The 115,343-nt window shown below is 58.7% G+C and carries 106 protein-coding genes and 1 other RNA gene (1 of these 107 only partly in view); 50 read left to right on the top strand and 57 right to left on the bottom strand.

What is annotated here, in order from left to right; all coding sequences use genetic code 11:
- The 4 genes in view from LPW13_RS13815 to LPW13_RS13800 are tightly spaced (at most 36 nt apart) and all read left to right on the top strand, a layout consistent with a single transcriptional unit that may run on beyond the window.
- Positions 1–1,265, top strand: partial view of a TolC family protein gene (locus tag LPW13_RS13815; protein WP_230436226.1) — the 3' portion only. 109 nt of this gene lie to the left of the window's left edge; only the last 1,265 of its 1,374 coding nucleotides appear in the window; the start codon falls outside the window, past its left edge; the stop codon is at positions 1,263–1,265.
- Positions 1,255–2,262 carry an HlyD family secretion protein gene (locus LPW13_RS13810; RefSeq protein WP_230436225.1) on the top strand — a complete coding sequence of 336 codons (1,008 nt, stop codon included), beginning with the start codon at positions 1,255–1,257 and terminating at the stop codon, positions 2,260–2,262. The genes LPW13_RS13815 and LPW13_RS13810 overlap by 11 nt, the downstream gene beginning before the upstream one ends.
- Positions 2,259–3,386 carry an ABC transporter permease gene (locus tag LPW13_RS13805; RefSeq protein WP_230436223.1) on the top strand — a complete coding sequence of 376 codons (1,128 nt, stop codon included), beginning with the start codon at positions 2,259–2,261 and terminating at the stop codon, positions 3,384–3,386. Before LPW13_RS13810 ends, LPW13_RS13805 begins: the two co-directional genes overlap by 4 nt.
- Before the next feature lie 36 nt (positions 3,387–3,422).
- Positions 3,423–4,580: an ABC transporter permease gene (locus LPW13_RS13800; RefSeq protein WP_230436221.1), complete on the top strand. Its 1,158-nt coding sequence runs from the start codon at positions 3,423–3,425 to the stop codon at positions 4,578–4,580.
- Here LPW13_RS13800 and LPW13_RS13795 read toward each other — a convergent pair.
- Both LPW13_RS13795 and LPW13_RS13790 read right to left on the bottom strand, forming a co-directional pair.
- On the bottom strand, positions 4,569–5,978 hold the full coding sequence (locus LPW13_RS13795) for a glutamate decarboxylase (RefSeq protein ID WP_268932650.1): 1,410 nt from the start codon (positions 5,976–5,978) through the stop codon (positions 4,569–4,571). The two genes, LPW13_RS13800 and LPW13_RS13795, sit on opposite strands and share 12 nt — an antisense overlap.
- 30 nt (positions 5,979–6,008) lie before the next feature.
- A complete protein-coding gene (locus LPW13_RS13790; RefSeq protein WP_268932649.1) occupies positions 6,009–6,974 on the bottom strand; it encodes a linear amide C-N hydrolase in 966 nt (321 codons plus the stop codon).
- Positions 6,975–7,598: 624 nt separating this feature from the next.
- On the opposite strand from LPW13_RS13790, the gene LPW13_RS13785 reads away from it, so the two are divergent.
- From LPW13_RS13785 to LPW13_RS13765, 5 genes are all read left to right on the top strand, one after another.
- Complete coding sequence (locus tag LPW13_RS13785) at positions 7,599–8,846, top strand: RNA polymerase sigma factor (protein WP_230436218.1); 1,248 nt, start codon at positions 7,599–7,601, stop codon at positions 8,844–8,846.
- 135 nt (positions 8,847–8,981) lie between these two features.
- The gene (locus tag LPW13_RS13780) at positions 8,982–9,365 is read left to right on the top strand and encodes a YciI family protein (protein WP_230436217.1); all 384 of its coding nucleotides are present in this window, start codon (positions 8,982–8,984) and stop codon (positions 9,363–9,365) included.
- A 59-nt stretch (positions 9,366–9,424) separates the two neighbouring features.
- Positions 9,425–9,868 (top strand): SRPBCC family protein, encoded by a 444-nt coding sequence (locus LPW13_RS13775; protein WP_230436216.1) that lies wholly within the window; start codon positions 9,425–9,427, stop codon positions 9,866–9,868.
- A 45-nt stretch (positions 9,869–9,913) separates the two neighbouring features.
- The gene (locus LPW13_RS13770) at positions 9,914–10,264 is read left to right on the top strand and encodes a YciI family protein (RefSeq protein ID WP_230436215.1); all 351 of its coding nucleotides are present in this window, start codon (positions 9,914–9,916) and stop codon (positions 10,262–10,264) included.
- Positions 10,265–10,340: 76 nt separating this feature from the next.
- On the top strand, positions 10,341–10,967 hold the full coding sequence (locus tag LPW13_RS13765; protein WP_230436214.1) for a glutathione S-transferase family protein: 627 nt from the start codon (positions 10,341–10,343) through the stop codon (positions 10,965–10,967).
- A gap of 64 nt (positions 10,968–11,031) precedes the next feature.
- Here LPW13_RS13765 and LPW13_RS13760 read toward each other — a convergent pair whose 3' ends face one another.
- From LPW13_RS13760 to LPW13_RS13740, 5 genes are all read right to left on the bottom strand, one after another.
- Positions 11,032–12,423, bottom strand: a complete 1,392-nt coding sequence (locus LPW13_RS13760) for a MutS-related protein (protein ID WP_230436213.1) — start codon at positions 12,421–12,423, stop codon at positions 11,032–11,034.
- A 158-nt stretch (positions 12,424–12,581) separates the two neighbouring features.
- The gene (locus LPW13_RS13755) at positions 12,582–13,274 is read right to left on the bottom strand and encodes an aspartate/glutamate racemase family protein (RefSeq protein ID WP_230436212.1); all 693 of its coding nucleotides are present in this window, start codon (positions 13,272–13,274) and stop codon (positions 12,582–12,584) included.
- A 37-nt stretch (positions 13,275–13,311) separates the two neighbouring features.
- Positions 13,312–14,130: a hypothetical protein gene (locus LPW13_RS13750; protein ID WP_230436211.1), complete on the bottom strand. Its 819-nt coding sequence runs from the start codon at positions 14,128–14,130 to the stop codon at positions 13,312–13,314.
- A gap of 337 nt (positions 14,131–14,467) precedes the next feature.
- A complete protein-coding gene (locus LPW13_RS13745) occupies positions 14,468–14,881 on the bottom strand; it encodes a VOC family protein (RefSeq protein ID WP_230436210.1) in 414 nt (137 codons plus the stop codon).
- Between the two features lie 157 nt (positions 14,882–15,038).
- The gene (locus LPW13_RS13740) at positions 15,039–15,992 is read right to left on the bottom strand and encodes a helix-turn-helix transcriptional regulator (RefSeq protein WP_230436209.1); all 954 of its coding nucleotides are present in this window, start codon (positions 15,990–15,992) and stop codon (positions 15,039–15,041) included.
- 119 nt (positions 15,993–16,111) lie between these two features.
- Between LPW13_RS13740 and LPW13_RS13735 the strand changes: the two genes are divergently transcribed.
- From LPW13_RS13735 to LPW13_RS13720, 4 genes are all read left to right on the top strand, one after another.
- Positions 16,112–16,732, top strand: coding sequence for a glutathione S-transferase family protein (locus LPW13_RS13735; RefSeq protein ID WP_230436208.1), 621 nt, complete (start codon positions 16,112–16,114; stop codon positions 16,730–16,732).
- Positions 16,732–17,136, top strand: coding sequence for a GFA family protein (locus LPW13_RS13730; protein ID WP_230436207.1), 405 nt, complete (start codon positions 16,732–16,734; stop codon positions 17,134–17,136). Before LPW13_RS13735 ends, LPW13_RS13730 begins: the two co-directional genes overlap by 1 nt.
- A gap of 181 nt (positions 17,137–17,317) precedes the next feature.
- Positions 17,318–17,539, top strand: a complete 222-nt coding sequence (locus LPW13_RS13725; RefSeq protein WP_230436206.1) for a hypothetical protein — start codon at positions 17,318–17,320, stop codon at positions 17,537–17,539.
- On the top strand, positions 17,536–18,132 hold the full coding sequence (locus tag LPW13_RS13720; protein ID WP_230436205.1) for a zeta toxin family protein: 597 nt from the start codon (positions 17,536–17,538) through the stop codon (positions 18,130–18,132). Before LPW13_RS13725 ends, LPW13_RS13720 begins: the two co-directional genes overlap by 4 nt.
- An 89-nt stretch (positions 18,133–18,221) precedes the next feature.
- On the opposite strand, the gene LPW13_RS13715 is transcribed toward LPW13_RS13720, so the two are convergent.
- The 12 genes from LPW13_RS13715 to LPW13_RS13660 form a co-directional block, all read right to left on the bottom strand.
- Positions 18,222–19,535, bottom strand: coding sequence for a DEAD/DEAH box helicase (locus tag LPW13_RS13715; RefSeq protein ID WP_230436204.1), 1,314 nt, complete (start codon positions 19,533–19,535; stop codon positions 18,222–18,224).
- A gap of 198 nt (positions 19,536–19,733) precedes the next feature.
- Positions 19,734–20,033 carry a hypothetical protein gene (locus LPW13_RS13710; RefSeq protein ID WP_230436203.1) on the bottom strand — a complete coding sequence of 100 codons (300 nt, stop codon included), beginning with the start codon at positions 20,031–20,033 and terminating at the stop codon, positions 19,734–19,736.
- Positions 20,034–20,362: 329 nt separating this feature from the next.
- Entirely contained in the window at positions 20,363–20,872 is a 510-nt protein-coding gene (locus tag LPW13_RS13705) for a hypothetical protein (protein WP_230436202.1), read from the bottom strand.
- A gap of 432 nt (positions 20,873–21,304) precedes the next feature.
- Entirely contained in the window at positions 21,305–22,447 is a 1,143-nt protein-coding gene (locus tag LPW13_RS13700; RefSeq protein WP_230436201.1) for a serine hydrolase domain-containing protein, read from the bottom strand.
- Between the two features lie 350 nt (positions 22,448–22,797).
- Entirely contained in the window at positions 22,798–23,298 is a 501-nt protein-coding gene (locus LPW13_RS13695; RefSeq protein WP_230436200.1) for a hypothetical protein, read from the bottom strand.
- Between the two features lie 282 nt (positions 23,299–23,580).
- Positions 23,581–26,592, bottom strand: coding sequence for an ImpA family metalloprotease (locus LPW13_RS13690; protein ID WP_230436199.1), 3,012 nt, complete (start codon positions 26,590–26,592; stop codon positions 23,581–23,583).
- Between the two features lie 254 nt (positions 26,593–26,846).
- Complete coding sequence (locus tag LPW13_RS13685) at positions 26,847–27,803, bottom strand: hypothetical protein (RefSeq protein WP_230436198.1); 957 nt, start codon at positions 27,801–27,803, stop codon at positions 26,847–26,849.
- The gene (locus LPW13_RS13680; RefSeq protein WP_230436197.1) at positions 27,800–28,207 is read right to left on the bottom strand and encodes a hypothetical protein; all 408 of its coding nucleotides are present in this window, start codon (positions 28,205–28,207) and stop codon (positions 27,800–27,802) included. The genes LPW13_RS13685 and LPW13_RS13680 overlap by 4 nt, the downstream gene beginning before the upstream one ends.
- A 424-nt stretch (positions 28,208–28,631) precedes the next feature.
- The gene (locus tag LPW13_RS13675) at positions 28,632–29,366 is read right to left on the bottom strand and encodes a glycine zipper 2TM domain-containing protein (RefSeq protein WP_230436195.1); all 735 of its coding nucleotides are present in this window, start codon (positions 29,364–29,366) and stop codon (positions 28,632–28,634) included.
- Positions 29,367–29,519: 153 nt separating this feature from the next.
- A complete protein-coding gene (locus tag LPW13_RS13670; RefSeq protein WP_230436194.1) occupies positions 29,520–29,762 on the bottom strand; it encodes a VF530 family protein in 243 nt (80 codons plus the stop codon).
- 100 nt (positions 29,763–29,862) lie between these two features.
- Positions 29,863–31,419 carry an ATP-binding cassette domain-containing protein gene (locus LPW13_RS13665; protein ID WP_230436192.1) on the bottom strand — a complete coding sequence of 519 codons (1,557 nt, stop codon included), beginning with the start codon at positions 31,417–31,419 and terminating at the stop codon, positions 29,863–29,865.
- A 295-nt stretch (positions 31,420–31,714) separates the two neighbouring features.
- A complete protein-coding gene (locus LPW13_RS13660) occupies positions 31,715–32,860 on the bottom strand; it encodes an acyl-CoA dehydrogenase family protein (RefSeq protein ID WP_230436190.1) in 1,146 nt (381 codons plus the stop codon).
- Positions 32,861–33,124: 264 nt separating this feature from the next.
- On the opposite strand from LPW13_RS13660, the gene LPW13_RS13655 reads away from it, so the two are divergent.
- Positions 33,125–34,366 (top strand): OmpA family protein, encoded by a 1,242-nt coding sequence (locus tag LPW13_RS13655; protein ID WP_230436189.1) that lies wholly within the window; start codon positions 33,125–33,127, stop codon positions 34,364–34,366.
- A 72-nt stretch (positions 34,367–34,438) separates the two neighbouring features.
- On the opposite strand, the gene LPW13_RS13650 is transcribed toward LPW13_RS13655, so the two are convergent.
- Complete coding sequence (locus tag LPW13_RS13650; RefSeq protein ID WP_230436187.1) at positions 34,439–35,503, bottom strand: AraC family transcriptional regulator; 1,065 nt, start codon at positions 35,501–35,503, stop codon at positions 34,439–34,441.
- Positions 35,504–35,844: 341 nt separating this feature from the next.
- Here LPW13_RS13650 and LPW13_RS13645 point away from each other — a divergent pair, with 341 nt between their 5' ends.
- The gene (locus tag LPW13_RS13645; protein ID WP_230436185.1) at positions 35,845–37,821 is read left to right on the top strand and encodes a S8 family peptidase; all 1,977 of its coding nucleotides are present in this window, start codon (positions 35,845–35,847) and stop codon (positions 37,819–37,821) included.
- 93 nt (positions 37,822–37,914) lie between these two features.
- Positions 37,915–38,247 (top strand): helix-turn-helix domain-containing protein, encoded by a 333-nt coding sequence (locus LPW13_RS13640; RefSeq protein ID WP_230436183.1) that lies wholly within the window; start codon positions 37,915–37,917, stop codon positions 38,245–38,247.
- A gap of 10 nt (positions 38,248–38,257) precedes the next feature.
- Here the strand turns inward: LPW13_RS13640 and LPW13_RS13635 are convergent, their stop codons facing one another.
- The 3 genes from LPW13_RS13635 to rpiA all read right to left on the bottom strand — a co-directional run bounded on the left by LPW13_RS13635 (position 38,258) and on the right by rpiA (position 40,172).
- Positions 38,258–38,602, bottom strand: coding sequence for a DUF4168 domain-containing protein (locus LPW13_RS13635; RefSeq protein ID WP_230436181.1), 345 nt, complete (start codon positions 38,600–38,602; stop codon positions 38,258–38,260).
- A gap of 198 nt (positions 38,603–38,800) precedes the next feature.
- The gene (locus tag LPW13_RS13630; RefSeq protein ID WP_230436179.1) at positions 38,801–39,424 is read right to left on the bottom strand and encodes a transglycosylase SLT domain-containing protein; all 624 of its coding nucleotides are present in this window, start codon (positions 39,422–39,424) and stop codon (positions 38,801–38,803) included.
- A gap of 58 nt (positions 39,425–39,482) precedes the next feature.
- Positions 39,483–40,172, bottom strand: a complete 690-nt coding sequence (gene rpiA / locus LPW13_RS13625; protein WP_230436177.1) for a ribose-5-phosphate isomerase RpiA — start codon at positions 40,170–40,172, stop codon at positions 39,483–39,485.
- A 150-nt stretch (positions 40,173–40,322) separates the two neighbouring features.
- Here rpiA and ilvA point away from each other — a divergent pair, with 150 nt between their 5' ends.
- Together ilvA and LPW13_RS13615 are read left to right on the top strand one after the other, a co-directional pair.
- Complete coding sequence (ilvA, locus tag LPW13_RS13620; protein WP_230436175.1) at positions 40,323–41,837, top strand: threonine ammonia-lyase, biosynthetic; 1,515 nt, start codon at positions 40,323–40,325, stop codon at positions 41,835–41,837.
- A gap of 416 nt (positions 41,838–42,253) precedes the next feature.
- A complete protein-coding gene (locus LPW13_RS13615; protein WP_230436174.1) occupies positions 42,254–42,394 on the top strand; it encodes a hypothetical protein in 141 nt (46 codons plus the stop codon).
- 102 nt (positions 42,395–42,496) lie between these two features.
- Here the strand turns inward: LPW13_RS13615 and LPW13_RS13610 are convergent, their stop codons facing one another.
- From LPW13_RS13610 to LPW13_RS13595, 4 genes are all read right to left on the bottom strand, one after another.
- The gene (locus LPW13_RS13610) at positions 42,497–43,108 is read right to left on the bottom strand and encodes a 5-formyltetrahydrofolate cyclo-ligase (protein WP_230436172.1); all 612 of its coding nucleotides are present in this window, start codon (positions 43,106–43,108) and stop codon (positions 42,497–42,499) included.
- A gap of 31 nt (positions 43,109–43,139) precedes the next feature.
- Positions 43,140–43,318: non-coding RNA, 6S RNA (ssrS, locus tag LPW13_RS13605), on the bottom strand.
- A gap of 168 nt (positions 43,319–43,486) precedes the next feature.
- The gene (locus LPW13_RS13600) at positions 43,487–43,795 is read right to left on the bottom strand and encodes a cell division protein ZapA (RefSeq protein ID WP_230436170.1); all 309 of its coding nucleotides are present in this window, start codon (positions 43,793–43,795) and stop codon (positions 43,487–43,489) included.
- Positions 43,792–43,998, bottom strand: coding sequence for a TIGR02449 family protein (locus LPW13_RS13595; protein WP_230436168.1), 207 nt, complete (start codon positions 43,996–43,998; stop codon positions 43,792–43,794). The genes LPW13_RS13600 and LPW13_RS13595 overlap by 4 nt, the downstream gene beginning before the upstream one ends.
- Before the next feature lie 341 nt (positions 43,999–44,339).
- Here LPW13_RS13595 and LPW13_RS13590 point away from each other — a divergent pair, with 341 nt between their 5' ends.
- The 8 genes from LPW13_RS13590 (at position 44,340) to LPW13_RS13555 (ending at position 52,229) form a co-directional block, all read left to right on the top strand.
- Positions 44,340–44,909: a UPF0149 family protein gene (locus LPW13_RS13590; protein ID WP_230436167.1), complete on the top strand. Its 570-nt coding sequence runs from the start codon at positions 44,340–44,342 to the stop codon at positions 44,907–44,909.
- An 11-nt stretch (positions 44,910–44,920) separates the two neighbouring features.
- A complete protein-coding gene (pepP, locus tag LPW13_RS13585; protein WP_230436165.1) occupies positions 44,921–46,261 on the top strand; it encodes a Xaa-Pro aminopeptidase in 1,341 nt (446 codons plus the stop codon).
- Positions 46,258–47,526: an FAD-dependent monooxygenase gene (locus LPW13_RS13580; RefSeq protein WP_230436164.1), complete on the top strand. Its 1,269-nt coding sequence runs from the start codon at positions 46,258–46,260 to the stop codon at positions 47,524–47,526. The genes pepP and LPW13_RS13580 overlap by 4 nt, the downstream gene beginning before the upstream one ends.
- A gap of 40 nt (positions 47,527–47,566) precedes the next feature.
- The gene (locus LPW13_RS13575; RefSeq protein ID WP_230436162.1) at positions 47,567–48,802 is read left to right on the top strand and encodes a UbiH/UbiF/VisC/COQ6 family ubiquinone biosynthesis hydroxylase; all 1,236 of its coding nucleotides are present in this window, start codon (positions 47,567–47,569) and stop codon (positions 48,800–48,802) included.
- A gap of 93 nt (positions 48,803–48,895) precedes the next feature.
- Positions 48,896–49,930, top strand: a complete 1,035-nt coding sequence (locus LPW13_RS13570) for a rhomboid family intramembrane serine protease (RefSeq protein ID WP_230436160.1) — start codon at positions 48,896–48,898, stop codon at positions 49,928–49,930.
- A gap of 5 nt (positions 49,931–49,935) precedes the next feature.
- The gene (locus LPW13_RS13565) at positions 49,936–51,129 is read left to right on the top strand and encodes a hemolysin family protein (protein WP_230436158.1); all 1,194 of its coding nucleotides are present in this window, start codon (positions 49,936–49,938) and stop codon (positions 51,127–51,129) included.
- 130 nt (positions 51,130–51,259) lie between these two features.
- Positions 51,260–51,556 (top strand): hypothetical protein, encoded by a 297-nt coding sequence (locus LPW13_RS13560; protein WP_230436157.1) that lies wholly within the window; start codon positions 51,260–51,262, stop codon positions 51,554–51,556.
- A 106-nt stretch (positions 51,557–51,662) separates the two neighbouring features.
- Positions 51,663–52,229, top strand: a complete 567-nt coding sequence (locus LPW13_RS13555) for a CBS domain-containing protein (RefSeq protein WP_230436155.1) — start codon at positions 51,663–51,665, stop codon at positions 52,227–52,229.
- Between the two features lie 28 nt (positions 52,230–52,257).
- Here LPW13_RS13555 and LPW13_RS13550 read toward each other — a convergent pair whose 3' ends face one another.
- Positions 52,258–52,959 carry a 2OG-Fe(II) oxygenase gene (locus LPW13_RS13550; RefSeq protein ID WP_230436153.1) on the bottom strand — a complete coding sequence of 234 codons (702 nt, stop codon included), beginning with the start codon at positions 52,957–52,959 and terminating at the stop codon, positions 52,258–52,260.
- Between the two features lie 169 nt (positions 52,960–53,128).
- Positions 53,129–54,907 carry an SLC13 family permease gene (locus tag LPW13_RS13545; protein ID WP_230436151.1) on the bottom strand — a complete coding sequence of 593 codons (1,779 nt, stop codon included), beginning with the start codon at positions 54,905–54,907 and terminating at the stop codon, positions 53,129–53,131.
- A gap of 272 nt (positions 54,908–55,179) precedes the next feature.
- Here LPW13_RS13545 and gcvT point away from each other — a divergent pair, with 272 nt between their 5' ends.
- The 7 genes from gcvT to trpC all read left to right on the top strand — a co-directional run bounded on the left by gcvT (position 55,180) and on the right by trpC (position 62,153).
- Positions 55,180–56,268 (top strand): glycine cleavage system aminomethyltransferase GcvT, encoded by a 1,089-nt coding sequence (gene gcvT / locus LPW13_RS13540; protein WP_230436149.1) that lies wholly within the window; start codon positions 55,180–55,182, stop codon positions 56,266–56,268.
- A 98-nt stretch (positions 56,269–56,366) separates the two neighbouring features.
- On the top strand, positions 56,367–56,756 hold the full coding sequence (gene gcvH, locus LPW13_RS13535; protein ID WP_230436147.1) for a glycine cleavage system protein GcvH: 390 nt from the start codon (positions 56,367–56,369) through the stop codon (positions 56,754–56,756).
- 400 nt (positions 56,757–57,156) lie between these two features.
- Complete coding sequence (trpE, locus tag LPW13_RS13530; RefSeq protein ID WP_230436145.1) at positions 57,157–58,638, top strand: anthranilate synthase component I; 1,482 nt, start codon at positions 57,157–57,159, stop codon at positions 58,636–58,638.
- A 34-nt stretch (positions 58,639–58,672) separates the two neighbouring features.
- A complete protein-coding gene (locus LPW13_RS13525; protein WP_230436143.1) occupies positions 58,673–59,530 on the top strand; it encodes an ion transporter in 858 nt (285 codons plus the stop codon).
- Positions 59,527–60,105: an anthranilate synthase component II gene (locus LPW13_RS13520; protein ID WP_230436141.1), complete on the top strand. Its 579-nt coding sequence runs from the start codon at positions 59,527–59,529 to the stop codon at positions 60,103–60,105. Before LPW13_RS13525 ends, LPW13_RS13520 begins: the two co-directional genes overlap by 4 nt.
- A 214-nt stretch (positions 60,106–60,319) precedes the next feature.
- Positions 60,320–61,354 (top strand): anthranilate phosphoribosyltransferase, encoded by a 1,035-nt coding sequence (gene trpD, locus LPW13_RS13515; RefSeq protein ID WP_230436139.1) that lies wholly within the window; start codon positions 60,320–60,322, stop codon positions 61,352–61,354.
- Between the two features lie 4 nt (positions 61,355–61,358).
- Complete coding sequence (gene trpC, locus LPW13_RS13510) at positions 61,359–62,153, top strand: indole-3-glycerol phosphate synthase TrpC (protein WP_230436137.1); 795 nt, start codon at positions 61,359–61,361, stop codon at positions 62,151–62,153.
- A gap of 67 nt (positions 62,154–62,220) precedes the next feature.
- On the opposite strand, the gene fghA is transcribed toward trpC, so the two are convergent.
- Together fghA and LPW13_RS13500 are read right to left on the bottom strand one after the other, a co-directional pair.
- A complete protein-coding gene (fghA, locus tag LPW13_RS13505; protein ID WP_277611056.1) occupies positions 62,221–63,060 on the bottom strand; it encodes an S-formylglutathione hydrolase in 840 nt (279 codons plus the stop codon).
- 12 nt (positions 63,061–63,072) lie between these two features.
- A complete protein-coding gene (locus tag LPW13_RS13500) occupies positions 63,073–64,200 on the bottom strand; it encodes an S-(hydroxymethyl)glutathione dehydrogenase/class III alcohol dehydrogenase (RefSeq protein ID WP_230436135.1) in 1,128 nt (375 codons plus the stop codon).
- Positions 64,201–64,345: 145 nt separating this feature from the next.
- Between LPW13_RS13500 and LPW13_RS13495 the strand changes: the two genes are divergently transcribed.
- Positions 64,346–65,224: a LysR substrate-binding domain-containing protein gene (locus LPW13_RS13495; protein ID WP_230436133.1), complete on the top strand. Its 879-nt coding sequence runs from the start codon at positions 64,346–64,348 to the stop codon at positions 65,222–65,224.
- Between the two features lie 124 nt (positions 65,225–65,348).
- Here the strand turns inward: LPW13_RS13495 and zigA are convergent, their stop codons facing one another.
- Positions 65,349–66,542: a zinc metallochaperone GTPase ZigA gene (zigA, locus tag LPW13_RS13490; RefSeq protein ID WP_230436132.1), complete on the bottom strand. Its 1,194-nt coding sequence runs from the start codon at positions 66,540–66,542 to the stop codon at positions 65,349–65,351.
- Positions 66,543–66,708: 166 nt separating this feature from the next.
- Here zigA and LPW13_RS13485 point away from each other — a divergent pair, with 166 nt between their 5' ends.
- The 4 genes from LPW13_RS13485 to LPW13_RS13470 all read left to right on the top strand — a co-directional run bounded on the left by LPW13_RS13485 (position 66,709) and on the right by LPW13_RS13470 (position 71,169).
- Complete coding sequence (locus LPW13_RS13485; protein ID WP_230436130.1) at positions 66,709–67,143, top strand: MerC domain-containing protein; 435 nt, start codon at positions 66,709–66,711, stop codon at positions 67,141–67,143.
- A 157-nt stretch (positions 67,144–67,300) separates the two neighbouring features.
- On the top strand, positions 67,301–67,768 hold the full coding sequence (locus LPW13_RS13480) for a Fur family transcriptional regulator (RefSeq protein ID WP_230436128.1): 468 nt from the start codon (positions 67,301–67,303) through the stop codon (positions 67,766–67,768).
- Complete coding sequence (locus LPW13_RS13475; protein WP_230436127.1) at positions 67,768–68,793, top strand: CobW family GTP-binding protein; 1,026 nt, start codon at positions 67,768–67,770, stop codon at positions 68,791–68,793. Before LPW13_RS13480 ends, LPW13_RS13475 begins: the two co-directional genes overlap by 1 nt.
- A gap of 189 nt (positions 68,794–68,982) precedes the next feature.
- Complete coding sequence (locus LPW13_RS13470) at positions 68,983–71,169, top strand: M3 family metallopeptidase (RefSeq protein ID WP_230436125.1); 2,187 nt, start codon at positions 68,983–68,985, stop codon at positions 71,167–71,169.
- A gap of 75 nt (positions 71,170–71,244) precedes the next feature.
- On the opposite strand, the gene LPW13_RS13465 is transcribed toward LPW13_RS13470, so the two are convergent.
- The 4 genes from LPW13_RS13465 to crp form a co-directional block, all read right to left on the bottom strand.
- On the bottom strand, positions 71,245–72,438 hold the full coding sequence (locus LPW13_RS13465; RefSeq protein WP_230436123.1) for a DUF1624 domain-containing protein: 1,194 nt from the start codon (positions 72,436–72,438) through the stop codon (positions 71,245–71,247).
- A gap of 33 nt (positions 72,439–72,471) precedes the next feature.
- On the bottom strand, positions 72,472–74,592 hold the full coding sequence (locus tag LPW13_RS13460; RefSeq protein WP_230436122.1) for a TonB-dependent siderophore receptor: 2,121 nt from the start codon (positions 74,590–74,592) through the stop codon (positions 72,472–72,474).
- 94 nt (positions 74,593–74,686) lie between these two features.
- Positions 74,687–76,834 carry an MltF family protein gene (locus LPW13_RS13455; RefSeq protein ID WP_230436121.1) on the bottom strand — a complete coding sequence of 716 codons (2,148 nt, stop codon included), beginning with the start codon at positions 76,832–76,834 and terminating at the stop codon, positions 74,687–74,689.
- A gap of 243 nt (positions 76,835–77,077) precedes the next feature.
- Positions 77,078–77,713 carry a cAMP-activated global transcriptional regulator CRP gene (gene crp, locus LPW13_RS13450; protein ID WP_230436120.1) on the bottom strand — a complete coding sequence of 212 codons (636 nt, stop codon included), beginning with the start codon at positions 77,711–77,713 and terminating at the stop codon, positions 77,078–77,080.
- A gap of 321 nt (positions 77,714–78,034) precedes the next feature.
- Between crp and LPW13_RS13445 the strand changes: the two genes are divergently transcribed.
- Entirely contained in the window at positions 78,035–78,442 is a 408-nt protein-coding gene (locus LPW13_RS13445) for an OsmC family protein (protein ID WP_230439200.1), read from the top strand.
- A gap of 479 nt (positions 78,443–78,921) precedes the next feature.
- Here the strand turns inward: LPW13_RS13445 and coq7 are convergent, their stop codons facing one another.
- The 11 genes from coq7 to LPW13_RS13390 form a co-directional block, all read right to left on the bottom strand.
- Positions 78,922–79,569, bottom strand: coding sequence for a 2-polyprenyl-3-methyl-6-methoxy-1,4-benzoquinone monooxygenase (gene coq7, locus LPW13_RS13440; protein WP_230436119.1), 648 nt, complete (start codon positions 79,567–79,569; stop codon positions 78,922–78,924).
- Positions 79,570–79,607: 38 nt separating this feature from the next.
- Positions 79,608–80,903 carry a phosphoribosylamine--glycine ligase gene (gene purD / locus LPW13_RS13435; protein WP_230436118.1) on the bottom strand — a complete coding sequence of 432 codons (1,296 nt, stop codon included), beginning with the start codon at positions 80,901–80,903 and terminating at the stop codon, positions 79,608–79,610.
- A gap of 297 nt (positions 80,904–81,200) precedes the next feature.
- Positions 81,201–82,775, bottom strand: coding sequence for a bifunctional phosphoribosylaminoimidazolecarboxamide formyltransferase/IMP cyclohydrolase (gene purH, locus LPW13_RS13430; RefSeq protein WP_268932648.1), 1,575 nt, complete (start codon positions 82,773–82,775; stop codon positions 81,201–81,203).
- A 150-nt stretch (positions 82,776–82,925) separates the two neighbouring features.
- The gene (gene fis / locus LPW13_RS13425) at positions 82,926–83,231 is read right to left on the bottom strand and encodes a DNA-binding transcriptional regulator Fis (RefSeq protein ID WP_143735464.1); all 306 of its coding nucleotides are present in this window, start codon (positions 83,229–83,231) and stop codon (positions 82,926–82,928) included.
- Positions 83,228–84,262: a tRNA dihydrouridine synthase DusB gene (gene dusB, locus LPW13_RS13420; protein WP_230436117.1), complete on the bottom strand. Its 1,035-nt coding sequence runs from the start codon at positions 84,260–84,262 to the stop codon at positions 83,228–83,230. The genes fis and dusB overlap by 4 nt, the downstream gene beginning before the upstream one ends.
- 192 nt (positions 84,263–84,454) lie before the next feature.
- On the bottom strand, positions 84,455–85,714 hold the full coding sequence (locus tag LPW13_RS13415; protein WP_230436116.1) for a DUF3426 domain-containing protein: 1,260 nt from the start codon (positions 85,712–85,714) through the stop codon (positions 84,455–84,457).
- A 288-nt stretch (positions 85,715–86,002) separates the two neighbouring features.
- Entirely contained in the window at positions 86,003–86,893 is an 891-nt protein-coding gene (gene prmA, locus LPW13_RS13410) for a 50S ribosomal protein L11 methyltransferase (RefSeq protein WP_230436115.1), read from the bottom strand.
- Positions 86,894–87,293: 400 nt separating this feature from the next.
- On the bottom strand, positions 87,294–88,637 hold the full coding sequence (gene accC, locus LPW13_RS13405) for an acetyl-CoA carboxylase biotin carboxylase subunit (RefSeq protein WP_230436113.1): 1,344 nt from the start codon (positions 88,635–88,637) through the stop codon (positions 87,294–87,296).
- Between the two features lie 15 nt (positions 88,638–88,652).
- Positions 88,653–89,138, bottom strand: coding sequence for an acetyl-CoA carboxylase biotin carboxyl carrier protein (gene accB, locus LPW13_RS13400; RefSeq protein WP_230436111.1), 486 nt, complete (start codon positions 89,136–89,138; stop codon positions 88,653–88,655).
- A 69-nt stretch (positions 89,139–89,207) separates the two neighbouring features.
- On the bottom strand, positions 89,208–89,642 hold the full coding sequence (gene aroQ, locus LPW13_RS13395) for a type II 3-dehydroquinate dehydratase (RefSeq protein ID WP_230436110.1): 435 nt from the start codon (positions 89,640–89,642) through the stop codon (positions 89,208–89,210).
- A 344-nt stretch (positions 89,643–89,986) separates the two neighbouring features.
- On the bottom strand, positions 89,987–91,936 hold the full coding sequence (locus LPW13_RS13390; RefSeq protein WP_230436108.1) for a protein-disulfide reductase DsbD family protein: 1,950 nt from the start codon (positions 91,934–91,936) through the stop codon (positions 89,987–89,989).
- Positions 91,937–92,289: 353 nt separating this feature from the next.
- Between LPW13_RS13390 and LPW13_RS13385 the strand changes: the two genes are divergently transcribed.
- From LPW13_RS13385 to LPW13_RS13370, 4 genes are all read left to right on the top strand, one after another.
- Complete coding sequence (locus LPW13_RS13385; RefSeq protein ID WP_230436107.1) at positions 92,290–92,970, top strand: N-acetylglucosaminyltransferase; 681 nt, start codon at positions 92,290–92,292, stop codon at positions 92,968–92,970.
- Positions 92,971–93,025: 55 nt separating this feature from the next.
- The gene (locus LPW13_RS13380) at positions 93,026–93,535 is read left to right on the top strand and encodes a copper chaperone PCu(A)C (RefSeq protein ID WP_230436105.1); all 510 of its coding nucleotides are present in this window, start codon (positions 93,026–93,028) and stop codon (positions 93,533–93,535) included.
- Positions 93,536–93,720: 185 nt separating this feature from the next.
- Positions 93,721–94,320: a YajG family lipoprotein gene (locus LPW13_RS13375; RefSeq protein ID WP_230436103.1), complete on the top strand. Its 600-nt coding sequence runs from the start codon at positions 93,721–93,723 to the stop codon at positions 94,318–94,320.
- A 305-nt stretch (positions 94,321–94,625) separates the two neighbouring features.
- Positions 94,626–96,401, top strand: coding sequence for a putative bifunctional diguanylate cyclase/phosphodiesterase (locus LPW13_RS13370; RefSeq protein WP_230436102.1), 1,776 nt, complete (start codon positions 94,626–94,628; stop codon positions 96,399–96,401).
- A gap of 172 nt (positions 96,402–96,573) precedes the next feature.
- Here the strand turns inward: LPW13_RS13370 and LPW13_RS13365 are convergent, their stop codons facing one another.
- Positions 96,574–97,581, bottom strand: coding sequence for an adenosine kinase (locus tag LPW13_RS13365; RefSeq protein ID WP_230436100.1), 1,008 nt, complete (start codon positions 97,579–97,581; stop codon positions 96,574–96,576).
- 252 nt (positions 97,582–97,833) lie between these two features.
- Between LPW13_RS13365 and mrcB the strand changes: the two genes are divergently transcribed.
- Together mrcB and LPW13_RS13355 are read left to right on the top strand one after the other, a co-directional pair.
- Complete coding sequence (mrcB, locus tag LPW13_RS13360; protein WP_230436098.1) at positions 97,834–100,557, top strand: penicillin-binding protein 1B; 2,724 nt, start codon at positions 97,834–97,836, stop codon at positions 100,555–100,557.
- Positions 100,558–101,004: 447 nt separating this feature from the next.
- The gene (locus LPW13_RS13355) at positions 101,005–101,301 is read left to right on the top strand and encodes a response regulator transcription factor (RefSeq protein WP_230436097.1); all 297 of its coding nucleotides are present in this window, start codon (positions 101,005–101,007) and stop codon (positions 101,299–101,301) included.
- 20 nt (positions 101,302–101,321) lie between these two features.
- Here the strand turns inward: LPW13_RS13355 and hemB are convergent, their stop codons facing one another.
- A complete protein-coding gene (gene hemB / locus LPW13_RS13350) occupies positions 101,322–102,332 on the bottom strand; it encodes a porphobilinogen synthase (RefSeq protein ID WP_230436095.1) in 1,011 nt (336 codons plus the stop codon).
- 91 nt (positions 102,333–102,423) lie between these two features.
- Here hemB and LPW13_RS13345 point away from each other — a divergent pair, with 91 nt between their 5' ends.
- Positions 102,424–102,813, top strand: coding sequence for an MAPEG family protein (locus tag LPW13_RS13345; RefSeq protein ID WP_230436093.1), 390 nt, complete (start codon positions 102,424–102,426; stop codon positions 102,811–102,813).
- Between the two features lie 12 nt (positions 102,814–102,825).
- On the opposite strand, the gene LPW13_RS13340 is transcribed toward LPW13_RS13345, so the two are convergent.
- The 6 genes from LPW13_RS13340 to LPW13_RS13315 form a co-directional block, all read right to left on the bottom strand.
- Positions 102,826–103,461 carry a GntR family transcriptional regulator gene (locus tag LPW13_RS13340; RefSeq protein ID WP_230436091.1) on the bottom strand — a complete coding sequence of 212 codons (636 nt, stop codon included), beginning with the start codon at positions 103,459–103,461 and terminating at the stop codon, positions 102,826–102,828.
- The gene (locus LPW13_RS13335) at positions 103,462–104,634 is read right to left on the bottom strand and encodes a benzoate/H(+) symporter BenE family transporter (RefSeq protein ID WP_230436089.1); all 1,173 of its coding nucleotides are present in this window, start codon (positions 104,632–104,634) and stop codon (positions 103,462–103,464) included.
- Between the two features lie 201 nt (positions 104,635–104,835).
- Positions 104,836–106,119 carry a glutamate-1-semialdehyde 2,1-aminomutase gene (hemL, locus tag LPW13_RS13330; RefSeq protein WP_230436087.1) on the bottom strand — a complete coding sequence of 428 codons (1,284 nt, stop codon included), beginning with the start codon at positions 106,117–106,119 and terminating at the stop codon, positions 104,836–104,838.
- A gap of 205 nt (positions 106,120–106,324) precedes the next feature.
- Complete coding sequence (thiD, locus tag LPW13_RS13325; protein WP_230436086.1) at positions 106,325–107,125, bottom strand: bifunctional hydroxymethylpyrimidine kinase/phosphomethylpyrimidine kinase; 801 nt, start codon at positions 107,123–107,125, stop codon at positions 106,325–106,327.
- Positions 107,126–107,220: 95 nt separating this feature from the next.
- A complete protein-coding gene (hemJ, locus tag LPW13_RS13320) occupies positions 107,221–107,643 on the bottom strand; it encodes a protoporphyrinogen oxidase HemJ (protein WP_230436084.1) in 423 nt (140 codons plus the stop codon).
- A 50-nt stretch (positions 107,644–107,693) separates the two neighbouring features.
- On the bottom strand, positions 107,694–109,505 hold the full coding sequence (locus LPW13_RS13315) for a chloride channel protein (protein ID WP_230436082.1): 1,812 nt from the start codon (positions 109,503–109,505) through the stop codon (positions 107,694–107,696).
- A gap of 143 nt (positions 109,506–109,648) precedes the next feature.
- On the opposite strand from LPW13_RS13315, the gene argC reads away from it, so the two are divergent.
- From argC to erpA, 4 genes are all read left to right on the top strand, one after another.
- Entirely contained in the window at positions 109,649–110,698 is a 1,050-nt protein-coding gene (gene argC / locus LPW13_RS13310; protein WP_230436080.1) for an N-acetyl-gamma-glutamyl-phosphate reductase, read from the top strand.
- Between the two features lie 97 nt (positions 110,699–110,795).
- Positions 110,796–111,503 carry a DUF6776 family protein gene (locus LPW13_RS13305; RefSeq protein ID WP_230436078.1) on the top strand — a complete coding sequence of 236 codons (708 nt, stop codon included), beginning with the start codon at positions 110,796–110,798 and terminating at the stop codon, positions 111,501–111,503.
- A gap of 121 nt (positions 111,504–111,624) precedes the next feature.
- On the top strand, positions 111,625–112,032 hold the full coding sequence (locus tag LPW13_RS13300; RefSeq protein WP_230436077.1) for a bactofilin family protein: 408 nt from the start codon (positions 111,625–111,627) through the stop codon (positions 112,030–112,032).
- A 144-nt stretch (positions 112,033–112,176) separates the two neighbouring features.
- Positions 112,177–112,530, top strand: a complete 354-nt coding sequence (erpA, locus tag LPW13_RS13295; RefSeq protein ID WP_230436075.1) for an iron-sulfur cluster insertion protein ErpA — start codon at positions 112,177–112,179, stop codon at positions 112,528–112,530.
- 163 nt (positions 112,531–112,693) lie between these two features.
- Here erpA and LPW13_RS13290 read toward each other — a convergent pair whose 3' ends face one another.
- Together LPW13_RS13290 and LPW13_RS13285 are read right to left on the bottom strand one after the other, a co-directional pair.
- Entirely contained in the window at positions 112,694–113,812 is a 1,119-nt protein-coding gene (locus tag LPW13_RS13290; protein WP_230436073.1) for an anhydro-N-acetylmuramic acid kinase, read from the bottom strand.
- Positions 113,813–115,198 carry a peptidoglycan DD-metalloendopeptidase family protein gene (locus tag LPW13_RS13285; protein ID WP_230436072.1) on the bottom strand — a complete coding sequence of 462 codons (1,386 nt, stop codon included), beginning with the start codon at positions 115,196–115,198 and terminating at the stop codon, positions 113,813–113,815.
- Between the last annotated feature and the right edge of the window lie 145 nt (positions 115,199–115,343).

Here is a 115,343-nt window from a genome sequence, read left to right as displayed (position 1 = left end):
AAACCCCTCTGCTGGAGGCAGAACGCGCGCAGTTGGCGGGCGCTGAGGCAAAAAACAGTGCAACACGTGCATTGGCGTTGCCGCAGCTCGGTGTGATTTCCACTTACGGTCAATTCTCAGATCCGGTGGAGGTGGATTTGAGACCAATAAACCAAGTGCTGGAGGCGCTGGATCCCGCCATACCGGAAATCCCGAACCCAATTCTGCAGCCGCGCGACTTCAGTTTCACCATGGCTACGCTCACTTGGCCGGTATTTACTGGTGGCCGTACACGCTCTTTACAGGAGGCCAGTGCTATTGGCATCGAAGTTGCCAGTGCGGGGAAAGAAGTCACTGAGAATAAACTTCTGTTGGATTTGACGGCCAGGTATTTCGGTGTGTCAGTGAGTGAGCGTGCGCTACAGGTTCAGACCTCCGTGGTAGGAAGCCTGCGCACACACTTGAGGAATGCGCGGATTCTTGAAAATGAGGGGCAGATCGCAGCAGCTGATCGTATGCGCGCAGAAGTGGCCTTGGCGCAGGCGGAACTGGAAGAACAGGAGCGGCAACACGCGCTGGAGAATATTCGCGCGGGGTTAAGCAGTCTATTGAGTCTGGGAAACCCGGATGTCCAGACCGCGTCGGGGCCGCCATCCCAATTGCCGGCGCCCGCGGACTTGCAGCACTTGCTCGATGATGCGCAGCAATTCAATCCACTGGTTCGCCAGTTGAACGCCACGGCCAGACAGGCCGAAAAGGTCATCGGAGTGGCTCGCTCGGAGTATTGGCCCGACGTGACCATTGTAGGGGGATTTGAGTTGCACAGCTATCAATTGCCAGAGCTGATCCCAGACTGGACCGTAACGGCGAATCTTACCTTCAAAATCTTTGATGGTGGCGCGCGCAAGGCCGGTGTATCGCTTGCGCAGGAAGAGTGGCGTACGACACAGGCGCTTGCAAGAGAGGCCGAGAATCGGGTGCAGTTGGACGTGGAGTCGCGCTACTCCTCTTTTCTGGACGCACAGCGCCGTGCAGATGTGTCACGCAGAACCGAGCGGCTTGCCGCTGAGAGTCTGCGGATGCAGCGTGCCGCATTTGCTGCGGGCGAGGGGCGATCCATTGATGTGGTCGATGCGGAAAACGCGCTTGCGGGGGCGAAGCTGCAAAGGCTGGCTGCAGATTATGACTGTTTGCTGGCATGGACGAGCCTGATGCTGGCGACTGGACGCGGCGCAACTGTATTGGATGTTCTCGCCAAGCCCGGAGTGGTTCCCAATGTCAAGTAAGCCTTCTCGATCAGGTCCCATTTTATTCGCGATCAAAGGCATCCTGGTCACCGCTGTCGTACTTTGGCTGTATGGCTGTAAAGAGGAGAGCTACATCGAGGGGCGGGTGGAAATGCGCGAACTCAATATTGCCACCAAGTATCCAGGCAGGCTTGCACGTCTGAATATCGAAGAGGGGCAGAGAGTACGCAAGGGCGCCTTGTTGGCAGAAATCAGCGATCCGGAAGCACAGGCTCGTCTGATGCAGGCGAATGCGATGGTTGAGGGAGCTGCCGCGCAGCAATCCAAGGCCGATAAGGGGGCGCGCCCGGAGGAAGTCGAGTCTGCCAGAGCCGCAATGGACGCCACCCAAGCCCAGGCTGAGTTGGCGCGTGTCACCGCCGGTAGGATGCGGCGCCTGTTTGATCAGGGAGTGATTCCCAGGCAGCGTCTTGATGAGGCCATTGCTGCCCAGCGTTCCACCTGGTCTGTCTATCAGGCATCAAAGGCAGACTATGAAATGGTGGTAGCGGGGTTGCGCCCACAAGACAAGGTAACAGCGGCGGCTGTAACAAAAGAAGCGAAGGGTGAGCGCCAGTTGGTGGAGTCGGCTGTGTCGGAGCAGCAGGTATACGCATTGGCCGACGGTGAGATCACATCCATCAATTTTCGCGAAGGGGAAATCGTCGCCGCGGGCATCCCCATAGCGATACTGGCGAAAACAGATGCGCCCTGGGTCCGCTTTAACGTACGCGAAGATCTACTGGATGGCCTTCAGGTGGGAGACCGACTGTCGGCAAAAATCCCGGCTCTGGGCGAATCTGGTACGGATGTAAAACTGGTTGTTTACCAGATCTCGGTACTTGGCGATTTCGCGACCTGGACTTCTACCCGTGCGCTCGGCAGTTATGATCTGCGTACCTTCGAGGTGCGGGCTCGTCCAATTTCTTCCATAGCGGGATTGCGCGCCGGCATGACGGTGCTGGTGCCCCAGAGTGAAGTGCGGTCAGAAAAATGACAGGCTTTGGTGCAACGATCCGGCGGGAATTGCGTGCCTGGCACACTGAGAAAACCACCCATTGGCTGATGCTGTGGCTGCCAGTACTCGCGTGCTTCCTGCTGATTGTCATTTTCAGTGCGCGGACCATTACCGGCTTGCCAATTTCCATTGTCGATCAGGATAGCAGTGCCATCACACGACAGCTCAGTGCGCAGCTGAATGCCGCACCTGCGATCAGTGTAAAGCAAACGGTAGCCTCCATGGATGCAGCGAAAACGCGGATGGAAAAGGGGGAGACCTATGCAATTGTCTCTTTTCCCAGTGGCTTCAGCCGCGACATTGTCCGCGGCAGACAGCCCACGGTCGCTTTGCTGTTAAATGAACAGTCACTCGCCACAGCGGATGCGATCAGCAGCGACGTGCAGGAGGTCATTCTTACCCAGATCGGGGTTGAGTCCGTGACGATGCGCATGGCCCAGGGGACTCCCATGCTACAAGCTGAGGCGATGGCGCAGCCGATCCGGACACAGACACACCCCCTGTATAACCCGGGGCTTGATTACGCAGCCTACCTGGGGATTGCTCTGATTGCCGCGAGTCTGCATTGTTTTGTGGTCTTGCACGGGGCCCGCTGTATTGCCGGGGAAGATAAACAGTGGTTGTACGCCACTGGTTGGGGCGCGCTGTGGGGAAAGCTCACCGCGGCATTTGTGTGGTGGGTGGCGATCGGTATTGGCTGTCTGCTTATCTGTTTTTCCTGGCTGGATCTGCCGCCCATGTCTGAACCCTTCTGGTTTGTGGTCGGTTGGGCTGCGCTGGTCGCCGCGTATCTGGGGCTGGGCTCCAGTCTGGCGATGGCATTTCCGTCGCACGTTGCCTATTCCTGTGTCAGCGTGCTTGCAGGACCTGCAGTCGCGTTTTCCGGAGTCACGTTCCCTCAGGGCGCCATGCCGGTGGCGGCACGTCTGTTTGGAGAGGCCCTGCCGGTCACGTGGTTCCTCCACTTGCAAACACAGTTTGTAACCGAGCGCGTGCGGGTTGAATTCGCGATTCCACAGTTGCAGCACCTGCTTGGGTTTGCCTGTGTTTTCCTGTTTTTTTCGGCCGCACTGTTTTATTGGCGCACACGGAAATTGCGCTAGCGGATTGGGGTTAGAGGGAAGTGAGGTTAAACTGCAATGAGATCACTGTTTGCCGGTGCCCGCTACGAGATCCGGGCATTGATCATCGCGCCTGCAACCCTGCTGATTCTTGGCGGTGCGGCCCTTTTCTACAGCGCAATTTACCCCGGGCCGTATTCACCTCAGGCTTACCGGGATATGCCTATTTATGCATTGGACCTGGATAACACCGCACTCTCGCGTCAATTGCTCGCGCATATTGACGCTGCCGAGCTGTTGCAGATTGTAGACGGCTCTGCAGATCCCATGGCGGCAAGGCGGGCCTTGGAAGGCTCCGAAGTACTGGGCATTGTGGAAATTCCTGCGGGCCTGCAGCATGACGTGACACGGGGAGAATCCCCTGTGATTGGCTTGCTTGCCAATGCAGGCTACCTGCTCGCCTACAGTCAGCTGGCCGACGCGGCCACGAAAGCAGTGCTGGACGCGGGGGGAGAGCTTGGCGCAGTTGCCTTTGCCGAGAGTTCCGGTAAGTCCGGATTGGCAGCGGCCACCCAGGAGCCTTTTCAGTTGGAGGTGATTGAACTCTTTAACCCTGCGGGTGGTTACGCGAGCTTTGTGGTGCCGGCTGTTGCGATGGTGATTTTACAGCAAACCATGCTGATCGGACTGGGATTACTGTGCGATGCGCGTCGTGCCCTGAAGGAGGGAGCTCCCAAAGGTGTAGCTCGGAGAATTGTCTGGACTGCGGGGCGCAATATTCCATGGGTAGGAATCTACCTTTTACAGTTTATGATTATCCGTTGGATAATCTTTCCCGTGTACCATCTCCCGGCGGTGGGGCAGGCTGCCTACCTGATTCCATTTCTCAGCTTGTTTCTGCTCTCCGTTTCACTGCTGGGGTTGCTGATTGCCGAGTTTTTTAAAAGTGCTGAGGACGTTATTCCGTTTTTGCTATTCACCTCCTTGCCTATTGTATTTCTATCGGGTTTTTCCTGGCCGCTGGAAAGCGTTCCCGAGCCACTTCGCTCTTTGTCATACCTGATACCAAGCTCGGCCGGTGTGCAGGGGTTTGTGCGCTTGAACCAGTTGGGTACCGGTTTCTCCTCGGTTATAACCCCGATAGTCACACTTTTAGCGCAATGCCTCCTGTACGGAGGCATGCTGGTGGCTGTCTCACGCGGCAGGTACCGTACCGGGAAGCTATCAGCTGGATGAACTGCGTCCAGAATGGCTGCTGGTGGGGCGCGGTTCGGACGCGGCAATCGGATGCGTTGAAAAATATTCGATGGCGCGACGCATATCCTCTGCCAGAAGTGCAGCCATATCCCGGCTGATACCGTGACGAATCATGATTCGCTGGATGACCGTATCCTGGCGGTTTGAAGGTAGGGGGTAAGAGGCAATCTGCCAGCCACGCATGCGTAGCCGGTCAGATAAGTCGTAAAGATCAAATCCCCACTTTCCAGGCTTCAGCGAATAGCCGATTGCGGGCAGGCCACCTTTTCCGTTATAGAAAATATCAAAAGGTCCCATCTCGGTAACCTGCTCTCCCAGCCAGATTGCGGTATCGACACAAGCCTGCTGAATTTCCCGGTAGCCTTCAAAACCCAGACGAATTAAATTGTAATACTGCGCAATGATTTCGCCACCGGGACGGCTGAAGTTGAGGGCAAAAGTGGGCATATCACCGCCCAGATAATCCACGTGGAAGATCAGGTCTTCGGGCAGCTCGCCGGCGTCCCGCCATATTACCCAGCCTACACCGAGTGGCGCCAAGCCAAACTTGTGTCCAGAGGTGTTGATGGACTTTACCCGCGCGATACGGAAATCCCACGCCAGGTTGGGCTGAATAAATGGAGCCACAAAGCCGCCGCTGGCTGCGTCGACGTGAATTGGAATATCAAGCCCGGTTTCTTTTTCAATCACATCGAGTGCACGGGCTATCTCTTCTACTGGCTCATAGACACAGGTAAACGTGACTCCCAAAGTGGCAACCACGCCGATGGTATTTTCATCAACATACTGGCGGATCTTGTCTGGATTCATACAGACTTCATTTCCGTCCAGCGGAATTTCGCGCAGCTCTACATCGAAATAGCGGGCGAACTTGTGCCAGCATACCTGTACTGGGCCACAGACCAGATTGGGTTTTTCTATACTCTTGCCGTTGTCTTTCTGCCGTTTTCGCCACTGCCACTTTAACGCCAGACCACCGAGCATGGCGGCCTCTGAGGAGCCGGTGGTAGAGCAGCCAATGGTATCTTCCGAATCCTGTGCATTCCAAAGGTCGGCGAGCATATGGACACAGCGAGACTCAATCTCCGCGGTCTGGGGGTACTCGTCCTTGTCGATCATGTTTTTGTCGAAGCAATCGGCCATCAGACGCTGTACTTCGTCCTCCGCCCAGGTGGTGCAGAAGGTGGCAAGGTTCTGTCGTGAGTTGCCGTCCAGGTACAGTTCGTCTCGCACCAGTTGATAGCCGGTCTTTGCTGGCATACTGTGTTTGGGTAACTTGTAGCGTGGGACACTGTGGCGGGTAGCACTAGCGCTGAAAATATCTTCGCCCACATAACCTGATTGATGCTTATGCTTGCTTTTCCGGTGTAAAGGCATTGCGAGAATCCTCTGCTTCACATACTGACGTTACGCGGACAAAAAATTGAATGCAGGTGTATCGACAAACTTGTCTGTCATATTGCCCACCAGACCTTCCTGGGCGAGATCCAGTTTCTGACTTTTTGTCAGATCCATCTTGTTAAGTTGGACCCATACAATGTCCGGGCTGAAAGATGATTCGAAAGCGTAAATCCCGCGTTTTAGATCAATGAGTGTGCGCCAGATGGTCATCGATATATGAGGGCGCGCCGGGTCTGCAACGCCAAAAGGCTGTGCGGCGTTGCGCATTACACTCAGCAGCGCGGCATAAGCCTTTCTGGGCGTATCCGCTGGCGGCAGTTTGGATAAGTAGTAACTCGCTCGCACAAAACGGTCGGCGGCTTCCGTGGTGCCGGGCAGGGGGAGGTCGCCACCAAACCCCTGATACTGGGTAAGGTGCTGGAGCTGTTCGTCAAATGGTGGAGAATTCGTCATTACTGTGTAGTCACGGCTATGATGGACCTTGGCCTCACCGTCGATAAATTCAATTACCGCGGAATCCCCAGACGCATCACCAAGTGCCAAGTGGACCGTCGACCAGCGGCCGGATACCGGGTCACCCTGAGGGCGTACCTGGATGGCATTGTTCTTGGTGTATTCCACACAAGCCGCAACACTATCAAACTGATCCAGGTAGAACTGGGCCCAGAGAGAAACGGAGAGCCCCAACTGTTTTTCATCGCGTTCGCCGTACTCCGATTCGGTCAGCCAAAGAATGTGCGCGGCCAACCCCTTTTCATTGAGGCCATCCGCGGTCGCCAGATCATAGGCGGTAGCCACAAGGCTCGCGTACTTCGACTGCCATTTCAGGGGATTGGGGTCATTGTCTATTCCAATTCGCTCTATACCGGCGGGAAGCACCCAAAGATTGGTCCCGAGGCTCTGTGCCCAATCCATATTTCGTCCAGCAATGGGGCCTTGGCCACTGTCCAGCCAGAGAGTTCGCGTGCACATACATAGACTCCTGAGTGATCGCACAATCATGAACGGTTTTGAGCGAACGAAGGGTGATGGTTGATTCAGATGCGTGAATATTAAGTCTAGAGTGAAATGCTCTAGTGTGGTGTAACGAACTAATTGTGCTTATCAGCGGGCCGCTAAGCGGTCAGATGTAAGGCGCACTTGCGCTGGCGTAGTCATTCTACGTCAAGCAAGTGCAACGCAGCAGATGGCTGCTTAGCGGTCCGCCCGAAGGGAGCCCCCCAAATCGCCCACAGCTGCGTTACCGCTCTTGGAAAGGGCCCGCCATTCCCTGCGAGCGGCGCCTTACTGTGAACAATTTGGGGGGCTCTGATATGCACAATTAGTCCGTTACACCACACTAGTAGCGACCGTGTGACAGTATATTTAGAAGAACAGGCGGTCAGTAGCGGGAGACCGCCCCGGGCCACGTGCGGCCATTGAATGAAGCGAGATAATGCCAAGTGGAGAGAAATCGAAGCGCAAGCCTGAGAAATATCCGATGATATAGTGTCTCTATCCAAGATCGCGGGGTAACTCGGGTTTCGTTGATCCGTTCAATACTGGTAAAAATATGCCAGCATTGAACATTAGAGCCCATTGAAACGAAAAATAATTATGTCTATGCCCGATATATTCCAGGTCCGCCTACAGGAAATCTACCAGACCGAATCTCGTCGCGTCCTCGCTACCCTGATTCGCTTGCTTGGCAACTTTGATCTGGCAGAGGAAGCATTACACGACGCCTTCGCTGTGGCGCTCACCCAATGGCCAACTGAGGGAATACCCGATAACCCCCGTGCCTGGCTGGTATCCACCGGACGTTTCAAAGCCATCGACCAGCTGCGCCGCAAAGCCCGCTTTGATGTGTCTTATGAGGATGTGGCCGAGCGCCTGCAATCCGAGTTGACCACGGAACAGGAAGAGGCACACAGCATCGAGGACGATCGCCTGCGGCTGATCTTTACCTGCTGCCATCCAAGCCTCGCACCCGAGGCACAACTTGCTTTGACTCTACGGGAAGTGTGTGGTCTCACGACGGAGGAGATCGCCAGTGCCTTCCTGGCTGCCACGCCCACCGTCGCCCAGCGCATCGTGCGCGCCAAGGCCAAAATTCGCGATGCCCGCATTCCCTATGAAGTGCCGGAAGCGCAGCAGCTACCGGAGCGGCTCGACAGTGTTTTGCACGTCATCTATCTGATCTTCAATGAGGGTTATTCCGCCTCCGCCGGTGACAAGCTGATCCGGCACGACCTGTCCGCAGAGGCCATCCGCCTTGCGCGCCTGCTGTGCCAGTTGTTGCCAGAACCTGAAGTCGAAGGCCTGCTGGCCCTGTTACTACTGCAAGACGCCCGCCGCGCCGCTCGCGTCTCCGCCGATGGCGAGCTGATTCTGTTAGAGCAGCAGGACCGCGCTCTATGGGATCAGCAGCAGATCCGGGAGGGCTGCAATCGGGTACTGCGCGCTCTGGCCAGCCGTCGCTTCGGCCCCTACAGCCTGCAAGCCGCCATTGCCGCCGTCCACGCCGAGGCCGATACCATGGAGAACACCGACTGGCCACAGATCGTCGGTCTGTACGACGCGCTATTGGCTATGACTCCGTCGCCTGTGATCGAACTCAATCGCGCAGTAGCCGTGGCAATGCGGGATGGCCCGGAACAGGGGCTGCAGCTGATTGACGCGTTGCTGGCTCGCGACGCTCTTACCGACTATCACCTGTGCCACGCGGCCCGTGCCGACCTGTACCGCCGTCTCGGTCAGAAAGAAGAAGCGCGCGCCGCTTACCGGCGTGCACTGGAGTTGGCGCAACAGGGCCCGGAACAGCGCTTTCTTGCAAGCCGCCTGGCCGAACTGGAGTCCGACTGACGGCCGATCCAGAAAAGTTTTCAAATAAATTTCACCCGCCTGTCGAATGCCATCAACTCCGTTCGACTAACTATCAAAGCGCCGAGTTCAACAGCGCAATCCGCATCGCATCCTGGTAAATAGGAGGAACACAGAATGAAGTACCTTGCACTGGTCTACTACGACGAAAAGCTTATGCAGCAGAAGTCCCAGCAGGAATGGGATGCGCTCAACCAGGAATGTATCGCTTGTGTTGAAAACCTGAGTACTAGCGGACACTTTATTACCGGTAGCCCGCTGATGCCCACCAACACCGCCACCACTGTGCGGGTGCGCGACAATCGCGTCGCGGTCACCGATGGTCCCTTTGCGGAGACCAAGGAGCAGCTGGCTGGTTTCTACATGTTGGAAGCGAAAGATCTCAACGAGGCCATCGCCCTGGCCGGCAAGATTCCACCTGCGCGTTACGGTTCAGTGGAAGTCCGCCCTGTGCGGGAACTGATGGAGGAAGGCAACCAGGCTGGCGGCAACGCCGGGTAAGCCATCCTTCGAAACAGCAGGAACATCAACAACAGCAACAGAAAGATCAGGAGAAAACCATGCCCGGCACGGTAAATTTACACCGCGTATTACGCGCCCCGGCAGAGCGTGTGTACCGCGCTTTTATCAACCCCCACGCCATGGCCAAATGGTCCCCACCCGATGGTTTTTACGCCACTTACGAATACCTGGAGCCGGAAGTCGGCGGCACCTTCAAAGCATCATTTACCAATTTTACCAACGGTCAGACCCACGCCTTCGGCGGAGAGTACAAGGAGTTGGTGGAGAATGAGCGCATCCGCTACACCGATACCTTCGATGACCCGAACGTACCCGGCACCATGGAGGTCACCGTGACGCTGAAAGCAGTCTCTTGTGGCACCGAGCTCAGCATCGTCCAGGAAGGCATACCCGATATGATTCCGGTGGAGATGTGCTACCTCGGCTGGCAGGAGTCCCTCGCTGCACTGGCGCGCCTCGTAGAACCGGAAATCAACCAGTAACCACTATTCTGAAATCCCCCCAAAAGCGAAACACAAGGAGAAAACGTGAAGAACTTCCTCGCCATCTATCTCGGTACCCCGGGTTCCATGAAAACCTGGGATGACCTGTCTGAAGCGGATCAGCAAAAGCGCCTGCAAGAGGGCATGGCCGCCTGGAACGGCTGGATGGAGCAGCATCACGACATCATCGTCGACGCCGGCGGTCCGCTGGGAAAAACCAAAAGTATTGACTCCAATGGCGTCGGTGACACCCAGAATAACATCACCGGATACGTCATCATCAAAGCGGAAACCCATGAAGCCGCGGCCAAGCTTTTTGAAGGGCACCCGAGCTTCAGTATCTTCCCTGGTGACGGCGTGGAAGTCATGGAGTGCATGCCCAATCCAACAATGTGAACCAATTTTCACCACCGCGGGTAGAAATCAGTCCTCCGGTGGTGAATCTGTGACCGGACAAGACAGGAAGACGGAGATGATCAAACTATACGGGACACCTCCCACCCGAGTGATACGTGTGATGTGGCTGCTCAACGAGCTCGGCCTGGAATACGAAATCCATCACGTAGACCTCCTGAAAGGTGAGGCCCAAAGGGAAGACTTTCTCGCGCTCAACCCCGCCGCCAAAGTTCCGGTACTCGTCGATGGGGATCTGGTACTGACCGAATCCGCCGCCATCCAGCTCTATCTGGCAGAGAAATATCCGCAAGCTGGCTTTATTCCCGACTCTCTGGAAGAGCGTGCACAAATGTACCGCTGGATATTCTTCCTTATGACCGAGATCGAACAACCGCTGTGGCGTATATCGCGGCACACATTTCTGTACCCGGAAAACAAACGCTTGCCGCAGGACGTCGAACTGGCGAAGCAGGAGTGTCGTGAAATGGTCAGCGTCCTGGAACGGCACATGGAAGACCGGGACTTCATTGTCGGCAACAGGCCGAGCGTAGCCGACTTCAATGCCGCGTATACCTTAGATTGGGTAAACACTGAAGCGCTTCTGGATGCGGCACCGCGGCTGCGAGAATACCTGAAAACCATGTACGCCCGCCCAGCGGCGCCGATGACGATCGCGGAGGGATTTGCCGCGATGGAGGGGTAGGTAAACAGGTGTGTTCGAGTTGTTCAACTGAAGAACACACTTCCATCATAATTGTTACCTTTGATCACAGCGTTGTTTGCGATACTTCAGGTGCCGGGCATGAAGGCTTATCTAGCAGATGAAAAATACCCTCTTCCCGCAGTACCCGCATACCCAATCTCTGGTCAGAAATACCCGGGCGCAACCGATAATCGAAATGCAGCCGATCGCCGCTCTCGGCGGCCTCGAAGTAGCGACAGTCCACCTGGTTGTTGAGGCGTTGCAAATGGTCGCTGAGTTCGATCAGGTGGGAGGAGAACATAAACAGGCAATTCTCCCGGCTGGAGAAGCGCTCGAGAATGGCCAGAGATGCCTCGAAAGCATCTTTGACGTTCGTCCCCTTGAATGGTTCGTCCATCAACGCCAAAACCCGATCACCCCGCGCGACCGCCTCGGCCACGGCTTTGACGCGCAGTGCTTCGGCGCGGAAATAGCTTACCCCGCGCCGCAGATCGTCGGTCAGAGAGATCGAACTGAACAGCCACTGTACCGGAACAAACTGAAAGCGCTGTGCTGGCACACCCATGCCCAGGTGGGCGAGGTAGAGTGCGGTGGCAAATGCGCGCAGGTAGGTAGTCTTGCCTGCCATATTGGGACCGGTGAGAAATAGAATGCGATGTTGCTGGTTGAGCGACACCGGGTTAGCGATTGGGTTCGTAACATATGGATGATAGAGCCCATCGGCATTTGCTCGCAGTGGCCCGGCGCAGACCTCCGGCATTACGAAACCGTGCTCACCATTGGCATCGGCCATGGATACCAGTGCATCCAGCTCGTAATTCAGCGCCAGTAGCCGGGAAAGCGTTTCTTTCTCTTTCACTCGCAGCATCTGGTCGAGCTTGAGCATCTTCCAGGTACCCCAGGTCCCGACGTCAAAATCCGGCACCATACGGAAGTTCGGGCGGGACAAAAGCGCACGCAACTGCCGCAGCAGCGGTTCAAGTTCCCCGGGAGCATTTTTCAGCGGCGCCAGCGCCGCGAACGCTCGCAGTGCCCGGATCAACCGGCAAGCGGCCTGTGCGCCGCGCACGATGCTGAAATAGTGACTGTCCTGGTTGGCCCAGACCTGGAAAGAACCCAGCGCAAACTCCAATCGGTTGCGGAAGTCCAGGTTTGGCAGAATTTCCTGCAGGTAGTCCTGCGTACCCTCGACTGCGTACACGGAGGGCATCGTCCTGAAGTGTGAGCGCTGCGCTGTGATAAAGCGAATCGCTTGCTGTGTAGCTTCTATACGTTCCGCACTGGCCCAGGGGCTTTGCATCCGTCGTCGCAGCACTACAGCGCCGCCGATAGAACGCGTCCGATTACAGAAATCGAACAAGCTGGCATCGCCAGTATCGCATTCAAAAATTTCCAGGTCTTTGAAGGTGTGGGAGTCGATACCCAGGATATCGAGTTCGGTGCTACTGAGTGACATAAGTGGGCTTCCGATGTGCAGATCGATATCCAGGGAAAGTGTGGTCCCACGATTTCGAATAGACATTTATTGTTATTTGTCGCTCTCTATTTAAGCAGACTTAAGCATGATTTCAATCTGGCACCACGCCAGGCGTTTGAGTTTCGGGAAGAGCGTTATCAGGAAATTGCCGTTTCCACACCCTGCTTGGCATGAATCTCGGCCGTGTCATACAGCGGAACAGTGGTATCACTCTGTTTTACCAGTAGCGCAATCTCTGTGCAGCCAAGGATCACCGCCTGTGCACCACGTGCGCGGAGGTTCTCGATAATTTCCAGATATCGCGCTTTCGAATCAGGGTTCACTGTACCCAGGCAAAGTTCTTTATAGATGACCTCATGCACCACAATCTGCTCTTCGGGACTGGGTGTCAGCACCTTAATGCCAAATTTTTCAGATAGTCGGCCTTTGTAGAAATCCTGTTTCATGGTAAAGCGCGTACCCAGTAGACCCACGGTAGTCACACCATCCCGTGTCAATGCCTGTGCCGTGGCGTCGGCAATATGCAGAATCGGGATGGAGATTTCCGCTTCGATCTTGTGAAATACTTTATGCATGGTGTTGGTACAGATCATCAGGAAATCGGAACCGCCTTTCTCGACTGACCTGGCTGCCTGAGAAAGAATATTGGCTGTCTCGAGCCAATCTCCCGCATGTTGCAGTCGTTCGATCTCATCGAAGTTGACACTGTAAAGACAAATTTTTGCGGAGTGCAATCCGCCCAGCCTGGCTCTTACGCCCTCATTAATGGCTTTGTAATAGCTGAGTGTGGACTCCCAGCTCATTCCGCCCAGTAGGCCGATTGTTTTCATTGCTAACGTCCTCCCCCGGATCTGTCAAATACTAATACTATAATTTGAGTAGTTTACTTACATCTTTATCATTGGATTCGGTGTATCCGATTTCCCGCATTGTTTCCAGTACAGCGCGCCATATATATGGATCGTTATCTTCACTCCGTTGTTCGGATTCCGGCCAGGGTGCGCTCTCTATTCCCCGATCTCGAGCGGCAACGCCGTCAATCTCCCCAAGCTTCTCTAAAAGTTTTTTTATGAAATTTTTTCCCAGTGCCGCCTTGTCTGAACGCAGTATCAGTTCGTTCCAGAATGTATTTGCGTCATACGTTTTGTGAAACAGCTCCTGCTTCTGGTCTTCGCTATGCGGTAGCCCGCCGCCACTGCCAAGACGGCCATTCATTATGAGCTCCGACCACCTGGCGGTCCCTTCGGTATACCAGGGGTTCTTAAAATAGGTGTACCCGTTCTGGAAAAGGTGGAACAGCTCGTGTTCCACCGTCTTGTTTTCCCAACTGAGCGAGTTGGATAAATCAATCAAGAGAACGTTGAGTGACTCTGCTCCAGCAACAACTCGGTCGAGTTTTGGGGTCCCATCATACGCGATGCCGTTCCTTGTCTTGCCCTTGTCATCTGAAAGGTTCAAGAGGTTGATATCAATATAATGCGCGCGTCCCTTGTACCGGTCGCTGTCGAGGGGCGATATCAGCCCCACTTTCGTTCGGTAAAATTTATCTACTTTTACAAATCGCTGCGCTAACTGCTCAATATAATCCGGTGTTCCACTGTTATCCGCATCAGTCTGCCTTTCTGATGGCAGAGCATCCTTTCCCGACAGGGTGTAAAAGATTCGAAAGCGGTCCGTTATCGCCACTCTGTCCAGGCTCTGTCGACGGTCAGGCAAAGTTCCACCACTAACCAAGTCTGAAAACAACAAAGTTAATATCGGAACAAGTATTTTCCAAATCATAAGACTGTAGACGTCTTCAAAGTGATCGATATCCTGATTCTAGTCAAAGAAAAAACGCGCCAGGAAAAGGGCGCCACGCGCTAGTTGGAGGGGCGGCATATCAGTAGGTGGCAACCCACGCTGTTATGTATGCCATTGCAGATAGGCAGCTAGATAGTGCATCCCCCGGCGGGGGAAGACGTGCCCGGCCGGACGCCGGGCACGTTTATGGAGAGAGTTTGTCGATCCCCCAATACTGGGTTCAGTTGTCTGACTGCACCGCGGCTGGATCCATCCACATAAACTCCCAGATATGACCGTCGAGATCACGGAAGGCCCGGCCATACATGAATCCATAGTCTTCCGGCTCGCGGAAGCTGGTGCCTCCCGCCTTGATGGCCTTGTCGAGCAGCGCATCGACTTCTTCGCGACTCACTGCAGATAGGCACACCAGCACTTCAGCGCTTTCGCGGGTATCGGAAATCTCAAGCCCCGGGGTGAAACTGCTGAACTTCTCGCGGGTAAGGAGCATGACAAAGTTGCTTTCGCCGACGACCATACAGGTGGCGGTGTCATCGGTGAACTGGGGGTTGAACTCGAAGCCGAGCTGGGAGAAAAACTCGATAGATTTCCCCAAATCGGCGACTGGCAGGTTTACGAACATCATTCTGGACATGGTATTTCCTCGGTTGCAACCAGCATATGGATTATATTGGTTACTAATAGTCGTATCTCCCGGGCAGAAATCGACAGTGGCCGGGAAATATTCTGGCAGAAAAATGCGTGGCATCAGGCGCCGTCGCGGATCGCTTTCACAGTGCGGTCCTCGACAGTCACGTCATCGTCATGGATAGCAGCCTCTCGGCCTGGCGGCGTAGCTCGCCGCGTAGTCCCGGGGGCGAAAGGATTTCAAATGAACAGGGCAATTGCACCAGTTGCGAGGCAAACCAGCTCAGGCAGCCGGTGTGGGCGCGCCACAACACCGCGTCCCCTTTGGGGGTCAGGATGCCCACCTCGCCGCCGAGCATTGCACTGGCGCTGGCAACGTCCGTATGCAGCAGTAATTCCACTTCAACCGCCGGTTCCATTTGCGAAAAACTCGTGGTGAGGTAGGCGGCGGCATCAAAATTCTGTGGTCGCCGAAAGGGGATGTCCAGTTGCTGCAGGTTCTGCATACGATCGAGCCGGAAGGTGCGCAGGTCTGCACGCAGATGGCAGTGCCCCACCGCGTACCAGCGGCCGCGACGGAACACCAGGCCGTAGGGGTCGAACTCGCGCCGTGTTGTAGGCTCGTTGCCGTTACCGCTGGTGTAGTCAAATAGTGTACGGCAACGAGTCTGGGTCGCCGCAGCCAGCGTGGTCAGGGTGGTGCTGTCGGGGGCTGCCGTCGGCACCAGATCCAGGGTGACGCTGTCATCCAGTGCGCGCAGTTTCTGCTTCAATTTCTCTGGCATCACCCGTTCCAGCTTGGCCTGGGCACTGGCTACGGCAGAAGACACCTCACCCACGCTCAGGCTGCGCGCTGCCAGCAGGCCGAGGGAGATGGCCAGGGTCTCCTCATTGGTGAACATCATCGGCGGCAACTTGTAGCCAGATACCAGCTTATAGCCACCGTGGCGCCCGCGCTCTGCCGTTAATGGAACACCGATCTCCTCCAGCGTCGCGATGTAGCGGCGCAGCGTACGACCGTCTACACCGAGTTTTTGTGCCAGCTCGCTGCCGGTGGCGTTACCGTGAATCTGGAGTAATTCCAGTAATGCCAGTACTCGTGTCGTAGGATTCGACATGAATTATGTCCCGCATCTTCTATTAGGGCGGAATATAGCCTATTTAACAACTACAGTGCTTCCGTTCCGATCAAACGCCCTTCACAAACAAGGGCAACATAGAGAAACGGAGAGCCGCTATGCCAGAGAATGTAACCCTCTACACCAACCCCCAATCCCGCGGCCGCATCGCGCGCTGGATGCTGGAAGAAGTGGGAGCCCCCTACCAGGTGGAAGTGCTCGAATACGGTGGCAGTATAAAAGCCCCCACCTACCTGAAGATCAACCCCATGGGTAAGGTCCCGGCGATCGTCCACGGTGGTCAGGTAGTGACCGAGTGCGCCGCCATCTGTGCCTATCTGGCAGAGACCTTTCCACAAGCAGAGCTGGCACCGCTGCCTGACGAGCGTGCCAGTTACTACCGTTGGATGTTTTTTGCTGCCGGGCCGCTGGAGTCGGCAGTGACCGACTTCAAGGTATTCGAGATTGAGCCGGATACGGAGAAACAGATGATGGTGGGCTATGGCAGCTACAAGGCAGTGCTGGATAACCTCTCCAGCTGGTTAAAAGAGCATACCTATGTAGCCGGCGAACGCTTTACCGCCGCCGACGTCTATGTGGGATCACAGATCAACTGGGGCGTACAGTTCGGCACCATCGAAAAGCGTCCAGAGTTTGTTGAATACGCACAGCGCGTTGCCGCCCGCGACGCCTACCGCTGCGCCACAGAAAAAGATGATGCGTTGATGGAGAATGCCTGATGAAAAAGACTTACCAGGGCAGCTGCCATTGCGGCGCCGTCCAGTATGAAGCAGATATCGACCTGAGCGCCGGCACGGGCAAGTGCAACTGTTCCATCTGTACCAAAACCCGCGAGTGGGGCGCGATTATCAAGCCGGATGATTTCCGCCTGCTAAAGGGCGAAGAGTCGCTCAGCGACTACCAGTTTGGCACCAACCAGGCCCACCATCCGTTCTGCAAACACTGCGGTGTACATAGCTTCGGCAAAGGGGATGTAGAGGAACTGGGTGGCGAATTTGTCTCGGTTTATCTATCGGCACTGGATAACGTCAGCCCGCAGGAACTGATCGATGCACCGGTGCAGTATTTTGATGGTCGCAATGACAACTGGATGAATACCCCCGCGGAAACCCGTCATTTGTAACGCCAAAGATCAGTTGCTAAGCGCTCGGCCAGTGTTCATCCCATTAGTTGCAAATGGAAAAGCTCTATGGGATAAACCTGGCTTGGCTGGTATACCAACCGGATCAGCTTTACTTAATTGGTACAGATCTAGTATTTATAGATAGTTTGAGTTGCCGAAATTTTAAATAAGGAGTTTGAGAATGACTGGCAAACGAAACTTTGATGATTTTTCGATGGGCGAGATAGCTGAAGTTGCGTCTGAAGCGGGGCTGAAAGCCCGTAAAGAGAGCCTTGAGGCAGGCCTGGAGGTGCTTTCCCAAGATCCGGAAACGGGTGAGTTCTTCTATGAAAAGTTGGATAAAGAAGGAAATATCGTCAAGCGTAAGTTGACCAAGGATGAGGTAGAGGCACTCAAGAAATGAATAAGCCTAGGGTAATCTTGATAGCCGGGCCAAATGGCTCAGGGAAAAGCACACTCACTGAAATGTTCATGAAGAAAGACATGGACTTTGGAGAGTACATCAACCCGGATGAGATCGCCAAGGAGATAGGTGGCGATTACGACGCTGCAGTGAGAGAGGCGCAAAGAATAGCAGAATCGCGCCGCTCTGAACTCCTGAATAGTGGCGTATCTCACAGTTTCGAAAGTGTTATGTCTCACCCTTCTAAAATCGAGTATCTGGTCACTGCCAAAACGAAAGGGTTCGATATTCTGTTACTATTTGTTGGGGTCAATGATCCACTGCTTAATGTGCAGCGGGTGGCGGATCGAGTCGCTAAAGGTGGTCACGATGTGCCCACAGAAAAAATCGTCGAGCGCTACAAGCGCACTATGGAAATGTTATACGAGGCAGCCATTACCGCCGACCGCGCTTTAATCTTTGACAACACCGACTCCTCCGCCGGAATAACGCCAGCTGCAGAAATTGAAGGCGGAAAACTCGTAAACTGGAATCCCCGTTTTCCCTGGATCAGAAAATATCTCGTAAATAAATTTGAGGGAAACTGGAGTTGAGAGCTACTTGAAAATATTGCTTAGCCAGCCGTGTTGACTGGCTAATCGCCGCCACCCTGGGAAATAAGTGTTGTAGTGACTGAAAACGCTTATTTCTTTATGGCGCCCCAAGGAGCTTTGGTGGCAGGGCTGTTGGTGGACGAAGTTTTAGTTCCAGGCTGTGCCGCTTTTGCTTCTCGTCCCTCTTTTGTGCCGCGGCCTTCTTTGGTGCCCCTTTTTTTCGCCTTCCCGCTCTTCACCGAAAAATTCAGGTTCGACGCCGGCAGCTCTTTCACCACCGGAAACTCCTCAATCGTCACCCGTTCAATGATCTGCCCAAGCCGGCGTTCCACTGCGCACAGGCGTTTGAAGTCGTCTTTGGAAACCAGTGACACCGCCTCACCGGAAGCGCCCGCGCGGCCGGTGCGGCCGATGCGGTGGATATACTCATCGGCGTCGTCGGGCATATCGTAGTTGACTACCCGTTCCAACTCATCGATATCAATACCGCGTGCGGCAACGCCGGTCGCCACCAACAATTTGATTTTACCGGATTTGAACTCTTCCAGTATCCGCGAGCGCGAAGCCTGGCTGCGGCCGCCGTGGATGGATTCCGCCGCGATGCCGCGCTTCTCCAGCTGGCTCACCAGCTTTGCCGCGCCATGTTGGGTGCGGATAAAGATCAGTGCCTGGGTCCAGTTGCGCTCCTTTACCAAGTGGCTAAGCAGCGCCGACTTGTTGTGTTTGTCCACAGCGATCAGCCATTGGGAGATTTTCGGGGCAGACTTGGTGTTTCCGGCAATGGATACCTCAAACGGGGTTTCCACCACGTTTTTCGCCAGCGACCGAACCTGGGGCGACAGGGTTGCGGAAAACAGCAGGCTCTGGCGCTGTTCGGGCAGGCGCGCAATGATCTTCTCAAGGTCGTCGATAAACCCCATATCCAGCATGCGGTCCGCCTCGTCCATCACCAGCATCTGCAGCTCGTCAAAATAGAGCGCGCGCTGGTGTGCCAGGTCGAGCAGGCGCCCCGGCGTGGCCACCACAATATCTACCCCCTCAATCAGCTGCTGCTTCTGCGGCTCCAGATCGACACCGCCCACCATGCACATGGACACTACCGAAAGGTGCTTGCCATACCCTCGGATATTGTCTTCTACCTGTATGCCCAGCTCGCGGGTCGGCACAAGGATCAGCGCGCGAAAGCGCTTCGCCCGCCGTTTGCGCTCACCACTGAGCCTGCCCAACATCGGCAGCACAAAGGCCGCAGTTTTACCGGTGCCTGTCTGCGCAGTCGCAATCACGTCCCGTCCGTCTAAGATGGCGGGGATTGTTTTGCGCTGTATTTCGGTGGGGGTTGAATACCCTTTCTCTTCAAGGGCTTGCAGGATCGGGGCGCTCAATCCCAGGCTTTGGAATGACATCTGGACTCTCTTTGGGGGGCTAGCGGCGTTGGCCGGAAATGGCTGGCGGCTGGTTTCAGCGCGGTATGGTAACAGCAAAGCACAGAGTAGGCGCCGGTTAGATATCCGGTGCTATGGCGGGCGCGTCTTTGATGCACCGCGGTGTAGAGTGTGCTCCATATGGGGTCACTACCCGGCAAAATCGACTACAAATTCCGTTCAGGCGATGGCCCAGGCGATAAGTGATAGCACCAGCCCTGCCAGCAGGAAAAGCAGGCCTTTGATCATCAGTGATTTCGGATATGTGGCTTCCTTGTATATCAGAGCGTATGGAAAGCCCGTTATCGGGCCGAGAACAATCGACGACAGCCCCCAGCCCCAGCGGTCGTTACCCAGCGCCGTCAGCGCAGCCATGAGGCCACCGAACCAGAAGAGGGTGATACCGATTACAAGGACAATGAATATCGGTATCGTCAGCCATTGGTTGGCTAGAAATACCTGAAGGATTTCCTGTTCCATAATATTTCCGGATCAATATTTCGACGCGAGTGTAGCAGAGTTCGGCACGAAAAAGTGCAGGGTGCTCTTCCCCCTGTGCCAGAGTAGATGTCACAGAAGATCTAGGCTACTTCGGACAGGACCGCGATCAATGACTTTCGAAGGGTGGGATCATGGAAACTGAATCTGAAACCGACAGATTCATACATCACAAACTGAATAAAGCGGGCAAGGTGATCAACCGATAATTGACCAGGCAGAATATGAGCAAACTGAAACAGGCGGAAGTAATTCCATGTGAGTAAGACGGGTGCGCGGTGACCGCACACCCGGTAAAGCAAAGATGTCGATTACAAAATAGTAACTACGCCAATTCCGGTCTGTGATTGGACGCCTGGTGCCACCAGGCAACTCAGGAGATCAAGGGAGGCCTGTACCAGCTCTTCATTATACGTCAGGCCGGCAAATGGCCCTGAAATTATCGGGCCTGTGAGAATATGTACGGTCTGTCCGGCGGCATCTGTACTCTGTGTGGTGGCATCAACGACGCTTGTCTGGCCGTTATCCCAGTAAACTTCTATGGTTGCCGAGCCACTTGCCGGTAACGCCAGGCAGCTACGATCGCCAGTGAAACTTCCCGAACGACTGCCACCGGTGATCGTAGATCCGGTCAAAGAAGTACATCCGGAGTAATTTACGTCAAAGTTGATGTCCGTTTGTTGCGTGAACAATCGCAATCCGGGAGAAAATGAAATATCCGCACTTGCAGTGCAGGTAAGCTCACCGACTGCAAATGCCTGGCTCAGGGGGAGTGCGGAAAACAGAAAAGCAAATGCCTTGATTAACTTACTGGTCTTCATCGTGATTATCCTTTATGTAGCAGTATTGATTTCGGATTCATGAAAACTTCACAGTGCGTTTCGTTGGCTCATGACTGCAGCCATTTACCGCCTGCCAGCAAGAACTTATAGGAATTTATTTTCGTTATTGTTTAAGGCAGAGAATGAGGTGACAGAATAGATATTTTGTCGACCATTAGGCATTAATTGGATGGAAATCAGGACAGTCGCTTTGGGACGGGCGTGCCAAGAAATTTTTTGGCCGCCAAGAATTCGGCCAAGGTATTATCTCGCATGTCGGTTAGAGTTCGCGGAACAATTGAATGTCCGTTACCAGGATGAAAATAGGCAGGCAAGAGTCCGGGTGGTCTGAACCCCGCCAGGTAACCTGAGCCGGCATCCAGAAACACACTGTTACCTTTGTACGGACGCTCCCAATGGTTGCGGTGAGCACTACTGCCAGACCCCGGAACTCCGCAAGGTCTGCATCAATTTGTCGGCAATCTCAAACCGTGGCGCCTTCGCCGCGTTGGTCAGCAGAACAATACCGTTGCCTTCTTGTGGATAACTGATCAATAGTGACTTGTATCCGCGCAGGCTACCCGGATGTCGCGCCACAAATCGGTCATCTTTGGTATAAACCTGCCACGCCAGGGCAACCTGAATAGTTCCCCATGGCGTGTCCGCGCGTGGCTCCAGCATTTGTGCATAGCTCGAAGTGCCCAGAATACGGTCGTCCTGACTGAGCGTGGCGCTGAGCCAAAGGCCCAGATCCCCCGCACTGGAGACCAGTCCTTCACTGGGATAAAAGCTGGGATCAAAAGGCCGTTGTTGCGCTTGGGTCAGCATCTTACCCTGGTACGTTGGCTGCGCAGACGGCGCCGTACCCTGCTGACCATCGTAGTAGCCGCTGTGTCGCATATGACTGGGCGCTAGTATGTGCCGTTGCACATACTGCTCGAACGGCATATCGGCCACCGCACTGATGACGGCACCCAGCAGATTAAATCCGGTATCGCTGTATTCGAACGTATGAGCAGCCGTATCAGGTGTTCCCTGGGCCGCAATCAGCGCCAGATAATTGGCTCGTGAACGACGCTGTCCAGCCTCCACAGGGCGTACCGTATCCTTGATTCCTGCGGTGTGGCTGAGCAGTTGGGCGATGGTTATAGGAGAATCTTCGAACGCGGGAAGATAATCAGATACCGGGTCGGACAGTTTTAGCTTTCCTGCCTCTACCAACTGCATGATGGATTGCGCAGTAAAAAGCTTGGAAATGGACGCGATACGAAACGTGGTGTCGCCGGTTACCGGCAACTGCTGCCCTTCATCGGTGTAGCCCGCACCGCTTGCATAAACCAGTTTCCCGGAAGCGATAACCGATACAGCCAGCGCGGGAATCTGATATTCAGCTCTTAACTCGGCAAGCGTTTGATCGAGTGCCATCTGTGCGGAATTATCAGTAGCCATGACTGATTGTGACAGCAGGGCGAGCGATAGCAGAAATGTTTTGAACGGATACACTTTTACATCGGCTGAATTACATCCAGAAGCTAATGCGCTAACGATAGCTGTGACCAGAAGGGTTTTCGTCATTGTTGATTCCCTTTTGGTTTGTAAATCTACCAGGAGATCTGCAGTGTCGGAATATTATTCTGTTTCCGGTTATTTTTTTAACGCGGTTAGGTCAAGAGTTGAATCCCTTGCCCTGATTTTACTCCTGCCCCTAGGATGTATGGCTATTTTATTTAGGTAAAGCTAGGCTTCGCAATGATCTTTTTATTTCGGGGACATGAATGAGTACCGGTTAGCTAATACTTGACCACTACATGTACCGCCTACTGGAGAGGGTGAGCCTGTAGATTTGGTCCGAGGATTTCGCTTGCACGGGATATATCATTCAAATATGCCCGGAATACGCCCGGGCATATTTTTATACGGCTACCTCACCCAATCGGACAAGCCGCATTCTCCCCCTCTCCCCACGCCATCACCGGCTGCATAAACCAGTCCGATCCCCACGGCGAATAGCCGGTAATCGATACACCGCTATCCGGTTGCTGCTCCACATTGATCACCGCGACGATATTGCCGCCCTCGTGCTGTGGAATGGTGAGGCCGAGGGCTTCGCGCCGGATGGTGAACTGGGTGAGTGTGTCGGTGACGGCGGTGATGGCGTAGTGCCAGATGCCGGAGGCGCCGCCGATGAGGTTGTCGAGGGTATTGATGGTGGCGTCCTGTCGGATGCCTTCCACGCAGCTGTCCATATTGAGCTGCAGGTTGCGTACGGAATCCTGGAAGGGGATGGCGGGGGTGGTGGTGTATACCCGGCCAAAGGTGGAGTCGGTTAATTTCTCCGCAAATTCGTCGGGAGAATTGGGGGGCAACAGGGTGGTGCAGCCTTGCAGGGCTGCGGTGCCGAGTAGCAGGGAAAGAGTCTTTTTCATGTGGGATCTGCTCTTTTTTCGTGTTGTTTATTATCCGGCGTCGGAAGCGTACTTCCGGCAGAGCACTGGGGCGGTTGCCCGGCGGTAGTGGAATCTGCTCACCGTTTTGATGTGTGTTATATCACGCAAGCGGTTGGCCGACGATAGTGCTTGTGCGGATATGTGGACTGTGCCTATGCGGCGGTAGTGTTGAAGGCGACGTGGGGGAAGGAAAGTACGGAAAAGGGAAGGCGACATGGGTCTTTGCCGCCTTCCCGGGATTGTCGATTTAGTCGTCCATTATCAATAAGCCTGTTTGGTGTGTCCTACCAGCGCATTGCAGTAGCCGCTATTGCTTGCCGGTATATAGAAGGCGTGGTCGACCGCCCCGTAGCCAAAGCTCGCCACCTGCGCACTGGCTTCCACGCTGTAGCCCTGGCCGATCAGGTCGAAGTAGGGCCGGTAGTCCAGGCCGGTGGCGCGGCTGGCGGTGATCAGCAGCCAGTCGTTGTTGTCGATGGCGTTGGCCTGGGTGCGGGTGTAGCTGTCAAAGCCCAGTGCGTCCCTGCCGGCGTCCCAGCCGGTGTCGTCGCCCTTTGCGGTGTTGAACGCGCGCTCGAGGATGTGCAGCCTCGGGATCAGGTTCCAGCCGTCTGTCAGTGCGCCCTGTTCTTCGGCGTGCATCATCATTTCAATGATCAGCGCTACGCCGTAGTTCCAGCCGCTGTAGCCGCGGGCGGCCATATAGGCGGCGGGGTCGGGCGCATTTTGGCTGGCCTGGATATCGGCGCTGATGGTGTCAAACGGCAGGCTCTGGCAGTTGGCGGCCACACCGTCTTCGTCCTGGGCGCGGGACTTGGGATAGTAGGCGTAGAAGTTGGTGGTGGCGTGGCCTTCAAAGCCGTTGAACTTGAAGCGGCCGCGCTCCACGGTGTGGCCGACTTCGTGCAGGTCGCCGTGGCCGAGGATGGAGAAATCCCAGGTGGCGTCGTAGGGGTTGCCAGAGCAGCCGGCGCCGCAGGTGGACTGGTCCATATTGCCGTGGTGCACCTGGTCCCAGGTGGCGATGCTGAAGCCGTTGCTGGTGGCGAAGTCGTGTATCTCCGGCACTACGTCGATGTCTTCACCCTGCACGCCGGTGAGTACGCGGAAGTAGTTGTGGTGGTACTTGGTGAGATAGCGTTCCAGCTCGCTCGGGGTGTCCCAGCGGCTGTCCTGGGCCAGGGTGTTGGCCATGCGGCTGTTGAGGGAGTGGATTTCGAAGTAGTCGGTGGCGATCTCCGCCCAGTCGTACTGATCTGAAGCCAGTGCCGCGGCGAAGGCTGCGTCGTCGCCTCCGATTTTCCAGAAGGGGTGCAGGCCCACGTTCTCGAAGGCAAACTTCATCGCGGTGCCCTTGTCGGCAAAACCGATCTGCACCGGGCCGCCGTAGGGGGAGGTGAGTACCAGCGTTTCCCCGGCGTTAATCGGGATGCGGTGGGACTGCAGGAATTTGGGCCGCACGTAGCCCCACGTGTCGCCGCTGGTCGAGGGGTACATATGGCGGGTGGAACCGTCGCGCTGGGTGTTGATAAACACGCTGGCGGCAACCCCGCTGTTGTTGTCGGTGCGGGTGACAGTGAAGGTCTGGCCCGGCAGGGCGTAGACACCGGCGGCGCGGAACGGTCGGCGGCTGGTGATGGCGACGATTTTGTCCGCAGGGGTGATATGGCTGAAGTCGGAACGGCTGAAGCTGCCGAGGTCCGGTTGCCCGGGGTTGTGGGCGCGGGTGGTGTACACCATGCCGTCGGCGAAATAGCTTTTCAGGAAGTCGACCGTTGGGGTCTGGTCTTTCCACATGGGGAAGTCTACGGTCTCGCGGTATTTGTCGGCGAGCAGGAGCAGCAGTTTTTCGAGGCGGTATTTGCCGTTTACGGCAAAGATATCCACAGCGCGCTGATCGAAGCGCTGGGGGATGCCGCGCAGGGTATTGGCAATGGTGCGGAATTCGCTGTCATAGGCCGGCAGGTTGCTGCAGTTGTTGTCTTCGTCGGCGCACTGGCTGATCTGGAAGCTGAAGCTGTTGTCCTTAAAGCGCTCTACCAGTCTGGCGACGCTGGTGAGAGTGGAGTGGCTTGTGCGCATGTCGGCAGCGGAGGTCCAGTTGGCTGCGTCTTGCGAGAAGTAGTTGCCCGCACCGCCGGGGTTTTCCGTCTGCACCTCGAAGAACTCGAGGATGGGGTTGGTCAGCGCGGTGGAATTCCAGCTGTTGGTGTGCACGTACAACAGCGACTGCTGGTTGGCCACCGCCTGCGCCAGCGCTGTGGTAACGGAGGTCTCCGCCATGGCGGTATCGGCCGCGCCGGTGATGATCAGGTGGGCACCGTTAAGGCAGCCGGCCAGCTCGGCCTCGACGGCACAGCGGGTAATGTCGGCATTGGGGTTCTGCGCCTGCAGCCAACGCTCGCTGGCGTTCATGTTGCTGGCACTCATCTGCATCAGCGCAATGTTCACGCTGCCCTGGTTGGAAAGGCCCGCCTCCTGTGGAGCCAGCAACCAGTCGAGCAGATTCCGCATCGGTTGTGCAAACGCGGCGTGGCCGCCACCGTTGAGCTCGACAATCACATTGTCGCCAATGGCGGCGGTGTGGTACTGGTCTTTATCGGTGGCGGTGACGAAGGTATTGCCCTTGTTGCCCACCACCACTTGCAGCACGTCGCCGAGGCTGTCGAGGGTGAAGTAACGAGAATTTCTGCCGGGATCAAACACCACCGCGTCTGCGCCGAAGATTTCCCCGTGCAGTGCCGCAATGCTCTGCTGGCGCTCGGCAACCCGGTCGAGGATGCGCTGTTCCAGTTTGCTCGCGTCTGCTGGCAGCCGTGTGGGGTCGCCGGTTTGAACGGCTTCGGCAATGCGGTCTTTGAGGGTGACGGTGATGGTGTCGCTGTCACTGGCGCTGGCATTGCTTGCAGTGAGGCGGAATTCGAAAGTCTCCGTCTGCATGGACGGCGGGTAAGTCACATCGGTGGCCGCCGCGTTGGGGGAGGAGAAGGTCGCGCCTGGGCCGGATACCTGCTGCCACTGGTAGCTGAGGGTGCCGTCGCCGGTTGCGCTGCCGCTCAGCCGCAGTGCCTGGTCGTTGTACTGGGTGATCTGCGCCGGTAGCTCCACGGAAACCGGCGTTGGGTTGGTGTCATCGCCGCCATCGTTGCCGCCGGGGGTTTCCACTCCGTCGCCCGGTGGGGTGTCGTCAGATGAGCTGCCACCGCCGCCACAACCAATGAGTGTGAGGAGCACGAATATCAGAAAGGATTTTTTTATGTGATGAGTGAGCATGGTGTTCCTTGATTGAAACTTCACATTCAGGTTCATTTTTATGAGAGTGCGCCGATTCTACGGGTGATCGAAGCGGCGCATTGTGCACAATTCTCCACAACGCGCATGACCTAAGGCGACAGTAGAGAAGTTTTTGGTGTGTTTGGGATATCGGTCATCTTTTGGCGGCGCTGACCGGGGGTAGTGTGGCGGGTTAATATAAGAGGGATATACAAGAACGGGCGCCGCTGCGCCCGTTTTTTACTGGCAGCTCGCTAGAGCTGGTAGTTCCAACCGAGTTGCAATATCTCGTCATCGACACCAAACGGCAGTCGCCCGGAGGAGTACCCCACAAAGGCGTAACCGCGTTTGCTGTCGTTGGGCATGCGCAGGGAGAACTGCGACAGGCGGCTGCGGTGCAGGTTCGCGTCTTCGATGGCCGCCTCGGGATCAATTTCCCGGAAGTAGCGATAGTCGTAAGCGAGGATCACATCCTTGCCGTCGAATTGCGCCACCGGCGTGGTGAGGGATATCTCTGCAGCGCTGCGGTAGTAGCTGTCCAGTTTGCCCAGCAGCTGTTCGCGCACCGTGTCTTTCTGCGGGTCCACTTGCCCCGCGGTGAAGGATACGACCGGTTCTTCAAGCAGCAGGTCGTCACTGCCCGGGCGGCCGGTGGTGGCGCGAATGACACTTGGAACAAAATCCAGCAGGGAGTAGAACTGTCGGAATACATGGCTCTCGTGTGCCGATGGCATCGCCCAGGCGGCGGTCAGGCCCGCAACGGTATTTTGGTTGGAGAAATCCTGGTCGGTCTCGTAGCTCAGCTCGGATTTCAACTGCCAGCTGCCGAAGGGGCAGTTGCTTGGCAGGGGGGTGTCTGTTGCGGCGCCCGGCACGGTGCCGGGTTCCACCGCGATGGGCCCGCCGTCGTCATCCAGCGGGGGCTCGTAGCAATCGCCGATGGTCACCAGTTCGGTATTCAGGCCGAAATGCATCAGGTCCTGAGAGCGGATTTCGTCGTCGAAGGCGTAGGTGCCGCGGGCATTGAAGTTTACAACCCCCAGCTCGATATCCTTGAAATCAAACTGCACGCCGAGCCCGGTGCGCTCGCTCTCGCTGGAGGTCATGGATACCAGTTTGATGGAGTGCTTGAGGGCGCTGTCGGCACTGGCTTCTGCTGCGCAGAGCAGGGCGATTGTACACAGGCCTGTGGGGATCAGTTTTGTCTTCATACCGCGTTTTCCACTCCATCTTGCACCTCATCGGCAAACATCAGCTGCGCGTCCAGCAGTTGCGCCAGATCGTCCAGGGTTTTACCTTCCGGCGCTTTGAAAAGCGCTATCAGTTTCTCTTCCAGCTTTTTCAGGCGCAGCGTGCGATCTTCCTCTGTGGAAAGGTTTTCGATGGCGGGGCGGTAAAAGTGAAACAGATAAGCGGTAAATTTATCGGTGAGGGTTATTGCCTTGATTTCCCGATGTTCCGCTGAGGCCTGGGGGTTGTAGTAGCGCAGCATTGCCAGGGAATAGCTGCCGGCGTCGGCAAAGGGCGTGAGCTCAGGATTGATTTGCGCCACTTCCTGATGTGCCAGAATGCCCCAGGCAGCACCGGCAGCCATGTTGGATTTGGTCCATGACATGGGAGTCTTCCGTGTTTATTGTTGTGAGATCACTAGTGTGATCTGTGTCACGCGGAAGACGATTGTGCCATACCAACAACAAGAAGTGCATTCGCCCAATTCGGGCCGGACTTCCTAGTGTGGTGTAACGAACTAATTGTGCATATCAGAGCCCCCCAAATTGTTCACAGTAAGGCGCCGCTCGCAGGGAATGGCGGGCCCTTTCCAAGAGCGGCAACGCAGCTGTGGGCGATTTGGGGGGCTCCCTTCGGGCGGGCCGCTAAGCAGCCATCTGCTGCGTTGCACTTGCTTGATGTAGAATGACTACGCCAGCGCAAGTGCGCCTTACATCTGGCCGCTTAGCGGCCCGCTGATAAGCACAATTAGTTCGTTACACCACACTAGCCCCGCCTATTCCCGTTTTTGCCGGCAGCTGTTGCGGGTATCACCGTTGAGGCACCCAGGTACCGTCCTGGCGGCGACAGGCCACGTCCTGGGTACGCTGGCTGTTGTTACCCAGAATCTCGGTCACAAAGGAGCGGCAGTACTGGTCGCCGCGCTGCTCAAAAGCGCCGGGAGTGACTGCGTAATTCATGCCGGTGCCCTGGTTCTGCCAGGTAATACGCTGGCCTTCCGGGGCGAACTCCAGCGCCTGGCCTACACAGGCCTGGTTGCGCTGGTCCATCTGCCGGCCGATCTTGCCGCCGACCAACACCCCGGCAATGGCACCGCCGATGGTGGCTGCAGTGTTGCCGCGGCCATCGCCAATCTGATGCCCGATCACGCCGCCAATCAGGCCACCCAGTACATTCCCGACCTGTTCGCTATTGCAGCGGGTACTGGTGGTCTGTGGGGCCGGTTGCCACTCGGGGCGGTATTCGGGTTCCTGTGCCCGCTGGTCGAACCAGGGCGGCAGAACGACCACGCGGGAGCCGTGGTCATTGTGGTGATGGCTGCCGTAGTCGCGGCGGGCCTTACACTTGCGCTCCTCTTCGTAGTCGCCATTGCGCTTCCACTTGCGCTCTACCTTGCAGTTGCCGTCCCAGTATTCTTCCTTGCGCTCGTGGTGCTGATGTTTCTGGTGCTTTTTCCAGCCGCGGCCCTCGGGCGGTTCGGCAAACAGGCTGGAGGAGAGGCTGCCGCACAGTAGCGCGACGAGCGCGGTGGTCAAATATTTCATGGCCGGGTATCCACCTTTTCTTGATTGTTCGGTGTTGGACTGATGGCGTGGATACTAGCAGGGGCGGTCTGAACGGACAGTGAATGGGTCAACGTTTTGGTGGTGCGGCGACGGAACTGTGTAGTCTGGCTGATGACAGTTCGCGGTCTGTGCTCAGGGCTTTACCCAGGGGTTATTGCTGGCGAAAGTGGCAACATACAAGGCTTCCACCTTGTCGCGCGCCCAGGGTGTCTTGCGCAGGAACTTGAGGCTGGATTTGATCGACGGGTCTTTCTTGAAGCAGTTGATATCGATCCGCTCCGCCAGTCCATCCCAGCCGTAGTGCGCTTCCAGTTCTTCCACGATGGTGGCGAGCTTGATGCCGTGGAGCGGATTGTTGGGCTGGGAGTCTTGCATGCGTTGAGTGTCCTGATGTGCCAGCGGCGGCACAATTGGTCGAGTTTTTAAGCTCGGTATTATATACACGGTGACTGGAAATTATCCGGGTCGAGAATAATTACAGAGACAGCTCGCCGTTGACCCCAACCGATTCCACAAAAACTGGGTCGTGAGAGACCAGCATAAAAGTACCCGGGAATTCCCGTAATGCATTCTGCAATAGTTGACGGGAGTCAAGGTCAAGGTGATTGTCTGGCTCGTCGAGCAATAATAGATCCGGGGCGTGGCTGCCGCGAGTGATTGCCAGCAGTGCCACTTTGAGGCGTTCGCCTCCGCTAAGGGTGTTGACCGGTTTCAGCGCCAGGTCACCGCGCAACCGCGCACTGGCGAGTGCGGTGCGCCAGTAGGTACTGTCTTTGTCTGGGTGTAGTCGTTGCAGGTTTTCCAATGGGGAGTGTGCACCGTTCAAGAAACTGAAGTCCTGATCCAGATACACACAACTGCCGTGGCGCTCGCACTTTCCAGCGGCCGGTTGCAGCGCACCACGGATGACTTTAAGCAGGGTCGATTTGCCGCTGCCATTGACTCCGGTGATATGCCAGCGCGCGCCGCTATGCAGGGTAAGTGAGATTGGCTCGGTTTGGCCGTAGGGTAGGATTAGATTTTCCAGGTGCAGGCGCAGTCCTCCGCGCAGGCCATGTTGAGTGATCGCGAGACGCTGGATTCGCTGACGCTCCAATTGTGCTTTCTCTTCGCGATACTGCTGCTGGAGCCGTACCTCGCGTTGCGCGGAGCGCTGCTTGAGTTTGCTCAGACTTTGACTGGCGCGCTCTTTTCTCGCATCCAGCAACAGCTTGCTCTGTGATCCTCGCTGTTTTTCACCTTGCCGTTCGCGTTGTGCAGCGCGTTGTAGGGATTTGACCCGTTGCAGTTCGGCCTTGCGTATCTCCTTGCGGGTGTTATCAATGCGCTGTTCACGGCTCGCCAATTCCGCGCTGCGTACGCGGTGATAAAAGCTGTAGTTTCCGCCATACAGATGGAGTCCATCTTCCCCGAGCTCAATCAGGTTGTCCACGTAACCAAGCAGTTCACGGTCGTGACTGGCGACGAGCGCGCCGCCTGGGTGAGTTAGCAATTTATCCTGTAGCCATTTGCGACCCTGCCGGTCCAGGTGGTTACTGGGCTCGTCCAATAGCAGGTAGTGGTCCCGATGCATAAAGGCTGCTGCGAGTGCCAATCGAGTACGTTCTCCGCCGCTGAGTTGTGTAGTGGGCGTTTCCATCGCACAGTACAGGCCAGCGCATTCCAACTGTTGTTGCCAGGTTATGGGAAGGTGCCAAGAGTCCGCAACTGCGTTCAGGTCCACCGCACTTCCCACCCCCTGATCGATGCGTTGAAAGCGGTCGAATAGACCGTTGTCATCGAGGGCGTCCACCACTCTGGAAACCCGTAGTCGAGCCAGTTGGTCCACGTGATAGTAAGGCGCGTGCCAGTGTACGTTGCCGCTATCCGGTCGCCGGCGACCTGCTAGCAGTTGCATTAGAACGGACTTTCCACGTCCATTTGGGGCTACCAGGCCACTGATACCGGCGGGTAGATTGATGCTCAGGTTTTGGAGAATGGGGTTCCCGTCCAGTGTGAAAAAGATACGGGAAACCGCGCAAATGTTTGTCATAAGCCCCTCCGGGGTTCGGAGCGGGCAGCGGGACGGAGAGAGGAGTTGGTGACAACCGTCAGCAATCGCTGCGGGTAGTTGCTGTCCGGATGGTCATGCTGGAGAAAAGTAGAGATCCGCCATACGCCGCCTGCCACAGGAATAAATCAGCTCCGACTTTGGAGCCATTGGTGTTCCGGTGTGGTGCAGGGCTTACTTCATTGGCGTAGTGGATCCTTTGCGTGGGTGAGAATGTTGGCAGCTTAGCCGAACGCAGTGAGCGGTGCAAATACCCCTCGTGTGCCCGAACCGATTGTTACTCCTTCAGCAGCTCCCGCGAGATGATCAGCTTCATGATCTCGTTGGTGCCCGCATAAATCCGCTGCACCCGAGCATCCGCCCAGGCCCGCGCAATGGGGTATTCCCACATATAGCCGAAGCCGCCGTGCAGCTGCATGCATTCGTCCAGCAGTTTGCACTGAAAGTCAGTAGCCAGCAGTTTGGCTTTGGCCGCAGTGGCGACGTCGAGCTTTTCTTCATAGTGCAGCTCCAGGCATTTATCGATAAATACGCGCAGCGCGGTGAGCTCGCTGTCCAGTTCTGCCAGTTTGAACTGGGTGTTCTGAAAGGCGGCGATGGGTTTGCCGAAGGCTTTGCGGTCTTTGACGTAATCGATGGTCCAACCGATGGCCGCCTCGCAGTTGGCAATGGCATTGACCGCGACGCTGAGTCGCTCCTGCGGCAGTTCCTGCATCAGGTAGATAAAGCCCTGGCCCTCGCCGCCCAGCAGATTTTCTGCTGGCACTTTCACGTCATCGAAAAACAGCTCGGAAGTGTCCTGGGCTTTCATGCCCACCTTTTCCAGATTGGTGCCCTTTTTGAACCCGGGCAGATCTGCGTCCACCAGGAACAGGCTGACGCCGGCAGCGCCGGCGGCGGGATCGGTTTTTGCGACCACGACCACCAGGTCGGCGTGCTGACCGTTGGTGATAAAGGTTTTGGAGCCGTTCAGTACGTAGTGGTCGCCATTTTTGATCGCGGTGGTGCGCACGCCCTGCAGGTCTGAGCCGGCGCCGGGTTCGGTCATGGCAATGGCGGTGACGATGTCGCCGCTGATACAGCCCGGTAGATATTTCTGCTTTTGTTCTTCGGTGGCGTAATTGGCGATGTAGGGGACGGCGATATCCGAGTGCAGGCCCCAGCCGATACCCGTAAGCCCGAGGCGGGAGATTTCCTCATCCACAATGGCGTTGTAGCCAAAATCCAGTTCCAGGCCACCGTAGGCTTCGGCTACCTGCGGACACAGAAAGCCCATGGCACCGGCCTTGCGCCACAGCTCGCGGTCGACCTGCCCGTCTTTTTCCCACTGGTGGTGGTAGGGAGCGGCCTCCTGTTCGAGGAATTTACGCACGCTGTCGCGGAATTGTTCGTGCTCGCTGGAGTACACAGTTCTCGGGATCATGGGGTTCTCTTGCTGACGTTATTGTTGATCGATGGCGGCAATAGGAGTGTCACCTGAGTCGCCATATGAACGGCGTGCCGGTCACCCTTTAAATTAGCGCAATGGCGGGAAGATGGAATGTCATTTGGCGCCAGTCCTATGAGCCGATGAATTCAGTTTCTTGATGTATGGAGGGATGCTTATTCTCAATCGAACTAATATGTAGATTTTTGTGCCGTACACTGAGGTAAGTGATCCCACTGACCGAATGCACGAGGTACGCAAATGTCAGAGAATTTACTGGATATGGCGATCAGCCATCTGGGCTCTTCCGGCCTGGGTGCACTGGGTAAGGCGCTGGGGCTGTCCGAGGGGCAGACCCAATCGGCTTTCTCGACCGGGGCGGCATCGGTACTCGCCGGTATGCTGAACAAAGCCGGCAGCGAGAGTGGATTGGGAGCGCTATTGAATATGGCGACCAATGCGACCTCGATGGATCTCTCATCTCCGAGCGATATCTTTAGCGACACCAACAAGATGAAAAGCCTGCAGGATACCGGCGGCAATCTGCTGGATAATATTCTGGGCAACCACAAAGATGGCGTGATCAATGTACTGTCGTCCTCTCTTGGCCTGGACGGCGCCAAAGGCGGCAGCCTGTTGCGCACTGCGGCGCCGGTGATCATGTCGCTGGTGGGTAAGCTGGTAAAAAGTAAAGGCCTGAATATGAGCGGCCTGGCGGCACTGCTGCTGGGACAGAAGGCCCATATCCAGGACAAGATTCCGTCTGGCCTGCTTAAAGAGCTGGATGCCGGCAGTCTCGATGAAATTGCCGAGCGCACTGTGGTGGAAACTACCCCGCGGGATACCCCGCACGCCGCACACACACCGCCGCCGGCGAAAAAATCCGGTTTCGGTAAATGGTTGTGGCCACTGTTGATTGCCCTCGGTGTGCTGTGGGCACTGAATATGTGCGCGAAAAAAGACAAGATGGAAGACGAGACCGGCGGTGTGGTCATGGAGCAGGATGAAGTGGTTGTGGAAGAGCAGCCTGCTGGTACCGGCACCACCGACGACACCACCGGTAGTTTGGATACGACACCACCAGATTCTGCCACCAGCGGCGACTTTGCACAGAATTTCCGCGATTATCTGGCCAATGCCCAGCGCGATCCGAACCAGGAATTCCCGCTGACGATTGAGTTTCCCACCGATGGCAGTACGCCGAATAGTGCATCCATTCCCGATGTGCAGGCGTTGATCCAGATCATGGAAAACAATCCGGGCCTGAAAATCGCCATCGAAGGTCACACCGATAGCGATGGTGACGCCGTGGCGAATCAGCAATTGTCAGAAGAGCGCGCCAGAGCAGTCCGCGCGATGCTAATCAATGCCGGTGTTGATGAAACTCGAGTGACCGCCGTGGGTATGGGGTCTGCGAGTCCGGTTGCAGATAATGAAACCGAAGAAGGCAAGCAGCACAACCGTCGCATCGTGGTGAAAGTGACTGAATTCACCCCGCAGTAATTACTGCGCCCACAGACCACAGCAAGCCGCGGATAATCCCGCGGCTTTTTATTTTCTGGTCAGGCCCCAGTCTTAGTCACGGTATTTCTCTCGGTAGGCACCGGGGGCGAGCCCGGTCCACTTCTTGAACGCGCGATTGAAGGCACTGGGTTCTGAGAAACCTAGCCGCTCGGCAATTTCCGCCACCGCGGTTTCCTGTTGCTTGAGCTGGTACATGGCCATGTCCCGGCGTACGGAATCCTTGATGTCCTGCCAGCTGTTGCCCTCGTCTTTGAGGCGGCGACGCAGGGTTTGTGGCGAGGTAAACAGTCGCTCGGCCACATCGTCCAGCGACAGGTTTTCCACACTGTTGTGACTTTGCAACATGCGACGAATACGGCCGGTAAAGCTGTTGTCGGATTTGTACTGGGTTAACAGGCACTCCGGCGCGCGGGCCAGGAATTCACTCAGCTGCTGGGCGTCGCGCACCAGTGGCAGTGACAGGTAGCGGGTATTGAATACCAGGCAGGTTTCCTGCTGGTGGAAGTAGTGCCGACAGGGAAACATATCGTTGTATTCCTCGTCGTAGTCCGGTTGTGGGAAAGCCAGGTGCACCCGCTCCAGCAAGATGGTGCGGTCAATCAGCCAGCTGAAAAAGCGCAGCCAGATTACCGCGAGAGATTCGACGAAGTTCTGGTTCGGCAACTGTTTGTGGTTGCCGTGATGGAAGATCAGGCGCGCTTCCTCGCCGTCTTCCACCAGTTTGATTTGCAGGTCGTCGCTGACCATGGCGACAAAGCGCCCGGCGCGGAGCAGGGCCCGGCGCAGGTTGGGGCAGTTGATAGTCGCGTGGCCCATCATCGCAAAGGTGCCCGGCAGCCAGGGGCGGGCGAGATAGCCGCCGGATTCGTCACCCAGGCGGTCCCACAGTTGCCGCAGCAGCAACGCCACCTGTTCCCTGCCGATGCGGGCATCGGTGTGCATCATTGCCTTTGGCTCTATATCGGCGTTCAGCAACAGGGCATCGCAATCGATGCCGGCGGCGCGCGCACCGGCCAGATGGGCGTCTACCGCGGCGGCGAGAATGCCCTTGTGCGGCAGGCTCTCGGACGGTTCCGATGAGGGTTGCGGCTGTTCGATCTCGGTTGTTATTTCCACTGTCTGGCTTCCCGGGTGATCTGCTGACCGAATTATGCAAAAAGGTGCATAAAAAGTCCCGTGTCCTCACATGGTCCCGACACGCCCCCCCGGTGGAGACGCTCGCACAGCACGAAGGGAGGGCGCAGCTATGGGGAAACCGGTTCAGTGAATTGGCTTCCCGCTTTGTAATGTATCGAACATCAACGGGGTCTCTTTGCTGGTGTATTCACATTACTCATGTGTCTGCACTCACAGACTGACTGTTTGGTCCAGCTTCCAGCATAAACCTGAATTACCCTCCTTAAGGGTGTTTTTCCCCCACACCTGATGAAAAAAAATCTCTATAAAAGGAATAAATCGTGAGAAAAGAATACTTAAAAATGACAGCGCTGTCTGTGGGGTTGTTTTCTGCTGGCGCATGGGCAGCCGATGGGCAACTGGTGGTGCGTTTCAAGGAAGTGGCACATCCATATGTCGAGTTGAGCTATGCCCAGCGGGCCGGCGAGCTGCGCGGCAAGGGCAAGTTCAAAGCCCGCTTCCCATTGGGTGCCCGCCGCGCCTCACTGACATCCCGCGGGATCGACCGCGGTAGCGCCTATCGTCGCTTTCGCCTCGATCGGTATTTCGAGATGCCGGTCCCTGCGGGTGCCGATCAGGCGCAGATCGACAATCTGGTTTCCACGCTCGCAGGCAATGCCGACGTGGAAAAAGTGTACTTCGAACCCGCGCCCGAGCCGGCCGCCATTGCCGAACCGGCAGCGGTGCCCGATTTCACCCACCGACAGGGTTATCTGTACAGCCGGGAGGGCAACCCAGAAGACAGCTATGTACTCGGCGGAGTGGATGCACACCATGCATGGACGTTGCCGGGCGGCGATGGCAGTGGTGTGGATGTGGTCACTACCGAGATAGGTGCCTTCAACAATAACCACGTGGATTTGCCGCAGCCGTTTATGGTGGTGGGGGATTACGTGATTGATGGTCATGACACTGCCAGCGCCGGCATCATTGCATCGCTAGATAATGGATTTGGGACGACGGGTATCGCCCACGGTGCGCGATTGGGTTACGCCAAATACGGTGTGGACCGGATGATCCAGGCCGCGGAACAGCTCCCCCCGGGCAGTGTGATGCAAGTGGGTATTCACTACCTGCACAATAGCCTCGACCAGCATATTGGCTGTGGCAGTAGCTGTTATATGCCGCTGGATTATTACGATGGCCCATACGATGCAGTGCGTTACATCACCCAGGAGCTTGGGGTGCATGTGGTAGCAGCGGCCGGTAACGGCAACATCAACTTGGATCACAGTTACTTCAATGGTCGCTTTGACCCCAACCAGCGAGACTCCGGTAGTTTGCTCGTCGGTGCGGCAGATCCTGCTACCGGCCTGCGTGCCAGCTTCAGTAACTACGGTAAACGAGTGGGTACTTTCTCCTGGGGATGGAATGTTACCACTACCGGATACGGCGGGTTGTACAACGAAACCAATGCAAAATATACGGCCACCTTCAGCGGGACTTCCTCCGCCAATCCGATCGTTGCCGGCGCGGTAGCCAGCCTGCAGGGGATCGCCAGCGCCGCAGGCCTGGGCGCACTGGATACCGGTGATATGCGGGAGCTGGTGAACTTGACTGGTTACCCAATGCAAAATGGGGACGACACTACTATCGGTACCCATCCTGACCTGCGCGCAGCGGCCGAACTATTGTTGGGGAATACAGGGGGCACAAACCGGGCGCCGCTGGTTTCAGTTCCCACAGGTACCGTTGTAAGTGAGGGTGAGAGCTTCGAGTTGGCTGCAAACGCCAGTGATCCCGACGGCGATACGCTGACATTCCAGTGGCAGGCGCCGGGCATGACCCTCGTAGAGGGCAGTGGATCTACCGCCAGCCTGATAGCGCCTCAGGTGGACGGAGACACCGCCTTCACGGTAGCGGTGGCAGTTAGCGATGGTACCGATACTACACATGCCGAAGTGGCAGTGACGGTCGAGGATGCGGCGGGTGGTGGCTGTGACATTGCCGATCCCGAAGCCATTAATTACCCGGCCTGGGACATTGGCGCGATCTATACCGCGGGTGATCAGGTGAGCCACAGCCAGTTGGTGTGGCAGGCTAATCACTGGACTCAGGGCAATGAGCCCAGTTTCACCGCGGCCCAATGGACGCTGGTCAGTGAGGCGGAGGTGCCGTGGAGCGCGGATGCCACTTATAGTGGTGGTGATGAGGTCAATCACGAAGGGCGGCGCTATCGGGCCCAGTGGTGGAGTCGCGGCGACGAGTCGGGAACCGCCAGTGTGTGGGTGGATATTGGGCCATCTAGCTGTCTCTGACGACGACGCCGCGATTCAACCGAATCGCGGCACTTATGTGCTACAAATGCGTTACCCGATTCCTATCTCTATCGTCAGCCACAGGGAGTAACCATGGCACAAAGCTCGAACAGTGAACTCAACCCTACCATCTGTCGTCGTCTGTTGATTGCCTACCTGATTGAGCGGTTGCCCAAGCCGAATAATCCCGCACTGGAAGAGGTCACCGGCTGGCCGCGCCGTACGGTACAGGACGTGATCGCCAAAGGCCTGCCCGGGCACGGGACCCAGGTAGTATTTGTTCAGGAGGGAGTGCGTAACAACGACGGCTACTATCGGCTGGAAAGTTGGGGATCCATCAGTGGCGAGTGGGTGCGGGCGCACCTGCCGGAAATCTGTGAGGCGTTAGCGCTGGCGCCGGAGCAGGTGCCGGCGCCGGAAGCGTGAGGTGTGCTGCTTACTGAGGAGCGCCTTCCGCTTGCAGGATGCTGTTGACCCGCTTCAGTAGTTCGGGATCGTTGCGCAGTTTGGTCACAATCCCCTGGTATTCCTCTTTGCTCAGCCCCGCGCTTTTTACTGCAGCCACCATTTTGGACTGGGCCTCCACGTTGATGGCCTCGGCGGCGGCAGAATCGGCGGCACCTTTGATCTTGGGTGCGTATTCGCGGCTCAGATCCACAATGGAGCGGTAGGCGGTGGCGAATTTCTCCAGTTGTGAGTCGCTGATGGCGGTTTCGGCAAAGGCGCCACTGACTGCGAGCAGCAGTGCCAGCGCGGCGGAGTAGATGACAGTCGGCTTCATGAGCACCTCTTGTTTTCAGAATGACACTTCTGTGCAGCGCGCACGCCCAGTGTCTGGTGAGGGCTACAGTGCCTTGGTGAGCGCGGAGCCTTGCAAAGCTGCTGTCTGCAAAGGGTAGTTGCTTTCCCGGCGCCCTTGCGGCATTTACCGCCAAGGCCTTGCCGTTGTGTGAATTGCGTGGCGCTGTCGGTCAAGCCTTCAGAAAATACCGAGGAATTTCTTGCGCTTCTTGAGGGAGGCTTCGCAGCTGTTCAGCTGGCGCTGGTAGGTATTTGCCCGGGCAGAGACCTTCTTGGCGACATTTTTCAGCCACGTCTTGTTGCGGAAAGTGCGGCGATTAAAGCCCCCCTGGCCCTCGTGGTAGGCGAGATACAGGTGGTAGGTGTCGTTGGGTTGGATACGGCACTGGCGCTGGCTGGTGTTGTGATACCAGCCGATAAAGTCGATGGCGTCTTCGAAGTCATCGCGGTCGCCGCGGTAATTGCCGGTGGAGCGCTGGTAACCGCGCCACGTAGTACCCAGCGCCTGTGAATAACCGTAGGCGTCGGACGGACGCGGGCCGGGAAATATCCACAGGATCTTGGTGCGCGGCGGTTTGGCATCGTGCACAAAGCGCGATTCCTGATGCATGGTGGCCATCATGGTGGCGATGGGGGTGTTCCACTTGCGCGCTGAATCGGCAGCATCGTGATACCAGCCGTCCTTCTCTTTGAAGATCGCACAGATATCGTCGGTGTTGCTCGGCGGCGTGGTGGCACAGCCCGCCAGCCACAGGGGCAGGGCGAGCAGCACCAGGATCAATCTCTTATTGTTGTAGCGCATCACTTCTCGATCAGTTGTCGGCGGGCGTCAGTTCGGACCATCGAGGGCCGGAACAGTTTCAGACTTTCGACTTTACGGTTTTTACGCCATCGGCGGTACCCAGCAGCAGGATATCCGCGGGGCGGTTGGCGAACAGGCCGTTGGTCACCACGCCGGTAATGTTGTTGATGGCTTCTTCCATTTCGATGGGTTTGGAGATCTGCATATTGTGTACATCGAGGATGACGTTGCCGTTGTCAGTGGTCACGCCGTCGCGGTAGACCGGGTCACCCCCCAGTTTCACCAGTTCCCGCGCCACATAGGAGCGTGCCATGGGGATCACTTCCACCGGCAGCGGAAAATTGCCCAATACTTCTACCCACTTGCTGCCGTCGGCAATGCACACGAATTCGTCGGAGCAGGCGGCGACGATCTTCTCGCGGGTGAGCGCGGCGCCGCCGCCCTTGATCAGCTCCAGTAGCGGGTTGGTCTCGTCCGCGCCGTCTACATAGACGCGGATGCCATCTACAGCGTTGAGGTCGTATACGGGAATGCCGTGGCGCTTCAGGCGCTCGGCAGAGGCCTCGGAGCTGGCCACGGTGCCGTCGAACAGGCCCTTCTTCTCCGCCAGCATGTCGATGAAAAAGTTGGCGGTGGAGCCGGTGCCGACACCGACGATGGTGTCCGCCTCCAGCATGGGGGTGATGTATTCCAGCGCGGCACGCGCCACGTCGCGTTTGAGTTGGTCCTGGTTGCTAGCTTGGCTCATGATGCTTTAAGCGTCCTTATGCAATGTTTGTTATCAAAATATCCGTTATCGAATATTTTTTCTCGTAATTTGGGCTTGTTGGTGGCTTTGCTGCTGCTCAGCCATTAGACTGGCGGGCTCTGATTCATTTACTGGCTGCCGATTTCTGTCATGCCCAAGTCCTATATCAAGCGCATTTTAGACGCGCGTATTTACGATGTCGCCACCGAAACCCCGCTGGACCCCATGCGCCAGCTGTCTCATCGCTTTGGCAACCGCATTTTGCTCAAGCGTGAAGACCTGCAACCGGTGTTCTCGTTCAAGGTGCGCGGTGCCTACAACAAGCTGTTGCAGCTGCCCCAGGAGCAGCGCGCCCGGGGGGTGATTGCGGCCTCTGCGGGCAACCATGCCCAGGGGCTGGCCCTGGGAGCCCAGCAACTGGGCATTCGCGCGACCATCGTGATGCCCACCACCACCCCGGCGATCAAGGTCAACGCGGTGCGCATGCGCGGCGCGGAAGTGGTGCTGCACGGGGATACCTTCGATGAGGCCGCGGGTTACGCCCGCGAGCTGGTGGAAGAGCGCGGGCTGACCTTTGTGCATCCCTACGACGACCCGGATGTGATTGCCGGGCAGGGGACGGTGGCCATGGAGCTGCTGCGCCAGCACTCCGGCAACCTGGACGCGGTGTTCATCCCCGTCGGTGGCGGTGGTCTGGCTGCGGGTATGGCGGCCTATATCAAGTATGTGCGCCCGGAGATCAAGGTCTACGCGGTGGAGCCGGAAGATGCGGCCTGCCTGAAAGTCGCCATGCGCGACGGCGACCGCACCTGTCTGCCCCAGGTAGGCCTGTTTGCCGATGGCGTGGCCGTGGCGCAGATCGGCGAGGAGACCTTCCGCGTCTTGCGCGAGACTGTCGATGGCGTGATCACGGTCTCCACTGATGAGATCTGCGCGGCGATCAAGGATATTTTTGAGGACACCCGCTCCATTGCCGAGCCCGCGGGGGCGGTTGGCCTGGCGGGGCTGAAAAAGTACATCGATCAAACCGGCTGTGAGAACGCGGCGCTGGCCACCGTCTGCAGCGGGGCCAATACCAATTTCGACCGCCTGCGCTATATCAGCGAGCGCACCGAGATCGGCGAGAAGCGCGAGGCGGTGCTGGCGGTGACCATGCCGGAGAAGCCCGGCGCCTATTTGCAGTTCTGCCGCGACCTGGGTGACCGTTCCATCACCGAGTTCAACTATCGATACGCCAACAGCGGCGAGGCGCACATCTTTGTCGGTATGCAGGTGACCACCGATGCCGATCGCCAGAAGCTGCTGGGGCAACTGCAGTCCGATGGCTACCAGGTCACCGACCTGACCGACAACGAGATGGCCAAGCTGCATATCCGCCATCTTGTAGGAGGGCGTGCACCGGGGATCGAGGATGAAGTGGTGTACCGCTTTGAATTTCCCGAGCGCCCGGGGGCGCTACGCAAATTCCTGGAGCAGCTGGCGGGGCGCTGGAATATCACCCTGTTCCACTACCGTAATCACGGCGCGGCCTACGGCCGAGTGCTGGTGGGCATGGAGGTGGCAGAAGGGGAGCGCCCGGCGCTGCAGGCAGTGCTGGACCAGCTGCAATACCCCTATTGGGACGAAAGCGACAACCCCGCTTATCGCTTTTTCCTCTCACGTTGAGTAAGTGGGCACGTTGATGAGTGGCGCGCATTTTTGCGATGAGTAGTTCACAGTTCGCCATCTGGCGAGCTTGAAATTTCAGAAGTGTGCGCTTTATCTCAAAAATCAAAACTTGACGGGTTACTATTTGTCCAGTGATCGAGTATCTTTTGATCGCTGGCACGTTTTTCGCAATTACTTCGACGAGTTTGGCAGATTTCAGCGCAAGTGCTGGAGATTGCCCTTCGCAGGAGAAGATTTTTCCGGGAGTTCCGGAACTTCTGCTGTGATTTCTGTCGAAGTCACCACAGGCGGCGCAGTCTGCCGCCAATCGGTGTGCGGGCAGGGTACGAGGGGTGGAATCTTCTACCGGGCCCGAGCGAACTGCCGATAAAAACAATCAAACAACAAGAATTCCGAACTTACAGGATGGTCCCATGAAACCCGATGCATTGACACTCGCTGTAGTTGTCTTTGTTGCGGGCGTTCTGCTGAGCAGTGCCGGTCTGACCGAGGTTTTCGCCTCGGAGCAGGATGAAGCCCCGGCCGCGCTCCAGCAGGGAGTGGTTACCCGTTAACCCTCCAGTCCGTTTGCAGCAATGCCGCAGAAGCCGAACCTCCGGGTTCGGCTTTTGTGTATCTGGGGTTTGGGTTATCGCGAGGTGGATTTAACGGCGGCGTCAGCGGCACTGGTACAGGCGTTGATCCGTTGCCACCAGGCTGAGGGGGATATCCCAGCTCTCCGCGGGCAGTGAGGCAACGCACTGCAATTGATGCGCGATCCCGATCAGCTGCGGGCCGGTACCCGGCCGCAGGCGCTTGAAGGCGAAGGTGCGGTCGTAATAGCCCGCCCCCATACCCAACCGTGCTCCCGATGGATCAAATGCCACCAATGGCAGTAACACCACGTCCAGGCGATCCGGCGCGCACAGCTGGCTGCGGCCCGCTAGTGGTTCGGGAATACCATGCCGGTTGCGGTAGGGCAGTTGGCCGCCGTGCCAGTGCAGAAAAGACATGGTTGATCGTGAAGGGCGCGGCAGGACCGGCAGGTAAAACTGTTTGTGGGGAAAGCGCTTCAGCAGCAAACGCGGGTCTATCTCGCCATCCATAGGCCAGTAAATGCCGATATGTCGCGCCCGCTTCAGTGCCGGGGTCAGCGCCAGGCGTGCGCACAGGCGGCGGCTGGCCAGTCGCTGCTGATACGGAGAAAGCGCGCGCCGGGCGGTGCGCATCTGTCGGCGCAACTGGAACTTGGTTAACGGCTGGTCTGGCATGGGGTGTGAATGGCGCATGTGCAGCACATGAGCAAAAAGGGAAGGAATTAGGAGCCCCGAAATGCGGCTGATGACATAGCCTTGAACCGTAAGGTTCAAGGTGGTGGCCCCCGCGTTGCATCAGGCTTTCCGCTACAGGGCGGACTTGCACAACAGCAACTACTGGACGCCTCCAGGGTGAAAGTATCGGCTCAGGACATAGTCAACTGGCCAACACTTCAGGGCGAGAGAAAAGTATACAACTTCCGGCCGTTGTTGGCTAAACGGACTTTCCCGAATAAATGGGCTTTTTGGCGATAGTCAAGGGAAAGAGCGACGATACGTTCAAGCAATCGCACCGGGAACGGGAGGGTGCTTGGGGACGGTTACTTAGGGATGGTTGCCCTGGGGAATGTGCTAGTCGACATTGCTCAGCGCCGCCTGAATTTTTTCATGCAGGCGCTCGAGCATATCGTCTTCCACCGGCTGGCGCGCCAGCTCCGCTTTGGCCTGAATCAGTTCGTGGGCAATGTTCAGCGCTGCCATCACCGCAATGCGCTCGGCGCCGATCACGGTGCCGCCGTTGCGAATGCGCGCCATGCGGTCATTGAGCAACTTGGCGGACGCCTGCAGCCCCGCCTGCTCTTCTTCCGAGCAGGCGACCCGGTACTCTTTATCGAGTATGGTCACGTTCACCGTGGCGGATTGGTTGGGCTTTTCGCTCATTTGGTATCTTGCGCCAGCCCTTTCAGGCGGCTGATCATGGTTTCAACCCGGTCGCGGGCTGCTTCGTTGTTTTTTATCAGCCGCTGGCGCTCCTGCTGCCACTGGCTTTCTTTTTCGCGCAGCGCGCGGTTGTCTGCAGCCAGCTGCCGGTACTGTTGAATCAGTGAGTCCAGCTTGCGTTCTAACGCCTGTAGTTTATCCATAGGTCCTGCGTATGTATGCGCCGCTTATTCCTGCGACTGCTGCGGCTACAAGTTTGCGCCCGGAGTTTGCATGATTATTCGCCAACTGGCCGCAATCGTGCTCCGCGACTGCGAGTCTCGGGCGATTCCGCTACTATATTGCCGGCGAATTTGGGGGTCAATTGCCCTGGCTCTACTGCCAGTCAAAATACCATCACATTGAACCCGGTGTTGCACCTCCAATTGAACAAAGATTCGCCCGATCTGCACACAGTATCCAGTATGACCCAAAATGCACCATGCTGGGGGGGCAATATAGTGACCCAGTGCAGAAAAATTTGCAGTGAACAGGAGTGGTTTTTATGGCCGATGCGGAAATCAGTTTTGACGGACTCGCGAACCAGATTGTGGCCGCGGGCGGTACCGTCGGCCCCGGTGAGCTGCACGGGTTTATTTGCGGGCTGTTGACGACCGGTGCGCGCCCGGACAAAGCGCGCTGGCAAAAAGAGATTGCCGAATTTCTCGATCTCGATGCCATACCCGCAGACCTGGCCCGGGATACGCTTCAACTCACCGAGCGCAGCCTGCAGGCGTTATCCAGCAACGATTTTTCGTTTCAGCCGTTGCTTGCCGGTTCCGATGACCTGGTGGAGCGCGGTCAGAGCCTGTGTCTCTGGTGTGAGGGCTTTCTACACGGCTTTGGCATCGGTAAATATTCCGGTGAACTGCTGCCCACCAGCAGCGAGGCGATGAAAGACCTGGCCGAGATTGCCCGCCTGGATGCCGACCAGATGGAAAATACCGGCGAGCAGGAAGCGGAACTGTTTGAAGTGCAGGAGTATGTGCGGATGGCAGTTTTGAATATTTTTATCGAGTGCCGCGGTAAACAGGATACGTCTGGCGGCAGCACCAGCGGACCGACGCTGCACTGAAGGGTTGCACGATGAATATCACCCGCGCGGAATACAGCCGGCGCCGGCAGCGTCTTCTGGACGCAATGCCGGCAAACAGTATCGCCATTGTGCCCGCGGCGCGGGAGCAGCTGCGTTCGCGGGATACCTACTTTCCATTTCGCCAGGACAGCGATTTCAGTTACCTCACCGGTTTCAATGAACCCGAGGCGCTGCTGGTCCTGGCTGCGGGCAGAAGCCAGGGTGAGAGCCTGCTGTTCTGTCGTGAGAGGGACGAAGAAAAAGAGCTGTGGGACGGGCCGCGCCTGGGGCCCGAGCGAGCAGCAGAAGAGTGTGGTCTGTGCGATGCCTTTCCCATCGGCGATGTGGACGACATTCTGCCCGGGCTGCTAGAGGGCCGCGACCTGGTGTTGTACACCCTGGGGCGGTTCCCGCAACTGGACCGGCGCCTGCAGGGCTATCTCGCAACTATCGACGCCGCGGCGGGAAGCCGAGGGGATCGCGCGGCGGAGATTGCCAGCCTGGATCCGCTGCTGCACGACCAGCGTCTGTTCAAAAGCGCGGCGGAAATCCGCCTGATGGCGCGCGCAGCGGAAATCAGCGCCGCGGGACACCGCCGTGCCATGGCCCGTTGCAAACCGGGGTTGTTTGAATACCACCTGGAGGCGGAACTCAATCACGCGTTTACCGCCGCCGGCGCCAGGGAACCGGCCTATTCCAGCATCGTCGGCAGCGGCCGCAATGCACTGGTAATGCATTACTGTGACAACAATGCGGCGCTGAAAAATGGTGACCTGGTACTGATCGATGCGGGCTGTGAATTCCGCGGTTATGCCTCCGATATTACCCGCACCTTTCCGGTGAATGGCCGCTTCAGTGGCGCCCAGCGCGCAGTTTACGAAATTGTGCTGGCGAGTCAGTTAGCGGCAATTGAACAGATCGCGCCGGGCAATCACTGGGATCAGCCACATAGGGCCAGCGTGCGCGTGATTACCGAGGGCCTGAAAGATCTTGGCCTGCTGCGCGGCAGTGTGGACGGGCTGATCGAGTCCGGCGCCTATCGCCGGTTTTACATGCACCGGGTGGGTCATTGGCTGGGCATGGATGTACACGATGTGGGGGACTACAAAGTATACGGCCAGTGGCGACAACTGGAACCCGGCATGACCATGACCGTTGAACCCGGAATCTATATCGCCGCTGATGACGAACAGGTACCGGCGCGCTTGCGGGGGATCGGTATCCGTATCGAAGATGACGTGGCGTTAACCCGCCAGGGCCCGGAGATTCTGTCCGCGGCCGCTCCCAAAACCATTGCCGATATCGAACACCTGATGGCATCCGGTGAACTGACACAGGAGGCGCTGCTGTGAGCGCATCAGAAAAAACATTGCTAACAGTAGACGTTGCCATTATCGGCGGGGGCATGGCGGGTGCCTGCCTGGCCCTGTTGCTGGCAAAACACTGCCCGCAACTGGAAGTGGCGTTGCTGGAGCAGCGCCCGCTGCCGCAGGCGGACGCCGCGCTCGATCTGCCGAGTTTCGATACCCGCGCAACTGCCATTTCCGCCGGCAGCCTGAAAGTTTTCCGGGATCTCGGTCTCTGGTCGATGCTGAAGGAATACGCGGCGCCGATCCGTCAGGTGCACGTCAGCGATCGTGGCCACAGTCTCGGCGCCGGCCTGTCTGCCGAGCGCGAGAGTGAAGCCGCGTTTGAGGACATGTTGGGTGCCGTGATTGAGAATGCCGCGCTTGGCCCGCTGTTGTATCGCGCGCTGGCCACCACCGATACTTGTGTGCTGGCCCCGGCCCGGGTGACTGGAGTGAAAATGCACCAGGGCGGCGCCGAACTGTCCTGGCGCGGCACTGAACACGATGCCGGTAGCACAGCGGAGCAGACCCTCAATACCAGGCTGCTGGTGGTTGCCGATGGGGTGAACTCCCCCCTGTGTCAGCAACTGGGGATTGCCACCGACGAGGAGGCCTACCATCAGCATGCTCTGGTTACTACCGTAGAGCTGCAGCGGGATCACCGCGGCGTGGCTTATGAGCGCTTTACCGATAATGGCCCCATGGCATTGCTGCCACTGCCCCGGCGGGATGGCAGTCATCGTGCGGCGCTGGTGTGGACCTGCGCCAGCGATGAAGCGGAAGCCATCGCCGGGTTGCCCGAGGCGGCATTTATTGACCGTCTGCAGAAAGTTTTTGGCTGGCGGGCGGGCAGAATCCTACGCTCCGGGTCGGTGCAACACTACCCTCTGAAACTGTCCCTCGCGCGCGAGCAGGTACGCCGGGGACTGGTGTTGGTGGGCAACTGTGCACACTTCCTGCACCCGGTGGCCGGGCAGGGGTTCAATCTCACCCTGCGGGATTGTGAAACATTGGCGCGGACCATCGCCAGACACGGCGGATCCAGCGCACAAACTGCCCCCGGAGAGCTAGACTTACTGCAGACCTATTGGCGCGAACGTCAACATGACCAGCAGCTCACAATCGGGTTCAGCGACCGTATCCCGCCACTGTTCGCCGCGCGCAACCTGTTTGCCGCCGGACTGCGACAGGCGGGGCTCCTTGGGCTGGCCCTGGCTCCGCCCCTGCGCGGCGCTTTCGCCCGTCAGGCAGCGGGGCTGGCTGTGTGAGCTGCTGTCTAATCCGAATACTCCTGGAGACCGATTGCCCATGAACAGACAGCGAATGGACGTAACCATCGTCGGTGGCGGCATGGTGGGGATGGCCCAGGCCACCCTGCTCGCCGTGCGTCACCCGGAACTGCGCATCTCGCTGCTGGAAGCATCGGAAGTGACACCACCGGTGAAAGAGGACAGCTATGACGCCCGCGTAGTAGCGTTGACGGAAGCCTCCCGCAACCTGCTGGAAGAAGTGGGCGCCTGGCAGTCCATTGCCGGTGTGCGCGAGTGCCCTTACACCCAGATGCGTGTGTGGGATGCCGAGGGCACCGGCTCGGTGTACTTCGACTGCCGCGATGTAAAACTTCCCAATCTCGGCCATATTGTGGAAAACAGCGTGGTGTTGGCGGCCCTGCGCCAACGGGTGGAGGAGCTGCCCAACGTGGATATGGTCACCGGGTTCAAGCTGGAAAGCTGGTGGCGCGACTGCGGTTTGTGGCATCTGCAGCCCCGCAGTGTGCACAGCGAGCGCATAGACGGGCTGGAAGAGACACCGCCGGTGTTTACCACCCGCCTGCTGATCGGTGCCGATGGCGCCCGCTCCCGGGTGCGCGACCTGTTGCGTATTCGCACTCGCGATGTGAACTATCGCCAGACCGCACTGGTGTGTGTGGCGCGCTGTGAGCAGTCCCATCAGCACACCGCCTGGCAGCGTTTTCTCGATACCGGACCTCTCGCCTTCCTGCCGCTTTCCGGGCTCGGTGACGACAATCACTGCGCCGTGGTCTGGTCCGCAGACGACGCCCTCGCCCGCGAGCTGGTGATGCTGGACGACAAGTCCTTTGCACTCAATCTCGAAAAGGCGTTTGAAAGTCGCCTGGGTACCGTCGAGTCCGTCAGTGAGCGCTTTTCTTTTGCCCTGCGCGCCCGCCATGCGGAGGCCTACTACGGCCCCGGCGCGGTACTGATTGGCGATGCGGCCCACAGTATCCACCCACTGGCGGGGCAGGGCGTGAACCTCGGGCTGATGGACGTGCTGGTGCTGACAGAAGAGCTCGACCGCGCTTTCAAGCGGGAAATCTCCCCCGCCCACGCCTCGGTATTGGGGCGCTATCAACGCCGTCGTCGCGGTGAAAATGCTGCGACACTCAAAGCCATGAGTACTTTCAAGTCCCTGTTTGGCGCCGGCGATCTGCACTGGCGCTGGTTGCGCAACACCGGCCTCAGTATGGTGGATGCCAGTCCGCTGCTGAAAAAACGCATTATCATGCGCGCAATGTCGGTATGACCTCTTCGCGTGATGGAGGGGATTAAAATTTGTTAGAGTCCCGGGGCTGCGACTGTCGCGGCCACGAATACAAGGATATGCAAGGGGCGCTAATTGAGTGAATGGCTGACCGTCTGTGAATTCCCCCTGGGAGAAGATCTGACTCCGGTGGCGTCATTTATCCGCCGCCATCAACTGCCGCTGCGTATTACTGAAGAGCGCAATCACCAGCGTGTCTCCAGCCCGGTGGCGCAGCTGGTGGAACCGATGCGCACACTGCTGCAGGACTGGCACGCGGGACGTGTAGACCTGCAGCAGATCACAGTGCAGATGAAGCGCGTCGAAGGCGAGGCCGAGCCCTCTGTCATTGATCGTGAGGCTGATCAATCCACACCGCCAGCGGGTGAGCCTTCAGTGGCGACAGAAGCCTCTGATGAGTCAGCGCCTCGTCCCGGCGCGGCCCCCTTTTCTGTTATTCCCGACTGGCCTCTGCGCAGCACCCCCGTGTGCCTGGTGCTGATTGCGTTGTGTTTTATCGGCTGGTTTCTGTTGCGACATAACCTTTTTGGCCCCCTGATCATCGAGCCGCAGCAACCGGGGGACTTTACAGTTCCCGATTCCACCTTGTCACAGCAGTTGTCCCGGGGAGAGTTCTGGCGCCTGTGGACCCCGGCGATCGTGCACTTCTCCCTGGTCCACGCCCTGTTCAACAGTCTCGGGATCTGGATTCTCGGGCGTACCCTGGAAGCCCGCGCCGGCAGCCTGTGGTTTGCCGCCCTGGTGCTACTATCGGCACCGGTATCCAATCTGGCCCAGTACTATGTATCGCCGGAAAACCTGTTCGGCGGCATGTCCGGGGTGGTTTACGCGCTGGTGGGGGCGATATTTGTGATTCAGTGGTGGCGGCCCGGTTGGCGTGAAGTGCCGCGCTCGATAATCTGGGCGGCCATTGCCTGGTATCTGTTATGTATGAGTGGAATCGTGGACTATTTCCTTCCCGGCGGCATTGCCAACGCTGCCCACCTGGGCGGGCTGCTTTCCGGCCTTTTGCTCGGTTTCCTGTTCTGTATTGGTGGCGGCGCACGGCGCTACTTTCCCGATAGCGGGCCCAGCGGCAATCGCTCCGCGCCCGATAGCAAGAGTTTCTGATCTCTATGGTACTGTTGATTATCTACGTGCTGGTTGCACTGGGTTTTTCCTTCCTCTGCTCAATTGCGGAATCTGTACTGCTGAGCGTCACCAAACCCTACGTGAGCCTTCTGGAGAAGGAGGGGCACAAATCCGGCGTCCTGCTGCGCAAGCTCAAGGATGATATCAACGCGCCCCTGGCGGCAATCCTGACGCTGAATACCATCGCCCATACCGCCGGTGCTGCCGGTGCCGGTGCCCAGGCGGCGGCGGTGTTCGGCAGCGAGTTTCTGGGAATCGCCTCAGCAATCCTGACGCTGCTGATCCTGGTGTTCTCCGAAATCATCCCCAAAACCCTCGGGGCGGTGTACTGGCGTCAGCTGGCACCGGCTACGGCGTATGTGCTGCGATACCTGGTGTTTCTCCTGAAGCCTTTTGTGTGGATGTCGGAGTGGCTCACCCGCGGCCTGGCCCGGGGGCCGGTGATGACCGGTTTCAGTCGCCAGGAGTTTGCGGTGATGGCAGAACTGGGCGAAGCTGAGGGGCAGCTGGAACGACACGAATCCAGCATTCTGCATAACCTGTTCTTTACCCTGCGGGATCACTCCGTGCGCGAGGTGATGACGCCGCGCACGGTGGTATTTTCCCTGTCTCAGGATATGACCGTGGGCGAGGCCTATGGGGCGGTGGAGAACAGCCGTTTCTCGCGCATTCCCATCTACGAACAGGACGATGCGGATTACGTGGTGGGGTTCGTGCTCAAACAGGATCTGCTGCTGGCCTACGCCCGCGGTGAGGCGGAGCGGCAACTGCGCACTCTGCGCAGGGACCTGCTGATGTTGCCGGAGACCGCACCGATCTATCAGGTATTCCACAAGATGCTGGCGCGCCGCCTGCAGATCAGTGCGGTGGTGGACGAGTACGGCAGCCTGGAAGGGGTCGTCACGCTGGAAGATATTCTCGAGACCCTGCTGGGAGAGGAGATCGTCGACGAAGCGGACAAAACGCCGGACCGTCAGCAGCTTGCGAAACGTTTGTGGCGCTGGCGTTCAAAACGATATGGTCTCAAAGTGGATGAAGAGGCGCAGTCTGAAGGAGACTCCGAGGTCGAAAAAGACGAACCGCGGGCAGAGTTGAAGGATGCCGTGGACGAGGTGAAGCAGGATTTCCTGTCGGACAAGGCGCACAAGGTGGAAGATTCCGGCTCCGAACAAAAATGAAACCTGGCGACCCGTCTACGGTCAAACAGCAAACACTGGGCGGATATACGGTTCCGTCTGTCGCAGGGCCCTTGAATTCGCAGGTCCCGGCGGCATAAAAGTAATATTCAATTCAAACGTGGAAATGACCGTGCGTTACGGAATCCTACTGATACTGCTGCAGTCTTTACTGCTCTGCGCCGAAGGTCGCGCGGAGTCGGTATCGCCACAGCTGTTGTCGGAAGACAAGTCCGTCACTGCACAGTTGCCGCGCTCCGGTGCTCCTCAATCTGACGAGCAACCGGATTCTGCGACCGCTGTCACTCCCTACCCCCTGCTGCAAGTTGCGGCTGCGCCCTACCGCACCGCAACTTCGGTTTCTGCCCCCGTTCGGGTGCATCCTGCCGCCCACGGTATTCGCGCACCGCCGCACCAGCCCCCAGTCTGAGTGTTATCGAATCCGGTTCCGGCGCTTTCCGCCGGAACCACTGAATAACCGGGCCGCTTGAGATCGCCCGCGGGCGACTGCGGCCGCTGAACAGAGAATGGTTGCCATGAAGAAACTGGACTTTTTACCCCTGCAGGATTTCGACAAACTGGTGTTCCCGGAGGAGTTTCACGAACTGACCCTCGATTCCCCGGCACTCAGTTTTGTCACCGACTTCAAAGATCACCACCCGGCGGTGCTGACCGCGTCCGTGTCTGCACTGAATGCCGCGCAGGTATTGCGTACCGGCCACCGGAGTGCGGTATTGGTGATGGACCACCGCGGGGACTTTATCGGCGTGTTGACCGCCGAAGATGTTTCCTACCAGCGGGTGATGCAGTGTGTGGCGGATGGTATTGCCCGCCAGGAACTGACGGTGGGAGATTTGATGCGCGCGCGCAGCCATCTGCAGTTGCTCAGCTACCAGCAATTACAGGGGGCGAAAATCGGTAATGTACTGACCGCGATGCAGCGGGCGGGACAGCACTTCTGTCTGGTTGTGGATGTGGAGAATCACCACGTCCGCGGGCTGATCAGTGCTGAGGATGTCGCTGCGCGCCTGCATGTGGATTTCAGTATCGACACGCCGGCATCTTTTTCCGAAATGCTCAAGGCAGTGGCCACTGCGCATTGATTCCGGATCAGCGGCCCGCCATAGCACATCAGCGCGGCGGGTCCAGCTGCTCGCCGAGGCTGTTGTTGACGCGGAACCAGCCGGTGACGCTGTAGCGGGAGCGGTGGCTGGTGAGCACTTCGTGGGGGAATTCCTCACTCAGGAAAATCACCATCTGCCCGAAACGTGGTGCCACCTTTTCAATTACCCGATGGCTCATGCCTTCATCGGTGTCGCCGCCGATGGGGGCGTAAATCTGGAGTTCGCCGCCATCGCGCGGCTGCCAGTTGGGGGTCAGGTACAGCACGGTACTGACCACCCGGTTGGTGCTGCCCTTGAACGCATCCAGGTGTTTTTTATAGAAGCTGCCGCGCTGGTAATGGGCGTAGTGGCATTCGTAGTCGAACAACCCCAGGAACAGGCGCCGGTTCAGCCCCAGGCGCAGGGTCTCCATGCTGTCAAGATAGGCGCTCACCGCGGGGTTGCTGCGGTCGAGCCAGTAGATCTCGTCGGTGCGCACGAACTGGTTCAGCTGGTGATCGTCCTCGCGTCCGATGCCTGCGGTCTGGAAGCGCGATTGATCCAGGGAGCGGAAGTGTCGCAACAGGGCGCCCAGCAGGGCGGGTGGCAATGGCGCCGGCAGCACGATATAGCCGGTCTCACGCAGGGCCGTGGCGATCCGTTCCAGCGGGTCATCATCGTCGGGTCCGCGGCCCCGCGGGATATCCGCGGCGGAAATAACAGCGTTCAATTCGGTGTGTTCTCACACAGGTGGCCGGGAGTGGCCGCTAACAGGGAGGGCCTCCAGTCAAAAGCAGGAGGAGGGCTTAGCGCGGGGCTGCATGGGTGGCAGTGCGCGGGTGCTATTTATACTGGCACAGCCGGGGCTGCGCCAGTATAAATTGCCCGGGAGTGATCCCTCAGGCCGTCAGATCCCAGCCGGTGAGCAGCACGATGATGGTGACGGCACCAATCAACAGATTCATGGGAATCCCCACCTTCAGGTAATCCGAGAACCGATAGCCACCGGGGCCGTACACCATCAGGTTGGTCTGGTAGCCCAGTGGCGTGGCAAAGCTGGCGGATGCCGCCATCATCACCGCGAACATGAACGGTTCCGGATTCAGTCCGGCACCGCCGGTAATCTGCAGCACGATGGGGACCATGATGATCGCCGCGGCATTGTTGGTGACCATCTCGGTGAGCGCGGATACGCACAGGTAGGCGAGGATCAACATCAGCCACGGTCGGCCGCCGGACAGGTCGATTACCGACTGCGCCACTACCGCGGCGACGCCGGTTTTCTGCAGTGCCATGCCCAGGGCGAAGGAAGCGGCAATGGTGATCAGCACCGGCAGGTCCAGGCTCTTCTGCGCCTGGTTCACCGACAGGCAGCGGGTCGCCAGCATGGCGCCGGCACCGAGCAGAGAGGCGTTCAGCATGCTGATCAGGCCGCTGCCGGCGGCGAGTACCATGGCGATCAGGATCAGCCACGCGGTCAGGCCCTTCTCGTGGCGGGGGCTTTCCGCCTCCAGATCGTTGATTAGCAGGAAGTCCTTGCTGTAGCGCTGGCGCACGGTGAACCCCGGGCGCGCTTCCAGCAGCAGTGAGTCACCGGCGCTCAGCTTGGTACTGCCGAGGTTGCCTTTAATCCGCTGGCCATTGCGCGCCACCGCGAGCACTGCGGCGCCGTAACGCTGACGGAACTGGGCGTCTCGAATGGTGGATCCGATCACGTCGCAGTAGGGCGAGACCACCACTTCCACCAGGCGGCGGTCGCTGAAATCCGGTTGCAGGGGCAGGCTGCTGTCGTGTTCCGCCGACGGCACGATGCCACGCATGCGCAGCAGGTCGGAGATGGCCTCGGTATCGCCGGCGAATACCAGGCGATCGCCGCCGCGCAGCACTTCGGTGGAGCGCACCGGGGTGATTACCCGGCCGTCGCGCTCCACTTCCACCAGGTAGACCCGGCGCAGGCCACGCAGGCCGGCGTCTTCCACGGTCTGCCCGACTAATGGTCCGTTGCTGTCCACCGCCACTTCCAGGGTGAACTCGCGCAGGTTGCCGAAGGGTTTCTTTTCCCGCCGGTCCGGCAACCAGCGTGGAAAGAAGATCAACATAAACGCGATGCCCACCAGTGCTGCCGGCAGGCCCACCGCGGCGATGGAGAACAGCGAGAAGCCGTCCTCACCGGTGATGGACTGGTACTGACCGTTGACCACCAGGTTGGTACTGGTGCCGATCAGGGTCAGGGTGCCGCCGAGAATGGCGCCGTAACTCAGCGGGATCATCAACTTCGACGGGGCGATGTCGATGCGTTTGGCCCATGCGTTTAGCGCCGGGATCATGGTTGCCACCACCGGGGTGTTGTTCAGATAGCCGGACAGCGCCACTACCGGTGCGAACACCCGCAGCATGGCAGAGCGCACATTGCCCGGGCGGCCGAGCAGATGCTTGACCAGCATGTCGATGCCGCCGGAGGCATGGATGCCCGCCGCCACCACAAACATGGCGGCCACGGTGATGACCCCGCTGTTGGAAAAGCCGGACAGGGCCTCTGTCGGTGTGAGAATACCGCTGACACTGAGGATGGTCAGGGCCGCCATCATCACCAGGTAGGCATGCAGTCGGGTAAAAATCAGTGTGGCCAGTACAGTAAATACCAGCGCCAGGGAGAACCAGCCAGCCCAATCCATCATTCGTTCAGCGTCGTCCGCGGTTTAAAGTCGCCCAAAACTACTGCAAAGCGCGCGCTGGCTAAAGTTTTTTTTGGCATATGCTTAGTTCGGCGGAGTATTCATTCTTCTGCCCAGTAAATGCACAAGCCACTGAACTGCGCGCTGTGGATAATATTTTTCACTGCGGCTGCTAGTCTTTGCAGTGAATCGCTATCTGGAAACGGGGATTCCGCGGCCGTTAGAATACGCCGCAATAAATATCTCCCGAACGGGAACAGCTAACAGGAACAACAATGGGAAATAAAACGGCGCTGTACGATGCCCACGTCGCCATGGGCGGCAAAATGGTGGACTTTGGTGGCTGGGACATGCCACTGCACTACGGTTCACAGGTAGATGAACACCACAAGGTACGCCAGGGTGCGGGCATGTTTGACGTTTCCCACATGACCGTGGTGGATATCGAGGGCGACGGCGCCACCGAATACCTGCGCAAGCTGCTGGCCAATGATGTGAACAAGCTCGCCGGCGTACCCGGCAAGGCGCTCTACACCGGCATGCTGAACGAGCGTGGGGGTGTAGTGGACGACCTGATTGTCTATCTGCGGGACCCCGGTTACCGCGTGGTGGTCAACTGCGCCACCCGTGAGAAGGATCTGGCGTGGATGAACGCGCAGGCAAAAGACTTTGACGTCACCCTCACCGAACGCCCGAACCTGGCCATGGTCGCCATCCAGGGTCCGGAAGCCATCGATAAGGTGAAGGAAGTGCTGGGCATCGACTGGATTGCCGCTATTGACTCCCTCAAAGTGTTCCACAGCTTTGCCCGCGGCGACTGGTTTGTCGCCCGCACCGGCTATACCGGGGAAGACGGTCTGGAAATCATCCTCGCCAGCGAAGATGCCGAGGGCTTCTGGAAAGCGCTGGCGGAGGCCGGTGTGGCCCCCTGTGGCCTGGGCGCACGGGATACCCTGCGCCTGGAAGCGGGCATGAATCTGTACGGCCACGAAATGGACGACGAGACCTCCCCGCTGGAGGCCAATATGGCCTGGACCATCACCTGGGAGCCGGAGGAGCGCGACTTTATCGGCCGCAAGGCGCTGGAAGCCCACAAGGCCGCCGGTGTCGAGAATAAACTGGTGGGCCTGGTACTCGACGGCCGTGGCGTTCTGCGTGCCGGACAGACTGTAGTGGTGGACGGCACCGAAACCCGCGGTATCATCACCAGCGGCACATTCTCCCCCACCCTCGGTCAGTCCATTGCCATGGCACGGGTACCGAAGGCCGTGGGTGAGACCGCAGAGGTGGAAATCCGCAACAAGCGGGTACCGGTGCGGGTGGTAAAACCCAGTTTCGTACGCAACGGCAAGCCGCTGGTGTAACCGGCCTGCCACCGGCAATGATCGATCTGAATTTTGAATGCCGTTTTTGAATACTTTTTTGAAGATACTGTTTAATACTGTTTTTTGAGGGATACGCCATGAGCGAGATTCGCAGCGAACTGAAATACGCATCCAGCCATGAATGGGCGCGCCTGGAAGACGACGGCACCGTGACCATTGGCATCAGCGACCACGCACAGGATGCGCTGGGCGATGTGGTTTTCGTAGAAACACCGGAAGTGGGTACCACCCTGTCTGCCGGCGACGAAGCGGGTGTGGTGGAGTCCGTGAAGGCCGCCAGCGACATCTACGCACCGATCTCCGGTGAGGTGGTTGCGGTGAACGAGGCCCTGGAAGACGAGCCGGAAACCGTGAACTCCAGCCCCTACGACGACGGCTGGTTCTTCCGTGTGAAGCCCAGTGACGAGAGCGAGCTGGACAAGTTGCTGGACGCCGATGCCTACCGTGCTGAGGCCGAAGAGGACTGATTCGGTCCTTTTGCCAGCACGATCGAAGCGCCGGGCCCTGTTGTCCGGCGTTTTTGTCTGTGCTGCGTGTGAACTGCAGCAGATCGCACCGCTGGCGACACCGGGGACAGGCACTTGCCCGTCCGAGAATTGATTTGTACACTTGCTCGCCGGAATACAGGGAAGCAACTCGACCTTTCGTCGACTCTGCGAATTTGCGAGATTCTGAAATTGCACTGCACTGCCCACCACATCAACAGCTGGCGATGGCGCCACTGATCCGCTAGAGCCTGATGGCCATTCCCGGTCACACGGGCGCCTTTCCCGCGGGTAGGATTCCACTGATACCACCAGAAGGTGGCCGAATCTGCCCGAAACAGAACAAAGCATTTCGACGATATTGCACAGACACGGAGTCGCCATGACCCCCAGTGAATACACCCAGCTTGCGTCTGCAGGATACAACCGCATACCCCTGGTACGCCGCGTACTCGCGGATATTGAGACCCCGCTGACCACCTACATGAAGCTCGCCGCCCGCGACGGTGGCCGCTACAGCTACCTGTTTGAGTCGGTTCAGGGGGGCGAGAAGTGGGGGCGCTATTCCATTATCGGCCTGCCGGCGCGCACGGTATTGCGGGCGCGGGAGCACGAGGTGACCATCGAGCGCGATGGCAAGGTGGTGGAACAGCGTCAGGTGGAAGATCCACTGGCGTTCGTGGAGGAATTTCAGGGCCGCTACAAGGTGCCGGAACTGGAAGGCCTGCCCCGTTTCAACGGTGGCCTGGTGGGCTACTTCGGCTACGATGTGGTGCGCTATATCGAGCCCAAGCTGGCCCACAGCTGCCCGCCGGATAATATCGGCAACCCCGACATCTTGCTGATGGTCAGTGATGAAGTGGTGGTGTTCGACAATCTGGCCGGCGCGGTGATCTTTATCGTGCACGCGGACCCGGCGGATGAAAATGCTTATGCAGCGGCCCAGCGTCGCCTGGACGAGCTGGTGGGCCAGCTGGCACAACCGCTGGCCGCGGTCGATCCACTGGGGATCGACGGCGATCACACCGCCGAGGAACACTTTACCTCCCACTTCGGTGAAGAAGCCTTCAAGCAGGGCGTGCACAAGGTGAAGGAATACATCCTCGCCGGCGATGTCATGCAGGTGGTGCCATCGCAGCGTTTATCAGCTCCGTTCTCCGCACCGCCTTTGAACCTGTACCGCGCGTTGCGCAGCCTCAACCCATCCCCATATATGTATTTCCTGGATCTCGGTGATCACCAGGTGGTGGGCTCCAGCCCGGAGATTCTGGTGCATCTGGAAGACGGTGATATGACCGTGCGCCCGATTGCCGGTACCCGCCACCGCGGCGCCACCGAGGAACAGGATCGCGAGCTGGAGCAGGATCTGTTGGCGGACCCGAAGGAGATCGCCGAGCACCTGATGCTGATCGACCTCGGCCGCAACGACGTGGGCCGCGTGGCCCAGACCGGGTCCGTGCAGGTCACGGAAAAGATGGTGGTAGAGCGCTATTCCCACGTGATGCACATCGTGTCCAATGTCACCGGCCGGATCAAACCGGAGTTCACCGGTATCGACGCTCTGCGCGCGGCGCATCCGGCGGGCACTTTGTCTGGGGCGCCGAAGATTCGCGCAATGGAAATCATCGACGAGCTGGAACCGGAAAAGCGCGGGGTCTACGGTGGCGCCGTGGGCTACCTGGCCTGGAACGGCAATATGGATACCGCGATCGCGATCCGCACCGCGGTGATCAAGGATGAGAAAGTTTATGTGCAGGCCGGTGCCGGCCTGGTCGCGGACTCCGACCCGCAGTCGGAATGGGATGAAACCATGAACAAAGCGCGGGCACTGTTCCGCGCCGTGGCCATTGCAACAGGCCAATAACCTTTACCCAGTGCCATTGGAAGAAGTAATACCGATGAGTGAAATTTCAGTACCACAGAAGCGTAGTTTGTCCCAACAGTGCCGCCGTATTGTCGAGGCGCCTCTGTTCAATCAGATCATCATCGCACTGATTGCGATCAACGGTGTGGTGGTAGGGCTGGAAACCTCCACCTGGGTGCTGGAACGCTATAACGGGCTGCTGATGGGAATCAATCAGCTGATCCTGATTGCGTTCATGGTGGAGGCGGCGATCAAGATCACGGCCCAGGGCAACCGGCCCTGGCGCTACTTTGCCAGTGGCTGGAACTGCTTCGACTTCAGCATCATCGTGCTGAGCCTGGTTCCGGCGGCGGGGCCGCTGGCAACCCTGGCGCGGCTGGTGCGGGTGTTGCGGGTACTGCGACTGGTGTCGGCGTTCCCGGAGTTGCGCCTGCTGGTGGATACGCTGCTGCGCAGCCTGCCGAGCATGTTCCATATCAGCCTGCTGATGGGGATCATTTTTTACATATACGGGGTGGCCGGTTATTTCCTGTTCCACGAAATCGACCCCACCCACTGGCGCACACTGCCTATCGCATTGTTGAGCCTGTTCCGCATCGTCACGTTCGAGGACTGGACGGACATCATGTACACGGCGATGGAGACCATGCCTTATGCCTGGATTTATTTCCTGAGCTTTGTGGTGATGGGGGCGTTTGTGATGATCAACCTGTTTATCGGGGTGGTACTGAACAACCTGGAAGAGGCCAAGCTGCGCCGCCTCGATGAGCTCGCCATGCCGCCGAGCCAGACCGAAATTCTGCGCGAACTGCGCGCTACCCAGGCCTCTCTGGCACGTTTGCAGAAGCGGCTGGGAGACGAGATGGGCAATGAAAAGGGAACTGAATCATGATCCTGATGATCGACAACTACGATTCCTTCACCTGGAATATCGTGCAGTATCTCGCCGAGCTGGGTGCGGACGTGGTGGTGAAGCGCAACGATGAAATATCCGTTGCGGATATCGATAAGCTGAATCCGGAGAAGATCGTGATTTCCCCTGGCCCGTGCACCCCGAATGAGGCGGGCATTTCCATGGATACTATTCGTACCTACGCGGGACGAGTACCGATCCTGGGAATCTGCCTGGGGCACCAGAGTATCGGGCAGGTGTTCGGTGGCCGTGTGGTGCGCGCCGGCGAGGTGATGCACGGCAAGACGTCGCCGATCATTCACAACAACCTCGGGGTGTTTAGCGGGTTATCCAATCCGTTTGAGGCGACCCGCTATCATTCGCTGGTGGTGGAGAAGGGCAGTCTGCCGGATTGTCTGGAGGTCACTGCCTGGACAGAGACCGAGAGTGGTGAGATCGATGAGATTATGGGGTTGCGTCACCGCGAACTGCCGGTGGAGGGGGTGCAGTTTCATCCCGAGTCGATTCTGACGCAGCACGGGCACGATATGTTGAAGAACTTTTTGGAATCTTGAGGGGGTTGGTTGGTGCTTCGTAGTTGGTCCGGTGGCGGCGCTGCTACCGGTATCCGTTTGCGAGACACGCCGTGAACCCATCCATGGGGGCTCTTCTAAAACGTCCCTGTTTTAGAAGGTCTCGCAAACGGATCCCGGCATCAGCGCCTTCGCGTTGAGCATCGGTGAGCTTGCGAACCCCCGGGTGCAAATACTTAGGGAAGGGGACAGAACAATGAATATCCAGCAGGCGATCGCCAAACTGGTGGACGGGGATCATCTCACCCGCGAAGAAATGCGCGGGGCCATGAGCCAGGTGATGCAGGGAGAGGCGGACGATGCGCAGATCGGTGCATTGCTGGTTGCCCTGCGCATGGCGGGGGAGTCCGTTGAGGAGATCACCGGTGCTGTGGAGGTGATGCGGGAACTGGCCACCAAGGTGGAAATCGATCTCACCAATGCGGTGGATATCGTCGGTACCGGTGGTGATGGCGCCAACCTGTTTAATGTGTCCAGTGCATCGAGTTTTGTCGCCGCCGCAGCCGGCGCGCGGGTTGCCAAGCACGGCAACCGTTCGGTTTCGTCGTCTTCCGGTGCTGCGGATCTGCTCGAGAAAGCCGGTATTTATCTGCCGCTGACACCAGAGCAGGTGGGCCGTTGTATCGATGGCGTGGGGGTGGGCTTTATGTTTGCGCCCAGCTATCACAGCGCCATGCGCCACGCGATCGGCGCGCGCAAGTCCCTGGGGCTGCGCACCATCTTTAACCTGCTGGGGCCACTGACCAATCCCGCGGGTGTGAAGCGTCAGGTGATCGGGGTTTATGACCCGCACTATACCCGCATGCTGGCGGAAGTATTACAGCAGCTGGGCTCTGAGCATGTACTGGTACTGCACAGTGATGATGGTCTGGATGAGATCAGTATTGCGGCGGAGACGCGCGGCTGGGAGCTGAAAAACGGTGAGCTGAAAAAAGTCACCATCAGCCCGGAAGATTTCGGCATCGAGCGCCAGACCCTGGACGGCCTGTGTGTGGAGGGCTCTGAAGCGTCCCTCAACCTGATCCGCGATGCCCTGGGCAAGCGCGAGACGGACGCCGGCAACAAGGCAGCTGATATCATCGCCATGAATGCCGGCATGGCCATCTACGTGAGTGGGGTCGCCGCGAGCCAGGTCGAGGGTGTGAGCATGGCGCAGGACGCCATCTACAGCGGCCTCGCCGGAGAAAAGATTAACGAGCTGGCCGCTTTTACCAGCGCCTTCAGAGAGTGAAGTCATGAATACGCCAACGATTCTGAAAACCATCGTCGAGCGCAAATGGGAAGAGGTGGCCGAGCGCAAGCAGACGGTGTCGCTGGACGAGATTCAACGGCGCGCGCTCAAGCAGCCGCCCTGTCGCGGTTTTGTGCAGGCGATGGAAAATAAAATCGCTGCCGGCGAAGCGGCGGTGATTGCGGAGATCAAAAAGGCCTCGCCGAGCAAAGGCGTGATTCGCGAGGATTTTATTCCCGCGGAAATCGCCACCAGCTATGAAAAGGGCGGTGCTGCCTGCCTGTCGGTGCTGACCGATGTGGATTACTTCCAGGGTGCCGACGAGTATCTGCAACAGGCCCGCGATGCGGTGCGCCTGCCGGTGATCCGCAAGGACTTTATTGTCGATCCCTATCAGGTGTATGAGGCGCGCGCCATTGGTGCCGACTGCATTCTGCTGATCGCCGCGTGTCTGGACGACCAGCAGCTCACCAGCCTCAACGATCTGGCCCAGGAGCTGGGCCTGGACGTGCTGGTGGAAGTGCATGATCGCGAAGAGCTGGAGCGCGCTTTGAAGCTGCCCAATCGTTTGATTGGTATCAACAACCGGAACCTGCATACCTTTGAAGTGCAGCTGGAAACCACGTTCAAACTGCTGGACCTGATTCCGGACGACCGCATTGTGGTGACCGAAAGCGGTATCCACACCACTGACGATATCGCGGCCATGCGCGGCCACAATGTCGATGCCTTTCTGGTGGGCGAGGCATTTATGCGCGAGCCCGAGCCGGGACGGCGCCTGATGGAACTGTTTAACTGACAGGAATGGTGGATGCACTGCCGAGAGATAAAAAAACCGGGAAAATTCCCGGTTTTTTTATCGCTGATTAAAGCCCCAGATGCTCCGCGTGAAAACGCAGATGCTCACCAATAAAACTGGCGATGAAGTAATAACTGTGGTCGTACCCCTCATGGCGTCGCAGCTGTAGCGGATAGTCGCTGGCCGCGGCCGCCGCGGCCAGCGCCTCCGGTTTCAGTTGCTCGGCGAGGAAGTTGTCCGCCTCGCCCTGATCGACGAGCGCCGGCAGCTTGCCGGTGGTGTGACGCATCAGCAGGCTCGCATCGTACTCGGCCCAGTCTGCACCGTTTTCGCCCAGGTAGGCGGTGAAGGCCTTCTGCCCCCAGGGGCAGTTTACCGGGTTGGCAATCGGGCTGAACGCGGATACCGACTGGAACCGCTCGGGGTTGCGCAGTGCCAGTACCAGCGCGCCGTGACCACCCATGGAGTGGCCGCTGATCGCGCGTTTGTCGCTGACCGGAAACAGCGCTTCCACCAGCGCCGGAAGCTCTTCGAGCACATAGTCGTACATGTGGTAGTGGCGGCTCCAGGGATCCTGCGTCGCGTTGACGTAGAAGCCCGCCCCCTGGCCCAGGTCGTAGCCCTCAACGTCGGCCACTGCGTCACCGCGCGGGCTGGTATCCGGAGCCACAATGGCGATACCGAGTTCGGCGGCAACCTGCTGGGCACCAGCTTTCTGCATGAAATTCTCGTCAGTGCAGGTGAGGCCGGACAGCCAGTAAAGTACCGGCACCTGCTCGCCACCCGCCGCCTGAGGCGGCAGGTAGATGGCGAAGCGCATATCGCAGTTGAGGACTTCGGAGCGGTGGCGGTACTGCTTGTGCCAGCCGCCGAAGCTTTTGTTACTGCTCAGGTTTTCAATGGTCATTACAGGCTCCGATCATTGGTCGAAGTGGATCACGGAGCGGATACTCTCGCCACGGTGCATCAGGTCAAACGCTTCGTTAATGGCATCCAGACCCATGGTGTGGGTGATGAAATCATTCAGTTTGAACTCGCCGGCCAGGTAGCGTTCCACATAATCCGGCAGTTCGGAGCGTCCCTTGACGCCGCCGAATGCGGTGCCTTTCCAGACCCGGCCGGTAACCAGCTGGAATGGACGGGTGGAGATCTCCTGGCCGGCGCCGGCGACCCCGATGATCACAGATTCTCCCCAACCCTTGTGGCAGCACTCCAGTGCGGAACGCATCACGTCTACATTGCCGATGCATTCGAAGGAATAGTCCACACCGCCGTCGGTCAGTTCGACAATCACTTCCTGAATCGGCTTGTCGTAGTGCTTCGGATTGATGCAATCGGTCGCGCCCAGCTGACGGGCCAGGTCGAACTTGCTCTCGTTGATATCGATGGCGATGATACGTCCGGCCTTGGCCATGGTGGCGCCGATCACCGCGGACAGGCCGATACCACCGAGGCCGAAGATGGCCACGGTTGCGCCTTCTTCTACCTTGGCGGTGTTCATGACCGCGCCCATGCCGGTGGTGACACCACAACCCAGCAGGCAGACTTCTTCCAGCGGCGCGGTCTTGTTGACCTTGGCCAGAGAGATTTCCGGCAGCACGGTGTACTCGGAAAAGGTGGAGCATCCCATATAGTGGAAAATCGGCTCCCCGTCTTTGGAGAAGCGGCTCGTGCCGTCCGGCATCAGACCTTTGCCTTGGGTTTCGCGGATCTTGCCGCACAGGTTGGTTTTGCCGGATTTACAGAATTTACATTCGCCACACTCGGGGGTGTAGAGGGGGATCACGTGGTCGCCCACTGCCAGGCTGGTTACGCCTTCGCCCACGGACTCGACGATACCGCCGCCCTCATGGCCCAGGATTGCCGGGAAGTTACCCTCCGGGTCGTCACCGGACAGGGTGAACGCATCGGTGTGGCAGACGCCGGAAGCGATCACGCGGATACGCACTTCACCGGCCTGTGGTGGCATGACATCCACCTCTTCAATGGACAGCGGTTGGCCCGGGCCCCAGGCCACGGCAGCTCTGGATTTGATGGTCTCGGTCATGGCGGACTCCTGATATTTGTTCGGGGTGGCGGCCTGCCACCAGATTGGGCACAGTCTATCTGTTTCTATACAGTTTATAATCGCAACAATATGAAAATTATTTTTTCATATTTGTAACAATCAGCATTTGCGGGGTGGTTGGGGAGTGAGTGTAGGTAACTGGGAAGGCGTGAGCGAGTTTGCGGCCGTGGCCGAGTCCGGCAGCTTTACCGGTGCGGCGCGCAAACTGGGGATCTCCACCGCCCAGGTCAGTCGCCAGGTGAGTGCGCTGGAGAGGCGGCTTTCCACCAAGCTGCTCTACCGTACCACCCGCAAGGTGTCGGTGACGGAAGTGGGGCAGATCTACTACCAGCACTGCCGCCAGGTACTGGACGGGCTGGCGGAAGCGGAGCGTGCGGTGACCGACCTGCAACAGGTGCCCCGGGGCCGGTTGCGGCTGACGGCCCCGGTTACCTACGGTGAGACCACACTGGCACCGCTGATAAATGATTTTGCGCTGCGCTATCCGGAACTGCAGGTGGAGATGGAACTCACTAATCAGAAGCTGGATCTGGTCGCGGAGGGCTACGACCTCGCCATCCGCCTGGGCAGGCTCAGCGATTCCAGCATGATGGCGCGCAGGTTGGGGACGCGCACCCTGTATGTCTGCGCGGCCCCGCAATACCTGTCTTCCCACGGCGAGCCCCACAGCCTGTCGGAGCTGGCGCAGCACAATTGCCTGCAGGGTACCCTGGATTACTGGCGCTTCCGCGAGCAGGGGCGCGCACGGAACATCCGCGTCAGTGGCAGTATCCGCTGCAACAGCGGACGCGCGCTGGTGGATGCGGCACTGAAGGGGATCGGCATTGTGCAATTGCCGGATTATTACGTGGACGAGGACCTGCAGGCTGGGCGACTGGTTTCTCTGCTGGCGCACTACCGGGAAGAGGATGACGGCATCTGGGGTGTCTACCCCCACAACCGCCATCTGTCCCCCAAGGTGAGTATGTTGCTGGACTATCTTGGCGCATCTATTGGGCAGTAAATGGTGCGGGGGGGCGGCATGGAAGGTGGCGGGTTTCCTCGTCCCGCGCGAGCCCCGCTGACAGCCGCCACTTCAATCGACCCGGGTCCACGTTTGTTGTCATTCTCCAGATTAAAGAAAACATCTAAACCCAGCAGGGAAAAGGGTCTGGCAAAGTTCGCCAGACCATTTCTCCTGCGTCCATTTCGTCATCGTTCAGCAGGCAGGCATCAAGCTGAGTCCGCAGCCACTCCGGCGCCAGGTGCTGGCCGATGAATACCAACTCCTGGCGTCGATCCCCAAACGGCTCTTGCCAGTGGTCGAGAATGTATTGTTGTTGCTCGGTATTTTCCGGCCACTGGTCCCGCGGCACCGCACTCCAGAAATAACCCGCAGCACCGTGCTGGGCAATGCCGCCTGCCTGGCTCCAGGCTCCGGCATATTCCGGGCGGCTGGCGAGCCAGAAAAAGCCCTTGGAGCGCAGCAGTTTTCCGCTCAGGTAGGGATCGTCGAAAAACTCGAACAGTCGTTGTGGGTGGAACGGGCGGCGCGCGCGGTAAGTGAAACTGTTGATACCGTACTCCTCGCTTTCCGGCACATGCTCGCCGCGCATTTCCTGCAGCCAGCCGGGGGCCCGCTCTGCCTGTTCGAAGTCGAACTTGCCCGTATTCAGTACTTTGTCGATAGGGATATTGCCTTTCACCATGGGTGCGATTTCCGCACGGGTATTGAGGCTGCGCAATACCGCTTTCAGCTCGGCCAGTTGCACCCGGTCGATCAGGTCAGCCTTGCTGATCAGCAAGATATCGCAGAACTCGACCTGGTCCACCAGCAGATCTGCCACGGTGCGTTCATCTTCCTCACCCAGGGATTCCCCGGTTTCATTCAGGGACAGCGCCTGACGGTAATCCTGCAGGAAATTCACACCGTCGACGACCGTGACCATAGTGTCGAGCCTGGCGAGTTCTGACAGGCTCCGACCATCCTCGTCGGCAAAGGTAAAGGTTTCTGCCACCGGCAGCGGTTCGGAAATCCCGGTGGATTCGATCACCAGACAGTCGAAGCGGCCTTCCTCTGCCAGACGCGCAACTTCCACCAGCAGGTCTTCCCGCAGCGTGCAGCAGATGCAGCCGTTGCTCATCTCTACCAGCTTTTCTTCGGTACGGTTCAAGTGAATTTCATTGTGTACCAGCCCCGCATCGATATTGACTTCACTCATATCGTTGACGATCACCGCGACGCGTAGATCGGCGCGGTTGTGGAGAATCTGGTTCAGCAGGGTGGTCTTGCCGGCGCCGAGAAAACCGGAAAGCACAGTGACGGGTAAGCGCTCTGGCATCGGGGGCTCCTTATGTGTCGATTTGTTTACCCATGAATCGAGCTGGCGAATCAACTTGATATGATGCACTGTATCATAATAGGATAATCGACAGCGATGCAATCATGAGATTCACCGGTGTGCCAACGGGAGCCCGTTGCGCAATCGAAACCGAATGGGAGTACTGATGAAAAAAGATACCTTGGGGATGCTGGTTTCCGGCCTGTGCCTGGTGCACTGTCTGGCCACGCCACTGGTGCTGGCTTTCGGTGGCCTGGGTATGCTGGGAGCGGCGCTGGAGAATGAGTGGATCCACCTGGCATTGCTGGTGCCCGTATTGCTGTTGGCGTTGAGCAGCTTCCCCATCGCCTGCCGCCAACATCGTCGTCCGGCGGTGATGACTTCCGGTTTTGCCGGAGTGGTGATATTGATACTTGCACTGGTGTTGGGGCTGGAAGGGCATTGGGAGCTGCTGGCCAGCACAGTTGGCGCCGGCTTACTGGTGTCCGCGCACTGGGTAAACCGACGATTATTGTGCGTAGCCTCTGTCGATCAAATAGCGAACAGGGGAACGAACACAGAGGGGAATGATGCGACCGTGCAAGATCGCTGTTTTCACTAGTGTGATAATCTGGCGCAGCTTGAAAGCATCGTGGTGACGCTGTTTTTAAGCTACCCCGACCTCTACAAGATCGCTGTGCTATGACTCGCTTCCGGGCGTCAGGGGGCTGCGCGCCCCACAGCGAGCTGCAACTGGCAAACGGCAACTGAAAGAACCTATGAAAGCATCCCAACTCAAACAGACTCTGGGCGCAGCAGAGCGGACCTGCCGCGACTCCGGCGTCCGCCTGACGGAGAAGCGCAAGCATATTCTGACCATATTGCTGCGCTCGAAAACACCGCTATCCGCATACGAGATTGCCGACCAGTACAGTCGGGTGCACGAAGAGTCCATCCCGGCCATGTCCGTGTACCGGATGCTGGACTTCCTGGTGGAGGAAAATCTGGCGCACAAGCTCAATTCGGAAAACAAATACCTCGCCTGCGGTCATATTGCCTGTGACCACAGCCACCAGACGCCACAGTTCCTGATCTGCAGCCGCTGCCACAAGGTGCGCGAAATTGGCATTAAACCGGAAGTGATCGCCGCCCTGCGCGATACGGTCGAGGGCGCCGGCTACTATCTGCAAACCTCCCAGCTCGAACTGGACTGCCTGTGTGACGATTGCGGGCGGAGCGCGGCGTAGTGCCTGCAGGAGCACCGATCAGCAACGTCCCGGCCAATGTCATCACCGGTTTTCTGGGGGTGGGCAAGACCACGGCCATCCGGCACCTGTTGCAGAGTAAACCCCGCGACGAGCGCTGGGCGGTGCTGGTCAACGAGTTTGGTGAGGTGGGGGTTGATGGCGGCCTGTTCGGCGCCGAAAAAGATGGCGAAGTCTTTATCCGCGAGGTGCCCGGCGGCTGTATGTGTTGCGCGGCCGGTCTGCCTATGCAGGTGGCACTCAACCAACTGCTGGCCAGGGCCCGACCGCAGCGCCTGCTGATAGAGCCCACCGGACTCGGCCACCCGCGCGAAGTGCTGGCGGCGCTGGCGGACGCGGTGCGTGCCGGCGTTCTGGACCTGCGTGCCACCGTCACACTGGTGGATGCGCGCAGTCTCGAAGACGAGCGTTACCTGCGCAGTGAAACCTTCCAGCAGCAGCTGGCCGTGGCGGATATGGTGGTGGCGAACAAATCCGACCTCTACCGCCCTGGGGATCTGCAAAACTTACAGCGTTTTCTCGAATATAGTGGCAATGCAGCGGCGGCTTCCGTGCAAACCGTGGAGCAGGGGCGCATTGACTCGGACTGGCTGCAGGGCCCCAGCCGTTTCCGCGCCACTGCAGAACACGACGCCCAGCGGTTACCGCAGGCCCATTCCGCACACACACCAGCTTCGCCCGACGGCGAAGAACCCTGGCCGGCGTGTGGCTTCCATCGTCTGGAGAATAGTGGCGAGGGCTACCACAGTTGCGGTTGGCTGTTTGACCCGGCACTGACCTTCGATTACCAGCGGTTGTTCTCCCTGATCAGTGGCGCCGGAGCCGAACGCCTGAAAGGCGTGTTTATTACCGAGCGCGGTGTGTTTGGGTTCAACAAGGTCGACGCCGTATTGAGTGTTATGGAGCTGGACGACACCCTGGACAGTCGGGTCGAGGTAATCGACCGCACGCGCGGGGATTGGGACGCCATGGAGTCTGACTGGCTGAATACCCTGAGTTCCGATTGACGCAAGTGGTCTACCAGGTGTGGGCCGATGGGATGAAAGGTTGTTCTGGCGGGATAAACCACATGGCGCAGAATTCCCGGTCACGGTAGAGGTGATATATTGCCACATTGGTTGCTGGCGAAGGGGCTGTACAGGTGCCTTCTCTGGTAAAAAACAGTAACAAATAGCAAAGACCTACCGGAGAACGAAATGCGCAAATCTCTGCTCGCCGTAGCCGTCGTGGCGATCGCGGCCTGTTCCGAGCCGCCCCAGACCGGGTCGGAAAAATCCCTGCAGACCTCTGGAACCGAGAAGGCCCAGCCGACTGGGAGTTCCGCGACTGCAGATACCCAAGACAACCCCCTGCTGCGCCCGAGTTCCCTGCAATACCAGGCACCGGACTTCAGCCAGATCGAGGATGCGCATTTTGAGCCGGCCTTCGAGCAGGGCATGAGAGAACACCTGGAGGAAATCCAGGCCATCGTCAACAATCCGGAACCAGCCAGTTTCAACAACACCATCGTGGCAATGGAAGAGGCTGGATCCCTGCTGACCCGTGTATCGCGTGTATTCTTCAACCTGGTAGGCAGTGACAGCAATGAAGCGCGCCGGGCGCTGCAAAGCAAAATGGCGCCCAAGCTGGCGGCACACTCCGACAGTATTTACCTGAACGGGGATCTGTTTGCACGTGTGGAAGCACTCTATAACCAACGGGTTGAGGAAGAGCTGGATGCGGAGTCCGAGCGCCTGCTGGAAGAGTACTACGATAAGTTCGTCAAGGCGGGTGCCAAACTTTCCGAAGAGCAGAAGGTCACCCTGCGTGCATTGAACGAAGAACACTCCAAGCTCACCACAGAATTCAGCCAGAACCTGCTGAAGCTCAGCAAAGCCATCGCCGTGGTTGTGGATGATAAAGCGGAGCTGGATGGCCTGTCTGAAAACGAAGTCAAAGCGGCCGCCGAAGCTGCCGCCGACGCCGGTCACGAAGGCAAATATCTGATCAGCATCACCAATACCACCCGCCAGCCGGTGCTCACCTCATTGACCAATCGCGCACTGCGCCAACGCATCTGGGAAGCTTCCGCCAACCGCGGTACCTCCGGCGAGCTGGACAATCGCCCGCTGGTCAAACGCCTGGTACAGATCCGTGCACAGAAAGCCGGCCTGCTGGGTTACGACAACTGGGCCGAATACCAGCTGACCGGCACCATGGCGGAAAACTCGAAGAACGTCATGAGCATGCTCAATTCCATGGTGCCCGCGGTGGTGAAAAACACCAAGGCAGAGCAGGCTGATATCCAGGCCATGATCGAACGTGAAGGTGGTGATTTTGACGTGCAGCCCTGGGACTGGGCCTACTACGCGGAAAAGGTGCGCCAGGAAAAGTACGACCTGGATGAAAGCGAGGTGCGCGAGTACTTTGAATTCAACCGGGTGCTGAACGACGGCCTGTTCTACACCATGAACCGCCTGTACGGTATCACCTTCAAGCCCCGTAACGATCTGCCGGTATACCACCCGGATGTACAGGCGTTTGAACTGTTCGATCACGACGGCGAGAGCCTGGCGATTTTCTACGCGGACTATTTCGCCCGCGATGGAAAGCGCGGCGGTGCCTGGATGAGCTCCTTCGTCGGCCAGTCCGGTCTGCTGGAGCAGAAGCCGGTGGTGGTCAATGTAATGAACATCCCCAAAGGCCCGGAAGGTGAACCTACCCTGGTCAGCTTTGACCATGTCACCACCATGTTCCACGAGCTGGGGCACGGCCTGCATGGCATGCTGTCCAAGGTCCACTACCCGAGTCTGGCAGGTACCAACGTATCCCGCGACTTCGTCGAATTCCCGTCCACCTTCGAAGAGGACTGGGCGAGCCATCCCGAGGTTCTGGCGAACTACGCCTACCACTACAAGACCGGTGAAGCGATTCCTGAAGAGCTGCTGGAGAAAGTGCTGAAGGCGAAGAACTTCAATATGGGCTTCGATACGCTCGAATATATGTCCGCAGCACTGCTGGATATGGAGTGGCACTCGCTGCCCGCCGACGCACCGCAACAGGATGTGGAAAAGTTTGAAGCCCAAGCGCTGGCAAAACACGGTGTCGATCTGGCTGCGGTGCCGCCACGGTACAAGTCCACCTACTTCTCCCACTCCATCGGTGGCGGCTACTCTGCCGGCTACTACGCCTACATGTGGAGTGAAATTCTCGCCGCCGATGCCTTTGCCTATCTGCGCGATCGCGGTGGCCTGACCCGCAAGAATGGTGACTTGTATCGCAAGCACATCCTGGAAGTGGGCAACTCCCGCGCCCCCATGGAGTCTTACGTGAAGTTCCGTGGTAAAGAGCCGACCACCGACGCGATCCTGATCCGTCGCGGTCTCAAGCCGGACAGCGAGTAACCGCTGTTGGCCTGCACAGGGACGTGCAGGCCTAGCAGTCTGCTAGTAGTCCATGCGGACTTGATCAGAGATTCCTTAGAAGTATTTAACCCACCAAATATTGGTGGCGTGCTTGAAACGCGCAAACGCGCGGGTGGGGAAATACATCACCACCGTCAACACCGCGGCGATCAGCCAGATCCACACAATATGCTCGACACCAAACAGCGCACCCTGGTTGGGGCCCACTAACCAGATGACCACCTGATAGCAGATCAGCAGCACATACAGATGTGCGATATAGAAAAACATCGGTGCGGAGCCGAATACCTGCAGCGCGTCGAGAGCCCGGTTTGTGCGGCTTTCAAACGCGGTCAGTAGCAGAAACATGAGGCCCAGTGTCAGCAGCAGAAAATCCAGCGATGGCGGATATTTGGTGAAGTTTACAAACGACATCACTGTCTGCAGCGCGGTATTTCCGTGTTCCCAGGGCAGGGTTTCACCGTAGATATTGAAGCCGCGCAGTACCAGTAGCAATGCAAGGCTGCCGAGCCCCAGCGCCATCAACACTTTCCTGCGTGTCAGTGCGTCTACAGTGCGTGCATACAGCGGCCCGGCGAAATAGCCCAGTGCAATTACGCCAATCCAGGGCAGCAGTGGATAACTGATCTTGATGCGCAGCGCCTCGCTATCCAGTAGGTAACCGCGATCGTGCAGTATGGTCCAGAGACTGTAACCGAACTCCCCCGGCTGGAAGGTGATCGGTGTGAGCAGGTTGTGGCCGAATACGATTGCAAAACCGATAACACCAATCAGCCAGTAGGGCAGTTTCACCAGCAGCGACAACGCGATCATGCTGAGGCCGATCACCCAGATCACCTGCATCCAGAAGGTGCCGAAGCTGCCGGCCCAGGCAAAATTCACCAGGGTCACTTCCAGTACAATCAGGAACAGGCCGCGCTTGAACAGAAAACCGCTGGGAGAGCGCACGCCGCCGCGACTGGGGTGGGCGTACAGCCACGCCGACAAACCCGCCAGAAATATAAACGTGGGCGCGCAGATATGTGCTGACAGGCGGGTAAAAAACAACGCTGGCGATGTGGTATCCACATCCATTGGATCGGATACCTGCATATGCAGATAAAATCGTTCCCGCACATGGTCGATCAGCATTAACACAATCACCAGGCCGCGCATAATATCGATAGACGCGATCCGGTGTTTCGCCGTGGTACCCGTAGAAGATGGAATGGGTTCCGCCGTTTTCTGTGGTGTAGTATCAATGGTCATGTGCCTTAACTCCTCACTAAGTCCTGTTTCTCCTTAAAAGCTGTAGCGGATGCCCATGTTGTAAGTCCGCGGGGCACCGGGCATGGTCCACAGCTTGTGATAGGAGTTGGCGTAGTAACGTTCATCAAACAGGTTGTCGATATCTGCCATCAGTGTGATCCCGCCCGTCGGGGAGTAGGTAGCCGAGAGATTTACCAGTGTGTAAGCGGGTAGAACATAATCCGGATCGACGGTTTCACCGACGCGCTCATCAACGTAACGGACTCCCATTGCCGCTGAAGCCGGTGCGCCCTGCAACTCTAAGTCACGTGAAATCGACAGACTGGCGGTATGCTCCGGGATATTGAGCAGGCGGCTGCCGGCCGGGATTTCCACACCCCAGTCGATATTCACTGTGTCATTGCTGGTCTTGGCGTCTACGAATGCGTAGGAGAATACCGCATTGATGTCATCCGTGATTTTTGTTGCCAGATCCAATTCCACACCGGCACTTTCCGCTTGTCCCAATGCCGTAGAGAAGCCTGGATTGGTAGGGTCCACTGTCAGGACATTGGATTTCTCCGCCCGGAACAGCGCAAGGGTACCGGTTGTACGACCATCGTCTGTGACGAGTTTGACGCCTGTTTCGTAGGACTTGCTTTCTTCAGGCTCAAACGCGACACCGTAAAAGTCCGACCCTGTATTCGGGCGGAAGCCTTCGGCATAACTTGCGTACAGTGACCATTCTGCGGTTGCTTCGTACACCAGACCCGCACGCGGGCTGTTGGCCGTCTGCGACATGCTGCTGCGCAGTCTGTTCACTCTATCGTCGATACTCTGGTCGAAATCATCCAGGCGCATGCCGAGGAGTATCTTCCATTGTTCTGAGAAATCGATCTGATCCTGCAGGTAGACACCGCGAGAGCGTTGGATTTGCAGCTGGTTGATCTGCGGGACGGGTGTGGGGCGAACGCCGTCATATACGGGGTTTAAAAGGTTGATCGCGTAGGTGTCATCCCCGCCCCCCCAGTCCACACGCCAGCGCCCCAGGTTGAAGTCCAGCTCGAATTCATAGGCGTCGGCGCCTACCAGTAAGTGGTGCGTCAGCGGACCGGTATTGAAGGTGCCGCTCAATTCAAATCTACCGGACAGGTCTTCCGCAGCATAGTCGCGCGAGCGCCGCTGCCTGCTGAGGGTGGTGCCGTCTGTGTAAAGCAGCTGTCGTCCGTCAGAGAGTTCCGCATCCGCAGAAAAACTTGCCTGAGAGGAATCCCGGTAGCCGAGCCCCGCAGACAGTTGCCAGCCACTATTCAGGGTGTGCTGCATGACCAGCTGGTGTCCCAGTGCCTCGATTTCCGAGGCACCATTTTCAGGATCCCCGAGATACCGGGTGACCGGAACATCGGGAACCCCATCAACCACGACGATGCCGCGGTCAAACAATGCCTGCTGTTTAGTCGCTTCCAGTTCATAGCCGAGGGAGGTGGCGTCCGACAAATTGACCAGCACCGAAGGGGACAGCGCGTATTTTCGGGGATCGGTATTGCGATAGCCGTCGGCATGCTCGTAGGCACCGTTGATGCGGAAAGCAATGTTGTCCGAGAGGGCGTCGGTGTAATCGCCCTCGACGCGGTGACTGTCGAAGCTGCCCAGAGATGTCTGGATGTAGCCTGCACTTTCGAATTGTGGCTTCTTGGTCACCAGATTGATGGTGCCCCCGGGTTCACCGCGCCCATAGAGGGCGGAGCCCGGCCCCTTCATGATTTCGATACGCTCGATGTTGGAAATGTCTCGGCGACCACTGTAGCCGCGCCCGGCACTGAAGCCATTGACCAGATAGCCGCTGGGCATGGTTTCGTCACCGGCGAAGCCGCGGATGGCGAAAGTATCCTGGATCCCGCCTAGATCGTTCTGCCGGGCGATACTGGCTGACAAATCAAGAGCTGACTGGAGGTTGGTAATCTGATGTTGATCCAGCAGCTCTTCGGACAGTAGCTGGGTGGACTGTGGGAGTGATTGCAGCGGCACATCGCCGCGGTAAGGCTGTCGCTGGGAGACGACCACCACCTCCTCCATGACTTCCGGTGCGGTGTCTGCTGCTGCCGCGGTGGGGGCCAGTAGGGGCGTGGTTGCGACGGTAAGGCAGCGGATCAGCAGGGCTCTGTTGGAGGGCATAGGTTGGCTTCCGGATCGGTGAAAAGATTTGAATGATATAGCATATCTTTTTTGTAGCAAGCCTGAAGCGGGGGCGTGTCCGTTTTCCGATCCACTATCGAGCGCGAGGTGATTCCACGGGGGCGGGCGCATTGGGGAAAAAGCGCAAAAGCATAGAGGGCTCACTACTGGCAACATCGGTATATGCGCGGTAAAGGCGACTGATTTTTCGTACGTATTGCACGGGCTCAGCCCCGCGTACATAGCCGTAGCGGGCATTGGTGAAATACTGTGGCTCAGACAGTTTCAGCATGGCTACTTCGACATTGCCAAACCAGACGTCGGGGTTCAGGCCTAGTTGTTTAGCCAGCCTGCGAGCATCCAGCAGGTGGCCGTAGCCGGCATTATAGGATGCGAGAGTGAACCAGAGCTTTTCTACTGCCGGCAGGGTTGGTTCGAAGCGATCGCGCACCCAGTGCAGATACTTGACCCCGGCCTGAATATTACGATCCGGCTCAAACAATGGTGGCGGGAACCCCATTTCTTCCCCAGTGGCGGGCATTATCTGCATCAGGCCTTGCGCGCCAACGGGAGAGATCGCCTTGGGGTTGAAGTTGCTCTCCTGCCACATCTGCGCTACCACGAGTCGCCAGTCGAAGTTGTAGGCCAGCGACTGACTTTTTACCAGAGTGTCGTAGGGTGAAAGATCCTTGCCGGGGACTACGCGTGCCTGGACACTTTGTGTAAACCATTTGTTGGGCTCGAAGTAAGCGGCAATCTTTTTTTCGTAGTGCACGGACTTCCGATAGTCGACAATAAATTTATCCAGTTTTTTCAGCAGTTTCTGGTTCTGAGGCATCAGCATCCAGCCCTGGCGTCTTGGATCACTGACCAGGGTACCGGGTAGCAACTCCGGTTGCAGTGAGGCTGCCATCAGAATGTCATCCCTATCGATGATGGTGGCATCCAGCTCGCCGTCAGCGATCTTGTTGATGATTTCTGCAATGGACATTTCGGGCGGGGCAATCTCGACGGTGACGTCAATGCCGCTGTTTTTGAGCGCGCGGGCTGTGGCAATAAAGGGGGAGTACGCGCGCAAGGTCAGTGTGCGCCCGGCCAGATCCTGAATTTGTTTGATTTCTGGGTGCTGTCGGTTACTTACCACCTGTTCCGGTGTTTCCCGGTAAGAGGTGGTGAAAGCTATTCCCTGATCGATACGTTCCTGGGTAATGTTTTTGAGTGCACCGGCAAAATCGCCTTTTCCGGCTTTGAGCCAATCAATCAGGGATTCGTCGAAAGGGACAACGACAACCTGCAATTGCAGGTCGTGCTGATCGGCGAAGGCTTTGGCAAGATCGTAGTCAAATCCCATCAGTACACCTTTCCAGAGATAGTAGACTGACGGGCGGTTGTAGGTCAGAAAACGGATTACGCCGGACTTCTTGATTGACTGCCAGTCGACGATCTGATTTGTGGGGGCCTTCACCAGGTTTTTGGTGAGAAAGTTGTCGGTGGTTGTCAGTAAGAGTTGGGCGTTTTTTCGCACCGCCCAGGCAATATTTTCCCTGGGAGAAACATCGGCCCCGATACGTACATCTTCCCGGTAGCTAGACAGGTTTTCGGCGATGTAGTCATCCAGGATCGCGACCCGATTAGGTTTCTCTTCTATTAGATCCATTAGTGCATCGCGATCTTCATAGACTTTCGGCTGAAGAATACTCAGATTGGCCTGCGGGTATTCGGCGAGCATGCGCTTGGCGGTATCGACATAGATAGAGCCGGCCTGGGCAATCAGCTCGGCATTTTTCAGTTGCGCCGGATCACTGATATCCGGCCCATCCTTACTGGTGACCAGTTTCTGACGGGTCTGCATCAGGGGTACGGTGAAATCCACCAGTTCACGGCGGGCCGGCGTATCGGTCAGGGTATAGGCGGCCACATCCGCTTGGCCGGATTGCACCATCTCAAGTGCTTGACGGGGTGTTTCCGCCTGCAGCCAGATAGGCTCCAGCTTCAGCTTTGCTGCCAGTTTATTCGCGAGATCGATGCTGCGCAGGGTGACGATGCCCTCGCGGGGTAACAGCTCCTGATCCGGGCCGGTTAGATTAACAAAGCGGATGACACCGTGTTTCCTGATCTCTTTGAGGTCACCCGTCTCTATATAATTGGTAAAGGGAGCTGCCGTGCGTTCAGGGGTCTTGTTGGGAGCATCGCGCTTGTCGCAGGCTACCGCCAACAGAAGTAGTGCTAATGCGAGCAGCAATGCGCGACTCCGTGACTCAACAGCTCCATAACGTTTCCGCATGGATCTGTCCCTCAGGTTTCAACGGTAGAATTCTAGTGTCGCGCCCGGTGAGTCACAGGACGTTAGGCGCGGGCGCACCTGTACGCAGTAGCGGGTAGGATGTCCCGTCCTGAAATACGTTGACGGTTTTCAGGACAGGCCAATAAAAAAGGGCGACCTCATGGATCGCCCTTTCGCAGGATATTAACTGGCTATTGGCCGTCAGCGAGTGCCGTAGACCACCATTGTCTTACCTTTTACAGACACCAGACCTTGTTCTTCCAGGGTTTTCAGTACCCGGCCCACCATCTCTCGGGAGCAACCGACGATGCGGCCGATTTCCTGGCGGGTGATTTTGATCTGCATGCCTTCCGGGTGGGTCATGGCATCGGGCTCGTTGCACAGGTCGAGCAGGGTGCGGGCCACGCGGCCGGTCACATCGAGGAATGCGAGATCGCCTACCTTGCGGGTGGTGTTGCGCAGGCGGCCGGCCATCTGCGTGGCGAGGGCGAACAGGAATTCAGGGTGCTGACGGGTCAGCTCCTGAAACTTGCTGTAGGAGATCTCTGCCACTTCGCACTCGGTCTTGGTGCGCACCCAGGCACTGCGGGTGTCCTGGTCGAACAGACCCATCTCGCCGAAGAAGTCACCATCGTTCAGATAGGCGACGATCATTTCACGACCTTCGTCGTCTTCGATCAGTACCGTTACGGACCCGCGCATGATGAAGTAGAGGGACTCGCAACGGTCGCCGGCATAGATGATGGTGCTCTTCGCCGGATAGCGGCGGCGATGGCAATGAGCAAGAAAGTCTTCAATATTGCCAGTAGACAGGGTTTCTTCGGTAGCGACCGTCACGGATCTACTCCTTTTCTAGAATTTTAGTGCCTGATCCCGGGGTAAGAGAGCAATTATCCCGCTAAAAGACCTGAGCAAACAGGGGTCGAGCGCGGCAATACTTCGCAATGTGATCTGGGCCACTTTTTGCGAAAGGCTGGGACTGGATGTTGTTTATAGCGGTTGTCGACAGTGCTGACAACCGCCGTAAGTAAAGGCTTACTCGGGGTGTGACGTGAAGACTGTGGATTTGGTCACTTGATACGTGCGGAATAGCCCTCACCCTGTGATAAGCTTCCTCGCCGCGTGAATTTTGAAGGAGAGTGTTCCATGGCTGGCGTAATGCAGGGTCAGGTAACCTGGGTAAATGGTGTAACTTTTATTGGTGAATCCGGCAGCGGTAATTCCGTGGTGATGGAAGGGGGTCAGAAAAACAATGGCATCCGCCCGATGGAGATGATTCTGCTGGGGGTGGGCGGTTGTGCCTCTTACGACGTGGTCGGTATCCTCGAAAAGACCCGCCAGGATGTGGTGAGCTGCCATGTAGAACTGAAAGGTCATCGCCCGGATGCGGTGCCGGCGCCGTTCGAGAAGATCGAAATGGAGTTCGTGGTACGCGGACGGGATATCAAAGAGAAGCACGTGGCCAAGGCGGTTGAGCTGTCGGCAGAGAAGTACTGTTCTGCTTCCATCATGCTGGGCAAGGCCGGAGTTGAGATTGTGCACTCTTATCGGATTGAAGAGGTCTGATTCTGGGCTCCGTGGCCTTTGGGGCGGGAGCTCTGTTGTTCGTTCTGTGGCGATCTGGCCAGCGGTGGCAATTCGCTAGACACGAGCTAGGCGCTCCCCCTTAACCCATCCCTGGGGGCTCTTCTGCGAGGTCCCTCTCGCAGAAGGTCTAGCGAATCGCCCCCGCTGTCCGGACCTTCGCTTTTTGCAAAAGTACTTCGTAAGAGTCGGCGAACCTTCTTGCGAAGCGCAGTAGGTTGAATTGAAGCCAGAGTGCTGGGTGTAGGTTTTCGAAAGCGTCAGCGACAGGGACGTCGCTGACGCAGCGTACAGGGATGTATTCACAGGGGGGCGCCTAGCTCGGTTTCAAAACCCCATACCCAGTACTCTGGCGCCACCGTGCCAGCTACAGAGCAAAGTACCACCGAGCCAGCAGGCAAAAGAAAACCCCGAGCCTCGTATGAGAGTCGGGGTTTGGGTCTGGATAGGGGGGAGCTCTCCTAGACGCGATAACTGACCGAAGTCATCGCCTTCGATACTAGCGTCATCAGCCCTTTGACCGGACCCGGGAAGCGCGCCCCGCCGGCATCCAGTGCCGCGTGCTGGTGTTTGGCCTCATCCACCAGCATCTGCTCCACCACCGCACGGCTCTTCTCATCCTGTTCCGGCAGCTTCTGCAGGTGACTTTCCAGATGCTTGCACACCTGTTCCTCGGTCGCCGCCACAAAGCCCAGGCTGACCTTGTCACTCACTTTACCGGCGGCAGCGCCGATACCGAAAGACAGGCCGTACCACAGCGGATTCAGCAGGCTCGGGCGACTGTCCAGCTCCTGCAGGCGCTGTTCACACCACGCCAGATGATCAATTTCCTCATCCGCCGCATGCTCCATTTCCGAACGTACCTGCGGCAACTTCGCCGTCAGGGCCTGGCCCTGGTACAGTGCCTGCGCGCAGACCTCGCCGCTGTGGTTCACCCGCATCAACCCCGCTGCGTGGCGGCGCTCTTTATCGGACAGTTCCGCCTCATCCGCAGCCTTCGCCGGCGACGGGCGCTCGTGACACGGGGAGCCCGGGCTCAGGGTGCGCAGGGCGCGGTCCGCCTGCAGCAGCAGGCGGTCGAGTCCGGTCAGTTGGCGTTGGCTGCTCATCGGCATACTCCTCAAATGGTCCGTCGGGAGAAGGTCAATCAGGCCTCTTCCGATTGCTCCCGCTCTACCGCGCGGTAACCGATGTCCTTGCGGTAGAAAGCGCCTTCCCAGTAGATCTTGCGCGCGCATTCGTACGCGTTGGCTTTGGCTTCGGCAACGGTGTCACCCAGTGCGGTGGCGCAGAGTACGCGTCCGCCGCTGGTGACTACGCGCTCGCCGTCCAGGGCGGTACCGGCCTGGAAGACCTTGGCGTTTTCGCTGTCCGCGGTGTCGAGGCCGGAGATGGCGTCACCCTTGCGATAGCTGCCCGGGTAACCGTGGGCCGCGAGCACCACGCCCAGCGCGGGGCGCGGGTCCCATTCCACTTCCACCTGGTCCAGGCGCTTTTCTACGGCGGCCATGCACAGCTCTACCAGATCGGACTTGAGGCGCATCAGGATCGGCTGGGTTTCCGGGTCGCCGAAGCGGCAGTTGTACTCGATTACCTTGGGCGCGCCGTCTTCGCTGATCATCAGGCCGGCGTACAGGAATCCGGTGTAGGGCATGCCTTCGCTGGCGAGGCCTTTGACGGTGGGCTCGATGACTTCCTGCATGATGCGGTCGTTTACCGCGGGGGTCACCACCGGTGCCGGGGAGTAGGCGCCCATGCCGCCGGTGTTGGGGCCGGTGTCGCCGTCGCCGACGCGCTTGTGGTCCTGGCTGGTGGCCATGGGCAGGATATTTTCGCCGTCGACCATGACGATGAAGCTGGCTTCTTCGCCGGTGAGGAATTCTTCGATCACGACGCGGCAGCCGGCGTCGCCGAAGGCGTTGCCGGAGAGCATGTCGCGCACGGCCAGTTCGGCCTGTTCGATACTTTCGGCGACGATAACGCCTTTACCGGCGGCGAGGCCGTCGGCTTTGACGACGATGGGGGCACCTTTTTCGCGGATGTATGCCACGGCCGGTTCGACTTCGGTGAAGTTCTGGTAGTCGGCGGTGGGGATGGCGTGGCGCTCGAGGAAGTCTTTGGTGAAGGCTTTGGAGCCTTCAAGCTGGGCGGCGGCTTTGTCGGGGCCGAAGATGTTGTGGCCGCGGCTGTTGAAGAAGTCGACGATGCCGTCCACCAGCGGGGCTTCGGGGCCGACGATGGTGAGTTCGATGCCTTTTTCTTCGACGAGGTCGGACAGGGCGGAGAAGTTGTCGACGCCGATGTTGACGTTCTGGACTTTGGGTTCGCGGGCGGTGCCGGCGTTACCGGGTGCGACGAAGACGGTGTCTACGGCGGGGTTTTGAGCGGCCTTCCAGGCCAGTGCATGTTCGCGGCCACCAGAGCCGATTACCAGGATGTTCATTCTTGAGTTTCCCCGTGCCTGTTATTTAGGTGGGCTAGTTTAGCATTGTGCGCTGGGTTGCCGGGTAGAGACTGGCGTGGGAGGTGTTATGAGTGCTTCGATGCCAGCCCTGTGGCGGTTCTGGAGCAGGTGCCCCTTCCCGAGACACGCCGTAAACCCATCCATGGGGGGCTCGGCTGCGGCCGTCCTGGCCGCAGACGGTCTCGGGAAGGGGCACCAGCCCCAGAACCTTCCCGTATAGCGCAGGAATATTACGTACCTATTGCGGTAAGTACCTGTAGGCGTCTCCGTCCGCGCTTAGTGACGGAAGTGACGCATACCGGTAAACACCATCGCCATACCGTGCTCGTCGGCAGCGGCGATGACTTCGTCGTCGCGCATGGAGCCACCGGGCTGGATCACGGCGCTGATGCCCACTTTGGCGGCGTTGTCGATGCCGTCGCGGAAGGGGAAGAAGGCGTCGGAGGCCATGACCGCGCCTTTGACTTCCAGGCCAGCGTGCTCGGCCTTGATGGCGGCGATGCGCGCGGAGTTGACGCGGCTCATCTGGCCGGCGCCGACGCCGATGGTGCGGCCGTCTTTGGCGTAGATGATGGCGTTGGATTTGACCATCTTGGCGACTTTCCAGGCGAACAGGAGTTCGTCCAGTTGCTCGTCGGTGGGTTGCACCTTGGTGACCACTTTGAGGTCATCCTTGGCGACCATGCCGTTGTCTTTTTCCTGAACCAACAAACCGCCGGTGACGCGCTTGTAGTCGAACGCGGTGGGACGCGTTGCGCTCCACTCGCCGCATTCCAGCAGGCGTACGTTTTTCTTCGCGGACACGGCTTCGGCGGCGGCAGTGCTGACCTTGGGTGCGATGATGACTTCGGAGAACTGTTTGTCGACGATCAGCTGGGCAGTTTCGGCATCCAGTTCGCGGTTGAAGGCGATGATGCCACCGAAAGCGGATTCGGGGTCGGTAGCGAAGGCCAGTTCGTAGGCGGTTTTGATATCCGCGGCTACGGCGACGCCACAGGGGTTGGCGTGCTTGACGATGACGCACGCGGGCTCGTCGAACAGTTTGACGGTTTCCAGCGCGGCGTCGGTGTCGGCGACGTTGTTGAAGGACAGTTCCTTGCCCTGCAGTTGGTTGGCGGTGGAGACGGAGGCCTCTTCGGCGTCGGCTTCTACGTAGAAGGCTGCCTTTTGATGCGGGTTCTCGCCGTAGCGCATGTCCTGGGCTTTTTCGTACTGGACGTTGTAAGTGTTGGGGAACTCGCGGGCAACGTTTTCTGTGTTCCGCGCGCCGAAGTGGTTGGCGATCATGCCGTCGTATTGGGCGGTGTGTTCGAAGGCCTGCACCATCAGGTCGTAGCGGGTTTCGTAACCGAGCGCGCCGTCGTTGGCTTTCATTTCTTCGATCACGGTGTCGTAGCTGTGGGCATTGACCACGATAGCGACGTCTTTGTGGTTCTTGGCGGCGGAGCGGACCATGGTGGGGCCGCCGATGTCGATATTTTCGATCGCGGTAGGCAGGTCGCAGTTCGGGTCGGCGACGGTGGCCTTGAAGGGATACAGATTGACCACGACCATGTCGATGGGATTGATGCCGTGTTCGCTCATCACCGCGTCATCGGTGCCGCGACGACCGAGGATGCCGCCGTGTACTTTCGGGTGCAGGGTTTTGACCCGGCCATCCATCATTTCCGGGAAGCCGGTGTAGTCGGAAACTTCCACCACCGGGATGCCGGCTTCACCCAGCTTGCGGTAGGTACCCCCGGTGGAGAGGATCTCCACGCCCATGTTGGAGAGTTCACGGGCAAATTCCACAATGCCGGTTTTGTCGGAAACGCTGATCAGCGCGCGGCGAATGGCCACCTTGTCAGTCATATCGCATCGTCCATCTAGATGTACAAAGAGCAGGTTGAAAACGTCGGAAATACAAATAGCGAGGGGGGATGGGCCGCGCCCATCCCCCCTCGTCAAATTTTTACCGCCCTGGACATCACGCTACTGTGTTGCTCAGGACGGTTGGCTGCTTTACAGCAGACCGTAGCGCTTGAGCTTCTTGCGCAGGGTTCCCCGGTTGAGGCCCAGCAGCTGTGCGGCGCGGGTCTGGTTGTGGCGGGTGTGTTTCATCACCACTTCCAGCATCGGTGCCTCAATTTCAGACAGCACCATATCGTACACATCGGTCACCATCTGACCGTCCAGGTGACGGAAGTAGTTTTCCATCGCCTGTTCAACCGCATCGCGCAGCGACTGCTGCTGCGGTTGTTGTAGTTGCGTCTGGCCCCCGGTGGATGCTACATCACTGGCATCCGGAATCAGTGCTTCATTATTCATGCCGCTTTTGCCCCTCTAGTTATTCGGCGTTCAAACCACTCACGAACGCTGGCATGTTGTGCTTCTGCGCTATCCAGTTGGTTAAAGGTCTTGCGAAAGGACTCGCTGTCAACGAGCGTCTTCAGATACCAGCCCACATGCTTGCGGGCGATACGAACCCCCATAACCTCACCGTAGAAACGGTGTAATTCGCTCAGATGAGCGAGCAATATATCCCTGACTTCTTCCAGTGAGGGTTCGGGCAACCGCTCTCCCGTTGCGAGGAAGTGCGCAATTTCCCGAAATATCCATGGACGTCCCTGAGCTGCACGGCCAATCATGACTGCGGCAGCGCCGGTGTAGTCCAACACCTTGCGGGCCTTCTCTGCGCCGGTGATGTCGCCGTTGGCGAAGACCGGAATCTTAACCGCGGACACAATCTCGGCAATGGTATCGAATTCGGCCTGGCCATGGTAGCCACAGGCGCGGGTGCGTCCGTGAACTGCCAGGGCGGCGATGCCGAGCTCTTCGGCCATTCTGGCCACCGTTACCCCGTTGCGGGATTCCGTGCACCAGCCAGTGCGAATTTTCAGCGTCACTGGTACTGAGACGGATTCAACCACCGCTTCCAGAATATCGGCGACCAGTTTTTCGTCGCGCAGCAGGGCCGAACCCGCTGCTTTCTTACACACTTTTTTGGCCGGGCAGCCCATGTTGATGTCGATGATCTGCGCACCGCGATCTACGTTTGCACGCGCCGCATTGGCCATCATCTCCGGGTCGCCGCCGGCGATCTGCACCGAGATCGGACCGACTTCGCCGCTGTGATCCAGGCGCATTCTCGATTTGCGGCTGTTCCACAGGCTGGTGTCTGAGGTCACCATCTCGGAAACCACCAAGCCGGCGCCGAGTTCCCGGCACAGCTGACGGAAGGGGCGGTCGGTCACTCCGGCCATGGGGGCCAGAATTACCGGCGCACCGATTTTGTAGGGGCCGATGGCGAGGCTGTCTGGCAGCGCTGTGGGCAACGGGTTTACCGCTTTGTTCGCCATCTCGATGGGCACCTGAGTACTTCCGCGGGTTCAGTTGGGTGTCAAAACAGCGGTCTATGATAGCGGCTGTCGGCGCAGTGGAAAAGCGAAAAAGCGTGCAACTTGCTCGGGTTATCGACGTTTAGTGTGAAGTTTGTGCAGAAAAACGCGTAATTTGGCGCCACCACTGGCTGAGACATTGTGCCCACACACTCAGCGGCGTACCTGTCCGGCCGCAATCTGCAGCTCGTAATTGACCGCCTCGGCGCCGGGATCGACGATGTCGATGGCGATATGCACCGGGTTGCCAGTGGGCATCAGACGGCGCCCTGCCAGCTCCCCTTTGAGATACTCCGACGCCACGAAGCGACGGCTGGCGACTGGACGATTCTTGATATCGGAAAATTCCAGCTGCAGTGCGGGGAATGGCTGCTCAAAGGGGGCGCGATTGATGAGTACCGCTTCAACGGCGAGGGCACCGGGAATCTGCGGGTGGCTGCGCACTACCAGGTTGGCGGTGTGAATCGATTGCACGTCGACCTGTGCCGGCAGCTGGCAGCCCAGGGTGGGGCAGACCGCGGCGTAGATCTGGCGCCAGGGTTCGCGTTTGCTCAGGGTGTCAAAGCGGAAATAGGCCGTCTGGCCGATCGCGATCAGAATCAGCAGCAGTGCGCTCAGGGCCCACAGCCCGCTGCGTACGCGGCTGTGACGCTTTGGCTGCCAGGCGACTTCCAGCGGTGCGGGGCCGATACCGGAGATCAGCTGATCCCGCGGCAGCAGAGGGGCATCGTCGACCATCCCCCGGGATGTTTCGCCTGATCGCGCCCCTGGTGAGGGTATCTCGGTTGCAAGTGATTCGGGTGCGGCGGTACCCGGACGGCGCTGGTCAAACTGTTCGTCCGCGAGCAGGTCGCTGTTATCCGCGTTTTCGTTGGCAATGGGATTGTCCCATTCGCCGGGGCCCGGGATGCCGGCAGTTTCTTCGCTGGCGATCTCCTCTGCCCAGGGGTTGTCTGGGTCGCTTTCAATCTCATCGAGTGCGTCGGGTTTCAGCGCGTAGTGGTTGTCGCTGGACTTTTCCCTGTCGTTACTGAGGTCGTGCCATTGCTGCTCACCAAAGGCATCGTCGATTAGCGGTTGCTCGCGGGGTGCCGGCTTAGGCTCGGCTGGGGGGGCAGGTTTTCTGTCCTGCGCGGTTTCGCTGTCGCTACCAGAGGCGTCGGCGTGGTCTTCGCCATCGAGTTCGATGTCGTCGTGAATGAGGAAGTCGTCATCTTCCAGCAGCTCTTCGATGGCCTTTCTGGTGGTTACTGGCTGTTCCGGGTCGTCCTCGTTGAAGACGATGTTTTCATCCGCGCGGAATACCTGCAGGCAGGAGCCACAGCGCACAGCGCCGCGCGCAGCGCGCAATTGCTGCTCACTGACGTGGAAGGATGTACTGCAGTGGGGGCAGCGGGTAACCAGTTGCGACATGGAATTCGACGATTATTGCTTTGGCGGGGAAGTTTATCAGTCTCGTGCGTTCTGGCGTAGTGCCGAGACTCTGAGGGCTCCGTAGGAGGTCCGGTTACTTCGTAAGTTGGCCTCGGGGCGGCACTGCTACCGATACGCTTTCGCGGGACACGCCACAAGCACATCCATGTGGGCTCGGCTGCGGCCGGTCCGGCCGCTCCAGGCATTCACGGCGCCTTCGGCCCATGGCCGCAGACGGTCCCGCGAAAGCGTATCGGTATCAGCGCCTTATCATCTGAGCCCTGTGCTCTATCGTGTTCTTGTTCCGCTCAACCTGACCCACTCTTCTTTTTCACCGTCCGCATCAAAGTCGATCCACTGGCTATACGCCGCTTTCACCTTTTCCGCCTGACTATTCAGGATGCCGGACAGGCAGATACGGCCGCCGATCCGGGTGCGTTCGATCAGCTGCGGGGCCAGCTCGACCAGCGGGCCGGCGAGGATGTTGGCGAGCATGATGTCCGCGTTGGCTTCACTCGCCGGTGGGGTTTTCTCCGGCAGGTAGACCGGGAATCGGTCCGGGTCGATTCCGTTGCGCTGGGCGTTGTCGCGGCTGGCGATAAGGGCCTGGGGGTCGATGTCGGTGCCGAGCGCGCTGTCGGCACCCAGCAGCAGGGCGCCGATACCGAGGATGCCGGAGCCGCAGCCGTAGTCGATGGCGCTTTTGCCCTGGACGGGCTCTTCGGCCAGCCACTGCAGGCACAGGAAGGTGGTGGGGTGGGTGCCGGTGCCAAAGGCGAGGCCGGGGTCGAGCAGCAGGTTGACGGCGTCGGGCTCCGGCGGTTCGCACCAGCTGGGACAGATCCAGAGATTGTCACCGCACTGGATGGGTTTGTAGTGGCTCATCCACTCCCGCTCCCAGTCTTTGTCTTCGAGCTGTTCCCAACGGGCGTTGGGGAGCAGTTCGCACAGGAAGGAGGCGGCTTTGGCTTCGGTGACGCTGGTGTCGATTTCGGCATCGAACAGGCCGGTAACGAGGGTTTCGTCCCACAGGGGTGTTTCCCCGAGGGCGGGCTCGAGAATCGGCTGGTCGGCATTGTCCTGCAGGGTGACGGAGACGGCGCCTGCAAACAGCAGCGCATCTTCAATCTTTTCCGCCTGTTCGCGGTTGGTGTTTACTCTTAGTTGGAGCCAGGGCATTGAGTGAAATCCGAAGTTCGGTGGTTAAAGTTTTCCCAAAACCCTGAGGCGGCGCTTCTGCCGGTAAGACTTTGCGAGACACGCCGTGAACCCATCCATGGGGGCTCTTCTAAAACGTCCCTGTTTTAGAAGGTCTCGCAAAGTCTTACCGGCAGCAGCGCCTTCGATTCGGGCAGCAGTGCTACTTGGGCAATTCGGCAATTGCTTACAGGGTAAGAAAGGTAGGACTGAAGGGGAAGTGCCGGGGATCCGTTTTCAAAAGCGTCGGCGACAGGACGTCGCCGCCGCAGCTTACATGGATGTATTCACAGCGGTTTTGAAAACGGATACCCGGTGCTTTCCCGCCGCGGAGGTCCATCAGAGCGACATACCCCTGGGGCGGGAAGTGAAGCAATGGGGGCTATTCGAGCCCCAGCTTCTTCTCCAGATAGTGGATGTTCACTCCACCCTCGGCGAAGGCCTTGTCCCGGACCAGTTCTTCCTGCAGCGGAATATTGGTCTTGATGCCGGTCACGATCATCTCACCCAATGCCACACGCATGCGCGCCAGCGCAGTCTCGCGGTCTTCGGCGTAAGTGATGATCTTGGCGATCATGGAATCGTAGTTCGCCGGTACCGTGTAGCCAGAGTAAAGGTGGGAATCCACCCGAACACCCAGGCCGCCGGGGGCATGGAAAGTTTCCACCTTGCCCGGGCACGGGAAGAACGTCTTCGGGTCTTCCGCATTGATTCGGCACTCAAAGGAATGGCCGGAGATCTTGATGTCCTCCTGCTTGAAAGACAGCTTCTCACCCGCGCAAACCCGGATCTGCTCCTTGATCAGATCCACACCAGTGACCATCTCCGATACCGGATGCTCCACCTGAATCCGGGTGTTCATCTCGATAAAGTAGAAGCGCTCGTCTTCATACAGGAACTCGAAAGTACCCGCACCGCGGTAACCGATATCGATACAGGCCTGCACACAGGAATCTGCGACCTGCTTGCGCACATCGTCCGGAATGCCCGGCGCCGGCGCCTCTTCGAGCACCTTCTGATGGCGGCGTTGCAGGGAGCAGTCGCGATCGCCAAAGTGCACCGCGTTGCCCTGACCATCGGACATCACCTGGATTTCCACGTGGCGCGGGTTCTGCAGGAACTTTTCCATGTAAACGGTGCTGTCGCCAAACGCCGCGCCCGCTTCGGATCTGGTGACCGAGATGGCGTTTACCAGTGCACCTTCCGAGTGGACCACGCGCATACCGCGGCCACCGCCGCCGGACGCGGCCTTGATGATGACCGGGAAGCCGATCTTGCGGGCAATCTCCAGGCAGGCCTGGCCGTCGTCCGGCAGCGGGCCGTCGGAGCCGGGTACGGTGGGGACGCCAGCCTTTTTCATTGCCGCGATGGCGGAGACCTTGTCGCCCATCAGGCGGATCACATCCGCATCGGGGCCGATAAAGGTAAAGCCGCTTTTCTGTACCTGCTCGGCAAAGTCGGCGTTCTCCGCCAGAAAGCCGTAGCCCGGGTGTACCGCCACCGCATCGGTGATTTCCATCGCCGATATGATCGCAGGAATATTCAGGTAGCTCTTGGGAGACGGGTTGGGGCCGATGCATACGGCCTCATCCGCCAGTCGCACATGCTTCAGATCGCGGTCGATCTGGGAGTGCACGGCGACGGTGCCAATGCCCATCTCTTTACAGGCGCGCAGGATGCGCAGCGCAATTTCGCCGCGGTTGGCGATCAGTATTTTATCAAACATTCGCAGTCACCCCACTCAGGAAATGGTGACGAGCGGCTGGTCGAATTCTACCGGCTGACCGTCCTCGACGAGGATGGATTCGATGGTGCCGGCTTTGTCGGCTTCGATCTGGTTCATCATCTTCATGGCTTCGACGATGCAGATGACATCGCCCACTTTGACCTGCTGGCCCACTTTCACAAACGGATCCGCGCCGGGGCTGGAGGCGGCGTAATAGGTGCCCACCATGGGGGATTTCACCGGGTGGCCGGTGAGTGCCGGAACGGATTCACCACTGCTCTCTTCTGCCGCAGGCGCTGGTGCGGCGGGTGCAGCCGGGGTCGGAGCCTGTTGCATCGGCGGTGCCATGGGGGGCATCTGCATCTGTGCCGCCTGCATGGCATTGGCACCACTGGTACCGCGGCTGATGCGTACGGACTCCTCGCCCTCTTTGATTTCCAGTTCGCCGATATCGGACTCTTCAAGCAGTTCGATCAGCTTTTTGATCTTGCGGATATCCATAACAGTGTCACTCTCGATTTTGTGAATATACGATCACCGGCGCGCAGCCGGCGAAGGAAAATAGGGTCGTTAAAGCCGCTGCAGGGCAGCCTGCAGCGCCAGTGTGTAACTGTCGGCGCCAAAACCGCAGATGACGCCCTGGGCCAGGTCCGACAGATAGGAGTGGTGTCGGAAGGGCTCACGGGCGTGCGGGTTGGAGAGGTGCAGTTCAATAAACGGAATCGCCACCCCCGCCAGCGCATCGCGCAGGGCGACGCTGGTGTGGGTAAAAGCCGCGGGATTGATGACGATGAAATCCACCTTGTCGGCGTAGGCCTTGTGGATGCGCTCCACCAGTTCTGCCTCACTGTTGCTCTGCAGACTGTCGAATTCGCAGCCCGCGTCGGCGCACTGGGCGCGCGCGGCATCGTCGATCTGGGCGAGGGTGGTGGAACCGTAGATTTCTGGTTCGCGGGTGCCCAGCAGGTTGAGGTTGGGGCCGTGTAACAGGAGCAAGCTAGCCATTCTTTGCCTCGGTCTAAGCCTCGGGGAGTACACGCGAAACTGTGACTAAAATCTGTAAAAAGTCATAGATCTTGCGGGCAACATGCAGCAAAACACCGCAATGCCCAGTATGAGCGCGAGTTTGCCGCAAAACTGACCTTCTGTCCATGCCCCAAAATCGAAAATAGAGACGTTGCGCGCAGTTCGGCGAAATTACAGGGCATTTAGCCGCAAAGTTCTATTGGCAATGGCTGGACTGCCTGTTTTAGTGGCTGAAATAGCCATGCGAACAGGGCTGTGGTGAACGAGCTCGAGTGAAAGGGACGTCACCGCCAGTTGATGTATCGGGTGACCTTTGAAATGGATCAGTTCTGATCTCCGCTTGCCTCCAGGGTTCCACTGCGCACAGCTTCCCGCATCGCTTTCAGCAGTCCATCCCGCGTCAGGATCTGCGGCAGGATCTGCGGCTCGCCGCCGCCAGCCGGATACAGCAGGTACAGCGGCACGCTGGTGCGGCCATAGCGGGTAAGGAGTTCGCTGATCTGTGGGTCCTGGTTGGTCCAGTCTCCCTTGAACGCGGTAATGCCCAGGCTCTTCACCGCGGCAGTCACGGTATCGCTGGACAGTACCGCCTTTTCGTTGGCGAGGCAGGTGATGCACCAGGCTGCGGTCATGTTGATCAAAACCGGCTGGCCCTTGGCACGGGCGGCGTTCAGCGCATCCGGGGAATAGGTCTGCCAGTAGCCACTTTTCTGGCCCTGATCGGGCGAGTCAGTCCGGGTGGAGAGTTGCGGCAATAGCAGCAGCGCGATAGCTGCGGCGGCAACCGCCACCGTGCTTTTGCCCCAACGCCATTTCTTCCCGTTATCCTGGGGACGCGGCCACACCCACAGGGCGAAGGCGACGGCCACCGCACCTGCAAGCACCAGAGCTACCCCGTCACTGCCGGTTTGACGTCCCAACACCCACAACAACCAGACCGCAGTGAGGTACATGGGGAAGGCGAGTAGTTGTTTCAGGGTTTCCATCCACGGACCCGGGCGCGGCAGGCGCTCTGCCAGGCGCGGTACGTAGGTCAGTAACAGGAAAGGAGCCGCCATGCCGGCGCCGAGTGCGGCAAATACTGCCAGTGCAATCAGTGGAGATTGGGTGATCGCGAACCCGAGCGCGGACCCCATAAACGGCGCAGTACACGGGCTTGCCACCACGGTTGCCAGGGCGCCGGTGGCGAAAGAGCCGCCGAGGCCCGTGCCGGCCGTGTTCCCAGCGCCCAGGCCCATCAGGCGGGTGCCAAATTCGGTAACGCCGGAGAGGCTCAACCCCATAGCAAAAAACAGGTAAATCAAAACCGCAACCACCGCCGGTGACTGTAGCTGGAAGCCCCAGCCCACAGCCTCGCCGGCGGCTCGCAGTCCCAACATCAGCGCAGCAATGCCTACGAAGGTGGCCACAACACCGGCGGTGTACATCCAGCCGTGCAGGTGGCGGCGATGATCGCCGTTGTGGGTAATGGCAAGTGCCTTGATGGATAGGACCGGAAATACGCAGGGCATCAGATTCAGCAGTATGCCGCCAGCAAAGGCCAGCGCGACCGCCAGTAGCAGGCCGCCGCCGGTGGCAGATGGGGTCGCCGCCAGGGGTTTGAAGTCGGTACCGGCCGTCGAGCCGCCGCTGGAACCTGTCGATGGCGCATCGATCGCGACCGCTGTCTGCTGCTGCGGATCCAGTTCAAAGTAGCGGGTCTGCGGTGGATAGCACAGGCCTGCATCGGCACAGCCCTGGTAGTGGACTTCCAACTGCAGAGGTTCGGCGCCAGTGGCGCTGCTGGGGATGTCCGGCAGCGCAATGGGGACTTCCAGCTGCCAGCGGTAGACCTCGGTTTCTTTTTCGAAATAGTCGTCCCAGATAGTCTCGCCGGATGCCAGCGTCAGTGGCAGTTCGGTTTTCTCGCCGCCCTGTCGCAGGTAGAGGGCGAGCTTGTCACGGTAGAGGTAGTACTCGGGGGCGATCTGGAAAACAGCGCTGACATTGTCAGTGTCGAACAGGACATCCAGTTGGTAGGCCTGATCCACCGGCAGGAAGTCGTCCCGGGAAGTGGGGGCGCCGGCCAGGGGGTTGCTGTTCTGTTGTGCGTTGGCGAGGGGGTTGGCGGCGGCAGTTGAATTGGTCGCAAAACCACTCGTCTCAGCCTGTGCCAGTGTCGACAGTAGAGTGCCGCCGAGTACGGCCAGAATCACTCCGAGGACAAATGCCGCAGTATGCAGCCGTGTCGGGTGGGAAGTTTGCATTTTCTGGCCGGGAATCGTCACAGTCATGGGCGGCAAATTTCTTTATAGTACAGAATCTTGAGAGTGAATTGGCTGCAGGCACCGGTGCTGAACCGCTATACAGCCGGTTTATTCGACCATCGGGACACCCTGCGGGTTCCGGGCTGATTCTTCCGGCGTCTTCTCTGACACCCCATCTGGCCGGGGTGTCGTCAATGGTGCTGGTGTTGCATGCAGCGAGGCCGCAGTATAGCGGTGCATGTGGTACAAAAAAACAACAGTCGCGGATTGTGAGCATCCGCTTGTCTGTTTGAGGCAATAAGGAAATTGGAGGAGTGGGCATGCTTGAGGACCTGGGTCCCGCAATTAGGAACACGGGAAAGTGGGGGGGAGTCATTTTCTTGCTATTGCTGACCGCCTGCGCTGCACCGAAACCGGCGCCGACCGTGTCGCAGCCACAACCGGCACCGGCTCCCAGTGGGCCGAGCGAGGAGGAAATCCGCCAGCGCGCCGTGGCGCACTTTCTCAAGCGCGCCGAAGCGGCGCAGCGGGAGGGCTTTCTCACCAGTCCCGCCGGCGCCAGCGCCTACGACTTCTATTTGAATGTGCAGCAACTGGACCCCGGCAATCAGCGTGCGGCCACCGGTATTCAGGCTATTGTGTTGCAGCTGGTGGAGCAGGCCCGGGACGCGTTGCGTCACCGCGCCTTCGGTCGGGTAAACAGCCTGCTCAACACCGCGGATGAAATTGCGCCGGGCAATCCGCTCAGTGCGGAGGTGCGGGCGCAGGTGAAACGTGAACAGGCCCGCGCCACGGCGGATCGGGTACCGGCAGGCGCCGGTGCCCAGTCCGTTCCGCTTGCAACCGCGGAGCTCGATGCGCGCTCGGAAAAAATTACCCGGGTGCTCACCGGTATTGCCGAGCGCATTCGCCAGCACCAGATGCGAGTGATCATTATCGCGCGCACGGATGCGGAAGGTCGCTGGATTTATGGCCAGTTACGCCAGGCCGTGCCGGGCTATCGGGTGCGGGGGGATATCAAATTGGGTAGCCCGCCGCGATTGCTGTTGCAGAAACAGTGAATCTTGGTATTTGAGTTGATGCCGCAACAAAAATAGAGAAACACGGGAGTCGACCATGAAAGGTAACCAGCGACGATTTCTGGCGGTGGTGGCCGCTGCATGTGTAATGTTTGCCAGCTTTACCATCGCTGAAGCGAATCAAGAAAAAGCGACGGGTGAAGAAGTCGTGGTCACGGGCTATGCGCGCGAGATGCCGCCAGGGGTAGTGATGGGCGTTGCCTACCTTTCATTGCACAACCCGACACAGCGTCCGCGGGCATTGCGGGCGGTAGAGCTGCCGCGACACCCCGAAGCCAGCGCGGCGCTTCACGCGACGGTAAATGAAGACGGGGTCAGCCGCATGCGGCCGCTGCAGGAAGTAACACTGGATGCCGGGGGCGTTCTTGAAATGCAACCGGGCGCGACCCATCTGATGCTGCACGGAGTCCGGCTCCGGGCGGGAGAGTCGCTCCAGTTGCGGCTTGTGTTCGCTGATGGGGCAACCCAGCAGATTACAGTTCCGGTACGCGCAATGGTCACTGCGCAGCATGAGAGTCACGATACCCACCGTCATCACGGCGGTTGAAAGGCCACGGTGCCGGCGATGGGAATCTGGTGCAGCGGACTGTTACAGAACTTTACGCGGGGGCCACTGGTCTACATCAGTCACTATACCGGTCACTATGACTTAAAAGTATTTCACAGTAATGGTGTCGAATTCGCTTTAAGCCCGCATTGGGCGGATGCGGTCAACCGAATAAGGGGGGAGTTATGAGAATGAATTTACCGGCCAAGCGTTGTGCGGCCTTGTTGGTGTGTGCGCTGGCGGCGGTATTGCTCGCAGCCTGTGCCCACAGCCCGGTGCAGGTGCGGGTGCAGCCAGAGGTGCAAGTGGCACCGGCTAATATTGGTGCCGGTTATACCCTGCAGGCGCGCGGTGTGAATCAGTTGCCGGGCGGTGGACTGGGATCGCTTGGTGGCATCTATGCGGACTCTTCCAATATCACGCTGGCGAACAATATTGAGCAGGCGCTGGGAGATTCCCTGAGCCGCGGCTTTGAAAATTGGTCGTTCCGCACCATCGATGGACCGGCGGATGTCCAGGTGGTAGCCAATCTCACTGACCTCCGTTACGACAGTCCCAATAAGCTGTATACCACCAAGGTGGATACCGGGGCTTCCATCCAGCTGCAGGTGATGGTGGGTGGTGCCACTTTCTTCGGCAATTACAGCACCAGTGGCAAGGATCGCAACCTGATCAAGCCCAGCCGCGAAGAAGTGGAGGTCAGCATCAACAAGTTGTTGAGCGCAACACTCCAGCGCGCTTTTGAGGATGAAAAGCTGAAAGCCTTCCTGGGGCAGCACCTCTAGGGCACCACGCAGATAGCGGTCCACCAGGCGGTTTCGCTGTGCAGTAGATGGGGCGCAAAAGGTGGATTTCCGGACTGTTGTGATGGAATTCTCAATCGCGCCCGGTGGGTGTAGAGATGAGGCCCGCGCCTGGCCGGAATGCAGGTATGATTTTTCTGTCCCCGGCGGTGTTGCTATCGCGCGCAGTAGGGCATATTACAGTGGTGCCGGAGGTGATTCTGCATGTGGAATTTCCCCTGGCTTGATACCGGTAACAATTGCCGGTATATCTGACTAGATGCAAGTAATGGCAAACCGGATACCCATTGGCTGAATTCAACCCCGAAAACGCCGATTTCAAACGCCTGCTTGATCAGGCTGATACTGCAAGCCTCTCGCAGGGGCATCTCAGCCCGTTGGCGGCAGAGGTGGCCCTGGGGGAGGTGGCGGACGGCGTGGTGGTGACTGATCGCCGCGGGCAGATTCTGTACAGTAATCCGCTGGTGAGCGAATTATGCGGCAATCTGGTGGGGTTGTTACCGGGACAGTACCTGGCGGATGGCCTGCCGTTATACGATGACTGCGGCCAACTGATCGACCTGGGGCTCGATGCCGATCGCGAAGCGTCAGAGCAGCTGCCCTGCCGCCGGGAGTTCGGGGCAAGTATTCGCCGTGAGGACGACGAGTTTCTGGACATCAATGTCCAGGTTCACACGCTGCGTAAAACAACCCACACCGAAGGATTCGTGGTTATTCTCCGGCATACTTCCAATGCGCGCCGGATATCTTCCCGCCTCAGCTGGCAGAGCAGCCACGATACATTGACACGCCTGCCCAATCGGCAGTTTTTTGAGCATGCCTTGCAGAAAGTGCTGGTGGAGTCCACCGGACCGAAGCAGCACCATATCCTGCTGTATCTCGATGTTTATCAGTTCAAGGTCGTTAACGACACCCTCGGTTACAGCGCCGGGGATGCGTTGCTGCTCGCTCTGGCGCAGATTCTTACCCGGAGCCTCAGCCCGGGAGATCTGCTTGGACGCGTGGGCAGTGATGAGTTTGCCCTGTTACTGCGCGACTGCACCCTGGAAGAGGCGCGGCGCATTGTCACCCGCTTGCGGGAGACGGTGAACGGTTTTGTTTTCCGCTGGGATGACAGTGAAACCCGTCCGGCCTTGTCGATTGGTGCCGTCAGCGTGGACAGCCACGCGCCTCCGGCAAGCCAGTTGCTGGCTTCCGCGAATGATGCCAGCTGTGCTGCGCGTGATCAGGGGCGCAACCGGGTGAAGTTTTTCAGCGACTCGCGCAAGGCGCTGGAGAAGCGTCGTGAGAGCACCTGGCTGGCGGAGATCCACGCGGCTATTCGTGAAGACCGCCTGCTACTGTATCGCCAGCCAGTGGTTTCATTGCAGGAAAAAAACCGCATCCATCACTACGAGGTGCTGGTGCGGATGCAGGGGCGCGATGGCGATATCATTTCACCTGGTCTGTTTTTGCCCGCGGCGGAACGCTACGGGATGATCGATGAAGTGGACCGCTGGGTTATCCGCAATATTTTCCGGTATATGGCGCTGGAACAGAGCAGTGGTGGCAGTGGCTTCCACTATGCGATCAATATCTCCGGTATCAGTCTGGGGGATGAGTTGTTTGCGGGCTTTGTGTTGCGGGAATTGACGGAGGCCGGGGTGGCGCCGTCGCGGGTTCAGTTCGAGATTACGGAGACCAGTGCGATCAATAATCTGGATCGGGCGCTGGTGTTTATCCACAAGTTGCGGGCCGCGGGCTGCAGTTTTGCGTTGGATGATTTTGGGCGCGGGGCGTCGTCGCTGGCGTATCTGCGTCAGTTGCCGGTGGATTATCTGAAGATTGATGGGTCTTTCGTGCGCAATATGCTGGACGATGAGATCGATAGTGCGATGGTGAGTACGGTGGATCACCTGGCGAAGCGGATGGGGATCAGTACCATTGCGGAGTTTGCGGAGACGCCGGAGTTGCTGGAGAAGCTGCGCCTGATGGGGGTGGATTTCGCCCAGGGCTTTGGCATTGCCGCGGCGTCCTGTCTGCCGGAGATCAGCGGGCCTCGGCCCTCAACAACAGCGACTTGATTCCATCCTTCTGAATCTGTTTTTGTGGCGGCAGAGTGTCAGGCGAGGCTTTTCAGGACCGCTGTGAATACATCCCTGTACTCTGCGTCGGCGACGCTCCTGAAAAGTCTCGCCTGACACTCTATCTCCGCATCTGAGTTTTTATTTCGTACTTAGCTGGCTAAATCCTAAATTAGGCATTTGCGGTCTGTGCCAGCAGTTCCGCGTGCTGCTCCGGCCGCAACCGCGGACCAAACTGACTGACCACCTGGGCCGCTGCCGCACAGGCAAAGGTACCCGCTTCCTCGAAACTCATTTCCCGGTTGATCCCGTACAGAAACGCCCCGGCAAACATGTCGCCGGCACCGTTGGTGTCGATGGCTTTCACCGTGGGGGCTGTCACGCGGTATTCGTGGTTGCCGTCCCACAGCAGTGCGCCGTCGGCACCGAGGGTGATGGCGAAAGCGCGGCAGTGATCGCGCAGGCTCTGGGCGGCGGTGGTGAGGTCGTCGGTGTCGCTGAATTTCAGGGCTTCGTCGCGGTTGCAGAACAGCAGGTCGACTTTGTCGCCGATCATTTCTTTCAGGCCGTCGTGGAACAGTTGCACCATCATGGGGTCGGAGAGGCTCAGTGCGGTTTTGACGCCGCTGGTCTCTGCCTGTTTGCGCAGGGCGACGGCAGCGGCGCGGCCGGTGGGGGAGGAGACGAGGTAGCCTTCTATATAGGTCCAGCGGCTGTTGGCGATGGCGTCGTGGTCGAGCTCTGCCACGGACAGCTCGGCGCTGATGCCGAGATAGGTGTTCATGCTGCGTTCCGCGTCGGGGGTGATCAGCACCAGGCATTTGCCGGTGGTGCCGTCGCTATCGGCGTTTCTGAGGGCCTCGGGGTAGGCGACGCCGGCGGCGGTGAGGTTGTCGCGGTAGAAGTCTCCGTTTTCATCGGCGGCGACTTTACAGGAATAGAAGGTGTCGAGGCCGAAGTAACTGGCGCCGATAATGGTGTTGGCACCGGAGCCGCCACAGGCGCGGCTGGCGGTGACCATGTGGTCTTTCAGGTCCCGCACCAGTTGCTGCTGGCGGTCGTCTTCCACCAGGGTCATTACGCCTTTGTCGATGCCGAGCTGTTGCAGGTCGCTGTCGGTGACTTCGATTTCCGTATCGAGGAGGGCGGCGCCGATGCCGTAGAGGTCGTACTGGTGCATAGGGTTTCCGTAGTTGACTGTCTGTTACCCCGCGCTCGGGGCTCGCTGGCATTATGGCGGCCGCTGGGTCGAGTGCAAGTTTTGACGCGGTAGTTGTGGGCTGTCGTTGTGAACAGGGGGTTTGACTTGCGCCGTGACCACTTTATAAAGGCCGGTTATAAAAGGCCTTGTTGGGCCTGACGGACGGCGATTACGTCTTCCGGGCGATCAACGCCTTCTATATTCAATTGACTGTTTTGGTTCTGGATTGCTATGGCATCGAAAACACGCCGCCGGAAAAAGGCGGCGAGACCGGGAAGACTGCGTCGCTGGATCAAGCGGCTGAGCCTGCTTGCCCTGCTCGGGGTTCTGGCGTTGGCCGGGTATATGGTTTACCTGGATATGCAGCTGCGTGAGCGTCTCGACAGTCGTCAGTATCAACTGCCGGCCAGGGTATACGCGCGCCCGTTGATTTTGCGCGAAGGGATGGTGATGCGCCCGGATGAACTGGAGTCCGAGTTCGCCGCGCTCAACTACAAGAAAAGCGATACTGTCGATGAGCCCGGACAGTGGCAGCGGGAGGGGATGGACTACCTGGTCTGGCGCCGCGATTTTATTCATCCCGACGGCCATGAACCCGCCGCCAAGGTACGTTTTCGTCTGCGTAACGATGAGTTGAGCCGGCTGCGTTCGGAATCCGGCGACAAGCTGGAGGAGTTCCGTCTGGATGCAGCGTCTATCGGCACATTGCTGGGTGGTGGTGACGACCGTACCCCGGTGCGGATTGACGATATTCCTCCCCTGCTGGGCGCCACCCTGATTGCGGTGGAAGACCAGGATTTTGTACACCATTTCGGTGTGTCTCCCCGCGGTATTGCCCGTGCCATGGTAGCCAACATCAAGGCCGGCGGTGTGGTTCAGGGGGGGTCCACGATTACCCAGCAGCTGGTAAAGAATATCTTCTTTGACCACAAGCCCAGCCTGTGGCGCAAATTCAACGAAGCGCTGATGGCGATCCTGATGGAGGTTCATTACGACAAAGCCTACATCCTGCAGGAGTACATCAATGAGGTGTGGCTGGGGCAGCAGGGTAGCCGGGCGATTTACGGCTTTGGCCTGGCGTCGGAATTCTATTTCCAGAAACCCCTGAACCAGCTGGAGCCCCACCAGATTGCACTGCTGGTGGGCCTTGCCAAGGGTGCTTCCTATTACAATCCCTGGCGCAACCCCGAGCGCGCACTGGAACGGCGCAATACCGTACTCGATATCATGCTGGAGCAGGCGCTAATCACCCCGGAACAGCACGAGCGCTTGCGCAAGCAACCACTGGAAGTGGCCGCTGCCGGCGCCGCGGCGCAAAACCCGTATCCGGCCTTTACCGAGCGCCTGCTGGAAGAGTTGCGCCCGTATTACTCGGTCGAGGAGCTGCGTACTGCCGGTCTGCGGGTCTACACGACCCTGTCTCCTTCAGTACAGGCGCTGGCGGAAAAGTCTGTCAGTGAAGGCGCGGAAAAACTGGAGAAAGACCGCGGTATTCAGGAGGACTCGCTGCAATCTGCCACGGTAGTTGTGGAAAACCACAGTGGCAATGTGCTTGCCATGGTGGGGGACCGTCGTCCCCACTACCCCGGCTTCAACCGCGCACTGGAGGCCCGCCGTCAAATCGGTTCTCTGGTTAAACCCGCAGTGTATTTGACCGCACTGGAACGCGCCCACCAATATAACCTGGCTACCCTGATCGACGACGCGCCGGTGCGCGAGGAAACCGAAGACGGCCAGATATGGATGCCGGCCAACTTTGGCAATCGCAGTCATGGGCTGGTGCCGCTGTACGTCGCCCTGTCTCGTTCTTACAACCAGGCAACGGCGCGCCTGGGGCTGGAACTTGGGGTTGAAAATGTGCGCCAGACCCTGCGTAGAGTCGGCGTGCAGGCGAGCCTGCCGCGGGTGCCTTCGCTGTTTCTCGGTACCGCGGAACTGACCCCATTTGAAGTGGCCGGCATGTTCCAGACCTATGCCAATGGTGGGGAGGATGTGAAGCTGCGTACCCTGCTGGCAGTCTCCGACGCGGATGGCGAGCAGGTGCAACATTTTCGACGTCGCGCGAACCGCGGGGTGGATGCGGTTCCGGCCTATCTGCTGCGTTATGGGCTGGAGCAGGTGATGCGCGAGGGAACCGGCAAGAGCGCCATGCGCCGTCTGCCCGGCAGTGTGGCCTTCGCCGGCAAAACCGGTACCACCAACGACTATCGGGACAGCTGGTTTGCCGGCTTTTCCCCGGATGTTACTGGGGTGGTGTGGATCGGTCGCGACGACAACCAGCGCACCAGTCTGACTGGTGCCACCGGTGCGCTCAGTATCTGGACCGAAATCATGCGCAAGCTGCCCCACCGCCATGGCCGTATTCAGGCACCGCGCGGGGTGGAGTGGAAACCGGTGAACGAAAAAGGCCAGTACATGGACCCGCGCAATTGCCAGGGCGGCCACGAACTGCCGTTTTCCACCGAAACCCGGCTGGAGACGGATCCGCGCTGTCAGCGTCGCGGCTGGTTCCGCAACTGGTTTGACGATGATCGCGAACGGGAAAACGAAGCGGCACCGAGAGAAGAGATGAGCCCGGGGTGGGGTATCGATCCGGAGCAGCAGCGGCGTCAGCAACAGCAGCGTCGGGAGCAGGATCTGCGTGAGCGGATGCAGCGGGAAGAGCAGCGTCGCCAGCAGGAGATGCCGCCGGTGTATGAAGAGCCACTTCCGCAGCAACCGGGCGTCACCGATGCCATCCCCCGGAGCGACCAAGACCGCCTGCGTCGTCTCGATGAGCAGGGGCGTATCCAGGAGGAGCGGTACCGTGAGGAGGAGCGTCGCGCAGAGGAAGAGCGCCGGATTCTGGAGGAACGCCTGCGCCGGAATGACGAGCTGCAACAGGATCGCAACCTGGAGGGCGCGCCGGTAGAAGAGGCCCAGCCGTGGTCACCGGACGAAGATCAGTGGCCCTGAATGCGGACACTCGGCAACTACAGTTATTGCGGTTGTTACTCCAGTGCTACCCGGAGCCCTGCAGCCAGGAGCAGCTGTGGTCGGGATGGCGAATCGCTGGCGGGGTTCAAGCTGGTCCGTGAGATGCGTCAACGGGGTGACCAGGCGCCGTTCTACCTCTAGCCATCATGCCTTCAGGCACCCAGTGCGCCGAGTTTGAGCCGCGTGGCGGGCACGGTGTCGCCACGACTTCGAAGGGCCTGTTCGGTCTGATTACGCCAAATTTTACCACTGCTTCTGCGCCTGCAGAGGATGCCTGAACCCGGCGGCTCACCCGTTGCCTGTGGCTCTCAAAAGGTTTCAAACACTTTTAAAGACGACTTTTCCAAGGCTTCGCTAAAGTTTTCCGCCTGAAGGCCGGTATGGGACCTGTGCTTCAAAATGGTACTGCGAAAGCCTGGGGGAAACATGTTGGGACTCGGATGGGGGGCCGTAGCAACGGCCGCACGAGATGGTGTTGATCTGCACTTTGCGCTGGAAAGTGCCAGAAAGCGCTATTTGGGGACAGGGGTTTATCAGATGAGTGATCGGGAGCGGCAGGTGGTCCGCCTGATGGCGGAAGGGGCGACCAGTGAGGAGATCGCCGATCGCCTGTACCTCTCGGTACACACGGTCAAAAACCACCGTAAAAATATCCTGCGCAAGACCGGGTGCCGCAACTCCGGGCAACTGGTGTCCCGGTGCATTGCGGCAAAAATACTCTGATTGGTTCAATCGCGCCGGTTTTAGCGCTGTAAAAGCCTGGCTGCCTCTTCCGCGAAGTAGGTGAGTACGCCGTCGGAGCCAGCGCGCTTGAACCCCAGCAGGGATTCCAGAATCACCGCCTCGCGATTGAGCCAGCCGTTCTCGAACGCCGCGCAGTGCATGGCGTACTCACCGCTGACCTGATAGGCAAAGGTCGGCACCCTGAGCTCTTCTTTCACCCGGCGCACCACATCCAGATACGGCATCCCCGGCTTCACCATGATCATGTCCGCGCCTTCCTGCAGATCCTGGGCGCACTCGTGCAGGGCTTCGTCGCTGTTGGCCGGATCCATCTGGTAGCTGGCCTTGTTGGCGCCCTTGAGGTTACCTGCCGTGCCCAGCGCATCGCGAAACGGACCGTAATATGCGGACGCGTATTTGGCGGCGTACGACATGATCTGGGTGTTGACGTGGCCCTCGCGCTCCAGTGCCGTGCGGATGGCGCCGATGCGGCCATCCATCATGTCGGAGGGCGCAACCACGTCGGCGCCCGCCGCCGCGTGGGACAGGGCCTGCTGCACCAGCACTTCCACGGTATCGTCATTGACGATATAGCCGCGCTCATCCATTAATCCATCCTGGCCGTGACTGGTGAAGGGATCCAGGGCGACGTCGGTGATCACACCCAGTTCCGGTGCGGCGTCTTTCAGTGCGCGTACCGCCCGCTGGGCGAGCCCGTCGGCGTCGAAGGCAGCGCGGGCATCGTCGGATTTGTGCGCGGCATCGACCACCGGGAACAGCGCCACCGCCGGAATGCCCAGATTGACCAGCTCGACGGCCTTTTGTGCCAACAGATCCACGGTCAGTCGCTCGACGCCAGGCATGGAGGCCACCTTCTGGGTTTCACCGCGGCCTTCAATCACAAACAATGGCAGAATCAGGTCGTCGGTGGTGAGCTGGTTTTCCCGCATCAGGCGGCGGGAAAAGTCGTGCGCGCGTAGGCGGCGCGGGCGGGTGTTGGGGTAAGCGCCGCGAAACAGGTTACTGCTCATGGATAATCACTCCGGCTGGTACGTCTGACATACCGCTCTCGGGTGGGAGCGGCTAAGCTGGCGGCAATCATATCAAAATGGAGCGCAGATCATGGCCACAGCTATCTGGTGTTTACTCATGGCGCTTCTGATGCCGCCAATATTTGCCGCCATCGCCAAGGCCACGGCCGAGGGTCGTTACAACAACCGCTCCCCACGGGCGTTTCTGGAAAAGCAGTCCGGCATCTCGCGCCGCGCAGACTGGGCCCAGCGCAACAGCTTTGAAATCTTGCCAGCCTTTATCGCTGGGATTTTTGCCGCGATCGCCGCTGGCATTGACGAGCAGTGGCTGGCGAGGCTTTCAATCATTTTCGTGGTTACACGGATCCTCTACGGAATCTGCTATCTGAAAGACTGGGCCAGTGCGCGCACGCTGTGCTGGTTTGTGGGGCTTGCCTGTTGTCTGTGGCTGTTGATGATGGCAGCGCTGGCTGCGGGCTGATATCAGATCGTCTCAAGTGTTGTCGCGAAGGTGGTCGACGAGCGCACGACCGGCAGCGGCAATATGCTGTTCGAGTAGCGTGCCGGCCGCCTTGCGATCGCCGCGCTGCAGTAGATCCAGCAGCTGGTAGTGCTCCTGCTGGCTGGTTGCCTGATAATCGAGACCGCGGGATTGATACCCGATATAGCGTTCGCACTGACGGTGCAGTTGCTCCACCGCTGCAAACAGCGTCGGGCGATTGGCGCTGCGGTACAGGCAGGTGTGAAACTGCCAGTTGAGTGCGCCGATCTCTGCGGCACTGAGTTCCGGCGACCGCTCTGTTGCTTGTTCCATAGCATCGAGAATATCCCGTGCGCGGCCGAGGGTTTCTCCGTTCAGATTGGGGGCGGCGAACTCCTGTAGCAGGGGTTCCAGGCGCATGCGCATCAGGTAGAGATCCTCTACTTCCAGCGGGTCGAACTGCGGTACCGCCACACCACGTTTGCCGTGTCCGGTAAGCCACCCTTCATTTTTGAGCCGGGTCAGGGCGTCCCGTACGGGAATCCGGCTCACTGCATACAGCGCCGCCAATTCCGTCTGTTTGAGCACGGTGCCGGGGGCAAAACGCCCCTGCTGTAAATCGGATTTGAGCTGTTGATAGAGATCCATTCACGGTTTCCTGTTAAGCAGCCAGTGGCAGATCAGGCCCCCCGCCAATCCCCAGAACGCCGTACCGATGCCGAAGTAACTGGCGCCCGACGCAGTGATCAGAAAGGTGACCAGGGCCGCCTCGCGACTGCTCACCTCCGCGGTCGCACTGGCCAGGCTGCTGCCGATGGTGCCGATCAGGGCCAACCCGGCCACAGTGGCAATCATCGCCTGTGGGAAAGCACTGAACAGGGCAACCACGCTCGCCCCGAACAAACCGGCCAGTAAGTAAAACGTCCCGGCAGCAATACCGGCGGTATAACGCCGTTCGGGATCCTGATGGGCATCGGGCCCGGTACAGATGGCAGCGGAGATCGCCGCCAGATTGAAGGCGAAACCGCCGAAGGGCGTCAGTATCAATGACGTCAGGCCGGTACCGCTGATCACCGGTGAGATCGGCACCCGTTGATATCCACTGGCACGCAGGGTGGCGACACCGGGGATATTCTGCGAGGTCATGGTGACGATAAACAGGGGTAATCCCACACCGATCAGCACCGCCGGATTGAACTCCGGGGACACCCAGACCGGTTTACTCAGAGCCCAGTGCAGTTGATCGGGCTGGACCTGACCCTGCCCCCAGCTGACGGTAAACCCTGTCATCAAGACGACAATGATGGCGTAGCGTGGCAGCCAGAGGCGACAGGCCAGGTAGGTCAGCAACATGGTGCCCACCAGCGGTGGATTCGCCTCCAACGAGGTGAATACTGACAACCCAAACTGCAGCAGAATCCCTGCCAGCATGGCGCTGGCGATGGGTAGCGGCACCCGTGACATCACCCGCTCGAAGGCACCGGATATTCCCAGTAACAGGGTCAGCACCGCACTGAACAGGAAGGCGCCGATGGCTTCCGCCATGGAGACCCCGGTGAGGCTGGTGGCCAGCAGTGCCGCACCGGGGGTGGACCAGGCGGTGATGACCGGGGCGCGGTAGTACCAGGAAAATGCGATACAGGTGATGCCCATACCGAGCCCCAGGGCGCCGATCCAGGAAACCATTTCGGCCTCGCTGGCCCCGGCGGCTGCCGCCGCCTGCAGCACAATGGCCACGGAGCTGGCAAAGCCGACCAGTACCGCGACAAAGCCGGCACTGACTGAAGACAGGCTGGTATCGGCCCAGAGGGAGCGTTGCACTGTGTATACCTTTTTAAAAATGTATACATTTTTATACGGCAGAACGTTCGGCGGGACAAGTGGTGGGGCTGCTGAGGTTCGGGCTGGCTGGTGGGGGTACTGATACCGGGTGCGGTCTCGCAAGACCACACCCGGTATCAGTGTCTTCCCCGGGTTCCCGACGTGGTCGGAAAGCCGGTGGCGGAGAGGCCGTCGACCGGGTTAGCTCAAGCGTGCAAACACCTTGCGCGCCGCGGTAATCGTGGCATCGATGTCTTCATCGCTATGGGCCGCGGACATAAAGCCGGCTTCATAGGAGGCCGGTGCCAGGTAGACACCTTCCTCCAGCATGCCGTGGAAGAAGCGATTGAAGCGCTCGGTATCACAGGCCATGACCTGTTGATAGTTGCTGACCTGTTCCGCATCGGTGAAGAAGAAACCGAACATGCTGCCCACCTTGTTGGCGGTGAGCGGAATACCCGCCTCTTTGGCGGCGGCCAGAATACCTGCTACCAGACGGTCGGTTTTGGCGGTGAGCTTTTCGTACAGCCCCGGTTCCTGGATCAGTTGCAGGGTTTCCAGCCCTGCCACCATGGCCATGGGGTTCCCGGACAGGGTGCCAGCCTGGTATATCGGGCCCAGCGGGGCGATCTTTTCCATGATCTCGCGCTTGCCGCCGAAAGCGCCGACTGGCATGCCACCACCGATCACCTTGCCCAGGGTGGTGAGGTCTGCCTCGACTCCGTAATGACCCTGTGCACCGGTCAGGCTGACGCGGAAGCCGGTCATCACCTCATCCAGAATCAGCAGTGCACCGGATTCGTCGCACACTTCACGCAAGGCTTCCAGAAAGCCCGGTAGCGGCGGGATGCAGTTCATATTGCCCGCTACCGGCTCGACGATGATGCAGGCGATCTGGTCGCCGATCTCGGCGAAACACCTTCTCACGCCCTCAATATCGTTGTAGGTCAGGGTGATGGTGTGATCCGCCAGTGCCGCCGGTACGCCGGGGGAAGAGGGCACGCCCATGGTGAGTGCGCCGGAGCCGGCCTTCACCAGCAGGGAGTCGGAGTGACCGTGGTAGCAGCCTTCGAATTTAACGATCTTGTCGCGGCCGGTGTAACCACGGGCCAGGCGGATCGCACTCATGGTGGCTTCGGTGCCGGAGTTTACGAAGCGCACCAGATCCATGTTCGGCCATACCCGGCACAGTTCTTCCGCCAGCTCGGTTTCCAGCTCGGTGGGTGCGCCAAAGCTGAGGCCGGATTGGGCCTGTTCTACCACGGCTTCGATCACATCCGGGTGCGCGTGTCCCAGTACCATTGGGCCCCAGGACTGTACATAGTCGATATAGCGTTTTTCATCGGCATCGTAGAGGTAGGCTCCCTCGGCGCGCTCGATGAAGACGGGTGTGCCGCCCACGGCGCGGAAAGCGCGCACGGGCGAATTGACACCGCCGGGAATGACTTTCTGGGCTTCGGCAAACAGGGATTCGGATTTGCTCATAGGGTATCGAGTCCGGGTTGGATATTGAGACTGGAAATGTGGGATTGGAAATTGCGCGTATTATCTGCGCCTGCGTCCGTAGTCGCAAACGAAGAGAAGCTGGGAATCCACGGTCTAGGGTGTATACGCGCAGCGCGTCCACCCTAGGTCATCGCAGCTGCCTCGGAGTCTGGTGGATGCACGGGAGATTTGCGGCGGGGTGGGGTCAGTCGTCTTTACAGGTCCAGAACAAACGGTTGGGGATCGGACGGCCCATTCCCAGGCGTCGGCTGTGGGCAATGGCGCTCCATGTGAATTGCTGGCTGCGGTTGACCGATTCCAGCACCGTGAGTCCGTGGGCAATATGACACGCAATGGCGGTGGTGAGTGTCCCGCAGGCGCCGTAGGCCGCCGGCGGCAATTGCTGCCAGTGGAACTGACGTACAAGCCCGCGTACATCGTACAGGCGGTTCTCCAGCTGTTGTGCCTGGGCCGGAACACCGGTGAGCAGCAGGTAGCGACAGCCGCTTTCCAGCAGCTCCTGGGCCTGGGCGTCGTGTACGTCGGCCTCGCCGGCCATGGCGCGGGCCTCGCGGCGGTTGGGGGCCACCAGGGTGGCCTGGGGCAATAGCAGGTCGCACATAGCGGTCCACAGGGGCGGGGCCAGCAGGCTTTCCTTGTCCGCAAGCGTCGCATCCGGGTCGATAATCAGGGGGATATCCGGGTAGTCCCGCAATACGCTGTGCAGGGCGTGTACATTCTCCACCGAGCCCAGGTAGCCGATCTTGATCGCCGCAACCGGCATGTCTTCAAGGACACCGCGGGCCTGCTCCACCAGCAGGTTTTCATCTACCGGTGCCACCCCCGCCAGTTCGCGGGTATCGCCGACCGTGATGGCGGAGATCACCGAGGTGCAATGGCAGCCGAGGCTGACGGCGGTTTCCGTATCGGCAGCGATGCCGGCGCTGCCACTGGGATCGTGGTGGGCAATGGTCAGGATGATGGGCTGGCGGGTATCCATATTCATGTCTGGCTGCAGGCCGTGAGTGATCTTTTATTTTAGCTGCGAAAGCGGGGCGAACGGTGGTCGTGCGCGCCCCGGTAGTCGCTGCGTAGGTGGGATCAGAAGGGTTTCACCACCGCCAGAATGATGATGGCGACCAGCGCAAACACCGGCAGCTCATTGAAAATACGGAAGTAGCGCCCGCTCTTGGTTACGGTGCCGGCGGCGAATTTTTTCACATAGGCGCCGCAGATATGGTGATAGCCGATCAGTAACACCACAAACGTCAGCTTGGCGTGCAGCCAGGCCGCGGATTTGTAGTAATCGGGATTGAAGGTAATCAGCCAGACGCCGAAGACGATGGTGGCGATCATCGACGGCAGGGCGATACCCCGGTACAGGCGCCGCTCCATGATGCAGAAGCGATCTTTGCTGAGCGCATCAGTGGCGTCCACGTGATACACAAACAGGCGCGGGAGATAGAACAGTGCGGCGAACCAGCACACCATGGAAATCAGGTGGAAAGCTTTGATCCAGAGCATTTAAGTATCCTTTTTTACTGTGTGCGAGAAATTCTTTTTATAAAACCGGGCTATTGCCGGTAGTAGTGCTCGATATGCTGGGGCAGGATGATACCCGCCACATCACTGTTGAGCACGCCGGAGAATCCCTGGTCGTAATCGCGACCAATATACAGTGCGCCGGCACCACTTCTTTCCAGGGCCACCTGGGCTTCCAGCAGCGTTGCGCGCCAGCTGAGCGGCGCCAGTTCAAGGCGCTCCCCCGGCAGTCGCAACAGATCGACCTTCTCTTCCGGTTGCTTCGCTTCTGCCTCCTGGCCCTTTTCTCGCGGGCGCTGCAGGAAGTTGGCCAGGTCGGCAGTGCGCAGCAGTTGGGGGTGGTCCTCGCTCCCCACCAGCAGCCACGCGGGCTGCTGTTCGATCAGGCGCTCCGCTTGAGTGCTGTTCAGTAACTGGGGAACGACCGCGATATTGCGCTCCATCACACCGGCGACGCCCACGCGGCTCAACATCTGCTGGCGCCAGCTGGGGGTGCCGCTTTTGCCCAATGCGCGCAGGGACTCCTGATACATACCCTCGGTTCTGAACAGCTGTCGGCTGACGAGACAGGCGATCACGATGGTCATCATGCCCGGGAACAGCACGTTGGCGTTGTAGGTCAGTTCGAGGATGGCCAGCAGCGCTGCCAGCGGCGCATTGAGTAAGGCACCCATCATTGCTGCCATCCCCACCATCGCGTAGAGCCCGGGGCTGGCGGTAGAGGCGCCGAGCCACATGTTGGCGATATGCCCAGCGGCGCCGCCGATACAGGCGCCGAGAATCAGACTGGGGCCGATGACACCTCCGGGAATACCGAAACCTGTGCCTACGGCGGTCGCCAGGGCCTTGGCGAGGACGATCAGGATCAGGGTGGAGATGCCCAGTTGTCCGAGCATGGCCATTTCCAGGGTGTCGTAACCGGCGCCGAGAATTTCCGGTACCCAGATACCGAGGGTGCCAGTCACCAGACCGACGATTCCGAAGCGCACAAGCGGTGGCAGCTTTTGCTGTAATGGCGCCAGGCGGCGCTGGCTGGCGATGTAAGTGGATGCGAGGGCGCCGATCACCAGTGCGCTCACAAACAGAATTGGCAGTTCGCGCAGGGATTCCAGCTGGATCGCCGGCACACTGAATGCGGCTTGATGGCCGAATGCGATGCGGGTGGCGGCGCTGCCGCTGACGGCGGCAATAATGACCGGCAGGAACCCCGCCACGGTGTACTCCAGCATCACTACTTCCATGGCGAATACGACGCCCGCCAGCGGGGTATTGAAGGACGCGGCGATGGCGGCGGCGACGCCGCACGCGACCAGGGTGCGCACCGAGTTGTGCGGCAGGCGCAGGCGCTGCGCCACCCAGCTGCCGCTGGCGGCCCCCAGGTGCACCGCGGGACCTTCGCGGCCCACAGACTGACCGCTGAGCAACGCGATGGTGCCGGTAAAAAACTGCAGCACGGCATTTTTGATCGGCATGCGTCCCTGATGATTGTGCAGCCGGTCCAGCACATGTACCACGCCGGTGGCGCGCGTGGAGGGCACAATCCACTGGAACAGCAGTCCGAGCAACAGGGCACCGCCCAGCGGTAGCAGAAAGCGCTGCAGCGGCGAAAGAGATTCAAAATCGTCGATCTGCGGCAGGTAAAAGATCATTGGCCACTCGCTCAACTGGCGAAAGGCAATAATCACCAGGCCCGCACAGATACCGATGACGAGTGCCAACAGCACCAGCACCGGTAGCGCCTGCTGCGCGGACAGTTGCAATTGCAGGCGGTCCCGCAGGCGCAGCTTCGCAGGGCGGGTGTGCTCGAAGGCGGTGGGAGTATTGGGCTCGGGAGAGCGCGGCACTGAAAGTCCTTTTGTGTCGATGGCTTATGGTAAAGTGCACGGTTCAGTATACAGGGGTTCTGCGGCGCCAGAAGGTGGTAACGTCAGAGCGTTTGTGAAGGTCATGGCAGGGCTGTAGCGGAATAGTCAGTAAGGAGAGAGTGGTGAGTGCAATCAAGGCGGCAATCGTAGGTGGAACCGGCTACACGGGCGTGGAGCTGTTGCGCCTGTTGGCAGGACACCCCGGCGTAGAAGTAACCGCGATTACTTCCCGTGCCGAAGCCGGGACGCCGGTGTCGGAACTATTCCCAAGTTTGCGCGGTCACTACGACTTGAAGTTTTGCGCGCCGGATATCGAACAACTGGCGGCCTGCGATGTGGTGTTCTTTGCCACTCCGCACGGGGTCGCCCAGGCGCAGGTGCCGGAACTGATCAGCCGCGGTGTACGGGTGATAGACCTGTCTGCAGATTTCCGTATCAAGGACATTGCCACCTGGGAGCAGTGGTACGGCCAGAAGCACGCCTGCCCCGAGCTGGCAGCCGACGCGGTGTACGGTCTGCCGGAAGTGAATCGGGCGCAGATTGTAGACGCGCAGTTGCTGGCCTGTCCGGGGTGTTATCCCACCGCCATTCAGCTGGGCTTTATCCCGCTGCTGGAAGCCGGGCTGATATCGCCGGAGAATCTGATTGCCAATGCCGCCAGTGGTGCCAGTGGTGCGGGTCGCCAGGGCAAAACCGAGCTGCTGTTTGCGGAGAACAACGATAGCTTCCGCGCCTATGCCGCCGGTGGCCACCGCCATCTGCCGGAAATTGAGCAGGGCCTTGGCGGTGTTCATACCGGAAGTGGCGATGTGCGCCTGACCTTTGTGCCGCACCTGTTACCCACGGTGCGCGGGATTCACGCAACGCTGTACGGTACTCTGGCGCAGGACACCTCGGTGGAAGCTCTTCAGGCGCTGTTCGAAAAACGCTACCGGGATGAGCCATTTGTGGATGTCATGCCCGCTGGCAGCCACCCGCAGACCCGCAGCGTTCGCGGCACCAACATGTGTCGGATCGCGGTGCTGAAGCCGCAGGATCGCAATACCGTGGTTGTGCTTTCAGTCATTGATAATCTGGCCAAGGGCGCCTCGGCGCAGGCGATCCAGAACCTGAATATCATGTTCGGCCTAAATGAGAACCAGGGGCTGGAGAGCCCCGCACTGCTGCCTTAAAATCGACAGCAGTTAAAAAAACAAAACAGACGACAACACACACGGATTCCATGGCGCGCAAATGGCTCGGAAAGTAAAAGGCACAAAGCAGTATCGAATGAAGGTGGTTCCCCATCGCCCCTTTTTTGGCGCCTTCTCGATGATGGGGGTCGCACTGCTGGTGTTGTCTACCTCGGCGGGCGCCTACTTTGCCGGCCAGTACCAGCTGCGTAAGACGCTGGATGAAACCACCCGGCAGCACGAGCAGGTGCTCGGTCAGTTGGAGGAAGTGCGCAAGGAAAACGAGTCCCTGAGGCTGCGCGCCGCGACGGCGGAGCAGTCTGTCACCATCGGCGAGCAGGCCAGTGAGTCCGTGCGTGAGGAGCTGGTGCAAAAAGAAAATCAGATTGCCGAGTTGAAGCAGGAGATATCCTTTTACCGCGGCATCATGGCGCCCTCCGAGGGGAGCGAAGGGGTTTCCATCGGGCGCTTCAGTATTTCCCAGGCTGAGGATGGGCACCGCTATCAGTACAAACTGCTGGTACAGCAGTCCTCTGCTCGCCACCAGGTGGTCACCGGGGCAGCGCGCTTCACCATCATCGGCAAGGAGGGTGAAGAGATCCGACGGTATGCGCTCGCGGACCTTTCCGAGCAGGTGGAGAGCGAGTCTATCCCGCTGCGATTCAAGTATTTCCAGAATATCGAAGGAGAGCTGCAGTTGCCCGAGGGGTTTGAGCCCGAGGGCGTCGAGCTGTCGCTCAAATCCAGCAAACGCCGGGGATTCAATATCGATCAGCGCTATGGCTGGCTGGTGCAAAAGACATGATGTCACTTGCGGGCAGGCCGCCCCATCAGGAGTAACTGGTTATCTACCCCATACCGGGCTCCGATCCATTCACGAGGTTTCGAATTGATTTATGTTTCAGAAAAAAGAGAAGACAAGCACTATGGCTAACTCCGGTGGCAACAATACAACCCTGATTGCTCGTCACACCGAAGTGACCGGCGACCTGCATTTTCGCGGCAACCTGGTGGTAGAAGGCCGGGTCAATGGTAACGTCAGCGCCCACAGCGACAGCGATGCTCGCCTGCAGGTAGTGGACGGGGGCATCATCGAAGGTGAAATTCGCGTGCCGAGCGTGGTGGTCAATGGCAATGTAAAAGGCGATGTCCACGCCAGTGGTCACCTGGAGTTGGCATCCAAGGCTGTGGTTGAGGGCAATGTGCACTACAAGCTGATCGAAATGGTCAAAGGCGCGCAGGTCAACGGCTCTCTGGTGTCCAACGTGGAAACCGATGTCGCTGGCGAGCCCCGCATGCTGGGTTATTCCGAAGAAGTGATCGACGCGGAATAATCCGACCGGTGGGTGCTGGCGCCATATTGGTGATTTGCAGTAATTTCGGCAATACTTGACCCGTTTGCTGGGATTTATCCATAATGCGTCCGCAGCCGTAACCAATCTGGTTGCGGCGCCCATCCTCGGTATTGAGTTAGATATATGTCAGAAGCTGTTTCCTTTTCTCCCGATCCAATTCAGGTGACCGAAAACGCCGTTGCCAAGGTGAAGGGCTTGCTGGAAGAAGAGGGCAACCCGGAACTGAAGCTGCGCGTGTTTGTAACTGGTGGCGGCTGTTCCGGCTTTCAGTACGGTTTCACTTTTGACGAGCTGGTTGCTGAAGACGATGCGGTGATTGAGAAAGAGGGCATCGAGGTGCTGGTCGACGCCATGAGCTACCCCTACCTGGTGGGTGCCAGTGTCGACTATGAAGAGGGCCTGTCCGGCTCGCGTTTCGTGGTGCAGAACCCCAACGCGTCCTCTACCTGCGGCTGCGGTTCTTCCTTCTCCATCTGATCTGCGGTGTTTCCCGCAAAGCCCGGTTGTTCTGGCCGGGTGCGCACCCAATCTGTCCCGATCTGCAATTGCTGTAAGATTCCCGCGTCTGCTACGGGGATACTGCCGTGCCTTTGGCCGCAGGGTAATGAGGTTCGACGTGTACAGTTGGGCCCGGATAGGCTCATGCGGGATAGATGGCACCGAGCACAGTCTCCCGGCTCGCGCCGGTCACCGCCGGGCAGTTGCCCGCTCTGCCGTGTACGGTCTGTCGCGCCAGCCAGGCAAAGCCGGCACCCTCCACCCAATCGGCATCGATACCATAGTGATCCGTGGGGGCCACGGACCAGGTGGGCAGGCGCCGTTGTATACGCGCCATCAGATTCTTGTTGCGGGCGCCGCCACCGCAAATCAACAGTTCTCCGCCCGCGGCAAATTCGTGTACGCCGTTGGCGATCGTGGCCGCGGTGACTTCTGCCAGGGTTGCCTGAACATCTGCTGGCGCGAGCTCGAGTCCGACACTGGCGCGCTCCAGCCAGGTGGGATTGAATGCTTCGCGACCGGTACTTTTCGGTGCTGGCGCGCTGAAAAACGGATCTGCCAGCAACCGGTTCAGCAATTCTGGATGCACAGCGCCGCTGGCGGCCCAGGCGCCGTCGGCGTCATAGTCCAGACCCCGCTGTAGCTTTACCCAGTAATCCAGTAATGCGTTGCCGGGGCCTGTGTCGTAACCGCGCACGCCGCCATCGGCCGCCAACTCGGTAATGTTGGCCATGCCGCCGATGTTGACCACCGCGCGATCGCGACTGGTGCGGAACACCGCATTGTGAAATGCGGGCATCAAAGGCGCGCCCTGGCCGCCGAGGGCCATGTCCCGCCGGCGAAAGTCGGCCACTGTGGTGATGCCGGTAATGGCGGCAATGGTATTGGGGTCGCCGATCTGGAGCGAAAAGGGCGTGGATACGCTGCCCGGTGGGCGGTGGCGCACGGTCTGGCCGTGGCTGCCGATGGCGCGGACCTGGTCCGGGGCGATATTGGCTTTCCTGAGGAGCGCGAGGGTCGCTTCCGCGAAGTGCTGTCCCAACTGGCGATCGAGCTGACCTGCCCGGTCCAGCTCCGAGGGGCCGGGGGCACAAAGGGCGAGAATCGCCTCGCGCGTCTGGGAAGCTATGGGGTGGCCGATGGCGGCCAGAGTGTGGGGTTGCTCCTCGAGCGTATCGCCGGCATCCGGGAATGCCATCAGGACAGCATCGATGCTATCGACGCTGGTCCCGGACATCAGACCTACATAGAGCTCCGCCATTCAATTGGTGCTGCCGGATGATTCGCCGTGCTCGCTTTGCTGCGCCAGGGCGGGCTGATTAAAGCGCTCAAGCTGTGCCAACAGCGGCTGGGTTTGTGCCTGGAAACGCGCCATTTCACTGCTCGGAATAGATTTCGCCTTCGGCAGCTGACGCACGATGGTGGCAGGGTTGCGATGGCGTCCATTGACCAGGAACTCGTAGTGCAGGTGTGGCCCGGTAGCATAGCCAGTGGAGCCGACTTTGCCGATGACCTGACGTTGCTTGACCCGCTGGCCGCGTTTCACCAAGCGTTTGCTCAGGTGCAGGTAGCGGGTCATGTAGCGGTCACCGTGCTGAATGAAAACGTAGTTGCCGTTGGGCTTGCTGTAGCCGGCGCGCACCACCTTGCCGTCACCTGCCGCGTATACGGGGGTGCCGGTGGGGGCGGCGTAGTCGGTGCCATTGTGTGGGCGACGGGTCTTGAACACCGGGTGCAGGCGGCGCGGATTGAAGTGGGAGCTGATACGGGCAAAATCCACCGGTGTACGGATGAATGCTTTGCGCATGCTCTTGCCGTCGGGCGTGTAGTAGCTGGTGTCGCCATTGCTGTCGGTATAGCGCACCGCGTTAAAGGTTTTGCCCTGGTTGGTGAAAGTGACCGCCTTGATGGGGCCGTCGCCGATCTTCTCGCCGTCGAGGAATTCTTCCTCAAAGATCACGCTGAAAGTGTCGCCTTTGCGGATATCCAGTGCGAAGTCGATATCGGAGCCGAAAATGTTGGCCAATTCCATAATCGTGTTGTTGCTCAAACCGGCCTCGCCGCCGTCCACAAACAGTGAGCTTTTGATTTCGCCCTGGCGGTACGCGCTGTGGCGGTCGGCTTCCCGCTGGTGCAGCGCATAGTTGTATTCATCACCGCTGTCGCGGCTGAACTCCACCCGGCTGAGCCGATCCCGGTGCAACTCCAGGCTCTGCAAGTTGCCGTCACCGTCCACCTGGAAAGTCAGTTCTTCACCCGGAGCCAGCTTTGCCAGTTGTTTGGCCTCCTGGCCGCTGGCCAGCAGTTGATACATTTCCGCGCTGCTGACACCGGCGCGCTGAAACAGATCGGAGAGCGTGTCGCCATTGCGCACCTTCTCTTCTATGACCCGCAGTCCACTGCGGGCGTCTTCAACCGCAATGCCGGCGTCGGCTTCCTCAGCGGCAGCCACCGCCGGAGATACGGCTTCCGCCGGTGCCAGGGAAACCGGGAGCGCAGTGCGTTTTGCCTCAACTTCGGGGGTGGATACAAACAGCGTAAGCGCCAGGGCAAAGCTGGCCGCTCCGGCCGCCAGGGCGTGAGTGCGGGGGAAATTTTTACCCAGTGCGCCCAGCAGGCGCGGGTTCTTCTTGCGTTGATTTTTCATGATTAACAGGCGGCGCTGGCAGAGATTGTTATCGGCTTTTGGTGGTTGTGCTTAAAAAACGAACACCGGGGCGACTTTATAACAAAATTCCCGCCGTCGTTCACGGGGTAATTGACCTGTCGATCCATGATTCAGTTCCTCTTTG

Source organism: Microbulbifer celer (assembly GCF_020991125.1).
In the GTDB taxonomy this organism is placed as follows: domain Bacteria; phylum Pseudomonadota; class Gammaproteobacteria; order Pseudomonadales; family Cellvibrionaceae; genus Microbulbifer; species Microbulbifer celer.
This window is presented reverse-complemented; position numbering and strand designations above follow the sequence as displayed.

Coding starts and splice junctions, on each gene's coding strand:
- LPW13_RS13740 (WP_230436209.1), bottom strand. CDS start 15,992: ATGTCGAATCCTACGACACGAGTACTGGCATTACTGGAATTACTCCAG.
- LPW13_RS13680 (WP_230436197.1), bottom strand. CDS start 28,207: ATGTCATGGACCAAATCCAACATGGCTGCCGGTGCTGCCTGGGGCATT.
- LPW13_RS13795 (WP_268932650.1), bottom strand. CDS start 5,978: ATGCCTTTACACCGGAAAAGCAAGCATAAGCATCAATCAGGTTATGTG.
- erpA (WP_230436075.1), top strand. CDS start 112,177: ATGTCAGAAGCTGTTTCCTTTTCTCCCGATCCAATTCAGGTGACCGAA.
- LPW13_RS13415 (WP_230436116.1), bottom strand. CDS start 85,714: ATGTCGCAACTGGTTACCCGCTGCCCCCACTGCAGTACATCCTTCCAC.
- LPW13_RS13525 (WP_230436143.1), top strand. CDS start 58,673: ATGAGTGAAATTTCAGTACCACAGAAGCGTAGTTTGTCCCAACAGTGC.
- zigA (WP_230436132.1), bottom strand. CDS start 66,542: ATGCCAGAGCGCTTACCCGTCACTGTGCTTTCCGGTTTTCTCGGCGCC.
- LPW13_RS13790 (WP_268932649.1), bottom strand. CDS start 6,974: ATGTGCACGCGAACTCTCTGGCTGGACAGTGGCCAAGGCCCCATTGCT.
- LPW13_RS13485 (WP_230436130.1), top strand. CDS start 66,709: ATGAAAAAAGATACCTTGGGGATGCTGGTTTCCGGCCTGTGCCTGGTG.
- LPW13_RS13725 (WP_230436206.1), top strand. CDS start 17,318: ATGACTGGCAAACGAAACTTTGATGATTTTTCGATGGGCGAGATAGCT.
- LPW13_RS13465 (WP_230436123.1), bottom strand. CDS start 72,438: ATGACCATTGATACTACACCACAGAAAACGGCGGAACCCATTCCATCT.
- trpD (WP_230436139.1), top strand. CDS start 60,320: ATGAATATCCAGCAGGCGATCGCCAAACTGGTGGACGGGGATCATCTC.
- prmA (WP_230436115.1), bottom strand. CDS start 86,893: ATGCCCTGGCTCCAACTAAGAGTAAACACCAACCGCGAACAGGCGGAA.
- LPW13_RS13595 (WP_230436168.1), bottom strand. CDS start 43,998: ATGGATAAACTACAGGCGTTAGAACGCAAGCTGGACTCACTGATTCAA.
- coq7 (WP_230436119.1), bottom strand. CDS start 79,569: ATGAGCAGCCAACGCCAACTGACCGGACTCGACCGCCTGCTGCTGCAG.
- LPW13_RS13460 (WP_230436122.1), bottom strand. CDS start 74,592: ATGCCCTCCAACAGAGCCCTGCTGATCCGCTGCCTTACCGTCGCAACC.
- LPW13_RS13760 (WP_230436213.1), bottom strand. CDS start 12,423: ATGTCACTCAGTAGCACCGAACTCGATATCCTGGGTATCGACTCCCAC.
- trpE (WP_230436145.1), top strand. CDS start 57,157: ATGACCCCCAGTGAATACACCCAGCTTGCGTCTGCAGGATACAACCGC.
- LPW13_RS13655 (WP_230436189.1), top strand. CDS start 33,125: ATGTCAGAGAATTTACTGGATATGGCGATCAGCCATCTGGGCTCTTCC.
- LPW13_RS13800 (WP_230436221.1), top strand. CDS start 3,423: ATGAGATCACTGTTTGCCGGTGCCCGCTACGAGATCCGGGCATTGATC.
- LPW13_RS13590 (WP_230436167.1), top strand. CDS start 44,340: ATGGCCGATGCGGAAATCAGTTTTGACGGACTCGCGAACCAGATTGTG.
- hemB (WP_230436095.1), bottom strand. CDS start 102,332: ATGAGCAGTAACCTGTTTCGCGGCGCTTACCCCAACACCCGCCCGCGC.
- LPW13_RS13785 (WP_230436218.1), top strand. CDS start 7,599: ATGTCTATGCCCGATATATTCCAGGTCCGCCTACAGGAAATCTACCAG.
- LPW13_RS13705 (WP_230436202.1), bottom strand. CDS start 20,872: ATGAAGACCAGTAAGTTAATCAAGGCATTTGCTTTTCTGTTTTCCGCA.
- LPW13_RS13670 (WP_230436194.1), bottom strand. CDS start 29,762: ATGCAAGACTCCCAGCCCAACAATCCGCTCCACGGCATCAAGCTCGCC.
- LPW13_RS13285 (WP_230436072.1), bottom strand. CDS start 115,198: ATGAAAAATCAACGCAAGAAGAACCCGCGCCTGCTGGGCGCACTGGGT.
- hemL (WP_230436087.1), bottom strand. CDS start 106,119: ATGAGCAAATCCGAATCCCTGTTTGCCGAAGCCCAGAAAGTCATTCCC.
- LPW13_RS13575 (WP_230436162.1), top strand. CDS start 47,567: ATGAACAGACAGCGAATGGACGTAACCATCGTCGGTGGCGGCATGGTG.
- LPW13_RS13810 (WP_230436225.1), top strand. CDS start 1,255: ATGTCAAGTAAGCCTTCTCGATCAGGTCCCATTTTATTCGCGATCAAA.
- mrcB (WP_230436098.1), top strand. CDS start 97,834: ATGGCATCGAAAACACGCCGCCGGAAAAAGGCGGCGAGACCGGGAAGA.
- trpC (WP_230436137.1), top strand. CDS start 61,359: ATGAATACGCCAACGATTCTGAAAACCATCGTCGAGCGCAAATGGGAA.
- hemJ (WP_230436084.1), bottom strand. CDS start 107,643: ATGCTCTGGATCAAAGCTTTCCACCTGATTTCCATGGTGTGCTGGTTC.
- LPW13_RS13555 (WP_230436155.1), top strand. CDS start 51,663: ATGAAGAAACTGGACTTTTTACCCCTGCAGGATTTCGACAAACTGGTG.
- LPW13_RS13780 (WP_230436217.1), top strand. CDS start 8,982: ATGAAGTACCTTGCACTGGTCTACTACGACGAAAAGCTTATGCAGCAG.
- LPW13_RS13720 (WP_230436205.1), top strand. CDS start 17,536: ATGAATAAGCCTAGGGTAATCTTGATAGCCGGGCCAAATGGCTCAGGG.
- LPW13_RS13445 (WP_230439200.1), top strand. CDS start 78,035: ATGCAGGGTCAGGTAACCTGGGTAAATGGTGTAACTTTTATTGGTGAA.
- LPW13_RS13715 (WP_230436204.1), bottom strand. CDS start 19,535: ATGTCATTCCAAAGCCTGGGATTGAGCGCCCCGATCCTGCAAGCCCTT.
- rpiA (WP_230436177.1), bottom strand. CDS start 40,172: ATGAGCCAAGCTAGCAACCAGGACCAACTCAAACGCGACGTGGCGCGT.
- LPW13_RS13340 (WP_230436091.1), bottom strand. CDS start 103,461: ATGGATCTCTATCAACAGCTCAAATCCGATTTACAGCAGGGGCGTTTT.
- pepP (WP_230436165.1), top strand. CDS start 44,921: ATGAATATCACCCGCGCGGAATACAGCCGGCGCCGGCAGCGTCTTCTG.
- LPW13_RS13775 (WP_230436216.1), top strand. CDS start 9,425: ATGCCCGGCACGGTAAATTTACACCGCGTATTACGCGCCCCGGCAGAG.
- fis (WP_143735464.1), bottom strand. CDS start 83,231: ATGAATAATGAAGCACTGATTCCGGATGCCAGTGATGTAGCATCCACC.
- LPW13_RS13685 (WP_230436198.1), bottom strand. CDS start 27,803: ATGAAGACAAAACTGATCCCCACAGGCCTGTGTACAATCGCCCTGCTC.
- dusB (WP_230436117.1), bottom strand. CDS start 84,262: ATGGCGAACAAAGCGGTAAACCCGTTGCCCACAGCGCTGCCAGACAGC.
- LPW13_RS13355 (WP_230436097.1), top strand. CDS start 101,005: ATGTTGGGACTCGGATGGGGGGCCGTAGCAACGGCCGCACGAGATGGT.
- gcvH (WP_230436147.1), top strand. CDS start 56,367: ATGAGCGAGATTCGCAGCGAACTGAAATACGCATCCAGCCATGAATGG.
- LPW13_RS13805 (WP_230436223.1), top strand. CDS start 2,259: ATGACAGGCTTTGGTGCAACGATCCGGCGGGAATTGCGTGCCTGGCAC.
- LPW13_RS13500 (WP_230436135.1), bottom strand. CDS start 64,200: ATGACCGAGACCATCAAATCCAGAGCTGCCGTGGCCTGGGGCCCGGGC.
- aroQ (WP_230436110.1), bottom strand. CDS start 89,642: ATGGCTAGCTTGCTCCTGTTACACGGCCCCAACCTCAACCTGCTGGGC.
- LPW13_RS13735 (WP_230436208.1), top strand. CDS start 16,112: ATGCCAGAGAATGTAACCCTCTACACCAACCCCCAATCCCGCGGCCGC.
- LPW13_RS13675 (WP_230436195.1), bottom strand. CDS start 29,366: ATGAAATATTTGACCACCGCGCTCGTCGCGCTACTGTGCGGCAGCCTC.
- LPW13_RS13745 (WP_230436210.1), bottom strand. CDS start 14,881: ATGTCCAGAATGATGTTCGTAAACCTGCCAGTCGCCGATTTGGGGAAA.
- LPW13_RS13565 (WP_230436158.1), top strand. CDS start 49,936: ATGGTACTGTTGATTATCTACGTGCTGGTTGCACTGGGTTTTTCCTTC.
- LPW13_RS13480 (WP_230436128.1), top strand. CDS start 67,301: ATGAAAGCATCCCAACTCAAACAGACTCTGGGCGCAGCAGAGCGGACC.
- LPW13_RS13305 (WP_230436078.1), top strand. CDS start 110,796: ATGAAGGTGGTTCCCCATCGCCCCTTTTTTGGCGCCTTCTCGATGATG.
- LPW13_RS13615 (WP_230436174.1), top strand. CDS start 42,254: ATGAAACCCGATGCATTGACACTCGCTGTAGTTGTCTTTGTTGCGGGC.
- gcvT (WP_230436149.1), top strand. CDS start 55,180: ATGGGAAATAAAACGGCGCTGTACGATGCCCACGTCGCCATGGGCGGC.
- LPW13_RS13520 (WP_230436141.1), top strand. CDS start 59,527: ATGATCCTGATGATCGACAACTACGATTCCTTCACCTGGAATATCGTG.
- LPW13_RS13640 (WP_230436183.1), top strand. CDS start 37,915: ATGGCACAAAGCTCGAACAGTGAACTCAACCCTACCATCTGTCGTCGT.
- LPW13_RS13390 (WP_230436108.1), bottom strand. CDS start 91,936: ATGACTGTGACGATTCCCGGCCAGAAAATGCAAACTTCCCACCCGACA.
- thiD (WP_230436086.1), bottom strand. CDS start 107,125: ATGAATATGGATACCCGCCAGCCCATCATCCTGACCATTGCCCACCAC.
- LPW13_RS13710 (WP_230436203.1), bottom strand. CDS start 20,033: ATGGAACAGGAAATCCTTCAGGTATTTCTAGCCAACCAATGGCTGACG.
- ilvA (WP_230436175.1), top strand. CDS start 40,323: ATGCCCAAGTCCTATATCAAGCGCATTTTAGACGCGCGTATTTACGAT.
- LPW13_RS13470 (WP_230436125.1), top strand. CDS start 68,983: ATGCGCAAATCTCTGCTCGCCGTAGCCGTCGTGGCGATCGCGGCCTGT.
- LPW13_RS13545 (WP_230436151.1), bottom strand. CDS start 54,907: ATGATGGATTGGGCTGGCTGGTTCTCCCTGGCGCTGGTATTTACTGTA.
- LPW13_RS13345 (WP_230436093.1), top strand. CDS start 102,424: ATGGCCACAGCTATCTGGTGTTTACTCATGGCGCTTCTGATGCCGCCA.
- LPW13_RS13375 (WP_230436103.1), top strand. CDS start 93,721: ATGAGAATGAATTTACCGGCCAAGCGTTGTGCGGCCTTGTTGGTGTGT.
- LPW13_RS13665 (WP_230436192.1), bottom strand. CDS start 31,419: ATGACAAACATTTGCGCGGTTTCCCGTATCTTTTTCACACTGGACGGG.
- LPW13_RS13660 (WP_230436190.1), bottom strand. CDS start 32,860: ATGATCCCGAGAACTGTGTACTCCAGCGAGCACGAACAATTCCGCGAC.
- LPW13_RS13690 (WP_230436199.1), bottom strand. CDS start 26,592: ATGCTCACTCATCACATAAAAAAATCCTTTCTGATATTCGTGCTCCTC.
- LPW13_RS13610 (WP_230436172.1), bottom strand. CDS start 43,108: ATGCGCCATTCACACCCCATGCCAGACCAGCCGTTAACCAAGTTCCAG.
- LPW13_RS13380 (WP_230436105.1), top strand. CDS start 93,026: ATGAAAGGTAACCAGCGACGATTTCTGGCGGTGGTGGCCGCTGCATGT.
- LPW13_RS13730 (WP_230436207.1), top strand. CDS start 16,732: ATGAAAAAGACTTACCAGGGCAGCTGCCATTGCGGCGCCGTCCAGTAT.
- LPW13_RS13365 (WP_230436100.1), bottom strand. CDS start 97,581: ATGCACCAGTACGACCTCTACGGCATCGGCGCCGCCCTCCTCGATACG.
- accB (WP_230436111.1), bottom strand. CDS start 89,138: ATGGATATCCGCAAGATCAAAAAGCTGATCGAACTGCTTGAAGAGTCC.
- LPW13_RS13765 (WP_230436214.1), top strand. CDS start 10,341: ATGATCAAACTATACGGGACACCTCCCACCCGAGTGATACGTGTGATG.
- accC (WP_230436113.1), bottom strand. CDS start 88,637: ATGTTTGATAAAATACTGATCGCCAACCGCGGCGAAATTGCGCTGCGC.
- LPW13_RS13755 (WP_230436212.1), bottom strand. CDS start 13,274: ATGAAAACAATCGGCCTACTGGGCGGAATGAGCTGGGAGTCCACACTC.
- fghA (WP_277611056.1), bottom strand. CDS start 63,060: ATGACCATTGAAAACCTGAGCAGTAACAAAAGCTTCGGCGGCTGGCAC.
- purD (WP_230436118.1), bottom strand. CDS start 80,903: ATGAACATCCTGGTAATCGGCTCTGGTGGCCGCGAACATGCACTGGCC.
- purH (WP_268932648.1), bottom strand. CDS start 82,775: ATGACTGACAAGGTGGCCATTCGCCGCGCGCTGATCAGCGTTTCCGAC.
- LPW13_RS13290 (WP_230436073.1), bottom strand. CDS start 113,812: ATGGCGGAGCTCTATGTAGGTCTGATGTCCGGGACCAGCGTCGATAGC.
- LPW13_RS13635 (WP_230436181.1), bottom strand. CDS start 38,602: ATGAAGCCGACTGTCATCTACTCCGCCGCGCTGGCACTGCTGCTCGCA.
- LPW13_RS13630 (WP_230436179.1), bottom strand. CDS start 39,424: ATGCGCTACAACAATAAGAGATTGATCCTGGTGCTGCTCGCCCTGCCC.
- LPW13_RS13695 (WP_230436200.1), bottom strand. CDS start 23,298: ATGAAAAAGACTCTTTCCCTGCTACTCGGCACCGCAGCCCTGCAAGGC.
- LPW13_RS13600 (WP_230436170.1), bottom strand. CDS start 43,795: ATGAGCGAAAAGCCCAACCAATCCGCCACGGTGAACGTGACCATACTC.
- LPW13_RS13300 (WP_230436077.1), top strand. CDS start 111,625: ATGGCTAACTCCGGTGGCAACAATACAACCCTGATTGCTCGTCACACC.
- LPW13_RS13700 (WP_230436201.1), bottom strand. CDS start 22,447: ATGACGAAAACCCTTCTGGTCACAGCTATCGTTAGCGCATTAGCTTCT.